The sequence below is a fragment of the Williamsia sp. Leaf354 genome (assembly GCF_001424365.1).
Lineage (GTDB): Bacteria > Actinomycetota > Actinomycetes > Mycobacteriales > Mycobacteriaceae > Williamsia_A.
Genome location: NZ_LMPL01000004.1, coordinates 230,686 through 346,028 on the forward strand (window position 1 = coordinate 230,686; position 115,343 = coordinate 346,028).

Consider the following 115,343-nt stretch of genomic DNA (forward strand, 5'->3'; position numbering starts at 1 on the left):
GACGCGCGGTGGTGGCGGGTTCGTTCGTGTTCGAGTGTGTCCGTCGCCGCCCGCAGGATCTCCTCGATCTGATCGGCGGGTCTCACCGGTCGCCGGCCAGCGCCAGGCCACCGTCATCGCCGGGATCGGGTGTCGCCTGCGGTGCGCGGTTCGTGTCGGCGGCCGGCTCCTCCACGCGGTCCGGTGGGACTCGCGGTTCGATCTCCGGACCGGGCCCGACGGCCGGCTCCGGGCGTGTCGGCGAGACGGGAGGTGCGGGGGTCGGCCGGGGTTCGTCGACGGGCGGCGCTGCCGGTGAGGGGGTCGGCGGATCCGACGGCACCGGAGAGGGCGACGGGGAGGGCGGCGGCGCGGTGTCGGGTACGACGCCCCGCGGCGCGGACATCGGCTGCGGGTCGTCGGACGTGGTGGCGCGCGGACGATCCGGGTCAGCGGGATCGCGGTCACCGTCGAGATCGAGTTCGAGGTTCAGCGACAGCATCGGCCCCGATCGCGCGGAGGGGTCGGGCAGGAGGCCACCGCGGCCCTGATCGTGCGGGCCATCGAGTGCTTCGACGGCGAGGTTCAACACGGCGCCGACTCCCCCGGCCGCGGCCATGCCCACCGCGGACGCCGACGCCACGGCGGCCTGGGCCAGGGCCGACGCCAGCGGCACCGGGTCGACTCCCCCGATCGTCGCCGCGTGCCCCGCGCGAGCCGGCGGGGCAATCGGCTCGACGACTCGGGCGCCGTCACCGCGACCACCACCGGGCCCGCTGGTCGGCGCGACCGCTCGCGGCACCGCCCCGGCGGCGGGCGCCGCGAGCGCGATGTCGGTTCGCGTCGCGCCGGGAGACGGCGTCGGGCGGTGGGATCGGGCGCGCTGCGCCACGACGGTGAGACCGTCCGGGTACGGTGCGCGGGTCGCGAGGCCCTCGAAGGACGCGGCGAGAACAGTGAGGATCTCACCGACGGCGGCGTCGGCCACGTCGACGGCGGCGCCGAACAACACTGTCTTGGCGGCGATGTCGGCCGCGATCACCTCGCGGTTCTCGTCGGCATCGGCGAGCGTGACCGATGTCATCGGACGACCCGCGACGAGGTCGGTCGCGATGGCCGCGATCGAGAGGTACTTGGCGACCAGCACCCGTGACAGTGCCGCGGCGGTGGCGTCGACGGTGATGGCGATGTCACGCATCTGCTCGATCGCCTCACCGGACCGCCGGACATGCCGGCCGAGTGCGACACCCGCGGCATCGGACGACACGCCGGTCCACACCGACGGGATCCGGTCGCCGACGGTGTCGACGGTCCGGGTCGAGTCGTCGGTGATCGCGATCGCGGACCGCAGACTCGATGCGTCGCGGACGAGCGCGGAAAGATCGATCCCCTCGGTGACATCGAACCGGGCAGCGAGGTCGGCGTCGGCCGGGATCGCCACCCCGACCGCGGTGGCGATGGGCCGGACGACGGCGAACCAGCGCAGACCCGCCAGCGCGGCGGGACGCAGCGTGTCGACGCGGGTGTCCATGGACGGTGCGGTGGTCATCGCGGACCCGACCCACCGATCCTGCGGCCCGAGCCGTCGTCGGTGTCGGCGAGAACAGCTGCCGCCGTGCGCGATCCGTCGGCGAGCCGCTCGACCGATGTACGCATCGCCGCGATCTCGGCGTGCAGCGCGGTCATGCCCGCGACGTAGGCCTCGGCGTGGTCGCCATACGCGGCCCCGACCGATCGGGGGCCGAACACGGGCACGTCGACGGCGCGTGTGGCGGCGTCGAGCACTCCGCCGGCCCGATGCAACTCAGCGGCCAGTTCGACGACACCATCGATGTCGATCCGCAACGCCTCGTCCATGTGCGCCGACCTCCCCAGTCCCACATCTGTCCCTGACCCGCCGATTCTTCGTTCGACGATGATAGGACGCCGACCGGGGCCGATGGGTTCCCCTGATGCGACAGACGGGCGGAACAGGCGCCTCAGGCGATGTGTGCCGCGGTCAGAGCGTCGAGGAGTGCGCGTGGGCGGTCGGGCACCGGGAGGGGTTCGACGAGCGCGAACGAGCAACCGATGCCGCGTGCGCCGCCGTCGGCCTCCTCGCTGTCGCCGATCATCAACGTCCGCGAGGGGTCGACGTCGAGGTGATCGGTCGCGAATCGGAAGATGCCCGCATCGGGCTTGGTGATCCCCACCTCGTGAGACAGCGCCCACACGTCGACGAGGTGGTCGATGCCGTGGCGGGCGAACACCGCCCGCAGGTCGAAGGCGATGTTGCTGACGATGCCGATGGCGATGCCGCGCTCCGCCAGCAGTGTCAGCGCCGACACCGTGTCGGGGTAGGCATCCCACGACTCCGCGGCGAGGACCCGCTCGTACAGGGATTCGGCGTGGCCGGGGACCGCGAGACCCGAGGCACGCAGCACCGCGAGATAGGACGCCCGGTGCAGAGCCGGATCGAGGTCGCGGCGCAGCCAGGCCGCGCGTATCTCGTCGTCGAGTTCGGCGGGCACACCGGTGGGGGCCGTCATCCGGCGGATCAATTCCGCCTGCAGGTGCCCGTCGATGGGGGCACCGTCCTCGTCGTGCAGCTCGGTGAACCACTCGGCCCGCTCGGTGAAGCGGAACAGGGTGCCCGAGAAATCGAAGAGGACCGCCGCGGGTTGCCCGGTCGGAGACCGCCCGTCGTCGCAGGTCGGAGACCGCCCGTCGTCGCCGGTCGGAGACCGCCCGTCGTCTCCGGTCACTGCCCGACCGACCCCACGACGTCGGCGATCCGCCGGGCGATGCTGTCGGCCTCGTGCGCGGTGGTGGCCTCCACCATCACGCGCACGAGTTGCTCGGTTCCCGAGGGGCGCAACAACACCCGCCCGGAATCGCCGAGTTCGGTGCCCGCGGTGACGACTGCCTCGCGCACCGACTCCGCGCCGGCGACGGCGTCCTTGTCGGCGACGGGGACGTTGATGAGGATCTGCGGCAACGTGGTGATGACCGACGCCAGATCTGCCAGATCGCGTCCGGTCTGCGCCATGCGCGCCATCAGCATCAAGCCGGTGAGTATGCCGTCGCCGGTGGTGGCGAACGACGGGAGCACGACGTGTCCGGACTGCTCGCCGCCGAGCGCGAACGCCCCGGAGCGGAGTTCCTCCAGCACGTACCGGTCGCCAACGGCGGTGGTGCGCAGGTCGATCCCGGCCGACCGCATCGCGATGTGCAGCCCCAGGTTGCTCATGACGGTGGCGACGAGGGTGTTGTGCGTCAACGTGTTCGACTCTTTCATCGCCACCGCGAGCACCGCCAGGATGGCGTCGCCGTCGACGACATCACCGGTCGCGTCGACGGCGAGACAACGGTCGGCATCGCCGTCGTGGGCCAGCCCGATGTCGGCGCCGTGTTCGATGACGGCCTTGCGGATCACGTCGAGGTGGGTCGAGCCGCACCCGTCGTTGATGTTGAGCCCGTCGGGCTCGGCGTTCAGGGAGATGACCGTGGCGCCGGCCGCGCGGTAGGCGGCCGGGGCGGTGAGACTCGCTGCGCCGTGGGCACAGTCGACCACGACGGTGATGCCGTCGAGTGGCGCGGACACCGCAGAGGCGAGGTGGTCGAGGTAGGGGCGCGCGGCATCGTCGGCGTCGCGGATCCGACCGATGCCGGCGCCCACCGGACGGGCCAGGGCGTCCGCGGGGTCGGCGATCGCCGTCTCGATGCGTTCCTCGAGGTCGTCGGCGAGCTTGTGGCCCCCGGCGGCGAAGAGCTTGATCCCGTTGTCGGGCATGGGATTGTGCGAGGCCGAGATCATCACGCCGAAGGCGGCGCGGTGATGGTCGGTGAGGAACGCGACGGCGGGCGTCGGCAGCACACCCACGCGCAGAGCGTCGACGCCGGCGGCGGCGAGACCGGCGCACACGGCGGCCTCGAGCATCTCACCGGAGGCCCGGGGGTCACGTCCCACGACCGCCAGGGGCCGGACACCGGGCTCGGTGGACGGTGCGGCCAGAACGGTCGCGGCGGCGCGGGCCACGCTCACGGCCAGTTCGGGTGTGAGATCGGCGTTGGCGAGACCGCGTACGCCGTCGGTGCCGAAGAGTCGTCCCATTCCGGTGCCTTTGTTCGATCGGGAGAAAGGTGTCACAGAACGCACTCGAGCAGGTGTCCAGAGGAACCTGAACACCTGCTCGGTGCAGGCGGAGATCAGCGCACGGGCGCAGTGATCAACGCTTGGAGTACTGCGATGCCTTACGGGCCTTCTTGAGGCCGTACTTCTTGCGCTCCACCGCGCGCGGGTCACGGGTGAGGAACCCGGCCTTCTTGAGCGCGGGACGATCGTCGGGGGCGACCTCGATGAGGGCGCGGGCGATCGCCAGACGCAGCGCGCCGGCCTGTCCCGACGGTCCGCCGCCGACGAGCTTGGCGTGGACGTCGAAGGACTCGGTGCGCTCGACGATGACCAGCGGGGCCTTGATCAGCTGCTGGTGCACCTTGTTGGGGAAGTACGCCTCGAGGGTGCGGCCGTTCAGCGTGAACTGACCCGAACCGGGGGCCATCCGCACGCGGACGACGGCCTCCTTGCGGCGACCGACGGTCTGGATCGGACGGTCGAGGTGGATCGGGGCGGGCGCCGGGGTGGCGTCGAGGGCCTCGGTGCCGGTGGCCTCGTCGACCACGTAGTCGTCACTCGCGACTTCGGCCGCGGCGACATCGACCGGGGTGTACTGACCCTCGACGGCGTCGCCGATGGTGTTCTCTGTCGACGGGGACACGTCGGACTGGGGCTCGGTCACTGGGACACCTGCTTGATCTCGAAGGGAGCGGGACGCTGTGCCGCATGGGGGTGGTCGGGGCCGGCGTAGACCTTGAGCTTGCCGAACATCGCCCGGCCCAGCTTGGTCTTGGGGAGCATGCCGTTGACGGCCTTCTCGATCACGCGCTCGGGATGGGTCTCGAGCAGCTGTGCGGTGGTACGCGAGCTGAGACCACCCGGATGCCCGGAGTGCCGGTAGTTGAGCTTGCGCTCGGCCTTGTTGCTGGTGAGCACGATCTTCTCGGCGTTGATGATGACGACGAAGTCGCCGCCGTCCATGTGCGGGGCGTAGGTCGGCTTGTGCTTGCCGCGCAGCAGATGGGCGGTCTGCACGGCGAGCCGGCCGAGCACCACGTCGGTGGCGTCGATGACGTGCCACGCGTGCGTGATGTCACCGGCCTTCGGGGTGTAGGTGGACACAGGTGTTCCGTTCCGTTGGTGTGGAGCTGGTCGGATGCGACGGCGGGGTGATTCCCGGCGACCAGTGGGGACCCGGGGACCCGGTTCGCCCCGCATGACGGGGTGCCGCGCACCAGCGGTTCAGAGTACGGGGTCGCCCCGGGCCGGTCAAAACGCTCGGGTGGGCGCCTCACCTGGCCCGATGCTCCTCAACGCAACGGTGCGATCGTGACCGAGCCGACCGCGGCGGCGCAGGCGTCGTCGATGGACTCCCCGCGGGTCCCGGGCTGACACCCGACGCTCACCTGCAGCGCCGAGGAGACCATCACGTACCACCGGATCGCCGCACCCGAGCCCGGTGTCTCCCGGTAGCTGATCACGTCGCGGTCGGCGTAGCGGGTGACGGCCGAGAACTCCGACACCGTGTCGCCACCGCTCTGCTGCAACCGGTTGCGCAGGCTCGTCGCGACCGTCGTGGGGGTCGAATCGATCCGCACCGCGTTCTGCACGACGATGATCCGCCGGTCGTCGGTGCGCGCGGCGAAGGTGGTGAAGGGGATCGCGCCGGTGTCGTCGACGGCGTCGCTCGCACGGCGCCACTCGACGGGCACCACCATCGACACCCGACCCACGTCGGCCCGTACCGACGTCGGGGCCGCGGTCGCGGGGGACGTGTCGTCGTCAGCCCCGCCGAAGGCGACGGTGCCCGCGACGGCGGCGGCGATCACGACCGCGACGGCGACCGCGCCGACGACCAGGGTGCGACGGCTCGGCCGACGGGCGGCGGTGGTGTCGGGTGGTCGCGGCGGCGGGCTCGACGGGAGCATCTCTCCCCCGAAACGGTGGATCAGTGCCCGTTCGGCCGCCGCGACACGGCCGGTCGGGGTCGCGTCCTCGAACAGGCCGATCGCGGCGGCCAGACGGTCGCGGTTGTCACCGTCGACGAGGATCGCCTCGACCGTGTCGTCGACCAGCTCCCCGAGCACCGCGGAGTCGGCGGGATCGTCGAGGACGTCGGTCCGTGCGACCTGCCATCCGTCCTCGTCCCGGGTGAGGCGATGCACGTCGAGGCGGCAGTCGTGGGTCTCGGCGACGACACAGACCCGCGCCGACGGTTCGAGGTGGGTCGCCGCCACGAGGACGGCTCGCGGTGTGGCGCGCACGGTGGTCGAGGCCCCGGCGCGTGCGACGACGGTCCGCGCCGCGTCGATGACGATGCCCGCGCGACGATGTCCCCACGTGGTGGGGTGGGCGACGGTGAGCGACTGCGGCAGACGCGGCCCGAGGACGTCGCCGATCGCCTGCGCCCAGGCGTCGGCGATCTGCCGCCGCGCGCCGTGGAGTTGGACGTGGTCACTGTCGATCGACTCGATCAGCGTGCCGACCCGCACTCCGGGTCGGCCACCGACCTCGAGGCGCGCGTAGGCGACATCGACGACGGTCGACCGCTCGACCGTCACGCTGTCGCGGTGGTCGGCGTTCCAGGGTCGTTCGTGGGCGTCCCCCGACACCGGTTGTTCCTCAGCCCGCGTCGCGGGCCGGTCGCAGTTCGCGCGGCAGGGCGAAGGTGAGCGTCTCGTTGGCGGTGGTCACGGTCTCGACCGACCCGTATCCGTGCTCGGCGAGCAGGTCGACGACTCCGCGCACCAGCACCTCGGGCACCGAGGCGCCGGAGGTGACACCGACGGTCTGCGCGCCCTCGAACCAGCTGGTGTCGATGTCACGGGCGTAGTCGACCAGGTACGAGGCCCGGGCGCCGGCCTGCAGCGCCACCTCCACCAGTCGAACGGAGTTCGAGGAGTTGGTCGACCCGACGACGATCAGGAGGTCGCAGTGCGGGGCCATCGCCTTCACCGCGACCTGGCGGTTCTGGGTGGCGTAGCAGATGTCGTCGCTCGGCGGGTCCTGCAGCAGCGGGAACCGCTCGCGCAGCTTCGACACCGTCTCCATGGTCTCGTCGACCGACAGCGTGGTCTGCGACAGCCAGATCACCTTGGACTCATCGCGGACGGTGACGCCGCCGACGCTCTCGGGTCCGTCGACGAGCTGGATGTGCTCCGGGGCCTCGCCGGCGGTGCCCTCGACCTCCTCGTGACCCTCGTGGCCGATGAGGAGGATGTCGAAGTCGTCGCGCGCGAACCGCTTGGCCTCCTGGTGCACCTTGGTCACCAGGGGGCAGGTCGCGTCGATGGTGCGCAGGTTGCGCGACGCCGCCGTCTCGTGGACCGCGGGCGACACCCCGTGGGCGGAGAACACGACGAGCTGACCCTCGGGCACCTCGTCGGTCTCGTCGACGAAGACGACGCCCTTCTCGGTCAAGGTCTCCACCACGTGGCGGTTGTGGACGATCTCCTTGCGGACGTAGACGGGCGCGCCGTGCTTCTCGAGGGCCTTCTCGACGGTCTCGATGGCGCGGTCCACGCCGGCGCAGTACCCGCGCGGCTCGGCCAACAGCACTCGCTTGGTGGGCTCGGCAGTGGTGGTCATGTACATCAGCCTACGGCCCCCTGTCGATGGTCGGGTTTCCGGCAGAGCCGCCGCCGACGGTGTCGGCGACCACCCCGTCAGTGGTCACCGCCGCGCTGATGAGGCAGAGTTGAGCCATGTTTCGCCCACCGTTTGCGGCTCGAGTGGTCACCGGTCTGATAGTGACCGCGATCGAGGAGACCAAAAAGCTTCCCACCACCGCGGTCACACTGCCCATGACCGCCGTGAGTTCCACGGTGCAGGCGGCGATGCGGATGCAACAGAACATCGCCGAACTCGCCATCAAGGGCGATGAGGTGTTCGACACCCTGTTCCACCGCGCCGAGGAGAAGCCCGAGTGGGCCACCTTCGACGACGACGACGCCTTCATGGACCCGTCGCCCACACGCACCGACCGCTCCCCCGCGGCCGACGGTGACGGTGACCACGGCGAGGGCGACTCGTCGGAGCCCGCCGACAACCCGACCTCCGACGCCGATGGTGGCGCCACCGTCACCCCGATCTCGGCCGCACCCGGCGCCGCGGCGGCCACCCCCGCCGACATGCCCGAGCACCAGGCCGAGACCGTCGAGCCCACCCCGCCCGTGAAGAAGGCCCCGGCGAAGAAGGCACCCGCCACGAAGGCGGCGGCGAAGGCCCCGGCGAAGAAGGCCCCGGCCAAGGCGCCCGCGAAGAAGGCACCCGCGAAGGCACCCGCCGCGAGCGCATCCGACGACGAGACCGGCGCCACGGGCAAGGGCCGTTTCGCGCTGTACAGCTCGGCACCGGAGACCGTCCTGCAGTCCGATGTCGAATCGTCCCCCGCCGCCCCCGCGGCCGATGCCCCCGAGATCGTCGAGTTCCTCGACTACGACGCCCTCACCCTCGCCCAGCTGCGGGCGAAGATCCGTTCGGTCGATCTCGACGACCTGCGCGCGCTGGCCGACTACGAGCGCGGCCACCGCGGACGCGCCCCGTTCCAGACGATGCTCGACAACCGGATCACCGCCGCATCGGCGAAGTGATCGGCGTGGACACCGTCCCCGCCGACACCCGAACCCGCTGCTCCACACGGTGACCGCGCCGGGCAAGTCCACACCGGAGGCGCCGTGGCCGGTCCGAACCCTCAACGCCAAGATCGGTGACTGGATCCACCGTCTCGGACAGGTGTGGGTGGAGGGTCAGATCACCCAGATCAGCCGACGGCCGGGTACGAAGACGGCGTTCCTGCAGCTGCGGGACCCGTCGGCCGACATCTCGCTGACCATCACGTGTTCGCCGACGGTGATCGACCGCTGTGAGGTACCGCTGACCGAGGGTGCCCGCGTCATCATGGCCGGGCGGCCCAGCTTCTATGCCGGCCGCGCGACGATCTCGTTGCGGGTCACCGAGATCCGGCCCGTCGGCATCGGGGAACTCCTCGCGCGCATCGAGCGTCTGCGCCGTCTCCTCGCCGCCGAGGGACTCTTCGACGATCGACTCAAACGACCACTGCCCTTCCTGCCGCACGGCGTCGGTGTGATCACCGGACGGGCGAGCGCGGCCGAGCGGGACGTGGTGAGCGTCGCGCAGGGCCGGTGGCCGTCGGTGCGGATGTTGGTGCGCAACACCCCCGTTCAGGGACCGACGGCGGTGCCGGCGATCCTCAAGGCGCTCGCCGACCTCGACGCGGATCCGTCGGTGTCGGTCATCGTGATCGCCCGCGGCGGCGGTTCGGTGGAGGATCTGTTGCCGTTCTCCGACGAGGCCCTGTGCCGCGCGGTGTCGCAGGCCCGCACACCGATCGTCTCCGCGATCGGCCACGAGCCCGACCACCCGCTGTTGGACCTCGTGGCCGATCTGCGTGCCGCGACCCCGACCGACGCCGCCAAACGTGTGGTGCCCGATGTCGCCGCCGAACTGGCCCTGCTGGGTGAACTACGCGCGAGATGCGCCGGGGCGCTGCGGAACTGGGTGTCACGCGAGCAGCACGGGCTCGCGGGCCTGCGCGCCCGGCCGGTCCTCGCCGATCCCCTGCGCATGATCGACGAACGCGTGGCCGGCATCGAGCGCGCCCGGGGCGAGTTGCGTCGCGAGGTGGCGCGTTTCGTGGGCTACGAGGAGCAGCGCATCGAGAACCTGTCGTCGCGGGTGGCCACGCTGGGACCCGCACAGACCCTCGCCCGCGGTTATGCCGTGGTGCAACGCATCTCGGGCGACGACCCGCCGCATGTGGTCGGTTCGATCGACGACATGCCCATCGGGTCGCAGATCCGGGTCCGCGTGGCCGACGGCGCGATGCGCGCCGCGGTCATGCAGGCCGCCGAGAAACCCATCACCCGACGTGAGGACCGCTGATCATGGCCACCCGCAAGCCCGACGCCACGACCGACGGAAGTACCGGGGGGTCGGACGCCGAGGAGTCGATCGAGTCGCTGGGCTACGAACAGGCGCGCGACGAGTTGATCGGTGTGGTGCGGACCCTCGAGCAGGGCGGACTCGATCTCGATGCGTCGCTGACGTTGTGGGAACGCGGCGAGGCCTTGGCGCGGCGATGTGAGGAACATCTCGAAGGTGCCCGCGAGCGGATCGAGACCGCGCTCGGTGACGTCGATGCGGACGCCGACGACGGCGATCTCGCCGACGACGACGAGGATCTCGACGACTGAACGCCCTCGTACCGCTCTACCCCGTCGGGACGGGCAGCGCGGTGCGCGGGATGACGGGGGCGGCCAGCACGGCCATCGCCATCGTGGTGAAGTCGCCGTCACCGCCCTTGCTGTAGAGCCCGATACGGACGTCGCCGAGGTTGGCGACCCAGATCGACCGGTCGTTGTCGGTGCGGTACTGCACCCACTGCTTCTCGCCGACCGTGATGGTCCCGCGGCCCAGGGCCTGGCCCGGTGACAGGTATCCGACCAACGAGTCCTCGGGCGCGTTGGTCTGGCTGAGCTGCATGTACGCGCCGTCGGTGGTGAGGTATCCGGTGTTGCTCACCGAGGTGGCGTCGATGCCCGCGGTGCTGCCGGTGTTGGGTTTCCAGCCCTGCGGCGTCTCGGGCAGACGCACCGGGAACGGCAGCGACGCGGCGTTCGCGGTGAGCCCGGCCCGCACGTCGTAGGCGGGCGTCTTGTCGTCGCTCGCACCACCGGTGAGACCCACCGAGCAGTTGCCGGAGACGACGGCGATGATGGCGCAGATCGCTATGAGCGGTATCAGCGACCAGATCATGTCCTTGTGATCGGTGAGGATCCGGGGTTTGGCAGCCACCAGACCAGTATCCACCCCGCTCGTGACAGGATTACCCCACCACACCAGACGACCCCAGGAGGCCGTAGATGTCCAGCCCCACCCGTACCCCGCAGGCCCCGGACCGCAACCTGGCGATGGAGCTGGTGCGTGTGACCGAGGCCGCGGCGCTGGCCGCAGGCCGGTGGGTGGGTCGCGGAGACAAGAACGGTGGCGACAAGGCCGCGGTCGACGCGATGCGCGAACTGCTGTCGACGGTGTCGATGCGCGGCGTGGTGGTCATCGGTGAGGGCGAGAAGGACGAGGCGCCGATGCTCTACAACGGCGAGGAGGTCGGCAACGGCCAGGGACCCGAGGTCGACGTCGCCGTCGACCCGATCGACGGCACCACCCTGATGGCCGAGGGCCGCCCCAACTCGATCGCCGTCATCGCGGTGTCCGAGCGCGGCACCATGTTCGACCCGTCGGCGGTGTTCTACATGGAGAAGATCGCCGTCGGTCCCGAGGCCGCCGGGTCGATCGACATCACCAAGCCCGTCGAGTGGAACGTCCGAGCCGTCGCCGATGCCAAGGGCATCGAGGTCGGTGACGTGACCGTCGTCGTGCTCGACCGTCCGCGCCACGCCGACCTGATCGGTGAGATCCGCGCCGCCGGTGCGAAGGTGCGCCTCATCTCCGACGGCGACGTCGCCGGCGCCATCGCCGCGGCCGGCGAGTACAGCTCGGTCGACATGCTCATGGGCATCGGCGGTACCCCCGAGGGCATCATCACCGCGGTCTCGATGAAGTGCATGGGCGGAGAGATCCAGGCCCGTCTGTGGCCGCGCGACGACGAGGAGAAGCAGAAGGCGATCGACGCCGGACACGATCTCGGTCGGGTCCTCAAGACCGACGATCTCGTCAGCGGCGAGAACATGTTCTTCTGCGCCACCGGCGTCACCAACGGCGACATGCTGCGCGGGGTCACCTACCGCCGCAACGGCGCGACCACCCGGTCGCTGGTCATGCGGTCGAAGTCGGGCACCATCCGCCACATCGAGGGTGTGCACCAGTTGGCGAAGCTGCGCGAGTTCGCCTCGGTCGACCTCGGCCCCGGCGACTGACCGCCACCCCCGTGGCGACGAGGGCTGTCGCGGCGTGGTGCACGGCGGCCCGTTAGGGTACCCAATATGAGCAACGACGCCACCGAATACCGCATCGAACACGACACGATGGGCGAGGTCCGCGTTCCCGCGGCTGCTCTGTGGCGAGCCCAGACCCAGCGCGCTGTCGAGAACTTCCCGATCTCGCACCGTCCGCTCGAGCGCACCCAGATCCGTGCGATGGGTCTGCTGAAGGCGGCCTGCGCACAGGTGAACAAGGACCTGGACCTCCTCGATGCCGAGAAGGCCGACGCCATCATCGCCGCGGCCACCGAGATCGCCGACGGTGCGCACGACGACCAGTTCCCGATCGACGTGTTCCAGACCGGTTCGGGTACCAGCTCGAACATGAACGCCAACGAGGTCATCGCGTCGATCGCGAAGTCGAACGGCGTCGAGGTCCACCCCAACGACCACGTCAACATGTCGCAGTCGTCGAACGACACCTTCCCCACCGCCACCCACGTCGCGGCCACCGAAGCCGCTGCCACCGACCTCATCCCGGCTCTCGCGCACCTTCACGAGGCGCTCGTGGGCAAGGCGACGCAGTGGCGCGAGGTCGTCAAGTCCGGTCGCACCCACCTGATGGATGCCGTGCCGGTCACCCTCGGCCAGGAGTTCGGCGGGTACGCCCGCCAGATCGAGGCCGGCATCGAGCGCGTCGAGGCCTCCCTGGTGCGTGTCGGCGAGCTGCCCATCGGCGGCACCGCCGTCGGTACCGGACTCAACGCACCCGCCGGCTTCGGCACGAAGGTCGTCGCAGATCTGGTGTCGCGCACGGGTGTCGAGCACCTCAGCCTCGCGAAGGACAACTTCGAGGCCCAGGCCGCACGCGACGGTCTCGTCGAGCTCTCCGGCGTCCTCAAGACCATCGCGGTGTCGCTCACCAAGATCGCCAACGACGTCCGCTGGATGGGCTCCGGTCCGCTGACCGGTCTCGGCGAGATCCGTCTGCCCGACCTGCAGCCCGGCAGCTCCATCATGCCCGGCAAGGTCAATCCCGTTCTACCCGAGGCGGTCACGCAGGTCGCCGCGCAGGTCATCGGCAACGACGCCGCCGTCACCTGGGGTGGCGGCAACGGCGCCTTCGAGCTCAACGTCTACATCCCCATGATGGCGCGCAACGTCCTCGAGTCACTCAAGCTGCTGGCCAACGTGTCCCGTCTGTTCGCCGATCGCTGCATCAGTGGCCTCGAGGCGAACACCGATCACCTCAAGACCCTCGCCGAGAGCTCGCCGTCGATCGTGACGCCGCTCAACTCGGCCATCGGCTACGAGGAGGCGGCTGCCGTTGCCAAGCAGGCCCTCAAGGAGGGCAAGACGATCCGCCAGACGGTGATCGATCGCGGACTGATCGGCGACACACTCTCCGAAGCCGAGCTCGACGCCCGCCTCGACGTGCTGAAGATGGCCAACCTCGACCACGAGCGGTAGACCGCTCGATCCTCCTGCGTCACCCATCGACTCCCGCGACAGTCATCACCGTCGCGGGAGTCGATGGTGTATCGGGGATCGATGGTGATCAGACGAAGACCGACTCGGCGCGAAAACAGAGAAACGCGAGCAGCGCGAACATCACTGCCCGGATCAGGTCGCCACGGCGGCCGTGCACTCGGCCCGCCAGCGGTGTCACGACCGGCAGGACGGCAGCGGCGGTGACGGCGTAGCCGACGAACACCCATGGGCGTGCCGGCGGATCGTCGGTGATCCAGGCGATGAATCCCGTTGCAAGCCATGCCACGACGGCGACGCCGAGCATCGCGACCGCGATCACGGATCGCTCCGCGCGAACGCCGATGAGCGCGCGGCCCATGGCCCATGCTCCCGCGCCCGCGGCCCACACCACCAGCACCAGCGCGACCGATGGGTTCACGCTGCGGCCGCCGCGCGGGCGGCCCTGGCCTGCTTCTTGCGGCGGGCGGTGCCACGACGGAACAGCCATGTGGACACGCCGGTCATCATCAGGGCCAGTGGGGTCAGCCCGAAAGCGAACCACAGTGAACGCCACCACGGGTTCACCGACACCCCGTAGTGCAGCGTCGGCTGCGCCCACTGGTCGATGATCTCGTTCGACACACCCGGCGACACCCCGCTCATCACCTTCACGTCCGCGGCGTCGTGGGCGTCGACGCCGACTGTTCGATTCCCGTGGTACGTCGGGTTGTACTGCCAGAGATCGGCATTCGATCCGTCGCGTCCACGATCGAAGAGTGTGAAGGAGTAGAAGCCGGACGTGTCGGCGGGCAGGGTCACCGCTGTCACCACCGATCCCGGGAACACCGCCGTCGCCGCCGCTGCGGCCTGGGCAAGCGTGATCTCGGGACCGTTCTTGCCCGACGGCGGCATCGTGTACGCGTCCTGCGAGGGTTCGGCGCCTCCGGTGGCCGAGTACCAGATGTCGGCGACGGCGGGGATCTCGAAGTTCATCCCGGTCAGCGCCCAGATGAGCAGGGCCGGTGCGGCAACGATCCCGATCACGTTGTGTAGGTCGTAGTCCCGGGCGAAGCGACCCCGGCCCATGCGGACGCGGAAACCGTGTCGCCACCGACGGATGCCCGGCCACCACAGCACGATGCCGCTGACGGCGAGCACGAGCAGCAGTAGTCCTGCGCCCCCCAGAACAACCGCACCCCAGGTCATGTCCGCGGACGCCGCGAACCCGGCGACGGCGGACCGCTCATTCAGCCATGGCAGGTACCCCGGGTACGCCTCGCAGGTCAGCCCGCAATCGTGCACGTTGATCAGGAATCCGATCACCCCGCCGTAGATGTCGCCGTGGCCGTTGACGTTTCCGGTCCCGGCGTCGACGTAGTAGGCCTCGTTCGACGTGGGGTCGTCGCTGTAGAGAACGTAGACGCCGTCTTTCACCGACGCGTACGTGGTGGAGAAGTCGGGGTCGGCGGTGCGCACCGCGCTGAACGCGGCGTCGAAGCCGATCGGCTGGTCGGTGGCGGTGGTGTGGAACAGGTCCGCGTTGGTGGCCTTCAGCAGTTCCGGCGCGTAGACGAGGGATGCACCGGTGGTGCAGATGATGACCAGCACCAGTCCGAGCACCAACGAGGACCAGCGATGTGTGACGACGAGCCCGCGCCGAATCGGTCTGCGGGACCGTCGCTTTCGCGTCGGTCTCCGATCAGACGATGCGCGAGACGACGACCGGGTCGGCGGGACGGACGCGGGCGGATCGGTCGCGGGATCGAGAACGGCTTCGGACACAGTCGGTGAGGATAGCATTGCCTAACCACGAACGGTTCCCTTGTGCGTCGACCACGACGAACGCCCCCACCGGATCGGCGGGGGCGCGTCGGTCGAGCTCGCGGGTGACTACTTCTTGAGCAGGAAGTACGTCGGCTTGAGCTTGTAGTCCTGGGTCAGCAGTGCACCGAACCGGGTCTCGCGATCGCCGAGTGTGCGCGGATCGCGGGAGAAGTCGCGGATGCTGTAGATGATCGCCGGTCCCGCGTACGGCAGACGCGCGATGAACGCGAGGAGGTCGCGGATCTGATCACGTTGCTGCTCGGGTGTGTTGCCACCTCGGCCCGGACCGTTGCTGGGGGCGCCGATCTCGGTGAACCAGATCTTCTTGTTCGCATCACCGTTGGCGACCATGAGTGCGCGCACCCGGGCGACGTCGGAGATGGCGTTGTCAGGGGCGTTCGCGAACCCGTTGGGGAACACGTACGGGTGCAGAGCGGCGGCGTCGAAGAACGGCCGCGCGCCGGCCTTGTACATGTCGGCGATGAACTGCGGCGGCGAGTCGGTGCCCGAGATGCGGCTCAGACCGGCGGCGATGACGGTCGACTGCGGCTGGATCCGCTTGATCACCGGGTAGCTCGCGCGCAGGAGCTGGGTGTAGCGCTGCGGCTTGTTCGGCACCAGACCGAAGAAGGCCGGCAGGTTCGGTTCGTTCCAGATCTCCCACGTGTTCGAGCTGCCGCGGTAGCGCTGCACGGCCTTGCCGACGAAGTCGGAGAAATCGGTGGCACGAGCCGGCGGGGCGGTACGAAGGATCCCTCCACCCTGGAAGAACGGGGTGAAGGCGATGAGCCCGATGACCCGCAGCCCGCGCGAACGGGCGGCATTCACGACGCGGTCGGTGCCCGACCAGTCGTACACGCCGGGACTCTTCTCGATGGTGCTGCGATCGATCAACACCCGGAACCAACTCGCGTTGGTCTGCGCGACGGTGTTCATCTCACGATCGATGTCCTGCTGGGACAACGTGGTGATCAGGGCGCCCTCGGTGAAGCCGTAACCGGCCGCGGGGACCAGCGGTGCGGCCGACGCCGTCGGTACCGAGAAGAGCGCCAGAGCGATTGCGGAGACCACACCGACGATGAAGACTCGCAAAGAAGAGCGTTGCATGCGGTCATTCTTGCATTGCACGCGCGGATTCCGCGCATCGAGAACCTGTCGTCCGACCGTATGACCGGCCTTGTCGTCTTTGTGGTCTTCGCGGCCCACTATGCCGTCTGCGCTGCACCGACGACGCCGATGTCGATCACCGGGTCGCGCGCGGGGTCGAGCCACTTGAGGACCGAGATCATCGTCGCCTTGTCGATCGCGACACATCCCTGGGTGGGGTTGCCGTCGGTGACGTGCAGGAAGATGCCCGAGGCGTAGCCCGGCCGACGCTGCGGATTGTGGGCGATGTTGACCGCGTAGTCGTAGACCGGACCGCTGGTGTAGAGGTTCTCGCTGTCGCCGCCGGGGCTCGCAACCTGTCGAACGTGGGTGTTGTAGGTGGGTGACGAGGGGAACTCATCCCACCAGTCCTGGATGTCGGACTGGAAGTACGGCATCTTCGTGCCGGGGTTCGCCTGCCGTCCGAAGGCCTGGTCGAAGGCGAAGGTGCCCTCGGGGGTGCGCGGTACGTCGTCCTTCGGGACCCCGATGCCCATCGAGCCCACGAACGCCTTCACCGGTCCGATGACCGGACGCCACACGCCGTCGACCTTGTCGTAGGCGGTCAGCGTCCCGGTGGTGTCCGATCGCTTGGCCACCGAGACGGTGACCATCTGCGTGGTCGACGGGAAGTCGACCGGGCCGGCGACCACGGGGTCGGCGGAGGCGGACGCCGATCCCAGGGCGCCACCGGCGACCACGAGAACCGACAGGGACAGCGCGGTGAGGGCGGACCTCATGCGCAACATTGACCACATACGTAACTCAGACACCAGAGAAGTATGCGAGCACGCCGACCGGTAATCGATATCCGCGCGGTCACAACACAGCAGATATACGGTCACCGATCGGCGTGTGAGCTGGCTTACTCCCCAGCCGCGCTGCCCGGCGCTCAGGCTCCCGGCGCGACTGTCACATCTTTGCCCGCTCGCTGACTACCGCGAGCCCGCTCGCTCCGCTCCCGGCGCTCAGGCTCCCGGCGCGACTGTCACATCTTCGCCCGCTCGCTACGCTCCCGGCGCGAACTCCTCGAGCATCTCGGTGACGAGCGCCGCGATCGGCGACCGCTCCGAGCGGGTGAGGGTGATGTGGGCGAAGAGCGGATGCCCCTTGAGCTTCTCGATCACCGCGGCGACACCGTCGTGACGGCCGACCCGGAGATTGTCACGCTGGGCGACGTCGTGGGTCAACACCACCCGCGAGCCGGATCCCAAGCGCGACAACACCGTCAGCAGGACGTTACGTTCCAGCGACTGCGCCTCGTCGACGATCACGAACGAGTCGTGCAGCGACCGACCGCGGATGTGGGTCAGCGGCAGCACCTCGAGCATCCCGCGGCTGAGGACCTCCTCGATGACCTCGGTCGAGGCCAGCCCCTCGAGGGTGTCGAACACCGCCTGCGCCCACGGGCCCATCTTGTCGGCCTCGCTGCCCGGGAGGTACCCGAGCTGCTGGCCGCCGACGGCGTAGAGCGGACGGAAGACGACCACCTTGCGATGGGTGCGTCGTTCGAGCACCGCCTCGAGTCCCGCGCACAGCGCCAGCGCCGACTTGCCGGTACCCGCCTTGCCGCCGAGAGACACGATGCCCACGCTCTCGTCGAGCAACAGGTCGAGTGCGACGCGCTGTTCGGCCGAACGCCCGCGCAACCCGAACGCCTCGCGCTCGCCGCGGACGAGCTGGACCTGCTTGTCGGCGTTCACCCGACCCAGTGCGCTCGAGGAGCCCCCGAGGAGCCGAACGCCGGTGTGGCACGGCATCTCCCGCGCCGCGTCGATGTCGGTCACACCCTCGGCGAACAGCCTGTCGATGTCGCCGGAATCGACCTCCACCTCGGCCATCCCCGACCATCCCGACACCACCACGTCCTGCGCGTGGTACTCGTCGGCGGCGAGACCGACCGCACCGGCCTTCACCCGCAGCGGGGTGTCCTTGGAGACCAACACGACGTCCTTGCCCTCGGCGCGGAGGTTCAACGCGCAGGCGAGGATTCGCGAATCGTTGGTGTCGGTGCGGAACCCGGCCGGCAGCACGGCCGGATCGGTGTGGTTGAGCTCGACCTGCACGGTGCCGTCCTCGTCACCGATCGGGACCGGCAGATCGAGCCGGCCGTGCTCGAGACGGAGGTCGTCGAGCATCCGCAACGCCTCGCGCGCAAACCATCCCAGCTCGTGGTGATGCCGTTTGCCCTCCAGCTCGCTGATCACCACCAGCGGAAGGATGACGCGATGCTCGGCGAATCGCGTCACCGCCCACGGGTCGGACAGCAGCACAGAGGTGTCAAGGACATAGGTGCGTGTGGTCACGAAGGGCTCCTCGGCCGGCGCGGCTCCCGCGCAGGCAGTTTCGACAGGACCGGGCCGGTACAGGGACCGGGGCCGGTCCCCTCGCGGTGTGTGACCAAACCACGAATAGAACCTCCCGGACGAACCACTTCCCCGCGGTCCGTCACTGCTGAACGTACGCCCGGCGCGGCCGACTTTCGCGGCAGGCGGGGCCGCGTGTTCGTGAACAACGCGTAACGCGCCACCGACCGCCGTTCGGCCGGTGTTCACACCGGCCGGTACGCGGGAGTCGATCTTCACGAACAGGTCATCGACGCGTCGTACGCAGGTCGCGAGCGGTCCAGCACGGGCTGGTCGGGTTGTACGCATGAGCAACCGTCTCTCCGCATCGTCGCGCGACGTCACGAACATCACCGTCGGCCCCGACAAGACCCTGCATGCGGGTGTCTCCCGACGCCGCTTCCTCACCTGGACCGGCGTCGCCGGTGCACTGGCCTTCACGCCCGGTCTCGTCGCCGACGCCGCGCCGATCGGCGTGTCCCCCGCACGCGGCGACCATCTCTTCACCCTGGGAGTGGCCTCGGGCGACCCGCTCCCCGACGGCGTGGTGCTGTGGACACGACTGGCCGCCGACCCCCTGGCCCGCGGCGGTGGGATGGGACAGCGACCCGTGCTGGTCGAGTGGGAACTCGCCGGCGACGAGGCGATGCGGTCGGTGCTGCGCCGCGGCGTGGCCCTCGCGACCGCGGCCGACGGACACAGCGTGCACGTCGACGTGCGCGGACTCGCGCCCGCGCGCGACTATTTCTACCGATTCCGCGCCGACGGCCACGTCTCCGACGTCGGCCGCACCCGCACCGCGCCGGCGCCCGGATCACCGCTCGCAGCACTGACGTTCGCGTGGGCGTCGTGCCAGTCGTGGGGTGACGGATACTTCAACGCGTTCGCCGACATGGCCGCCGCGGCACCCGATGTCGTGTTCCACCTCGGTGACTACGTGTACGAGAAGGGCATCGTCGGCAGCGGACGTCGCACCTCGGTGGCCCTGCCCGAATCGTGCGCGCGGGAGATGATGGCGCTCGACGACTACCGTGACCGCTACGCGCTGTACAAGCTCGATCCCCAACTGCAGCAGGCGCATCGGGCCAGCCCGTTCATCACCGTCTTCGACGACCACGAGGTGGAGAACAACTGGGCGGGTCCGATCTCGGAGGACAACGCACCGATCCCCGAGTTCCTCCTCCGCCGCGCCGGCGCGATGAAGGCATGGTGGGAGAACACCCCCGTGCGTGCCGCCCAACGCCCTCGTGGTGCCGACGTGCAGGCCTACCGACGCTTCGACTTCGGCGATCTCGCGCGGTTCAACGTCCTCGACACCCGCCAGTACCGCAGCGATCAGGTCAACGGCGACAACGATTCCCCGCAGGACGCGCAGACCGCCGACCCTCGTCGCACCATCACCGGTGCGCGGCAGGAGAAGTGGATCCTCGACGGCCTGGGCAACAGCGGGCGTCGGTGGAACGTGCTCGCCCACCAGACGACCATCGCCGACCTCGCGCGACAGGTCGACGGTCACCGTGTGGTGAGCATGGACGGCTGGAGCGGCTACGAGGCGTCGCGGGCACGCATCCTCGACGGCGCGCGGCAGCGGGGTGTCCGCAACCTGGTGTCCATCGTCGGCGACATCCACCGCAACGTGGTCTCCGACCTGCGGTCGAGCTACACCCGCGAATCCCCCACGGTGGGAATCGAACTCGCGGGGACATCGATCGCTTCGGGCAAGGACGGCGCCGACAGCGACGCGTCGGACAAGCTGCTCAAGGCCGCCTCACCCCACGTACGGTTCGGCAACGCCCAGCGCGGCTACGTGCTCAACCGCGTCACGCGGACGCAGTGGGAGGCGGAGTTCCGGGTCGCCGATTCGATCGCCGACCCGCGGACCACGCTGCACCGTCGGGCGACGATCACCATCCCCGACGGTCGTTCACGCGCCGACGTGTCGGCCTGACCGGAGCGTGACGCCCGCGGGCGTCAGCTGTCCGCGCGGGTGAGCAGCTTCTGACGGGCCGCCTCGGCGGAGTCGGAGAGTCCGTCGAGCGAACGCAGACCGAGTTGCTCGACCAGGGTCTTCGCGACACCGACCAGAACCGACTCGTCGCCGTAGTCGGCGATGAGGGCCTGCTCGGCCTCGAAGCCGGAGATGTCGGCGCCGATCGGGACGGCGTTGTCGAGAGCGGTGGCCACCGCGATGACGGTGGCGTCGGGCTGGGCGTTGAGCGTCGCGTTGAGGAACGCGGCGAACGTCGACGCCTGGATCTCGTCGTCCTTGGCCACGTTGCGCAGGATCCCGGCGAGACTCTCGGTCTCGACCTTCTCGGCCAGACGGTTCGCGAACGCGACGCTCTGGTTCTCGTGGACGGCCATCGTGGCGAGGACGTACGCCGGCGACATGGTGCGCGACTCGGGGTTCTGCTGGTAGCCCTGCGTGACGTGCGACAGGCGCAGCGCCTCGACCCGCTCGGGATCGACCTGGCGTGTCACCACGAGGTGGTCACGCAGCGCGATGGAGTGGCGGTTGTCCTCGGCGGTCCAACGCCCGACCAGCGCACGCCATTCGGAGAAGGGCGGGAAGTGGATCCCCAGGACGCGGTGGAACGACGGCAGGTTCTCCTTGGTCATCAGCAGAGCCAGCACCGCCGCGCGGACCTCGTCGGACATCGTCGACTCGCCGGGCTCCCAGTCGTCGCCCCCGAGGAACGAGAAGTTGCGGCCCTCGTCCCACGGCACGAGGTCGTGCGGGTTCCACGTGATCGAGTTGTTCTCGTGTTCCTCGGCGATCTCAGGCAGCGCCTTCTCGAGGACCATGATCAGTTCGTCGTCGGCGATTGAAGTCACGCTGGTCAGGATAGTGACTGCCCGTGCGGGAGGGAAACGAACCCCGTCCTCTAGACGCGCGCAGGGGTGCTGAGCATCCCCCAGTCCTCGAGTCCGTCGTAGAGCGGGAAGTCCAGTGCCAGCTGCGACACGCGGCTGCGCAGCGCGGTGACGTCGGCGTCGGTGCCCGCGGCGAGCGCGGTGCCGATGATGTCGGCGACCTCGGTGAACTGCTCGGTGCCGAACCCGCGGGTGGCCAGGGCCGGGGTGCCGATCCGCAGTCCGGAGGTCACCATCGGCGGGCGGGGATCGAACGGCACGGCGTTGCGGTTGACGGTGATCCCGACCTGGTGCAACAGGTCCTCGGCCTGCTGGCCGTCGAGTTCGCTGTTGCGCAGATCGGCCAGCACGAGGTGGACGTCGGTGCCACCGGTGAGCACCGACACCCCCGCGCCGGCGACGTCGGCACCGGTGAGTCGGTCGGCGAGGATGCGCGCGCCCTCCAGGGTGCGGCGCTGACGCTCGGCGAACTCCTCGGTCGCGGCGATCTTGAACGTGACCGCCTTGGCCGCCACGGCGTGCATGAGCGGCCCGCCCTGCTGGCCGGGGAACACCGCGGAGTTGAGCTTCTTGGCCCACTCCTTCTTGGCGAGGATCAGACCCGAGCGGGGGCCACCCAGGGTCTTGTGGACGGTGGTCGACACCACGTCGGCGTAGGGCACGGGCGACGGGTGCACACCGGCGGCGACGAGTCCGGCGAAGTGCGCCATGTCGACCCAGAGCAGTGCGCCGACCTCGTCGGCGATCGAGCGGAACGCCTCGAAGTCGAGGGTCCGCGGGTAGGCCGACCATCCTGCGACGATGACCTTCGGCTTGTTCTCCACCGCGATCGACCGGACCTCGTCCATGTCGATGCGGAAGTCCTCCTTGCTCACGCCGTAGGTCGAGATGTCGTAGAGCTTGCCCGAGAAGTTCAGGCGCATCCCGTGGGTGAGGTGCCCGCCGTGGGCGAGGTCGAGACCGAGGAGCTTCTCGCCGGGCTCCATCAGCGCCATGAGCACCGCGGCGTTGGCCGAGGCACCCGAATGGGGCTGCACGTTGGCGAACTCGGCGCCGAACAGCGACTTCGCGCGGTCGCGGGCGATGTCCTCGACGACGTCGACGTATTCGCAGCCGCCGTAGTAGCGACGGCCCGGATATCCCTCGGCGTACTTGTTGGTCAGGACACTGCCTTGGGCCTGCAGCACCGCACGCGGCACGAAGTTCTCCGACGCGATCATCTCGAGCGTGTCGCGTTGACGGCTGAGCTCGCCGTTCATCGCCGCGGCGACGTCGGGGTCGAGTTCGGCCAGGGACGCGGAGGTCACATCGTGGGCGGTCATGCGCCCAGTCTATTGCGCCAATTCGGTCCGCAGGGCCGCCGGGGTCAGCGGCTCGTCGAGCAACCGACCGAAGCGGGCCGAGCGTGCGGCCACCGACGTCGCACCCGGCCCGTGCTCGAGCCATTGCGCCAGCAGCCGGTACCCCTCGACGTAGGTGCTGATGTAGGCCCGCCACAGCGGCGAGGACAGGAAGCGCAGCATCTGTCGCGCCCGGGCCGGCGACGCGAGGAGCCAGGTCTGCAGGTACTGCGCGACGGTGTCGCTGTCGCGACCGCGGTCGTGCAGCAGCAGCGCCGCGTCCTGTCGGACCCCGAGCAGGCCACCGGTGGCCGTCGCGATGCGCTGGGCCCGCTCGCCGTCGAACCGCAGACCGAGATCGGCGTAGATCTCCTGCGCCCACAGCCCCCAGTCCGGACCGATCGCCGCGGTCAACGCGTGGTCGGCGAGGCCCTCGGCCATCAAGCACTGCGGGGTGTTGACCAGGAAGATCGTCTGCTCGCGCTGCCCCGACCCGACGAGCAGCTGCTCCTTGCGGCAGTGCTCGGTGTGGTGGCCCGGATAGGCCTCGTGGGCGATGAGGTGCGGCAGCGACGCCATGTGCTGGGTGAGATCGGAGTTGATCGCGACCTTCGAGCGGTAGTCACCGAGGTAGTAGTTGAAGCCCGACCACGGCTTGTCGCCCACCACCTCGAAATCGACGACCTCGGAGTCGGGTAGTGGGTGATCGGCCCGGACCCGTTCGCGCAGAGCCGAACTGAACGCCGACACGCACTCGTCGAGTCGGTCGGCGGGGATCTCGTCGGCGGAGCGGTGCGCGGCGTAGCGCTCGGCGAGATCGCCGCGTCCGGCCAGCACCTCGTCGAGCGCACTGTGGGATGCCCGGTAGGTGTCGGGGTCACCCATCGCGATGTCGACGTCGAAATAGTGCGACACCTCCTCGACGAACCCGATCTCCTCGCCGGCGAACCGTCGGGCCGAACACTCCATCGCGCGCAGGTGCGAGGCGACGAAGTCGCGCCGGGCGGCGGGCAGATCCGACGCCGCCACATCGGAGCGCAGTCCTCGCACCCGACGGGCGAGCTCCGCGGGGTCGGGGGCGGCGTCGCGCTGCGACTGCACACGCAGCTGCGGATCACCGGTGTAGGCGTCGACGAAGCCCTCCTCGAGGCGGTCGAACGCCAGGCCCGCACGCAGGTAGTCGGTGATCAGCGACTCGGAAGCAGTGGCGTCATCCATGCGGGCGACGCTACCGGGCCACCCCGGGGTGTCGGTTCGTCGTCACGTTCGCGACACTTGTCCCCATGCCGCGCGCACTCGGGATCGAGCGACTCCCCTCCAGGCCTCCTCGCCAGGCGACATCGCCGACCACACGGCGATCAGGGATGCGGGTCCGGCGGTCAGGGGTGGCGTGTCCCGCGTGACCGAACCCAGCCCGTACATCGAGCTGGACCGCGCCCAGTGGCGGCAGCTGCGTCAGTCGGTGCCGTTGGCGATGAACGAGGAGGAACTCCGCGGTCACCGGGGTCTCGGCGAGCAGATCGATCTCTCCGAGGTCGCCGACGTCTACCTGCCCCTGTCACGACTGATCCATCTCCAGGTGGCCGCGCGGCAACGCCTGTTCGCCGCCACGTCGACGTTCCTCGGCGAGAGCCAGCCCGAACGCCAGGTGCCGTTCGTGATCGGGGTCGCCGGCAGTGTGGCCGTGGGCAAGTCGACCACCGCGCGCGTGCTGCAGGCGCTGCTGTCGCGCTGGGACGCCCACCCGCGCGTCGACCTGGTGACCACCGACGGCTTCCTCTACCCCACCAAGGAGCTCGAACGCCGGGGCATCATGCACCGCAAGGGTTTTCCCGAGTCCTACGATCGACGCGCACTCCTACGATTCGTCACCGAGGTCAAATCCGGTGCGGCCGACGCCGCCGCACCGGTGTACTCCCACCTCACCTACGACATCGTGCGCGGCGAGCGACATCACGTGCGCCAACCCGACATCCTCATCCTCGAGGGCCTCAACGTCCTGCAGACCGGGCAGCGGCTCATGGTGTCGGACCTGTTCGACTTCTCGGTCTACGTCGACGCCCGCATCGAGGACATCGAGGACTGGTACGTGCACCGTTTCCTCGCGATGCGGTCGACCGCCTTCGCCGACCCGAACTCGCACTTCCACGCGTACTCGTCGCTCTCCGACGCCGCGGCCACGCAGGCCGCGCACGACCTCTGGCACGGCATCAACCTGCCGAACCTGGTGCAGAACATCCTCCCGTCGCGTCCGCGCGCGACGCTGGTGCTGCGCAAGGACGCCGACCACTCGATCAACAGGGTCCGGCTGAGAAAGATCTAGGTGGCACGCGTGCGGGGTGTGTCTCAGCGGCCGAAGCGACGGCTGCGCGCAGCGTAATCACGCAGTGCGCGAAGGAAATCCACGCGCCGGAACTCGGGCCAGTAGGCATCGGTGAACCAGATCTCGGAGTACGCGCTCTGCCACAGCAGGAATCCCGAGAGTCGCTGTTCCCCGGAGGTCCGGATCACGAGGTCGGGGTCGGCCTGCCCCTTGGTGTAGAGGTGCGCATCGATCGCCTCGACGCTGACCGCCTCCACAAGATCGTCCACATCGGCACCCTCGGCGACCCGATCGGCCAACAGCGACCGCACCGCGTCGACGATCTCCTGTCGACCGCCGTATCCGACAGCCACGTTCACGTGCATACCGGTGCGGTCGATGGTGCGCTCCTGCGCGGTCTTCAACCGCCGGGCCACCTGCTCGGGCAGCTGGTCGAGGGTGCCCACGATCCGCACCCGCCACTGCTCGTCGGGGGTCGCGATCTCCTCGACGATGTCGGGGACGATCTCCATCAGCGCCTCGAGTTCATCGGAGGCGCGCTGGAGGTTCTCGGTGGAGAGCAGGTAGATGGTGACGGTCTCGATGGACAGTTCCGAACACCAGCGCAGCATCTCGGCGATCTTCTGGGCGCCCACGCGGTGACCGTGACTGACGTCCTCGAACCCCGCCTCGCGAGCCCACCGCCGGTTGCCGTCGCAGATGATCGCGATGTGCCGGGGCAGCCGCTGCGTGTCCATGAGCTGGACGAGGCGACTCTCGTAGATCCGGTACATCGGTCCGCGGACACCGGTCGGGATCAGTCTCACGACATCGGACCCTCGGCGGTGGAGTCATCACGGGTCGCCTTCACGGAACGGAAGACTACTCGCCCTGCCTGGGTGTCACCGGAACCATCGGATCGGCAACCTACGCTACCGTAGGTTTCACGCCGTACGATCACCCCGACGGAAGGCGGCACCCATGGTGACCGAGCAGTTCTCGACGGATCGTCCTCCCGCAGGGCGATCCCCCGGGCACGACCCGGCGAGCACGTACGCCCACGACGTCGCCGAGTTGTCGGTGCTCGCCGACCTGAGGCCACGCATGCGGGGCTGGATCCACCTCTACTCGGGGTTCGTCGCCATCGTCACCGGCGCGACGCTCGTCTCGGTCTCGTGGGCGCTCGTCGGCCCGGTCGCCGCCGCGGCGTGCGGCCTCTACGCACTCACCGTGTGCGGCGTCTTCGGGGTCAGCGCCACCTACCACCGGGTGAACTGGTCGACCGCGCGTGCACGCGTCTGGATGAAACGCGCCGACCACTCGATGATCTTCATCTTCATCGCCGGTAGCTACACGCCGTTCTGCGTGCTGGGTCTCACCGCGCCGGCGAAGTGGATCGTCCTGGCCGTGGTGTGGTCGGGCGCCGCCGCAGGGGTGACCCTGAAGATGGTGTGGCCCCGCGCACCTCGCTGGGTCGGGGTGCCGCTGTACCTGCTTCTGGGATGGACCATCGTCGCCGTGCTCCCCCAGCTGCTCGACCGCACCGGGGTCGCGGTGGTCGTTCTCCTCGCCGTCGGTGGGTTCTTCTACAGCGTGGGCGCCATCCTCTATGCGACACAGTGGCCCGATCCGTGGCCGTCGACCTTCGGCCACCATGAGTTCTTCCACGCGGCCACCGTCATAGCGGCGCTCGTGCACTACATAGCCGTGTGGCTCGTGGTGTTCACGGTCGGTTGAGTCGCCCGGCTCGGGCTCGCCGTTCGTCGCCACCTGCGGCGTAGCGGCTGGTCACGGCGATCCGGTTCCAGGTGTTGATCATGATGACGGTGGCGAGGAGCTGACCCATGGTGTGGGTGTCGAAGTGTTCGGCGGCGCGCGCGTAGACGTCGTCGGGCACCCCGCGGTCGCCGAGGCGGGTGACGGCCTCGGTGAACTCGAGGACCGCCATCTCCTGGGCCGTGAAGAAGTGGGGCGCCTCGCGCCACACGGCGACCATGTGCAGCTTGCTGTCGGACACACCCAGGGCGACCGCATCGGAGACGTGCATGTGCAGGCAGTAGGCGCAGCCGTTCAACTGCGAGGCCCGGATCTTGATCAGTTCGGCGAGTTCGGCGTCGACGCCGTCCGCCGCCGCGGCCTGCAGGGCGACGAGTGCTTCGTAGACCCTGGGATTGGTCGCCGGGATGGCCACTCGCCGGCTGGGCGCAGAGTGTGCGTCTGTGGTCATGCGAGCCACGCTAGGGACCGATTGACGCACAGTAGAGTTCAATCCGATGACGAATTCGTGGGCCGATCTGGCCGGACGACTGGGTGCCGACCTGATTCTCGACGTCGAGTCCGCACCCGGTTCGCGGGGGCGACGGACCGCCCTGGCGACCGCACTGCGCGCGGCGATCACCGACGGACGTCTCGTCCCTGGCAGCACGCTGCCGCCCTACCGCTCACTCGCCGCTGACCTGCAGATGGCCCGCGGAACCGTCTCCGGTGTCTACCAGGAGCTGATCGCGGAGGGGTGGTTGGTCGCACGGGTCGGATCGGCCACCCGCGTCGCCGATCTGACACACGTCGCGACCACCCCGCACGCCCGCCCCGATCCGCCGGCGGCTCCCGCGTACGACTTCCGACTCGGCCAGCCCCAGCCGGCGTTGTTCCCCCGCGCCGACTGGATCCGCAGCACTCGCCGAGCTCTCGAGGCGGCGCCTCACTCCGCGTTCGGGGTGGGCGATCCGCAGGGCCATCTCGCGACGCGGAAGGCGTTGGCGGCATACCTCGGCCGCGTGCGGGGCGTACGTACCGACGAACACCACATCGTGCTCACCACATCGGTCTCTCAGTCGTTGGAACTGCTCTCGCGCACCGTGTTCGACGACACGGTCGCGGTCGAGAGCTATGGCCTGCCGTTCCACCGCGAGGTCATCGAACGCGGTGGCACCCGGGTCACACCGATCGCGATCGACACCGGCGGCCTCGACGTCGCCCGACTCGCGGAATCGTCGGCGACGGCCGTGGTCGTCACCCCGAGCCACCAGTACCCCACCGGTCACGCACTCGACCCCCGCCGGCGGGCCCACCTCGTGGACTGGGCGCGAACGCGCGGCGGCGTCATCATCGAGGACGACTACGACGGCGAGCTGCGCTACGACCGCGACCCGGTGGGCGCGATCCAGGGCCTCGCACCGGACGACGTGATCCATCTCGGCTCGGCCGGCAAGTCGCTGTCGCCGGCGGTGCGCATCGGGTGGATCGTGGTGCCCGACCGGCTGATCGCGGACGTGGTGCGCGCCAAGGGGCTTCGCGAGGCGACGGCCAGCATCGTCGATCAGATGGTCTTCGCCGACATGATCGAATCGGGCGCCTACGACCGCCATGTACGGCGCAGTCGATCGCACTACCGGGCGCGCCGGGACGCCATCACCGCCACCATGAACGCCCGCGGCGTGGAGGTGTCGGGGATGTCGGCCGGGTTGCACGCCGTGCTCACCGTGTCACCGACGATCGAGGCGAGGGCTCTGGAGCTCGCGACAGAGCGCCGATTCGTCGTCGCAGGGCTCGACGGGTTCCGGCATCCCGACGCCGCCCCACTGCCGTCCGGGGGGATCGTGGTCGGCTTCGCGACACCCCCCGAACACAGGTTTCAGGCCGACATCGCCGCGCTCGCCGACCTTCTCGTGACCGCCGCGGACAGCGACTCGATCACCTCGACGGTGGTGGCGAAGTCCATGCACTTGTCGGTCACCGACTGCCCGTAGACGAGCGGTTCGCCCGGTGTCCGATGATCGAGCGACTGCGCGCCGGCGACCAGGAAGCTCTCGAGCATGATCCCCGACACCTCCTGTGCGCCACGGCCGATCATCGACGCGACCTCGGTACCCACCTCGGTCTGACGGCGGTGATCCTTGCCGGAGTTGGCGTGCGAGCAGTCGATCATCAGGCGCGGCGGGTTGCCGGCCGCCGCGAGGACCGCCGCGGCAGACCGCACCGAGTCGATGTCGAAGTTGGTCCCCGATCGGCCGCCGCGCAGGATGACGTGACAGTCGGCGTTGCCCGCGGTCTCGACCACCGCCGCCCGCCCCTGATCGTCGACGCCGAAGAAGACGTGCTGCGCCGCAGCGGCGTTCACGCCGTCGACCGCGGCCTGCACGTCGCCGTCGGTGCCGTTCTTGAACCCGATCGGCATCGACAGACCCGAGGCGAGCTGCCGGTGCACCTGCGACTCGGTGGTGCGGGCGCCGATGGCACCCCACGACACCGCGTCGGCGATGTACTGCGGGCTGGTGGGCTCGAGGAACTCACATCCCACCGGCAGGCCGAGGTCGATGACGTCGAGCAGCAGCGCCCGCGCGGTACGGAGCCCGCGTTCGATGTCGAAGCTGCCGTCCATGGCCGGATCGTTGATGAGGCCCTTCCATCCGACGGTGGTGCGCGGTTTCTCGAAGTACACGCGCATCACGATCTTCAGACGCGAGGCGTGGGTGTCGGCCACCACGGCCAGCCGCCGCGCGTAGTCGAGCGCGGCCACCGGGTCGTGGACCGAGCACGGTCCCACCACCACGAGCAGGCGGTCGTCGGTGCCGGCGAGGATGTCGGCGATCTCGGCCCGATCGGCGGCGACCTGACGAGCGCGACGGTCGGTCAACGGGAGTTCGGCCAGCAGCGTGTGCGGCGAGGGGATCGGCCGGAAGGCGCGGATACGTCGATCCGACGTCGATTCCGCGGCCGTGTCGGTCAGGTCGGTGGTCATGGGTGTGCCTTTCGTGGACTACGGCACACGTTGCGATCCGCTCCGGCGCCGACAAACAAAAAAGCAGCGACCGTGGCGGTCACTGCTCGGGGCTCCGGGGTGGGGGTTCGCTGGCTACGTCGCTCGACGCGCTCCATCGACGGCTCCACCCGGAGCCTCGATAAAACGCCAGTGATAGGCGCAGCCGGTGGTGATCACGCCACCAAAGGTACACGAGCCCACCGTCACCACGACAAATCGGACTTGTTGTGTTTTCTCACAGATCTGTGCGGAAGGGTGCGGTGAGTCAAGTTCGTGAGCCTAACGTCCCTTTTCGAGTGATCGACGTCACGATCACCCGTTCGACACCCTTACCTGGAGGACACACCCATGAGGTTCAACACCACCGTCCGCTCGCGCGCTCTCGCCACCGTCGCCGCGACGGTTGCCGTCGTCGGCGCGACGATCGGGGCCGGAGTGGCCGGTGCCGCGACGATCTCCCCGGCGAACACCGCGTTCACCGCACCCGGCACGATCTCGGTCACCTCGGACGCGTCGTTCGGCGTGCCGGTCAACTGCAACATCACCCTCACCGGCTCGGTGAACGCCGACGGCAGTGCCGCCTCGATCACCGGCGCGAAGGTCAGCGGCAGCAACTTCCTCTGCGGCGTTCCCGTGATCAAGGGGCTGCCGTGGACCCTCACGCCCACCAGCGCCACCACCGGCCAGGTCTCCGGCGTCGCGTTCTCGGTGCTGAGCAGCAACTGCGGCCCGGCCACCCTCGCGGGATCGTTCGACAACCTGACCAACACCCTGACCTCGACCAACCAGTCGCTGCCGGGCAACTGCACGATCAACAACCTGACCGTCAAGCCGAACCCGGCCTTCACCCTGTCCTGATCGATCGGGTCCGACTCATCCGGCCCCGTGCGTCGTCGTGACTAGTTGTCGCGACCTCGTGCGGGGCCGGTGTCGTTCCCCACACTGCCGGGATCGGTTCCGTCGTCGGCGGCCTGATCGGGCTCGGGCTCGTCGCGCGAGAAACTCGTGGGCAGCTTGCGCAGCCGCTTGTTCATCGACCGGATGAGGAACACGGTTCCCACCAGCAGCAACAGGACGAGCAGAAGGCCCAGCGGCGACGCCTTGCCGAACTCCGGCCCGTCGGCGTCGCGTGCGAGCACGTCGGTGACATGCGCGCCGGCGAGGACGAGGGTGCTGTTCACGACTGCTCCGCGGCGGCGTCGAGGCCGGCGAACAGGTCGGTCTCGGGGATGGCCGTCTTCACCCGCGTCTTCGCGAGCTCGTACTCCTCGGTGGGCCACAGTCGCTGCTGCCACTCCATCGGCACCGCGAAGAAGACCCCGTTCGGATCGATCTGGGTCGCGTGCGCCCGCAACGCCTCGTCGCGCGCGGTGAAAAAGTCGCCGCACGTGATCTGTGTGGTGACGCGGCCCATCAGGTCACCGCGACTGGGATCCCAGTTCGCGAGCCATTCCTTGTACGGGTTGTCCTGCCCGTGCTTGTCGAACTCGTCGGAGAACCGGATCATCCGATCGCGGATGAAACCGTGCGTGTAGTAGATCTTCGACACCGTCCAGGGGTCTCCCGCGTCGGGGAACCGCTCGAGATCGCCCGCCGCCTCGTAGGCGGCCATCGAGACCTCATGGCAGCGGATGTGATCGGGATGCGGGTACCCGCCGCGCTCGTCGTAGGTGATCATCACGTGCGGACGGAAGTCACGGACCACCCGGACCAGCGCCTCGGTCGACTCCTCGAGGGGGACCAACGCGAAACAGCCCTCCGGGAGCGGTGGCAGCGGATCGCCCTCGGGCAGACCGGAATCGACGTAACCCAGCCACGTCTGTTCGACACCCAGTGCCGCGGCGGCCTTGGCCATCTCCTCCTTGCGGACCTCGGGCATGCGCTCCTTGATCCCCGGCAGATCCATCGCGGGGTTGAGGATGTCGCCACGTTCGCCGCCGGTCAGGGTCACCACCAGGACCTCGTGGCCCTCCGAGGCGTACTTGGCCATGGTCGCCGCACCCTTGCTCGACTCGTCGTCGGGGTGCGCGTGCACCGCCATCAACCGAAGGCCACTCACTGCACTCGTCCTCACTTCTTTCGACACCGCTCGTCATCGCTCGCTGCCCCGATTCTCCCACCGGGAGGTCCCGACGGGCCGCGCACCCCTGATCGCGGCCACTGCCGCCGAGCCGGAGCGCCCTCGCACTCATGGTAGGTATGAACCATGACCACCGGCCCCACACCGCCCCCCGGCCGGTACCCCACCGAGCGTCCCGTGAGCACCCGACGCCGCTGGCTGATCATCCTGTCGATCGTCGTGGTGGCCGCGGGCCTCACCGTGGCGTTCGTCGGCTACAAGAAGTTCGCCGACCCGCCGGTCTCGGGCGAGGCGACCGGTTACGACATCGTCGACGCCACCACCATCGACGTCCAGTTCACCGTCACCCGCAGCGACCCGCGCGAGCCGGTCGCCTGCGTGGTGCGCGCCCGTGCGCGCGACGGCTCCGAGGTCGGACGCCGCGAGGTCCTCGTCGCCCCGGGCGATGCGCAGCAGACCGGCGTCGTGTCGCGGGTCCGGACCTCCGCCGCACCCGCCATCGGCGAGGTGTTCGGGTGCTCGCAGACCGTGCCGGCCTATCTGCGGCCGCCCACCGACTGATCTGCTTCATACGATCGGACCACATCCGATAACAGGTTGGTATCAGTCGTTTTTCTCCGCTAACGAAGTGCAGCGGTACTGCGAGATACCGGACAACACGTCCCGGTAGAGAGCAGAGACCCCGCCATGAGAATTGCCCTCCCCTCGTTTCCCCGTTCCGTCGCCCTTCTGAGCCTCAGCGTGTGCGCGGTCGGCGTCCTCGCCGGCTGCGGCACAGACGATGTGTCGTTCCCCACGCGCGACCGCACGGCAACCGCCACGGTCACCGCCGATGCATCCTCCGACGTCGCGCCCGTCACGACGCCCCTCCCATCGACCACCACAGTGACCGCCGTCGTACCCGCGGCCGGGGGCAACACCGGTGGGACGGGGTCCGGCGGCTCCGACAACGATGCGGGGTGCGCGCCGAACATCGGGACGGCGGCCGCGGCCACACGAGACGCCGCGCGCATTCCCCAGCCCGAGCACAACGGCTCGTGGCGCGCCTACAACGCGGGCGGTGCGTGGTGTCGCGGACTGAGCTGGATAGAACTCGATCGGGCAGGCGCACTCGCACCGGTTCGCGAGCGCCAGTTGCTGATCTATCACGATGGCCATTTCCAGGGCACCGGGATCAGATGCGAAGCACAGCGTGGGCAATACGTTCTCGCGACCTCACCGGATGCCATCACCGTCCAGTACACCTACGTCGACCTGACCAATCCGGCGCAACAGCATTCGCAGGGCGGTGTCGGCAAGGTCGATGTCACGTTCCGCTGGAACGGCTCTCGCGTCGTGTTGGACGGCACGCTGCCGTACGCGTTCACCGAGGGGAAGTGCTGACATGAGACCGACCACAACACCACGGCCCGAGCAGGATCACCGCCCAGCACGACACCACCCGACACGAGAGACGACCATGACCATCGTGACACGCACCGCGACAGCCATTCTCGGCGTCTGCGCCATCGCCTCCCTCGCCGCCTGCGGTTCCGACGACGCAACCACCGCGACCCCCTCGACCGTGACGGTCACCGCGTCGTCGCCGAGCACGACCACGTCGGTGGACGCACCCGAGACCGACGTCGCCGACACTGCGCAGAGTGGCTCGGGCTCCGACGGCGGCAGCGGGGGCGACGTCGCCGCGCCCGCGCCCACCTCGAACCGGGCACCGCTGCGCCTGTGCGGCACGACCAACCCCGCTCCCGCGGAGCTCGACAGGGCCATCGCGTCGGTTCCCACCGACGGCCCCGGATATCGCTGGGTGACCGGTGCGGCGAACTTCGACAGCTGCAACGACATCTCCTACATGGAGCTCGACACCCAGGGAGCCACCGTGTCGTCACCGCAGCAACTGCTGATCTTCAACCGCGACATGCGCTTCATCGGGACGGGCATCAAGTGCAACGTCGGCTACCAGGAGGTGATCGGCGCGAGCCGTGACCGGATCACCGTCCGATACAGGTACCTCACCGGCGACGAGCCGCTCGCCGCGCCGCAGGGATCGACGCAGGTGACGTTCCGGTGGAACGGGTCTCGCGTGGTGATGGACGGCTCGCTTCCGCGCGCGGTGACGAACGGGAAGTGCTGACATGCGGACAACGACACGCTCCGCCGTCGCGGCGATCATCTGTCTGACCGGACTCACCGCAGCCGCATGCTCCACCGACACCCACACCGCCACGCCGATGACCTCCACGGTCACCCGCACCGTGACCGCACCCCCGTCGACCTCGGCAGCCGCACCGTCTGACAACGGTGCCGACGCGGGCGATTCCGACGCGGCGCCGGAGACAGGGGGCGCAGACGCGACGCCGATCAACGATCGTCCCGATACGCCCTGTGGACCGTATGCCGATGCAGCAGCGAAGATCTCGAACGCCGGCTCGCGGATCGCGCCGCCCTCGACACAGTTCGACTGGAAGTGGGGGGTCGTACGCTCGGACATGTCGTCGTGCAATGCACTGTCGTGGGCGGAACTGACCACCGAGCACGGCACGGCCTCGTCGGCCGATCAACTCCTCCTCTTCGGTCCCGACGGTCGCTGGCTCGGGACAGGAATCCGATGCAACTCCGGCCTGTCCTGGGTTCTCGGCTCAGGACCCGATCATGTCGATGTCCACTACGGCTGGTTCCACGGACCACACCCCTCGACCGCCGATCCCGGCGGTGGGACGGAGGTGACGTTCCGCTGGAACGGGTCGAAGGTGATCATGGAAGGAACACTGCCGCAGGAGTTCCTCGACCAATGCGAGGCACCGGGGTGAGGGATCGGTGGCGCATACTTGGCCACCATGACCACCGCCAAGTCTGGGCGGCCGGTTTCGCAGACTGATCCCGATCAGCGGGCCTCACGCCCGGCGACACCGGCCTTCGCCACGCTCACCAGTCCCTACTTCCCGATCCTCGTCGCCCTGTTCGTCGGGGTGATGATCATCAGCAACATCACCGGCACCAAAGGTGTGCTGCTGTTCCCGTCGCTGAGTTTCGAACTCGGCCCCCTGAAGGTGCACGGACTCGTCACCGACGGCGCCTTCTACCTCTTCCCCCTCGCCTACGTCCTCGGCGACGTGATCAGCGAGGTCTACGGCTTCCGCGCCATGCGCAGGGTCATCTACAGCGGGTTCGGCGTCCTCCTGCTCGCCTCGGGATGCTTCTGGCTCACCATCCACCTACCCGCCGCCGACTTCTACGACGGTCAGCAGTCGTTCGAGACCGTCGCGGGCGTGGTCCCGCAGTTCCTGCTCGCCGGCCTCTCGGGGTACCTCGTCGGAGAGTTCCTGAACTCCTACGTGATGGTCAAGATGAAGGAGCGCAGCGGCGAACGCCGCCTGTGGGCACGTCTCATCAGCTCCACGATCGTCGGGGAGTTCTTCGACACCCTCGTGTTCTGCTCCATCGCGGCATCGGCACTGGGCATCTCCACCTGGCAGGACTTCGTCAACTACACCGTGATCGGCTTCGTGTGGAAGACGCTCGTCGAGATCGTCGTCATGCCGATCACCTACGCCGTCGTGGGACGGCTGAAGAAGGCAGAACCGAGTTACCAGGAGGCGCTCACCCGCATCGACGCCGCGGCCTGAGCTCGCGTCGGTGTGGGCTCTCACCGGGGCAGACCTGGTAACATCGAACGACACACGGCCCCAATGTGGGGCCGTGTTGCTGCATTTTGCAGGTGCCTGCAGGAGTTGGGTACACCGCGCGGCCCGAATCGCGGGCGGAGAAGATTCGACAGGAGTGACGTCCATGACCGACACACAGGTGACCTGGCTGACCCAGGAGTCCCATGATCGGCTCAAGAACGAACTCGATGGCCTGATCGCCAATCGACCCGTCATCGCCGCGGAGATCAACGAGCGTCGCGAAGAGGGCGATCTCAAGGAGAACGGCGGCTACCACGCCGCCCGCGAGGAGCAGGGCCAGCAGGAAGCCCGCATCCGCCAGCTGCAGGAACTCCTGAACAACGCCAAGGTAGGCGAGACGCCCACCAAATCGGGCGTCGCCCTGCCGGGTTCGGTCGTCAAGGTCTACTACGACGGCGACGAGTCCGACACCGAGACCTTCCTCATCGCCACCCGCGAGGAGGGCGCAGGCGACTCATCGCTCGAGGTGTACTCGCCGGTGTCGCCGCTCGGAGGCGCGCTCATCGACGCCGAGGTCGGCGAGACCCGCGAGTACTCGGTTCCCAGTGGCGCCGTGGTGAAGGTGACGCTCGTCAGCGCGGAGCCGTACCACTCCTGATCACGATCGACCCGACAGCCCGCGTCCTTCTGGACGCGGGCTGTTGTCGTGTGCGGCCGAATGGCTTGTCAATTCAGTATTGACACGTCTCGCCCCGGGGTGTCACTCTCGATTCATGGACGTCAACCGTAGATTGACACAATGCTCCTCGAACCCGAACCTGGCGACGACGTGGTCGCCCGACTCCGCTCGGCGACCGCGGTGATCGCGGGCACGTTGGCCTCCGACAGCGCCGCCGCCGAGCCGATGTCCGCGGTGGCGGCGACCGACGCCCTCCAGTCCGCCCTCGACGAAGCGCGCCAACAGACCGTCGCTCGGGCCCGCGCCGCCGGACACACCTGGGCCGAGATCGGTTCACTGCTGCGGATCAGTCGCCAGGCAGCCCAGCAGCGGTTCGGCAAGTCGGCCCCCGCGTCCGAACTCCAGGCCGACGACATCATCGCCCGCACCCGGCAGATCGCCCACCAGTTCGTCGAGCACGACTTCGCGGCGGTACGCGCCGACTGGTCGCCGACGCTCCTCGCGTCCGTCGACGCGGCCACCCTCGAACAGATCTGGTCGGGGGTCGAGCGGGACGGCGGCACGGTCCGCACCCTCGGACGCCCGACCGTCACCGTGCGCGGCCCCTACCGCTCGGTCGACATGCCACTCGCTCTGCACTACGGACCCATCTGGCTCTCCGTGTCGTTCGCCCACGACAACACGATCGCCGGGTTGTGGCTCCGATACACCGCTCCGACACCCGCGGAATGAGGCTGCCGTGAAGACCGCACGAACCGTCGTCGCCCTCTGCGTGGCCATCGGCATGATCGCAGGTTGTTCGGTGTCGTCCGAAGAGGTCGCGACACCATCACCGCAACCGGGGTCGACACCGTCCACGACTGCGAAACGGGTCGATCCGAACACCCCCGCCGCGACGCAACTCCGGTGGTTCATCGACGCCAGCGGCCGCTTTCCGCTGTCCGACAACGATGTGCGGGAGCATTTCGGCCCGGACATCATCCGGGAGTTAGGCGGCAGCACCGACGCCGTCAACGCCCGCCTGAGCCCGTTCGCACGCCTCACCCTGGAGCGACTCGCCCCGTCTCCGGCCCCGACCGCGCAGGTCGGGATCGTCGCCACCCCGGACGGGAAGCGCCTACAGGCCGACGCGACGGTGGGGTCCGACGGCAGGATGACCGGACTGGTCTTCGTCCCGATGCCCGCCGAACCGACCTCCTGGAACGGCGTCGACGAGCGCCTGCGGGCGCTCGCACCGGAGGTGTCGTTCACCGTCGACAGAATCGACGACAACCGTTGTATCCCTGTGCATTCACTGAACGGCGACACCCAACGGCCACTCGGTTCCGCATTCAAGTTGTACGTGCTCGGCGCCCTCGGTGACGCCGTGGCATCGAAGAAGATCTCGTGGGACGACACCGTGACCGTGCGCACCGACTGGAAGAGCCTGCCGTCCGGGGTGCTCCAGGATCGCCCTGCCGGCACCACCGTCACCTACCGGCGCCTGGCCGACCTCATGATCTCGATCAGCGACAACACCGCCACCGATCACCTCATCCACAGCCTCGGCCGCGATGCCGTGACCGCGATGCTCTCCCGATTCGGCAACAGCGATCCGGCACGGACAACACCCTTCCTCACGACACGGGAGCTGTTCGTGCTCAAGATGTCCCGATATCCGCAACTCGCGCAGAGGTATTTGGCGGCCGACGCCGCCCAGCGCTCGGCGATGCTGCCCGAGCTCGACGGCGCCTCGCTGAGCGGCCTCCCGCCGTGGACCACACCGCGCGACGTCACCGACATCGAATGGTTCGGTTCGCCCGCCGACATCTGTCGGGCACTCACCGGACTCGCCACGATGTCGACGACGCCGTCGGGAGGTCCGATCGCCCACGCGCTGACCATCAACGACGGAGGCATTCTCCTCGACCCCGAGCGCTACACGACACTCGCGTTCAAAGGGGGCTCCGAACCGGGTGTGCTCACGCTGAACTATCTGATCCGCGCGCACGATGGCGTCGAGTACGTCGTGTCGGCGATGCTGAGCGACCCGACGAAGGCGTTCGCCGAGGCGACGGTGGTCCCGCAGGCGTTGTCGGTCATCCGGGGTGCGCTGACGCTCGCAGGTCGGTGAACGACACCTGACGTTCCCGTCGGGCTGCCAGCGCACGGCCAGCGTCCGCACAGGCTCGTGGGGTGTCGTGGGATGCGTACCGACAACCCCCACGAGAGGAACGCACACATGGCGTCCGCACGAACCACATCCCCGGGCCCGCTCGACGTCATCGTCGTCGCCGTGGCCGATCGCGCCGGCGCCGACCTGGCACGCGACCTGATCAGGGCCGGCCACCATGTCGCCGTCGCCGGCCCGCGGATCACCCGACTCGTCGATCTGGTCGCCGGGACCTCGGCACCGGCGATGGTCGTCGATCTCGACGACCCCACGATGGTCGGCGACATGCTCACCCGCGTCGGACGCCGCCTGGGTCCGGTCACACTCGTCGCCGACCCGGGTGGCGCCATCACCGTCGGCCCGTGGCGCACCGACGACGTCGTGGCCGGAGGCAGGGAGTCCGCGGCGGCGGCGTGAGACCACATCGTTGCCGACTCCTCATCACGGCAACAGAGTTTCCTCACACTCGCCCGGTGTGCTGGGGACATGACCACAACAGTGCTTCTCCTCGTCCCCACCGACGCGACACCCGACCACCTGGCCGTCGATCTGGCTCAGCGGATGCTGCGCCGCGGATGCCGCGTGGTGGTGATCGGGACCGACGTCGGGGTGTTGCTCGACGCGGTGCGCGGATACGGTTCCGCCCGCGCCGCGGCCGTGGTCGGCGACCACGGTGACGCCGCGGACCGCGACGCGCTCATGGCCACGGCACGCTCGTGCTTCGGCTCCCTCGACCTCGTCGTCGACCCGATGCGCGGAACACTCGACAACACCCCGGCGCACACCCTCGCTCTCGCGGCCTGATCAGTCGAAGAACCCCGCCGAGCGCAGCGCCTCGCGCACCATCGCCTGGTGTTCCGGTCCGCGGGTCTCGAGACTGACCGTCACCTGCACCTCGCCGAGACGCAGTTCGCCCGCGACGCGGGAATGGATGACGTCGACCACGCTCGCCCCGGAATCGCGCAGGGTCTCCAGCAGCATCGCGAGGCCGCCCGGCCGGTCGGGCACCGTCACCGCGACGGTGAGGTACCGTCCCGCCGCCTGAAGACCGTGCGTCGTGAGGTGCGACAACAACAGCGGGTCGACGTTGCCTCCGGAGAGCACCGCGCACACCGGCCCGGGTAGCGCCAGCGCACCGGGCTCCATCAGCGCGGCCACCGCCACCGCGCCGCCCGGCTCGACCAACAACTTCGCGCGCTCGAGCATCAGCAGGACCGCGCGGCTGATGAGATCCTCACCGACGGTGACGATCTCGTCGACGAGCTCGTCGACATGGGCGAACGTGACCGCGCCCGGCATCGCCACCGCGATGCCGTCGGCCATCGTGTTCATCTCGGCCACCCGGGTCGGCGTACCCGCGGCGATCGAGCCGGGCCAGGCCGCGGCGGCCGCCGCCTGCACGCCCACGACACGCGTCTGCGGCCGCACGGACTTGATGGCCGCGGCCACCCCGGCAAGCAGCCCACCCCCGCCCAGCGGCACCACCACGGTGCCGACGTCGGGCATCTGCTCGGCGATCTCCACCCCGACCGTCGCCTGGCCGGCGACGATGTCGGCGTGATCGAACGGGTGGATCAGGACGGCACCGGTCCACTCGGAGAAGGCCTGTGCGGCAACGAGACTCTCGTCGATGATCTCGCCCTCGAGCACCACCTCCGCGCCGTAGGCACGTGTCGCGGTCACCTTCGGCAACGATGCGCCCGTGGGCATGTACACCCGCGAGGTGATGCCCAGCGTCGTGGCCGACCACGCCACACCCTGGGCGTGATTGCCCGCACTCGCCGCGACGACTCCTCGCGCACGTTCGGCGGCGGTGAGTCCGGCGATGCGCCGATAGGCCCCTCGGGGCTTGAACGACCCTGTGCGCTGGAGGTTCTCACACTTCAGCCACACGTCCGCACCGCACATGTCCGACAGTGCGCGGGACGCCACCATCGGCGTCCGACGCATCACCGGCGCCAACATCGCCACCGCCTCGTCGATCTGCGCAGAGGTGATCACCATGGATCCGACGGTAGACCCCGTACCGATCGCGCGCCGCGTACCGCGGCCGATGTCGGCTCAGGGCAGACAGGCCCGCGCGCCGTCGATCACACCACTGCGATAGGCCTCGACGCGGACGAACCCGGTGCCCTGACGATCCGCGTCACCGTCTCCCCGGAACAGCAACAGCGCCGCGATGGCCTCGTCGAGATCGCCCGGGGACAGCGAGTACCCGCTCGACGACGGTCGGTTGCCCAGCAGCACGCTGGCCGTCCAGGCGCCGGCGAAGCAGTCGGCCCGCTGCGAACTCGTCTTCTCGTCGGAGTCGTCGCCGAGTCGCGACAACGCCGCGATCCCCCATTGGGTCGCCAACAGGACAGCGACGGCGAAGTCACCGCCCTCGCGGTAGACGGTGGGCATCGCGTCGGCGTTGTCGAAGGCCACGTAGTCGTCGGGCACGCAATAGAACAGGAGGAACCCGTCGGTGGGGCTGTTCCCACACGTCGGTGGCGACCCCGGGCCGAAGGGGATGACCCGCCGCACCGGAACCCACGGCGCGTTCGCCAGTTCGGGGTACAGCTTCGACCAGTAGTCCTCGAGATCGACCGGCACGCCGGCGACGACGTCGGCGTAGGGCGCGTCGCCGCCGCCGGCCGCGTCCGCCTCGTCGCGGAACGGCAACTCGATCACCGCGGGCGATCCGTCGCGATACGCAGCGCACGTGGCGAGACCCTTCTCGTAGCCGTTCTGGAAGGCGTTCACGCGGTCGAAACCGCTGCCGTGCGCGGAGGGATCGGTTGCCGCCGTACCGGGCTCGTCCCGTAGTTCGAGAAACCCTGCCAGGGCACGGTCGAGGTCGGCGGCGCTGATCGGGTACTCACGGGTGTCGATCGCGTGCCGACTGTAGGCACCGGCGAAGCAGTCGGCCTGGATCTCACGGGTGACCGTGGCTCCCTCGAACCCGGCGCGCGCCTGCACCGCGTGCCCCCACTCGTGGGCGAGCACGATGGGGATCACGAAGTCGCCGTAGGTCTTCTGCAGTCTCGGCAACAGTCCGGTCGCGTCCCAGGCCACCACGTCCTCGGTGGCGCAGTAGAACGCATTGCCCGAGATGTCGGCTGCGCTCTCCGCACACGGGGGCAGATTCCCCGACTCCGGGTCGACGCCGTAGAAGCCGCCGGAGACCGGCGCGTAGGGGCGATCGTAGAGCGCCGGGAACTCGGTCTCCCAGTACCGCTGCACTCTCGAGATCGCCGTGGCGACCGCAGTGTTGACCGGGTTCGACGCGTCACCCTCGATGGGTACCGAGGGTGCGGTCGACCTCGATGACCGCTCGACGCGAGGTGTCGCGCCCGACGAGCAGCCCACCGCACACACCATGGTCACGGTCGTCAGGAGGGCGAACGCCCACACGGGGACACAGGAACGTCGTCGCGGGGACATCATGGCGGTGAGCCAACCCCGCCGACGTTGGGGAAACGATGGAAGTCGCGCCGCCCGCGATCCAATCGATCTCCAATCGGCCGTCGCTACGGTGCCGCCATGACTCACAGCACCGTTCGACTCCTCGCCGTCACCACCTGCGCCGCCGCGGCTCTCGCGGTGGCCGGATGCAGCAGCGATTCCTCCGACAGCAGCTCCCCCTCCACCTCGTCGGCGACGTCGTCGTCGGCGTCCGCCTCCACGGCGGCATCGAGTCCGTCGACCGGTGCGCTGGTGCCCCGCGACATCGACGCCACCGGAACGAACTTCACGATCGCCGACTACATCAAGCAGAACAACATCGTGGAGACACCTCTCAAGCCGGGCGCGGAGGGCGCGCCCACCATCGACCTCCCCATGCCCGAAGGATGGTCGACGGCCGGCGACAAGACACCCGACTATGCCTACGCCGCCATCGAATACACCGGACCCGACGCCTCACAGGCGTCGTATCAGCCCAACTTCATCGCACTGCTGTCGAAGCTCGAGGGCACCGTCGACGCGCAGGCGTTGATCGAGGCGGCACCCGGTGAGATCAAGAACCTCAAGGGCGCCTCCGTGGTCGACGAGCGCACGACCACGCTGTCGGGATATCCCGCCTACGACATCGCTGCCACCTACGACCTCGAGGGCACCGAGGCACTGAGCGCTCAGAAGACCGTGATCATCCCCGGTGACGGCGTGACGTACATCCTGCAGCTCAACGGAACCAGCGATCAGGCACAGGCCGAGATCCTCGGTGCGGCCGCTAAGGCGATCGACGGGGCGACCATCAGCCAGTGAGCGGGGCGCCCGTCTCGGTGTCGCCGAGGAGCCGGGCGTCGGCCGTGTGCAGCATCCGCCACACGGCCGGCCGCGTCTCCCAGGCCACCTCACCGTGCGCTCGTGCTGTCGACGCCGCACGCTGCGCGCTGACGCGGGCGTCGTCGAGATACCCGTGTGCCTGTTCGACCTCGGACAGCAACCGCAGATAGAGGGGCACGAAGACGACCATGCCGCCGGAGGTGTGCAGCGCCAACGCATCTCGGATCTCACCGGTGGTGTCGTCGCCGTCGCGTTCGAGTCCGCGCGCCCACGCACCGATCAGACGCGCCGACCCCACCAGATCGACAGCACCCACCGCGGTGAGGGTGTCGACCAGCGCCGCCGACTCGTCCGCGGTGCCGACGACCACACCGCAGTATGCGTTGACCTGCAGGCGGTTCACCGCGAGGATCGCCTCGGCGAACCCGTTGGATCGCGACCGCGCCAGGTCCATCCCGGTGCGTGCGACGGCACGACCCAACGCGTGGTCACCCCGCACAGCATGCGCCAGCGCGGCGACACCGAACGCCCGTATGTCGAACAGCAGCAGGTTGTCCGCGGGGTCGATGGTGGGGACCTCGCTCGTCAGCGTCTCCACCGCGGCGATCGCACCGTCGGGATCGCCACCCATCAACGCCGCGATGGCTCGGACGTAGTAGCCCGCCGCACCGGCGGCCGGTTCGCCGTCGGCGAGGAACCGATCGATCAATTTCTCCCCCAGCACCGCGGCCTCCCGGTATCCGGCGGTTCCCACCAACATCGCGCACCGCAACGCGACCGCGGAGGTGAACTCCGCACCGGAGGTCATGGCGGCGCCGGCACGGAACACCCTCGCCAACGCCTCCTCCGTCTCGGGCGCGTTGTGTCCGGTCAACACCGCGAGCACCGACGCACGCTGCATCCAGAAGCGCGCCTCGCGGTCGTGGCGGGCATCGTCGTCGGGCAGGCGTTCGAGCATCGTCACCGCGCGTTCGGTGAGTTCGGCGATGTCGAGGTACTCCGCGCGCGAGACCGCGCCGCGGAGCGCACCCTCGATCAACGCCGCGGCGACGGCGGGCTCGAGGTGCACACCCGCACGCCAGGCGTGATCGGCGGCGGCCATCGCCTGGTCGTACCCGCCGACCTGTGCCCGCGTGGCATACGACCCGGCGATGCGGGCGTGGGCACGTTCGCGGTCACCGAACGGCAGTTCGTCGGCCGCGACCCGCTGGATCACGGTGTGGGTGAACCAGTAACGATGCGGTACCTCGTCGCCGGCGACGAGAACGCCGGACCGGCAGGCCGGCGCGAGACGTGCGCGCAGGTCGGTGTCGTCGGTGTCGAGCGTCTCGGCGAGCACCGCCGCCTCGAAGGACGCGCCGATCAGCCCGCCGACACCGATCGCCTCGCGGGTGCGTCGCGGGAGTACCGCGAGCCGACGTCGGACCACCCCGGCGACCGCGTCGGGTGGTGCGGCATCGGGGATCTCGCGTGTGTCGGCATCGAGATGTCCACCGACGTGGAGCAGGCGGGCGAGCTCACGGACGTGAAACGGATTGCCCGCGGTCCGTTCGTGGATGGCGTCGATGAGATCCGGATGCGCTCGCACGCGGGTCTCGACGGTGACCAGTTCGCGCACACCGTCGACGTCGAGCGGGCCGAGTCCGATGGTGAGGGTCTCCGAGCGGCTCAGGAGGCGATGAAAGGCCCTGGGGCGCAACGGGCGGTCGGCACCCACGTCCTGCCACGTCACCAGGACCAGCAGCGGGATCTCACGCAGGCGCGGGGAGAGCAGTTCGAGGACCTCGCGGGTCGCCTTCTCGGCGTGATGGAAATCGTCGAGGACCACCAGGGTCGGGGTGTCGGACACGAGCAGTGCGATCACCTCGACGAGCTGTTCGGCGCCCTCGAAGCGGGAATCGGCGGCGATCGTCGTCTCCGCGGAGGATCGGCGGCCGGCGGCGGTCGCGAAGACCTCGGGCGCGAGTTCTCGTGCGCGGTCGACGACCGTTGCCGAGGCGGTCTCGGTGAGCCGCCTGATGACGTGCACCCAGGTCCACATCGGTGGCTCGCGGAGTCCACCGGTGTGTCCCGCCCACGCGAAGCCGAACCCGCGGTCGGCGGCGTCGTCGACAACGGCTGCGGCCAGCGACGACTTCCCGGTACCCGAATCGCCGCGGATGACGGCGACCGTCCCGCGACCCCGCGCAGTCGTGGTGACGGCGTGACCGAGGAGTGCGAGCTCGCGGTCGCGTGCCACCAGCCGGTGATGTGCGACGGTGTCGACCACCATGGTCCGCGCCTGCAGATGCAGGGGACGATGATCGAGATCCCCCGACTCCCGGGCGATCTCGCGGCGGAGATGTTCGAGGGCCGCGCCGGGTGCGACTCCGAGGTCGGCGTGCAGGATGTCGCGGGCCCGCGCGTAGGTCGCCAACGCCTCCGCCCGGCGCCCGGACCGGTAGAGGGCGACCATCAGCTGACCCCAGAGTCGTTCGTGGAGCGGGTCGATCCGCACCTGATCCTCGAGCCCCGGGATGAGCTCGGCGTCGCGGCCGAGTGCCAAACCGGCCTCGAACAGTCCCTCCGCCGCAGTCGTCCGCAGAGCCGTCAGTCGGTGGATCGCGGCATCGGCGAACGATCGACCGGCGAACTCGAGCAGCGGCGGACCGCGCCACAGTGCGAGCGCTGAGGAAAGAGTCTGTTCGGCGAGGCCGGCGTCACCCGCGGTGAGCTCGTGGCGTCCGCGGGCGGTGAGGTCGTCGAAGGTGGCGACGTCGAGTTCACCGGGACCGACGTCCACCCGATAGCCGGACGCATCGGTGATCACCGCGGTCGATGAATGCTCGTCGACGTCGTCCATCGCCCTACGCAGGTTCGCGACGTAGGCGCGCACCGATGCCACCGGCTTGGCGGGCGGATCGTCTCCCCAGATCGCGTCGACCAGTCGGTCGATGTCAACCGTGGATCCGGCGTTGAGCAGCAGCACGGCGAGGACAGCTCGCTGCTTCAGCCCACCCAGCACGACGTCGCGTGCACCCGCACGCACGTCCATATGCCCGAGAAGCCGGTATTCCACCTGTGGATGTTAAGCATTTTCTCAGGTGTGGGGAGCGGTTCGCTCAGCTCAGCGCGTTCTCCACGTCGCCGAGGAGGTCGGCGATGTCCTCGATGCCCACCGACAGGCGGACGAGGTTGGCGGGGACCTCGAGCAGGGAGCCCTCGGTGGAGGCGTGCGTCATGGCCGCCGGGTGCTCGATCAACGACTCGATGCCGCCCAGCGACTCGGCGAGTGTGAACACCTCGGTGCGGGCGCAGAACTCCTGTGCCGCCGGGGCTCCGCCCGCGACGAGCACCGAGATCATGCCGCCGAAGCGCTTCATCTGCCGCGCCGCGACGGCGTGGTTCGGATGCGACTCGAGGCCCGGGTAGAGCACCTTCTCGATCTTGGGATGCGACTGCAGGTACTCGACGATCTTCTCGGCGTTGTCGCTGTGCCGGTCCATACGCACCGCGAGGGTCTTGATGCCACGCATCGTCAGATAGGCGTCGAACGGCCCGGGGACCGCGCCGGCACCGTTCTGCAGGAACGCCAGATCGGTGTCGAGCTGCTCGTCGTCGGTGACCAGTGCGCCACCGACGACGTCGGAATGCCCGCCGAGGTACTTCGTCGTCGAGTGCAGCACCACGTCGGCCCCGAGCGTCAACGGCTGCTGCAGATACGGCGAGGCGAAGGTGTTGTCGACGACCAGCTTGGCGCCGGCGGAGTGCGCGACACCCGAGAGTGCCTCGATGTCACCGATGTTGAGCAGCGGGTTGGTGGGCGTCTCGACCCACACCAGCTTGGTCGCCGGGGTGATGGCCGCGCGCACCGCGTCGATGTCGGAGACCGGGGCGACCGAGTAGGTGATCCCCCACTGGGTGAACACCTTGTCGATCAGCCGGAACGTACCGCCGTAGGCGTCGTTCGGGATCACCAGGTGGTCACCGGGACGCAGCGTGGCGCGCAACAGCGCGTCGGTCGCCGCCATACCGGAGGCGAAACCTCGCCCGTACGAACCGCTCTCGATCGCCGCCAGATTTCCCTCGAGGGCCGCTCGGGTGGGGTTGCCGGTGCGCGCGTACTCGAATCCGCCGCGCATCCCGCCGACGCCGTCCTGGGCGAAGGTGGAACTGGCGTAGATCGGGGGGTTGACCGCACCGGTCAGCGGGTCGGGTTCGTACCCGGCGTGGATCGCCTTGGTACCGAAACCCTGCCACCGACTCGCGTCGACACGGCTGCGCTGTTCACTCATGACGATGCTCCGATCCGGGGTGAGGAGCTGACGAACGCCAGCAGGTCGTGACGGGTGATGACGCCGATCGGCTTGCCGTCCTCGACGACCATCAGCGCATCGCACTCGCTGAGCGCCTTGGTCGCTGCCGACACCGGCTCGCCGGACCCGATGAGCGGGAACGGTTCGCCCATGAACGACGACACCGGATCCGCCAGGCTCGCGCGACCCTCGAACACCGCGCTGAGCAGTTCACGTTCGGTGACCGCACCGGCGACCTCGCCGGCCATGATCGGCGGCTCGGCGCCGACGACCGGCATCTGTGAGACCTCGAACTCGCGGAGGATCTCGATGGCGTCGCGCAGGGTCTCCGCCGGGTGGGTGTGCACGAAGTCGGGCAGGGCGCCGGACTTGCCGCGCAGCACGTCGCCGACCGACGGGTCGCCCTTGTCCTTGCCGTCGAGCGGGGTGCGCAGGAACCCGTAGCTGCTCATCCACCGGTCGTTGAAGATCTTCGCCATGTAGCCGCGACCGCCGTCGGGCAGCAGGACCACGACGATCGCGTCGGGGCCCTCCCGCTCGGCCACCTTGAGTGCCGCGACCATCGCCATGCCGCAGGAACCGCCGACCAGCAGGCCCTCCTCGCGGGCGAGACGTCGGGTCATGTCGAACGAGTCGGCGTCGGAGACGGCGATGATCTCGTCGGGGATCGACGGGTCGTAGGCACTGGGCCAGAAGTCCTCACCGACGCCCTCGACGAGGTAGGGGCGACCGGTGCCACCGGAGTAGACCGAACCCTCCGGGTCGGCGCCGATGATCTTGACGCGACCGTCGGACACCTCCTTGAGGTAGCGGCCGGTGCCGGTGATGGTGCCGCCGGTGCCGACGCCCGCGACGAAGTGGGTGATCTTTCCCTCGGTGTCGGCCCAGATCTCGGGACCGGTGGTCTCGTAGTGACTCTGCGGGCCGGCGGGGTTGGAGTACTGGTTCGGCTTCCACGCACCGTCGATCTCGCGGACCAGCCGGTCGGAGACGCTGTAGTAGCTGTCGGGGTTGTCGGGGGCGACCGCGGTGGGGCACACGACGACCTCGGCTCCGTAGGCCTTGAGCACGTTGCGCTTGTCCTCACCGACCTTGTCGGGGCACACGAACACGCAGTGGTACCCGCGTTGCTGGGCGACGAGGGCGAGGCCGACACCGGTGTTGCCCGACGTGGGCTCCACGATCGTGCCACCGGGCTTGAGTTCCCCGGACGCCTCGGCGGCGTCGACCATCTTGACCGCGATGCGGTCCTTGGACGATCCACCGGGGTTGAGGTACTCCACCTTGGCCGCCACCAGCCCCGATCCGGGGCTGACGACCGAGTTCACCTTGACCAGCGGGGTGCCGCCGACCAGGTCGACGACGTGATTGGCGATGCGCATGCGTCCATCGTTCCAGACCCGCGCGGGAGGCGTCGCAGGCGATGCCCTCCACCCGGCGAGCCCTCGGCCTCCGCGCCGGTTCGACCGGTCCGGGCCGATACTCTGAACCCATGCCTGCAACCCGGCGGCGAGTGGTCCGCGATGTCACCGCGACGGTGGCGGCGACGGCGGGGAGTGCCGGCGCCGGGTGGGCGGTCTATTCGTTCCTCACCGGTCAGGCCCGCACCGCACGCGAGGTGATCCCCCACCGCACCGACAACGCCCCCAACGGTGACGGCCTCTATCTCCCCGACGGATCCGGTCCCGAACGCATCACCCCGCGCAGCGAGTTCGACCTGCACCTGATGGTGTTCGGCGACTCGACCGCCGCCGGGCTCGGTGCCGACGTCGCCGACGAGACGCCCGGGGTGGCGCTCACCCGCATGCTGTGTCGCGAGAGCGGACTCACCGTGCGGTTGAGCACGAAGGCGATCGTCGGTGCCACCTCGCGCGGGTTGTCCGGACAGGTCGACGCGATGCTCATCGCCGGCGCCCCGCCCGACGTCGCGGTGATCCTCGTCGGCGCCAACGACATCACCGCCCGCAACCGTCCCGGTCCCGCGGCGCGGCGGCTCGGGTCGGCAGTACGGCGCCTGCGGGAGGTCGACGCGCACGTCATCGTGGGCACGTGCCCCGATCTCGGGGCCGTCACCGCGATCCCCCAGCCACTGCGATCGGTGCTGCGGCAGTGGGGGTTCCGGCTCGCCGCCGCACAGGAGCACGAGGTGCGCGCCGCCGGCGGACGCCCGGTCCCCCTGGCCGACCTGTTGGCCAAGGAGTTCCTCGCCGCCCCCGAGCGGATGTTCTCCGCCGACAACTACCACCCGTCGGCGGCGGGGTATCTGCTCGCCGCGCAGACGATGCTCCCCGAGGTGCTCGCCGCGATCGGCGAATGGGGCGCAGGACCTCTGCCGGACCCGCCCGAGGTCTCGGAGTTCGCCGAGAACAACCGGCTGGTGGTGCGTGTGCGCCGGCGCCTCGGATGGCCGGTCAGACTGCGCCGCAGGCGGGCCGAGGTCGCATTGGCCGAGCGTTAGGTCGGTCGCTCGACGGTGATGGCGTAACGTCCGATTCGCCCACGCATCACCCACGAACTCCTGAGGAGCCTCGTCATGCCCGAAGCCGTCATCGTCTCCACTGCGCGCTCGCCCATCGGCCGAGCCGGCAAGGGCTCGTTGAAGGACCTCCGCCCCGATGAGCTGGCCCGCCAGATGGTGCAGGTCGCCCTCGACAAGGTGCCCGCCCTCGACCGCGCCGACATCGAGGACATCCACCTCGGCATCGGTCAGCCGGGCGGACAGGGCGGCTTCAACATCGCCCGTGTCGTCGCCGTGGAGCTCGGCCTCGATCACGTCCCCGGCGTGACCGTCAACCGCTACTGCTCGTCGTCGCTGCAGACCACCCGCATGGCGTTGCACGCCATCAAGGCCGGCGAGGGCGATGTCTTCATCTCCGGCGGCGTCGAGAGCGTCTCGAGTTTCGCCGTGGGCAGCGCCGACGGCTGGCCCGACAGCAAGAACCCGCTGTTCGACGAGGCGATGGCCCGTACCGACAAGGCCGCGCAGGGCGGTGCCCCGACGTGGACCGATCCGCGCGGCTCGGGCCTCATCCCCGACGTCTACATCCCGATGGGCCAGACCGCCGAGAACGTCGCCGCCATGACCGGCATCTCGCGTGAGGACCAGGACCGCTGGGGTGTGCTCAGCCAGAACCGCGCCGAGGAGGCCATCAAGTCCGGCTTCTTCGAGCGCGAGATCGATCCGGTGACCCTGCCCGACGGCACCGTGGTCTCCACCGACGACGGTCCGCGCGCCGGCACCACCTACGAGAAGGTGTCGCAGCTCAAGCCGGTGTTCCGTCCCGACGGCACCATCACCGCCGGCAACGCGTGTCCGCTCAACGATGGCGCCGCGGCGCTGGTCATCATGAGCGACACCAAGGCCAAGGAGCTCGGCCTCACCCCGCTGGCGCGCGTGGTCGCGACCGCGGCGACCGGCCTGTCGCCGGAGATCATGGGTCTCGGCCCGATCGAGGCGATCCGCAAGGTGCTCAAGAACACCGGGATGTCGATCTCCGACATCGACCTCGTCGAGATCAACGAGGCGTTCGCCGTCCAGGTGCTCGGTTCGGCCGCCGAGCTCGGCATCGACCACGACAAGCTGAACGTGTCCGGCGGTGCGATCGCCCTCGGCCACCCGTTCGGCATGACCGGTGCGCGGATCACCACCACGCTGCTCAACAACCTCACCACCCACGACAAGACCTTCGGCATCGAGTCGATGTGTGTCGGCGGCGGTCAGGGAATGGCGATGGTGCTCGAGCGCCTCAGCTGAGCGCACCCCTCCCGCAACGCAGAGAACCCCGCACCCCCTTCGAGGAGGTGCGGGGTTCTCTGTGTCGTCGGGTGACTAGTCGGAGTTGAAGTAGCTGAGCAGTCGCAGGATCTCGACGTACAGCCACACCAGGGTGACCGTGAGGCCGAGGGCGATGCCCCAGGCTGCCTTCTCCGGTGCGCCGGCGCGGATGAGGCGGTCGGCGGAGTCGAAGTCGACGAGGAAGCTGAACGCCGCCAGGCCGATGCAGACCAGCGAGAAGATGATGGCCAGCGGGCCACCGTCGTAGAGGCCCAGGCCCGAGCCGCCGTTGAAGAACCCGACGACCAGGTTGCCGAGGATGAGGACGATGACGCCCATCATCGCGGCGAACAGCATGCGGGTGAAGCGCGGGGTGACGCGGATGGCGCCCGTCTTGTAGACGACGAGCATGCCCGCGAAGACACCGAACGTGCCGAGGACGGCCTGCCCGATGAGCACTCCGGCGGAGATGCCGCTGACCGCGTAGTTGGCGAACACGAACGAGATCGCGCCGACGAACAGACCCTCGAGCACCGCGTAGGAGAGCACGATGGCCGGGTTGTCCTGCTTGCGCCCGAAGGTCGCGACGAGGACGAGCGCGAGGCCGCCGAGTGCGCCGATCAGCAGCAGCGGCATCGCCAGGCCCTCGTTCTGGTGCACGAGGAAGTAGGAGATGATCGCGGACACGATCAGGACGCCGAGGGTGCTGGCGGTCTTGGTGACGACGTCGTCGATGGTCAGTGAACGGGAGCCGACCGGCTGCCCGGGGCGGGCGTAGGGGTCGACCTGCTGGGGCTGACCGGCCTGGCCGAACATGGCTCCCTGGCCGGCACCGGCCATCCCGGTCCCGAACCCGGCATAGCCACCCGCCTTCTGGTTGTCGCGGAGGACACCCCGCATCACCGGATTGCTACTTTCTCGCACCGTCTGGTCCCTTCGATTCGTCTGTGATCTTCTCGCCCGTGACCTACTGGTCGAGCGATTACCCGTTCAACGACCGAGGTCGTCGGTGAGTTCCGGCTCGACTTTACTTCCTCTTGACCTTTGTCGCAGAAACCCGTGGCGACGACACCCGCGTCCGCGCGCCCCGGGCGACGGGCGGGCGGGCCGGGGACCTGGTGATGCCCCCGCGACGCGGTGTCGAGTCCTCGGACTCCCCCGCCGGGCGCGGCGGAGCGGGGAGGCCGGGTTCGGCGAGTCCGAAGCGGTCGTGCAGTCGACGCAGGGGTGCCGGCGCCCACCAGTTGGCCCGCCCTGCGAGCTTCATGATGGCCGGCAGCAGCAGCATGCGGACGAGTGTCGCGTCGACGAGGACAGCGATCATCAGGCCGAGCCCGAACATGCGCATGAACGACACCTGCGACGCGACGATGCCCGCGAACACGATCGCCATCAGCACCGCCGCCGCGGTGACGACGCGGCCGGTGCGGGCGAGTCCGTAGGCGACCGCGGTCTCACTGTCGACCCGGGTGGCGCGGCCGGTGCGCAGCCACTCCTCCCGTATCCGCGACAGCAGGAACACCTCGTAGTCCATCGACAGTCCGAAGGCGATGCAGAACATCACCACCGGCATCGTCGCCGCGAGGGTCCCGGTGACCGTCGTCCCGAGCCCGCCGAGGTGACCGTCCTGGAAGATCCACACCATCGCCCCGAAGGTCGCGCTCAGGGAGAGCACGTTGAGCACCAGCGCCTTGAGCGGCAGCAGGATCGAGCCGGTCAGCATGAACAGCAGCAACACGGTGGTGATCGCGATGACCCCGAGCACCAGGGGCAGACGGTCGGTGATCGCAGCGACGTTGTCGACGTTCTGTTGCGCGAGTCCGGTGAACAGCACGGGGGTGTCGGCGGGGCGCGGCACCGCGCGCAACGCGTCGAGTTGTCGTGTCCCGGCCGAGGAGAACGGATCGAGCGCGGTGGAGATGGTGACGAACTGCCCGGCCGAGCCGCTCGCCCCCGGGTCGCCGCTGCCCTCCTTGCGGTTGTCGACGTAGGAGGCGGCAGCCGTGGTCACCGACTCGACATCGGCGACCTGTGACAGTTGCGCGGCGTAGGTCTCGATCGCCGTGTTCGCCGCGGCATCGGTTCCCACCCGAGGCAGCACGGCGGTCACCGTCCAGGACGCGTTGGTCTGGAACGCCGTCCGCAGCTGCTGGCCCACCTGGTAGGTCGACGCCGACGACGGCAACACGCGCTCGTCCGGGAAGCCGAGCTTGATACCGAGGAAAGGGGCACCGAGCAGCAGAAGGAACGCGGTGATCACGACTCCGGTCACGAGCGGGCGACCGAACACGACGTGGGTGGCGCGGTAGAAGATCGAGGTCTCGGGCGTACCCGGTGTCGGCGGCGGCCTGCGGAACAGTCGACGCAGGGGGCGGCGGACGTCGCCGGCGTCGACGCGGTCACCGAGCACGGTGAGGATGGCCGGGGTGAGGACGAGGGCGGCGATCGCGGCGAGCGGGATCACCCCGAGACCGGCGTAGGCGAACGAGCGCAGGAAGTACATGGGGAAGATCGCCATCGCCGAGAGCGCCAGGGCGACGGTGACCGCGGAGAAGATCACCGTGCGACCGGCGGTCATCATGGTGCGCAGCAGGGCCTGTGGGCGGTCGAACCCGTTGCCGATCTCCTCTCGATATCGGGTGATGATCAGCAGGGTGTAGTCGATCGCGAGCGCGAGACCCAGTGCGGTGGCCATGTTGAGCGCGAACACCGAGACGTCGGTGAACGAGGTCAGCACCCGCAGGATCGCGGCGGTGCCGATGATGGACACGATGCCGATCGCGATCGGGATGGCCGCGGCGACGAGCCCACCGAACACGAAGACGAGCAGCGCGAAGCTGATGGGGATGGCGATCGCCTCGGCGATGGCGAGATCGCGGGACGTCTGGTCGTTCACCTGGCGGTAGGCCAGCGCCTCGCCGCCCACGGTCACGGTGATGCCCGAGGTGTCGCGGAAGCGGTCGGCGATCTCCTGGGCGTGGCGGGCGCCGTCACGTTCACCGCCCAGCACCGAGAACACGATCAGGCCGGTGCGGCCGTCGGTGCTCCTCAGTGATGCACCGAAGTCGGGGTTCTGCCACAGAGACACGATCGGTTGCTGCACAAAGGAATCGGTGGACAGCGATTTCGTGATGTCACCGGCGAGGTTGGTGGCGGTGGCGTCCGAGCCGATGTCGCCCTCGGCCGGCATCCGCAGGGCGATGACCACCTGGAGTCCGCCGCGACCGAACGCCGACTCGAGCATCTGGTCGGCCCGCGCCGATTCCGACGACGGGTCGCTGTAACCGCCCGCCGACAGGTGGGATGCGACGCCGATGCCCAGCACGCCGCACACGGCCACGAAGACGACGGCGACCGCGAGCACGACACGGGGTGCGGCGGTCACCCGACGGGTCGAACGGGCGAGCACGCTGATGGCCTCCGGCTACGGGATCGACGCTGTGGTCAATCGGTGGGATTCGTCAACGTAGCAGCCGAGGCTGAGAACGCCGTCGGGCGCGAGTCAGCGACGACCGACGCCGTCGCGGGTGAGGTGATAGCCGCGTTCGAAGGCCAGCATCCGGTCGTGCTCGACGTCGTAATAGCAGCGTCGCAGCAGGGAGTCCCGCAGTTCCGGGGCCACGATGCGGCTGAGGCGGAACAGCCGCGGCATCAACGGCGCCGGGATGTCGGCGATGAGCCGGTCGAGCGCTGCCCCGTACATCGGAGCCATCCGCAGGTAGTCGGGGCGGAACTCCTTGTAATGACGCGTGTCCCGGTAGTGGACGTCGTACACCTCCGCCAGCGCGCGGTGCATGTCCTCGTTCATGTGGGCCTGCGCCGCACTCACCACGCCGCCGGCCATGTACCGGAATCGACGACCGTCACCGATCTCGTCGCACGCACCCCACGCCGCCCGCCAGCGCGGCGGCACCGGACCGTCGGTGCGATAGCTGTGGAGAACCGAGACGTGCCGACGATGGATCGCCGCCAGGAGGCGCAGCACCCACTCGGGTTCTGCGAAGACCTCGGCGTCGACCAGGCGCAGCAGTTCCTCGGTGGTCAGCTCGACCATCCGGGCGAACCAGTACTTGGGGTCACCCTCGGCGGCGAGTTCGGCGGCGAGGTGCCTCTGATGTTCCAGTTGTCGCCCCGCCTCGGGACGCAGAAGCATCGCCGTGGAGCGACGCGGACGTCGTCGCGACGCGGGGCGGCCGCGATCGGATGTCGCCGGCAGCAGCTTCGACTGGGCCGACAACCCGGCGAGGGAGCGTTCGAGTCCTCGTCGCACCCCCGGTTCCGCCAGGGCGCCGAACTTGGAGACGAAGTCGACGTCGACGGTGTAGCGGACCGCGCACCCGCCGTCCTTGGGATCGATGTCGATGCGGCAGTGGTAGTTACGCAGAACAGCCGGGCTCTTGTACACGACGTAGTCGAATCGGCGCGGCTCGTCGGCCACGGTGACCACCTCGTGCACCGTGTTCCACACCGGGGTGCCGAGGTTCACCTCGCGCATGGCGCCCGGCCGATCCATACGGCCGTCCTCGCCGGGATCCTCGACCGTGGTCAGCACCGGCGACCAGGTGTTCTTCTGCGTCGGGTCGGTCAGCAGCTTCCACGCCTGCTCCGCGGAGCAGTCGAGATCGGTGGCCATGTCGATGCGCGTCATGAGGTGTCAGCGTTCCAACTGTTCGTCTGTACGAGGGGTGGGGAGAATGGTGTCGCTCTCGACGATCGAAGTCAAGATGTGTCGGAACCCCGCGGCCGACCGCTCACGAACGAATCCACCCTGACACAAACGCCCCCGGCCCGTCGACCGTTTCCCGGCGTTCGGTGTAGGTCACAAGCAACTGTCCGACCTGTCGCGATTCCCGCTGTGAGTCGATGAGATGCTGTGTGTCAGACGACAGGTGGTTACCCACAGCAACGGCCCCTATAGCCCAATTGGCAGAGGCAGCGGACTTAAAATCCGCCCAGTGTCGGTTCGAGTCCGACTGGGGGCACCAGATCGCACCTCTGTCGACGGCCGAATGACCGGCGGACCGCTCAACTAGTGTCTTCCTCAAGGTGCAGTTGCCGATCCGAAGTCGGCGGGAGTCGACGAGGGGTCATGCCACACGATTGGGCCGTGGTCGGGCGCGAGGGTGAGATCTCCGCGGCCCGTGAGGTACTCGACCGGTCCGACGTCGGCGGGGTCGTCTTGTCCGGCGCTGCAGGTGTGGGGAAATCGTGCCTCGCCCGAGAGATAGCGCGGCGAGCCGGCGCCGACGGGTGGATCGTGCGTACCGTCTCCGCGACCAGCACCAGTCAGGCCGTTCCACTCGGCGCGTTCGCCCGATGGACCGACGACCGCGCTGGTGCACCCGCGGCGCTGGTACGTCGCATCGGTGACGCCGTGGTCGCCGCGACCGAGGTGCATCGACTCCTGATGCTGGTCGACGACGCACACCTGCTCGACGGTCTGTCGGCATTGGTGGTCGAGCACCTCGTCGATTCCGGGGTGACGGTGGTGCTGACGGTTCGCTCCGGCGAACATGTCCCGGCGGCGATCACCGCACTGTGGAAAGAACGGCGGATCATTCGGCGCGACGTCGACGTCCTGTCGTCAACGGCCATCGATGCGGCGCTCGAATCGGCCTTCGGTGCGTCGCCGGACCGCCACTGCGGCAGGCGATTCTGGGAATTGACGCAGGGCAACATGCTCTACGTGCGGCAGCTAGCCGATCAGGAAGCCGACGCGGGGAACCTGCGCGTCACCGACGGTGCGCTGCGGTGGGAGGGGTCCTTCGATGTGCGCGGTTCGTTGACCGAGCTCGTCGAGGCGCACATCGGGACCCTGGACGACTCCGTTCGCGACGTCGTCGATCTGGTGGCCGTCTCCGAGCCCGTCGATCTGCACACGGTGACCTCGCTCGTCGAGCAGGCCGCGCTGGAGCAGGCCGAGCAGCGCGGACTGATCCGGATCGCCGACGGACAGGTATTCGCCGGCCACCCGTTGTTCGCCGAGATCCGCAGCGCACGATCCGGATCGGTGAAGCTACGGCGACTGCGAGGCCGGATCGCCCTCACCATGGGCGAGAGCCGCGGGGCGGCGACACTGGTGAAACGCGGCCTCCTCTGGGTCGACTCCGATCTCGCCCCGGACAGAGAAGTCCTGCTGGCAGCCGCCACCGCGGCGAACTCCCTGCTCGACTACGACATCGCGGAAAGACTGTTCGCCGCAGCGGCCGCGGCAGGCGGCGGCGACGGCGCCTACGTCTCCCGGGCGTTGTCGCTGTTCATGATGGGTGAAGGAGAATCAGCCGACACGGTGCTCGCGGATGCCCCGTCGGCGGGCGACGTCGGGACGGGGTTCATCAACGACGTCGTGATGCGCGCTTCCAACGCTCTGTGGAGTCTGCGGTCACCCGACGACGCGACGCGGATCGTCGACGAGGCACTGACCACAGAGACCGGCGAACGACGTCATCAGGTGCGCGTGTTCCGGGCAGCCCAGTACGCACTGGCCGGGCGCGCCCCCTGGGTCCTCGACACCCTGAGTGAGGTGGACACGACGCTGCTCGATCCCTTCGGCCGAGCGATGGCAGGTCTCTCCGAATGCATGGCGTACAGCGAGATCGGACAGCTCGACCGCGTTGCCTCGGCGGCCGGCCGGGCATCACACGCCATCGCCGCCTCGGCGCAGGGCTCACACCTACGCGGTCCGGTCACCGAGATCTACACATCCGGACTCGCGATGTCGGGCCACATCGCCGAAGCCGTCGAGGTGGCGATCCGGTTCCACCACAGCCAGTACAGTCGCCACGCAGCGTTACAGCCTGTGGGAGAACAGATCCTGGGTATGGCGCACTACGCCGCCGGCGATCTGACGGCGGCCCTGCGCCATCTTCCCGACCGCTTCGACCCAGTCGACTGGGCCGATCGTGGCTTCCTCACGGCCAACAGCTTCGCCCGATTCCACCTGCTGCGCGCACAGGCGCTCGCGCGTATCGGTCAGGTCGACGGCGCGGCGGAGGCCGTCGAGACCGCCCGAGCCCTGCGCCACCCCGCCTACCACTACTACGACTCGTCAGAACTGATGGCCGAGGCGTGGGTTGCGGCTGTCGACGCGCGCGTCGACGACGCGCGGACATTGACGGTGCAGGCCGCTGCCGTGGCACGCGAACTCGATCAGCCGGTCCGCGAGGTCTGTTGCCTACAGGTGGCCGCCCAGTTCGACGATGTGACGGCCACAGGGCGATTGCACGTGCTCGCCGACAGGCTGGCGACGCCACGGGCGATCACAGCCGCCCGTTATGCCGGCGCGGTCGCCGCCGACGACGCCACCGAACTGCTCGCCGCATCCGAGGACCTCGAGGCGATGGGTGACCGTCTGGCGGCCGCCGATGCCGCGGCTCAGTCCTCCATCTCGCACCGACGCGGGGGACGAGACGCAGACGCCGCGAGTGCGGCTGTGCGAGCGCGGCGACTCGCTGCATCGTGCGGTGGCGCCATCAGCCCGGCACTGGCGAGAATCACCGCCGTGAACAAGCCTCCGTTGACCCGCACCGAGCAGGAGATCGTCGCCCTCGTCGCACGCGACATGTCCAATCGACACATCGCGGAGTCGATGTCGCTGTCCGTCCGCACCGTCGAGAGCCACATCTACCGGGCCGCACGAAAAGCCGGGGTCACCGGGCGCGCAGGGCTCCGCAGCCTGGTGGAGAACGACTAGCTCGATCTCCGCGAACGTACGCGTAACCGGTTGTGCCGCAGTGGGGACGGTGGCCAGACCGCACCGCAGGTGGTGCCACCGCCACGACGGACAAGTATGGGATCTACAACTCCTTTGCTCAGAGAAAAACACCGCTCTCGCGCATGCCGGAGGCGTCCGACTACGGCACGGCGTGCCGTCACTACTGCATTCGATGCGCTGGACTACTGCATTGTCGCCACCCGGCCCGTGATCGAGTCGAGGATCGCTCGTCGTCGGTTACGTTCACGCAGTTACGCGTTACCCGGACCTGCGGTGCAGCTCGTCCCGCCGGAGGGTGCGCATTCTGCAAGGGGAATTCGTGGCCGGCAAGCACAGCAAGAATCGTAGGAACAAGCAGGCGCGCAGCCGTGCGGATCACCGAGCAGCACCCGCCCCGAACTGGTTGAGCGCCGGCGCCGTCACCGTCGGCGTGGGCGCCGCCCTCATGGTCGGTGCCGGTATCGCACAGGCCGATACCACCTCCGTCGACGGTGGTTCGGCCACCACGCCGTCGACCGGCGGATCGCCCGTCGACAAGGTCCCGTCCACGTCCGACACCTCGGGCGCCACCGGCGCACCCGCCACGACTCCGCCCACGCAGGATTCTTCGACAGATTCGGGCACCCCGCCGACCACCGGCGAGACCATCACGCCGTCGACTCCGGCCGGTACGCCTTCCGCGCCCTCGAATGCCCCGTCGACACCGGGCACCGGCGGCACCACGTCGACCGCGACTCCGCGAACCGAGACCACGTCCGGCACAGACACCGGCGCCCCGACCCCCACCCCGATCGTCACCGAGACGACCCCGGCGAGCGCACCACGGCCGATCCCCCAGGCGCCGACACCGACGCCTCCCCCCAGCGCCACGCGGGCGCCGGCAGCGTTACGGGCAAGCAACCAGCCGTCGGTGCTGTTCTCCGCGCCCGCGGGCCCCACCCTCTCGCGGTCGATCTACACCTACGGGATCGGGCCGGCGTTGGTCGCACCTGCCCTGGCTGAGCCCGAATCGGCAACCGCACCCGGCGATCTGGGCGCGCTCGTGGGATACATCGTCTCGCTGTTCATCAGCAACGGCACCGCCGCACGCCCCAACGCCGGACTACTGATCGGAACCGGGTACAGCTTCACCGACGCCACGTGCGCCGTGAACACCCGGTGCACGGGCGGCAACGGCGGCCTGCTCCTCGGTATCGGCGGCAACGGTTTCCGCGGCGGCGACGGCGGTGGCGTCGGGTTCATCGGAAACGGTGGCGCCGGCGGAGCGGGCGAAGCCGGCGTCAACAATGGCGCAGGCGGTCGAGGCGGCAACGCCGGCCTGCTCCTCGGAACCGGCGGCATCGGCGGCGCAGGCGCCGCAGGAACACGAGGATCGAACGGCGTCAACGATTCTGCTGCCGGCGCCTCGGGCACCAGCGGTGCCGCCGGTGGCACAGGCGGTGCGGGCGGCGCAGGGGGCAACGGCGGCCTGTTGCTCGGCGACGGCGGCGCAGGCGGTGCCGGCGGCGCGGGTGCCGACGGAGGCGACGCGGGCAACGGCGTCGACGGCGACTCGGCGACGATCGGAGGCGGGGCGGGACGCAACGGCGGCAACGGCGGCAACGGCGGCGACGGCGGCGCGGCCGGCGTGGGAGGCGCAGGCGGTGCCGGCGGCGGTTCCATCCTCGGGGTCGCGGGCGCCGACGGCCGCGGCGGGAACGCCGGAACCGGTGGCAACGCGGGGTCTGCCGGTTCCGGTGGTAGCGGCGCGGCTGGGGACACGACCAGCCCGAACGGTGGCGCAGGCGGCAACGGCGGCAACACCGGCACCGCGGGTGCGGCCGCGCTCGGAGGGGCCGGCGGCGGACGCCACGCGGCCACCCTGGCCGGCACCGACGGCTCGGCGGGAGCGCCCGTCACGGGCGGGGGCGACGGCGGAAACGGCGGCGCCGGGTACAGCCCCGTCACCCTGGGCTCGACCCCGGGCACAGGCGGTCGCGGCGGCAACGGCGGCAATCGCGGCAACGGTGGCGCGGGCGGAAACGGTGGCAACGGCACCGCCGGAACCGACGGCGCCGCGGGCGAATTGCTGGATCGCCTCGCGGGCAACGGCACCGCGGGAGTCACCGGTGGGGCCGGCGGCGCCGGCGGACTCGGCGGATCGATCTCCGGTGACGGCGGAGACGGCGGCACCGGTGGACGTGGCGGCCGAGGCGGCAACGGCGGCGCGGGTGCGACCGGACTGGATGCGACCGCCTTCGGCGCCGACGGCACGAACGGCCAGGACGGCGGAGACGGTGGCGCCGGTGGGACGGGTGGCGCGGGTGGCGCCGCAGGCGGCATCGCCACCGGCGGAACGGGTTCCACGGGCAGCAACGGTGACGGCGGGGCCGGCGGCGCGGGCGGTGACGCCGGCACACCGGGCAACGGCGGCGCAGGGGCCAACTCGTACTTCTTCGATCTCGCCGGAGGGAACGGTGGCAATGGCGGCAACCCCGGGAGCGCCGGCGTGGGCGGTGTGGGCGGAGCGGCCGGCGGTGTCAGTGACGGCGTGGCCGGCGCCACCGGGGCCGGCGGTGCAGTGGTCACGACCGGAGGCAACGGTGGTCGCGGCGGCGACGGCGCATCTGGCGTCCTGCTCGGGACGGACGGGAAGAACGGCGGCAACGGCGGCAACGGAGGCGCGGTCGGCGACGGTGGCGCGGGCGGCAACGGCGGCAACGGCCAGGTCGGCGCCAACGGCACGAGCGCGGCGAGCGGCACGGGCGGGAACGGCACGAACGGGATCGCCGGCGGCAGCGGCGGGGCGGGCGGCGCAGGCGGCCTCGGCGGATCCGTCTCCGGCAACGGCGGGACCGGCGGCGTCGGAGGTGCCGGCGCGGCAGGCGGCAACGGCGGCTGGGGTGGCAACGGCGAGTCGGGCGGACCGTTCGAGAGCGGTCAGAAGGGCGGCGACGCCGCGCTCGGCGGGCGCGGCGGTGCAGGTGGCGCGGGCGGTGCAGGCGGCGCGGCACAGGGTTCGGGTGATGGCGGCCGGGGTGGCAACGCCGGCGCCGGTGCAGTCGGCGGAATCGGCGGCAATGGTGGTGCGGGCGGTCAGAACGGCTCGCAACCGCTCCCCGAGGGCAACCCGATCGGTTCCAATCCCAAGGCAGGCCCCGCCGGCGCCGGCGGCGGCGGCGGACGGGGAGGTTCCGGAGGGACCGGCGGTGTCGGAGGAACGGCACTCGGGTCCGGATCCGGCGGTTCCGGTGGCCTCGGCGGTGCGGCCGGAGCGGGCGCAGCAGGCGGTGTCGGAGGAGTCGGTGGCGCCGACTTCGGCGTCTACGACACCAACGGCGGCTACGGCGGCAAGGGCGGTGCCGCCGGCGCAGGCGGTGACGCCGGACGAGGCGGGACCGGCGGCATGACCATGGGCGCCGGCACCGGCGGGACGGGTGGCGCAGGTGGTTCCGGTGCCTCGGGCGGTGTCGGTGGCGCCGGCGGGACCGGAGGACGCAGCAGCGAATCGTCAGGGTCGGGCGCCGACGGCGGTGCCGGCGGCGCAGGCTCGATGGGTGGTGCGGGCGGCGCCGGCGGCGCAGCCCTCGGCACCGGCTTCGGCGGTGCCGGTGGGATCGGCGGACTGGCCGGCACCGGCGGGCGCGGCGGCGACGGGGCACACGGCGCACCGCACTACAGTTCCGCCGGCTTCGGGACCGGCCAGGGCGGTGACGGTGGCGTCGGTGGCGCTGGTGGTCAGGGCGGCACGGGTGGCACCGGAGGTTCCGCGGTCGTCGGCCCCGCGGGTACGGGCGGCGCCGGCGGCAACGGCAACTTCGGAGGTACCGCGGGCAACGGCGGCAACGGCGGTACCGGCGGGTACGGCGGGCTGTTCGGCACGTCGTCGGGCACCGGCGGCGAGGGCGGCGACGGCGGGACCGGCGGCGCCGGTGGGCAGGGAGGATTCGGCGGGGTCGGCGGATCCTCCGAATTCGGCCCCGGTGGTCGCGGCGGCAAGGGCGGCAACGGTTCGAGCAGCGGCAACGGTGGTGCTGCCGGTCTGGGAGGCCACGGCCACGTCTTCGCCCTCGACCCAGGTCGCGCCAAAGACGGGCCATCCGGGGTGAAGGGGACGGTCGGCGCCACCGGTGAGCTCGGGTTCGGCGGTGCGGGCGGAGGGGGAACACCCCCGGGACCGGACGGCGCCGACGGCGCCATCGGCTTCTCCCGGAGATGACCGCCGCTTTCCCTCCATCGACCTCGACCCGGCAGGCCATACATTTCATCTCCGGCCTGCCGCGGTCGGGATCGACCCTGTTGTCGGCGCTGCTGCGTCAGAACCGTCGCTTCGAGGCCGGGATGTCGGGACCGCTGGCGGGTCTGTTCAACGCGCTGCTCGGTCAGATGAGCGCCCGCAACGAGTACTCGGTCTTCATCGACGACGCGCGACGAGAACGGATGCTACGAGGCCTGTTCGACAGCTTCTACGCCGACACCGACGCCGAGGTCGTCTTCGACACCAACCGGGCGTGGTGCGCGTCGATGCCGGCGATCGCGCACCTGTTCCCCGACGCCAAGGTCATCGCCTGCGTCCGGGACCTCCCGTGGGTGATCGACAGCATCGAACGGCTGGTGCAGCGCAACGTGTTCAGCCCGTCCTCCATCTTCGACTACAGCGCGGGCGGGACGGTGTACACCCGCGCCAACGCCGTGGCCGCGCAGGACGGAATGGTCGGTGGTCCTTTCGACGCCTTGAAGCAGGCGTGTTTCGGAGCACAGCGGGACCGTCTGATGCTGGTCCGCTACGAATCGCTGACGACCGATCCCGCCGCAACCCTGGGAGCGATCTACGACTTCATCGACGAGAGGCCGTTCGATCACCACTTCGACGGCATCGACTACGACGTCACCGAATTCGACCGTCGTGCAGGGACTCCCGGACTGCACACCGTCGGCCGCACGGTGACACCGTCCACCCGCGACACCCTGCTGCCACCAGATCTGTTCGCGCGTTTCGCCGACGACGCGTTCTGGCGTCACGCGGACCGGGTTCCCGAGGAGCTTCGCATCGTGTGACGCACCTGCGATGATCACGCGATGCAGATGAAGCTCGAACTCGTGATCGTCCCGGTGTCCGATGTGGACCGGGCCAAGGCGTTCTACGTCGACACCCTGGGCTTCACCCTCGACGTCGACGTGACGCCGTTCGACGGCGCACGGGTGGTGCAGGTGACGCCCCCCGGGTCGGCGTGCTCGCTGGGCTTCGGCTCGGGCCTGGGCGCCTACGACGAGATGGCGCCCGGATCGGTGAAGGCGCTGCACCTCGTGGTGGCCGACATCGACGCCGCGCGAGCCGAACTCGCCGACAGGGGCCTCGAGATCGGGGAGGTGAACGACGTCGGCGGCGGTGTGCGGTACGCCGGTTTCGCCGATCCCGACGGCAATTCGCTGACCCTGCAGGAGATGGCCTGGCGCACCGGCGACGCCTTCTGACGGGGCACGACCTTGCGCTATGGTGAATAGCATAATAGCGTGGGGCCATGACCACCACCGCCCTGTCGTTGTCGAGTCCGCTCACCCTGCCGTGCGGACAGGTGTTGCCGAACCGCATCATGAAATCGGCACTGAGCGAGGGCCTCGGCACCGACGACCACTCCCCCGACGTCCGCCTCGAACGTCTCTACGCACGCTGGGGTTCGGGCGGCTACGGCCTGCTCGTGACCGGCAACGTCATGGTCGACCGCCGCTTCCTCGGCGAACCCGGCAACGTCGTGATCGAGGACGACCGCGATGCCGATGCGCTCACCCGATGGGCCAAGACCGCGAAGGACGGCGGCTCGCCGATCTGGATGCAGCTCAATCATCCCGGACGCCAGGGCAATCCGATCACCACCGACGGCCGGACGGTCGCGCCGTCGGCGGTGGGTGTCACCATCCCGGGCATCCCGGCTCCACGGGAGCTCACCGATGCCGAGATCCACGACATCATCGAGCGCTTCGCCACCGCCGCGACCGTCGCCGAGGAGTGCGGTTTCGACGGCGTCCAGATCCACGCCGCCCACGGCTATCTCGTGTCGCAGTTCCTCTCCCCTCTGTCGAACCTGCGCACCGATGCGTGGGGTGGCGACATCGACCACCGGGCGCGGTTCCTGCTCGAGGTGGTCCGCGCGGTCCGCGCTGCGGTGGCTCCCGGTTTCGCGGTCGCGGTGAAGCTCAACTCCGCGGATTTCCAGCGCGGCGGGTTCACCGAGGACGAATCCCGTGCGGTGGTCGAGATGCTTTCGCGCGAGTCGATCGACCTCATCGAGATCAGCGGCGGGAGCTACGAATCCCCCGCGATGATGGGCAAGCCGAGCACCGCCTCGGCGAGCACACGCGCCCGCGAGGCCTACTTCCTCGACTACGCCGCGACGGTTCGCGCGGCCGCGCCGTCCACGCCGATCGCCGTCACCGGCGGATTCCGCAGCGAGACAGCGATGTCGGAGGCCATCGGCTCCGGCGACTGCGATGTCGTCGGCCTCGGCCGACCGACCGCGGTGGTCCCCGCCGCCGCCCACCGCGTCATCTCAGGACGCACGCCGGTGCTCGACTCCGCCGACCTGTCCCTCCGGCTGCCGAGCCGACTGCGGACCTCGCCGAGCGTGAAATCGATCGAGGGTGCACTCGACCTGCAGTGGCACACCGATCAACTACACGCCTTGGGCGCAGACCGCGAGCCGGATCCGCAACGGCCACTGCGCAAGACAGCGGTCACCACCGTCAAGCGCAACGGCATCGACGCCTTTCGCAGCAAGCGGGCCGTCACGGCAGGGTCGGCACAGCAGTCCGCGGTGCGCAAGTTCCGCCGAGAACGCCTGATCGGACGCTACGTCGCGAACCCGGCCGTCCTGACGCTGCGCAAGCTGGGCGTCCGCACCCATCTCGCGACCGAACTCGAGACCACCGGCCGAACAACCGGACTCGTTCGCAGGGTGCCGGTCGCCGCCGCCTTCGACGACACCGGCGCGTGGGTGATCAGCCAGCACGGGCGACGGTCGGGATGGGGGCGCAACATCGAGTCCGACCCGTCGGTGCAGATCATGCAGGGATCCACCTGGCGGATGGGTCAGGCGACATTCCGACCCGATGACGACGTCGTCGCGCGCACGCGAACCTTCTCGAGCAATCCGGTCCTCGCGTCGCTCAATGCGGCCGGATTCCGGGCGCTGCAAAGCGATCCGATCTCGGTGCGCATCACCTTCACCGACTGACGCGCCGCGAACATCACCGGTCCTGCGACGGCTCCGAATGCGGGTACTCGCGCAGGTACTTGGTCCGGCGCAGGCGGGCGATGTGCTCCTGCAGGGTGCGATCGCCACGGGCCCGGGCGCCGGCGCGCAGCGAATAGACCGCGACGCCGTACAGCACAACCCACAAAACAAGTGCGATCGGCGCGAGCACCGCGTGCTGCGTCGCGATGCCGGCGATCCCGAGAGCAAGGCCCGCCGATCCCAGCATGAAGGCGATCCAGACCACCGCTCCCCACCGTGAAGCCTTCGTCAGGCGGGCGCGACGCCCTCGAGCGTCATCATCGGATCCAGAACCAGCGGTTCTCGTTGCTCGGGAAGCCATGGTTCCTCCTCGGGTGTCGAAGTGCGTGACCGGCGAACCACATGGCCGCCAGTACTGAACATAGCGTCCAACTTCTCACCCGACTCCGCTATTCCACTCCCATGCCGCGATCCGCTGACACCGCTCACTCGAATCCGTGGATCACCGCAGCCATGTCGTCCTTGCCGTGACCGGCCTCCGACGCCGCCGCGAAACGCGCCCCGATCGCCCGCATGACCTCGGAGTTCATCTCGTTGCCGTCCATCGCGTCGGCGATGAGACCGGCGTCCTTCTGCGCCCCGTCGAGCCCGAAGGAAGCCTCGAGTTCGCCGGTGATCATCGCCTCACCTTTGAGTTGTGCGTAACCACAGTCGAGGGGTCCACCCTTGATGGATCCGAGGAACTGGCGCGGATCGAGATCGAGGTGCTGGGCGAGACCGACCGCCTGCGCGGTCGCCGTCGTCACCGACAACACCCACGAGTTGGCGACGAGCTTGAGCCGGTGGCCGTCCCCGGGTTCGGTGCCCACCCACACGGTCTTGGCGCCGATCGCGTCGAACACGGGTTTCACCGTGTCGCGGATGTCCTCCGGTCCGCCGGCGAGCACGGTCAGAGCCCCGGCCTCCGCGGGCTTGCGGGTCCCCAGGACGGGCGCGTCCACGAACGTCACATCGTGTTCCTCGGCGAGTGCGGCGAGGCGGCGCGTGCCGTCGAGCCCGACGGTAGACGTCTGCACCCACGGGACGCCCTCGCCGAACGACGGGAGCACCTGCTCGGCGACCTCGGCGACCGAGTCCGCGTCGAAGAGCATCGTGACCACGATGTCGGCGTCGCGCACGGCCGATTCGGGGTCGTCGGCGACACGCGCCCCGACGTCGGCCAGCGGCGCGGCCTTCTCGGGGCTACGGTTCCACACCACCACGTCGAGTCCGTGCCGGAGCATGCTGCGGGCCATTCCCGCCCCCATCAAGCCTGTGCCGAGCAAAGCAACTGTGGTCATGCGCGTCCCCTCATCGTGTGTCGAACTGCCGTGTGTCGTCGTGTGATGAGTCGAGGGTGCGGTGACATCTGCACGCGTCGATCCATGACACCTGTCACTGGTTGGTCGTGCCCGTGGAAGCAACGGTGGAGACCATGACAAGCATCCTCCGTTCGCCGTTCCGCAGCCCCGCCGTGGGCCTGTACTTCCTGGCCCCGTTGATCGCCGAGTTCTTTCTCGGTGACTTCCCCATCGTCATGCTCCCACTGCTGATCCCTTTGAGCCTCTGGTACGGCGGAGGCGCTCTCCTCATCCGCGAGGTCGCCCGACGTCGCGGGCTCGGCTGGCGGTCCATCCTGTTGATGGGTCTGGCCTTCGCCATCGTCGAGGAGGGCCTGCTCACCATGTCACTGTTCAACCCCGACTACGCCGATCAACGTCTGCTCGACCGCGGCCACGTCGCGATGCTGGGGATCGGGATCCCGTGGACGATCTTCGTCCTCGCGCTCCATGTCGGGTGGAGCGTCGCGACACCGATCGCTCTCATGGAGACCGCCCAACCGGGTCGACGCACCGAACCGTGGTTGAGCAGGCCGGCGCTGCGTGCCGTCGTCGGGATCACCGTGGTCGGCGCGGCCGTCGTGTTCGGCACCAACTACCCGGCCTACGGGCACTTCATCGCCTCGGCGCCGCAGTTGATCGTCTCCGCCGCGATCGCTGCGCTCCTCGTCACGATCGCCCTGCGGACGCCCGGTTCGGCCCGCGTCGACACCGGACAGGCGCCGCGAGCAGGCATGGTGTTCGCCACGACGATGCTGTGCGCGGGGGCTTTCCATCTCGGTATGCACGCACCGACCACAGCCGCGGTCATCGTCATGACCGCGTCGATCGCCGCCCTCCTCACCGCGCTCGCCGCCTGGTCACGCCGCCCGGGATGGGATCAGACGCACGTGTTCGCGGTCGCCGCGGGAATGCTGCTCACGTACTCGTGGCGCGCATTCACGGCCGGTTACGGTTCGGGCACAGCCGATCTCGTGCTGTCGCTGGTGAGCTACACCGTCTACGCCCTCGCCGCGGTCGCGATCCTCACGGTGTGCCGCAGGCGGATGTCGGGTGTTCCCGGAAACGTTCAGCTCTCGGTGTGATCCGCATCGTCGGCGACGGCATCGGTGGGCTTGTCGTCGACCGGCAGGGGCCGCGCCACCGCCCACACGGCGAACAGGGCGGCCACCGCGACCATGATGAGGCCCACCCACAGGTTCGCCCGGGTACCGGCCTCGAGATCGACGGTGTTGGCGTCACCGGGTTGATGCGACTGCACCCCGAGGACGTCGGGGATGATCCCGGCGACGACCAGCACGATGCCGTAGATGCCGATCAACAACGCGATGATCATGCGGATATCGAACAGTCGGGCGAGGATTCGCATCTTCCGGCTGGTGCTCGGATGGGGTTGCGTGGTGATCATGATGTGCTCCTGCGTGATGTCGAGAGGCCGGTCGAGGTCAGTGGAAGGCGATGTTGAGGGCGACCACCATCACCAGGGCGATGCCCGCGAGCGGGACCGGTCGCTTGAACCACGCGTCGCCGGCATCGGCCGGGTCGGTGAAGTGTGATGCCGGGGTCTCGGAGTACACCAGCCCCACGAGTTCCTTCACCGGCTTCGCCGCGGTCATCGAGCTCACCACGACGCTCACGACGATGTCGACGACGAACGCCGCCGACGCGGCCACGAACGGCATGCCCTGACCCGGCAGGTTGATCACCCCGGTCTCGGACAGCACGAAGACGAACACCGCCGACAGCGTTCCGGCCACCAGGCCCATCCATCCCGCGGTGGGGGTCATCCGCTTCCAGAACATGCCGAGCAGGAACGTCGCGAACAACGGGGCGTTGAAGAACCCGAACAACGTCTGCAGGTAATCCATGAGATTCGAATAGCCCGAGGCGATGAGCGCGGTGAAGATGGCCAGTACCGTCGCACCGACCGTCGCCAGGCGACCCACGGTGATGTAGTAGTTGTCGGGCTTGTTCTTCACGATGTACTGCTGCCAGATGTCGTAGCTGAACACGGTGTTGAACGCCGAGATGTTCGCCGCCATACCGGCCATGAACGAGGCCAGCAGGCCGGCCACCGCCACACCGAGCAGCCCGTTGGGCAGGATGTCGCGGATCATCAGCAGCATCGCGTCGTTGTAGGTCACGTCGGCGGCGTTGGGCCCGCTCTTGAGCGAGATCATGTCGCCGATCACCGCGGCGCAGATCATGCCGGGGATCACCACCACGAACGGGATGAACATCTTCGGGATGGCGCCGATGATGGGTGCGCGTCGCGACGCCGACATCGAGTTCGACGCCATCGCCCGCTGCACCTCGACGAAGTTGGTGGTCCAGTAGCCGAACGACAGCACGAACCCGAGCCCGAACACGATGCCGATGACCGACCACACGGGACTGTCGAAGCCGCTCAACGCATTACCTGGCCACGATGACATCTGCTCGCCGATGCTCGCCGTCACCTTGCCGTCGGTGGTGGTGTCGACGATCTTCTCCTTGAGACCGTTCCACCCGCCGACCTTGATGAGGCCGAACACGGTCAGCGGCACGAGCGCGGCGAGGATGACGAAGAACTGCAGCACCTCGTTGTAGATCGCCGCCGAGAGTCCGCCGAGTGCGGTGTAGGTCAACACGATCGCCGCGGCGACGATCAGCGACACCCACTGGCTCCACCCGAGGATGACGTTGACGATGGTGGCGAGCAGGTAGAGGTTGACGCCGGCGATGAGGACCTGGGCGACGGCGAAGCTGATCGCGTTCACGAGGTGCGCTCCGGTGCCGAAACGCCGTCGCATGAACTCGGGGACGCTGCGCACCTTCGAGCCGTAGTAGAAGGGCATCATCACGACGCCGAGGAACAGCATCGCGGGGATGGCGCCGATCCAGTAGTAGTGCATCGTCGCCAGACCGATCTGCGCGCCGTTGGCCGACATGCCCATGATCTCGACCGCGCCGAGATTGGCCGAGACGAAGGCGATTCCGGTGACCCACGCGGGAAGCCGTCGCCCGGAGAGGAAGAAGTCCAGACTCGAGGAGATCTGGCTGCGCGCCATGTACCCGATCCCGAGGACGAACACGAAATACAGCGCGATCAGCACGTAGTCCACTGCTCCGGCGTTGAGCCGGAGCACGGAGTCCGAGGCGACGTTCATTCGACAGCTCCTTCGATGCACGAACAACCGGCTACGTGAGCCAGGTCACTTCGCCCAACAACCTCACACATTTACAAACAAATAGCAACACGCGAGATGTTTGATACTGTTCGGGTCTGATCGCCGACCGAGGGAGACCGGATGCTCGCAGCGCAGCGACGTCGACGGATCCTCGACGTGCTCGAGCGTGAGGGCACCGTGCGGGTGAGCGTGCTGGCCGACGAGTTCGGCGTCTCGGAGATGACCGTGCGGCGCGACCTCGACGCCCTCGAGAACGGTGCCGCGCTGCACAAGGTGCACGGTGGCGCGGTCGCCCGCGCCAACCGCGGCGAGGAACCGTGGTCGGAAACCAAAGCCGCACAACAGCGCAGCGAGAAGCAGTCGATCGCCGCGGCGATGATGGACGTGATCGACGACGGCATGACGCTCGCGATCAGCGCCGGCACCACGACCCTCGAGGTGGCCCGCCGACTCCACGAGCGGTCCTCGATCACCGTGGTCACCAACTCGATCTCGGTGTTCCAGGAACTGACCGATCCGCACACCCGGCCCGGCCACGGCCCCGAGGTGTACCTCACCGGCGGGTCGCGTACCCCGTCGAACGCGCTGGTGGGCCCCATCGCCGACGCGGCGCTCGCGGCGTTCCGGGTCGACCTCAGCATCCTCGGCGTGCACGGTCTCGACCGCGACGCCGGACTCACCACGCCGAACATGGCCGAGGCGCAGACGAACCGGCGACTCATCGACATCGGACACCGCCTCGTGGTGGTCGCCGATCACACCAAGTACCAGGAGGTGGGCGCGCACGTGATCGCCACACTCGATCGTGTCGACACCCTCGTCGTCGACGACGGGCTGACCGCGGCCGCACGCGCCGATCTCACCGACGTCATCGACGACGTCCGCGTGGCGCAGACGCGGGACGACACATGAGCGACATCACGATCCGCCCCGCCGACACCGTCACCCCCCTCGCCGACGGCCGGGACCTGTTGTTCTTCAGCCTCCCCGGACACGACCCGCGGCCCGTAACCGATCTGCGACCGCTCCCGGCACGCGACGGCCTGCAGTCGGAGATCCGCCTCGACCGGGCCACCGGCCACTGGGTGGCGATCGCCGCCCTGCGCCAGGACCGCACATACAAGCCACCCGCCGATCAGTGCCCCCTGTGCCCCTCGCCCACCGGGACCGACAGCGAGGTGCCCGCCCACGACTACGACGTCGCGGTGTTCGAGAACCGTTTCCCCAGTCTGTCCGGCGCACGCATCGATTCGACCTTCGCACTTCCCGCCGAGACGACCGAGTCCCCTGTGTCCGCGGTGGGGCACGGCCGCTGCGAGGTCATCTGCTTCTCCAGCGATCACCAGGCGTCCTTCGCGTCGCTGGATCACGCGCACGCCCGGCTGGTGGTCGATGCCTGGCGGAGTCGGACCGCGGCCCTGTCGGCGTCACCCGGGGTCGCCGAGGTGTTCTGTTTCGAGAACCGCGGTGAGGACATCGGCGTCACGCTGACCCACCCGCACGGTCAGATCTACGCCTACCCGTACCTGACGCCGCGCACGCGGTCGATGCTGGATCAGGCCGCCCGCCATCGAACGGCGCACGACCGCAACCTGTTCGACGACATCCTCGCCACGGAGATCGCCGACGGCGCGCGCATCGTCTCGCGCTCCGAGCACATGACTGCATTCGTGCCGTTCGCCGCCCGCTGGCCGGTGGAGGTGCACATCTACCCGCACCGCCGCGTCCGCGACCTCACCGAACTCGACGACGCCGAGCTCGATTCCCTCACCGACACCTACCTGCAGATCCTGCGCACCTTCGACGCCCTCTACCCGACACCGCTGCCCTATATCGCCGCGGTGCACCAGTATTCGTCGGATCCCGAGCAGGCCGAGGGCTACCTGCACATCGAGCTGATGTCGGTGCGACGATCGGCGACCAAACTGAAGTTCCTCGCCGGGTCGGAGTCGGCGATGGACGCCTTCATCACCGACGTGACCCCCGAATCGGTCGCGCGGCGGCTCCGCGACCTCATCGCCGAGGTCGGCGCGTGACCGTCGTCGCGTCGGCACCCGGACGCGTGAACCTTCTCGGTGAACACACCGACTACAACCAGGGTTTCGCGCTGCCCATCGCCCTGACCGCGCGCACGGAGGTCCGCTGGTCACCCGATGGCTCCGGCCACCTCGTGGTCGACGCCGAGGGATACGGGCAGCTGACGATCCCCGTCGATGCCACCCCCGGAGAGGTCGACGGATGGGCGGCCTATGTCGCCGGTGTCGCGTGGTCTCTCGGAGTGGAGGGGCGACCGGTGACGGGCGGACGGCTCCACATCTCCAGCGACGTCCCGGTGGGGGCAGGACTCAGTTCGTCGGCGGCGCTGCAGTGTTCGCTCATCGGCGCCTTCACCGCGGCCACCGGGGTTCCCGACCGACTCACCTGGGCCCGTATCGCCCAGCGCGCGGAGAACGATTTCGTGGGTGCACCGACCGGTCTGCTCGACCAGCTGGCATCGCTGCACGGCGACGCCGACCGGGCCCTGCTCATCGACTTCGATGCGTTGACCGTGGAGCCGGTCCCGTTCGACCCGACGACCGCCGGAGTGACCCTCGTGGTCATCGACTCACACATCACCCACGGCCATGCCGGCGGCGAGTACGCGGCCCGTCGGGCGTCGTGCGAACGGGCCGCCGCCGATCTGGGACTGCCGAATCTGCGCGCGGTGGGCCCGGGACACCCCGACGACGTGCTGGCCGCGGTGCGCGACGACGTCGACCGACGACGGGCGCACCACGTGCTCACCGAGAACACTCGCGTCCTGCACGCATGCGAGTCCCTTCGAGACGGTGACCTCGCGGCGGTGGGAGCGATGATGGATGCCTCCCACGCCTCGATGCGCGACGACTTCGAGATCACCACACCCGGAATCGATCTGATCGCGGAGACCGCGCGGTCGGCCGGCGCGCTCGGCGCCCGGATGACCGGCGGCGGTTTCGGTGGATGCGTGATCGCCCTCGTCGGGACGGCACGCGTCGACACCCTCGTCGCATCGGTGGTCGCCGCCGCGGAGCGCGCGGGTGGGCCCACACCGACCGCGTTCACCGCGCGCGCCGGGCGAGGTGCCTCGATCGATCAGTGGCGCTGATCGCCGCGGCCCGCGGCCCCGACGATGGACGCGAGATCGTCCGGGCAGTCACGCATCAGATTGTGGCCGCCCGGCAATGCGTATGTCGTCCACGTCGGATCGTCGGCCAGTCGGCGATGGGTCGGTGCGAACGGAGACCCCTCCCATCCGGCCGCGAACACGTAGATCCGCTCGCCGATCGCGGAGAGATCCGCCCGCAGGGTGATGCGCTGCATCAGCGACGCCAGCGGGTGGGCCGACGCCCGGGGATCGAAGAACGGCATCGCCGGCACACCGAAACCCGAGGCGTCCACGTCGGAGTACCACTGGCGCTGTTCGTCATTGGTGAGCATCCAGCACGATTCCCCGTCGCGGGGCACGAACGCGTCGAGGTACACCGCGGCCACCACACGTTCGGGGGCCCGCAGTCGGTCGACGACTCCGGTGATCACCATCCCGCCGTAGCTGTGTCCGACCAGCACGAGCGGTTCGTCGGCAGCGTCGGCGGCGAGCGCCGCGACCACGTCGTCGATGTGGGTCTGTAGGTTCACGCCGCGGTCGGCGAGGTGGGCCCTCTCGGACACCCCGGTCAGGGTGTAGGCGAGGACGCGGTGCCCAGCCGCGCGCAGTGTCGCGGCGAGCTCGTCGAAGCACCACGCGCCGTGGCAGGCGCCGGGGATCAGGACGTAGGTGGGTTGCTGGGTCATGGTCTCTCCCTTCCACCGTCCACGGTCGCCGTGCACAAACCATAAGTCCAATACATCTTCGATCTGCAAACCATAAGCTGTCACTATGGAACTGCGTCAGCTCGAATACCTCGTCGCCGTCGCGGAGGAGGCCAACTTCACCCGCGCCGCGGACCGTTGCCATGTCGCCCAACCGGCCGTCAGTGCCCAGATCGCGCGGTTGGAACGCGAGCTCGGCCGCCCCCTCTTCGACCGCAGTCGGCGCGCGGTCCGCCTCACCGACGCCGGGCAGGCGGCACTGCCTCATGCACGTGCCGCCCTGGCTGCCGTCACCGACGTCGCCGCAGCCGTCGACGAGGTGGGCGCGGTGATCCGGGGGACCCTGCGCATCGGGACCGTCGCCTCGCACGACGTCGATCTCGCGTCGCTCCTCGCGGACTTCCACGATCGGCACCCCGCCGTCGACATCTCCCTGAACACCGACGATTCCGACACGTTGATCACACGGCTGCGTGACGGTCGGATCGACGTGGCGATCGCGTCGATCGCGGTCGACGAGACGCCCGCCTCCGTCGCCGTCGCGACCATCACCGATCAGGCGATCGTCGCGGCAGTGTCCACCGGCCACCCGCTGGCGGCGCATAGGTCGGTGGGATTCGGTGAGCTCGTCGGGTTCCCGTTGATCGCCCTGCCGCGCGGAACGGGTCTGCGTCGACAGTTCGACGGCGCGTGTGCGGCTGCCGGGGTGTCGGTGCGCATCGCGCTCGAGGCCGGGACACCGTCGGCGCTGGCCGATCTCGCCGCCCGCGAACTGGGTGTCGCGATCGTCCCGGAGTCCCTGGCCCGCGCTCGGCCGGACGTCGTGTGCGTCGAGCTGCGGCCGCAGATCCGGGCACGCCTCGTGTGGGCGTGGCGGGGCGACGGCCGCGTCGATCCCGCCACCGGGGCCTTCCTCCACGTCGCACGCACAGCCCTCACCGGTCAGGGACGATGAGCGGACGACCGCGTCAGATCGAAGCTCCCCCAGCTCGTTCGGTGACAGCCCGCTCCGCCGCGCGCGCGACCGCGGCGAGCATGTCCCGCCGGACGAGTCCGCTTGCCCATCGGATCATCATCCAGTACACGGCGAACCGCTGCTTCGACACCGGATCGGTGGAGTAACCACGTGTTTCGGTCGACAGCATCGTTGCCCCGTCGCATTCCACGAGGCGGAAATCGGTGAGCACCTTGGTCCAACCGGGCTGGTCGAAGGCCTCGAACTCCTCGAGGGAGTCGACCGGCCACCGTGGCGCCCGGGGTTGCCACGGCCTCATGATCGCCGCACCGACCGCACTCCGCGGTTCGTCGACAACCAGCATCTGAACAGGCCCGTCGCTGAACAGTTCCCGGCCCCGCAGACCCGGGGAGCCGAGATGCCTCACGGCCATCAGGGCCCCGGTGATGCGCAGTTGATCCGAGGTGATCGCGGTGAGTGCCGCCCAGACGTCCTCGGCGGGCGCCGACACCCGCCGATGATGCGTCTCACGGAAGTGATAGACGGGGATGACCTGTTCCGCAGTGGTTTTCATACGTTCATCTCTCCAGGTGCGAGATCACGGACCGGATGGTCCGAGCCGTCAGTTCGCTCGTCGAGCGATCGTCGATCAGGTAGATCCATGCGAACACCATCCCGAGCACGTGGGCGTGCACGTCGAGGACGTCGACGTCGTCGCGCACCTCGCCCCGTGCTCGGGCCCGATCGACCACGGTGGCGATCAATGCGCGTTCGGGCTCGATCATCGAGACGCGGAAGCGCTCGGCCACCGTGGGGTCGGACCGCAGATCAGCCAGGATCTCCGGGAGCGCGCCGCGCACCGCGGGCGCTGCGAGCAATTCCACGATCCGTTCGACCATCGCAGTGACGTCCTCGCGAAGGTTCCCCCGGTCCTCGGGTGCACTGATGTCCGATCCGTGGATGACCAGGGCGAACACCATCTCCGCTTTCGACGGCCACCGCCGGTAGATCGCGGACTTGGCCACGCCCGCGCTCTGCGCGATGCCGTCGACAGTCATCGCGCGATAGCCGCGTTCTGACAGCGCAGCGAGCACTGCCCTGGCGACGGCGGCATCCACCGCCGCCGAACGTGGACGGCCCCGACCGGAAGACATGGTGGAACCATATACGCTACCGAGAGTCCCGTAAATAGATCAGACCCGCAATCGCCTCGATTCACCGACTTCACGGGACGGGCTCGCCGGCATCGGCGACACTGATCCGGTGCAGACTCACCGATCGTTCCGCCGCGTCGTGGTCGGCGCGACCGCCGTCCTCGCCCTGGGCCTCACCGCAGGCTGCGGCAGCGACTCCCCCGCGTCCACGTCGCCGTCCGACGGTCCGCCCGCGGTCAGCGTGAGCGGCACCGGCGAGGTGGAAGGTGCCCCCGACACCCTCACCGCGCAGATCGGGGTGGAGACGCAGGCCGGCGACGTGACCGCCGCGATCGAGGCCTCCAATGCCGCGATCACCACCGTGACGAACGCCGTGGTGTCGGCGGGCGTCAACCGCGCCGACGTGCAGACCCAACAGGTGTCGATCACACCGCAGTACTCCGGCGCCCTCCCGGGTGGAACCAACACCATCTCGGGCTACCAGGCCACCAACACCCTGCGCGTGACGGTGCGTGACCTGTCGAAGGCATCGACCGTTCTCGGCGACGCCGTCTCGGCCGGTGGCAACGCGGCCCGGCTCTCCGGGGTGTCGTTCCGGGTCGACGACAACTCGAAGCTGCTCTCCGACGCACGGTCTCGCGCCTTCGCCGACGCGAAGAAGCGGGCGGAGGAGTACGCGAAGCTCTCGGGAAGCGACCTCGGCAAGGTGCTCTCGATCAGTGAGAACGTCAGCGGACAGGAGTCGCCGACCGCCGACTCCTCCCGAAGCGCGCAGAGCCTGGCCGTCCCCATCGAGCCCGGTCAGCAGACGGTGAGTGTCTCGGTGAACGTGAAGTGGGCGCTGAACTGAGCCCGCGAGGTGCGACCGCCGTCAGAGGCGGTCGAGGATCAGATCGGTCTTGAGGATGTCGCCGTGGTAGAGCCACCCCTTGCCGTCGGCGATCGAGATCGCCTGCGACCTTAGGTTCGACGCCTCCGACTGGGTGTCGACGGTGAACGAGAACTCGATCACCGTCTGCGTCCCCGACCCCGACGCCGCGGGCACCGCCAGCACCTCGATGCTCGGTGCGGTGCCCTGCCACGATCCGCTGTAGACCTTCGTGGTCACCGGGCCGTGGGCCGCGGACTCCGTGAGCCGGTCGGTCCCCCAGTTCTTCGCCGTCCAGTCGTCGAGTTTGCCCGGGATGTTCGACACCAACAGCGCTCGCGCGGTCGATTCCCCGGGCAGCGTGGTGCCGGAGTACTTCGACGCGCTCGACGACTTGTCGTTGCTGAAACTGAGCTCCTGCTGCGCATAGCCCCAGTCGACCTGAGCGTCGTAGTTGGTGTCGGACGAGTCGAAACCGGCCGAATTGGCGGTGGTGAGTGCGGCGTTCACATTCCCGTTCGTGACGTCGAAACGCTTCTTGTAGTTCAACTCCAGGTCTTTGCCGCTCTTGTGGCGCAGCCGCACACTCCACCCCTGACCCTTCAGCGCGCGCGAGCCGGTGTCGAAGTACTCGTACGACCGCGTCGAAGCGGTGGCCGACAGACCGAACGCCGATCGCACCGCAGACGTCGGCACACCCGAACCGTCGATCGCGGAGGCGAGGAAATCCAGCTTCACCTCGTAGTCGGGGACGGCGTTCGCGTCGGCGTGGGCCGTCGCGGTCGCAGCGCCGAACGAGACGGCCAGGGACGCGGAGATGAGCAGAACGCGCAGGCGGTGTCGGATCATGGCCGAGAACCTAAGCCGCGCTCATGAACGTCCGGTGGTCGTCACGCTCGCCGGCCGTTCACCGTCTCGTCACCCGACCGTCGCCCTGCCTTGGTACGCCTTCGCGATGCACACGGACCGAAAGACACTGTTCCGCAAGACCATGGTGGTCGTTGCCATCGCCGGGATCGTCGCGGTCAGTGCGTGTTCCTCGGACTCGAAGGACACGTCCGCGAACGGTCTGATCGCCACGAAGGCACAGCCGACCACCTTCACGGCGGCCCAGGTGCTCGCAGCCACAGGCGGTGCGACGCCTGTGCGCTACGCGCAGCCGGCCCACGGGACGATCCGGCCCGCCGCGAACGGCGGCATCACCTACACGCCGGCGGCCGGGTACTCGGGCACCGACACCATCTCGGCCACCACGTCCGACGCGGTGTCGCTGTATCCCTCCGACGTCGCGCCGCTGACCACCATCGGTGGGGTGCCGATCGGCGGGAGCGCCTACGGTTCGGCGTTGACCGCCGTCCCCGGCAGCACGACCGAGTTCTACGGCCTCACCGACCGCGGCCCGAACGTCGACGGGCGCACCGACAGCGAGAAGGTGTTGCCGCTGCCCGAGTTCCATCCCGCCATCGGTCGCTTCCGTCTCCTCGACGGTCGCGCCGAACTCGTCTCGACGATCACCCTGAAGGGCACCGACGGTCAGCCCCTCAACGGCCTGGTCGATCCCCAGGCCACCACCGGCGAGACCCTCGTCGATCTCACGGGTGCGGTGCTGCCGGCGTCCGATCACGGCCTCGACACCGAGGGCCTCGTGGCGCTACCCGACGGGACCTTCTGGGTCTCCGACGAATACGGGCCGTTCATCGTGCACGTCGACGCCACCGGCCGGGAACTGGATCGCCTGTCCCCCTTCGACGGATCACTGCCCCGCGAATTGTCGCTGCGCACACCGAATCAGGGCATGGAGGGCCTCACGGTCACACCGGACGGCACCACCCTTGTCGGCATCATGCAGTCGGCGCTCAGGACACCGGGACTGTCGGGATCGGCGAAATCGGTTCCGGTGGCACGCATCGTCACAGTCGACCTCCGCTCGCGCGCGGTGTCGGAGTACCTCTTCCCCCTGGCGAACCCGCAGAAGACAAAGGTCGCGGTCTCGGAGATCACCGCCCTCAGCGCGACGCGCTTCATCGTCGACGAACGCGACGGCAAGCTCGAACCCGGGGCCGACAAGAAGCTCTGGATCGCCGACATCTCCGGCGCGACCGATGTCGGGCCCCGCTCACGTGTGGCGGGAAGTCGCTACGCCCCCGACGCCGGTGGACTGCTGGTGGACAATCGTCCCATCGAGACCGCGGTCGGTGTCACGACCGACACCGACGCCGTCGCGCGCCTGCGATCGATGGGCATCGCCACGGCAGGCAGGACACTCGACGTCGACCTCGGCGGTCTCGTCACCGGACTCGACCCCTCGGGCGGCTTCTTCGGCCACGACAAGGTCGAGGGCGTGGCGGCACTCGACGGCGGCAGGCGCCTGGCGATCTCGAACGACAGCGACTTCGGGCTCGCCGGACTCGCCTCCACCACACCACCGTTCACCCTCGAATCGAAGACCCTGGCAAACGGGCTCCAGGATTCCGGCGAGATCCTCGTCGTCGACACCACGAAACTGCCCGCCACGACACGAAACACCGACATCTCGGTCACCGTGCGGTGACCCCCGCGGCGAGAGCCGCGAAGTCTCTACGATGGCGAGATGCGACGCATCGTGATCGCCGTGGCGATCATCGCCGTCGCGCTTCTCGTGGGCGGGTCGGTCACATCGACCTCGACCGACCTCTCCCCCAATCGACGAGTCGCCGCGGTGTTCGTCGGTGACACCGACCGACACACCTGCACCGCCGAATCGATCCACTCCACCACCGGCGACCTGATGCTGACCGCCGCCCACTGCGTCTCGGCGATCACCGCACCACTGCACGTGGTGCCCGGTTATGCCGCGGGCCGAGAACCGTTCGGGTCATGGTCGGTCACCGCGATCTACCTCGACCCGGCATGGATCGCGAGCCAGGACGACAACCACGACTTCGCGGTACTGCGCGTCGCCCCGTCGTCGGGGAAGCATCGGCGATCCCTCGAGGCCGCCACCGGTCGCGGTTTCTCCTTCATCCCGTTTCGCGCCGGCGTCGGGGTACGGGTGATCGGGTACGGCGCGGGCAGCGGCGACTCACCGGTCGGATGCCGCGGATCGACCCGCATCGCGCGCGGGGCGCCGACCATCACCTGCCGCGGCCTCGTCGACGGGACGAGCGGCTCGCCGTGGCTGGTGAAACGGTCGATCATCGGGATCGTCGGCGGCTTCCACCAGGGTGGCTGCGTCAGTTTCATCTCGCACTCGCCGATACTCTCCGACGGTCTGCCCGCGCTCATCGCGCGCGCGGAACGCAAGGGACCCGGCGACACCCCGCCCTCGACGGTCCCGGACGACTGCTGACACCCGCCGATCGGCACGGTCGGGGGTCGGTTTCGGCACGGTCGGTGCGCAGTTTCGGCACGCTCGGCGCCACCTTTCGGCACGCTCGGCGGCGTCATCCGGGACCTCCGCCGAGCGTGCCGAAGATCCCCGCCGACTGTGCCGAAACTCAGTACAAGTAGACGACAGCGTCGTCGCCACCGGTGCAGGTGACCGTGGGCCCCTCTGCGGCACAAATCATCCGGATGGTCTCCCCGGTCTCGGGACTGGTCGCGGAGACGGGCCGCGGCAACTGTCCGGGCCGACCGGTGCGCGCGTAGGCGATCCGTACCTCTTCGGCGAAACCACATGTCGTGGCCGAACTCCCCACCGACGACGCCCGGTAGAGGCCGGTGCGGGCGTAGCGGATGGGACAGGGCGTCGACCCGTTCGGTGCCCCTGACGCCGTGGTGGCCGGTGTTCGCGACGGCGCGGAGCGCGATCGCGACGACGAGGACGAGGACGACAGGGGCGGCGAGGAGGGGGCCGGCGCGCCGTCTGAGGTCGCGGTGGTGGTGACCGACGTGGCGGGAGCACCCGTGGGGAACGTCCCGGCGGTGCTCGACCGGCCGAGCACCAGGTAGCCGATGACCGCGGCGAGACCGATCACGAACGCCAGCGCGAGAATCCCGACCAGAACGAGCGCGCCGCGTGAGGGATTGGGCCGCCGGGGTGGCTCGGGCACATCGTCGGTCATGGTTGCTGATCCTAAGGTGATCGGCCCGGGAACAGGGCCGATCAGGTCCCGTCGGTGCGCCAGGAACGCATGCCGAGGATGACCATGATCAGTTTGCGCTGCGTGCGCTCGAGCAGTTCCCGGTCGGCGACCGGATCGCGACGGCTGGCCTCGATCAGCTCGGCGACGGCGTGCAGCATCACGTTGACCATGAGATCGGCCGCGAGTTCGAGATCCTCGGCGCCCCAGCGGGCCATCTCGGGGATGCGGGAGAGATCGATCGCGAGTTCCTTGACGAACAATCGGAGCTCGGTGTCGATCGCGCGCCGGATCTCGGCGACCCCGCCGTGCTGTTCGCGGACGAGGAAGCGGAACTGTGCCTCGTTGTCGCGGACCTGCTGCACCAGGATGGCCAGCGAACTCTGCGCGGTGGGGACGGCGTCGCGGGCAGCGAGGTCGCGACGCCCTTCGCGCAGCATGGTGCGCAGCACGCGCATCGAATCCTCGACGAGCGTCACCCCGAGGTCCTCCATCGAGGCGAAATGGCGATAGAAGGCAGTGGGCACGATTCCCGCGGCCTTGGCCACCTCACGCAGGCTGAGGCTCGAGAAGCTGCGGTCGGCGACCAGGTCCAGGGTCTCGTCGAGCAGAGCCGAGCGTGTTCTGCTCTTCCGCGCCGAGCGGCTCTCGGTGGCGTCGACCGCGGCCGCACGACTCGACGACCGAGACGCGCCGGACGTCCGCGAACCCCGGGACGCCCGCGTCGACAGGTCATCTACGGGACGCGGCACCCGGCAAGTCTAGGCAGAAGTAGCGCGTCCTCACGCCCGACGTGGCCGCCGGGAGTGAACTGCATCACACGTCGGATGGGTGTGTGACGGCCCCGACCAGCCCCCGCTCTTGACCGCCCACCACCACCGAGTGGCACACTATCGGTGTACAAGTGTTCACCGAAAGTGTTCGGCCCGCCGCTGTACCCCACACACTCCCATCCCCGCAGGAGGCACCGATGTTCGAACGCTTCCCCGCGTTGTTCGGCTCCGTGATCGAGGCCGCGCTCGCACCCCACCCCGTCGACCGATATCTCGAACTCGTCGACCCGATGATCACCTGGAGCGACCTCCGCGCGAAGGTCGTCGAGGTCCGCCGACCCACCTCGCGCGCCGTCACCCTCGTGCTGGCCCCCACACGCCAGTGGACCGGCTTCCGCGCAGGTCAGTACATCCAGCTGAGCACCGTCATCAACGGCGTGCGCCACACCCGATGCTTCTCGCCGGCGAACGCCGAGAGCGGTCGCGACGGTCGGGTCGAGCTCACGATCACCGCCCACGACGACGGCTTCGTCTCCAAGCACCTGCGCGATCACGCGAAGGTCGGTGACGTTGTCGGTCTCACCCCCGCGACCGGAGACTTCGTGCTCCCCGAACAGCGCCCCCGCAACGCGGTGTTCATCAGCGGCGGAAGTGGGGTCACACCTGTTCTCTCGATGATGCGCACGCTCGTCGCCGAGCGACACACCGGCCGGATGACCTTCATCCACTACGCCGCCTCGCCCGATGACGTCGCATACGCCGATGAGCTCATCGATCTCGACCGGCTCCACGACACCGTCGCCGTGCACACCATCCACACCCGCGAATCGGTCGACGGCGCCCGTCACAGCGGTCACCTCACCGACGAGCACCTGAGCGATCTCGTGCCCGACCTGACCGACATCGAGGTGTTCGTCTGCGGCCCTGCGGGACTCATGGACGCGGCACGCGAGTTCTTCGACGCCCGCGGTCTGGGCGATCGGGTCCACAGCGAGGCGTTCACCGCGCCGGCATCCTTCGCCCCCGATCCCGACGAGCCGGTGAGCGGCACGCTGCGCTTCGCGTCGTCGAAGACCGAGTCCGACAACGACGGTCGCACCATTCTCGAACAGGCCGAGGCCGCCGGGTTGACCCCGGAGTTCGGTTGCCGCATGGGGATCTGCTTCTCGTGCACCGCGCCGAAGAAGTCGGGATGCACGCGCAACGTGCTCACCGGCGAGATGGACACCGAATCCGACAAGCACATCCAACTCTGTATCTCCGCGCCGGTCGGCGACGTCGAGATCGACATCTGAGAGAGGACTGACCATGACGATCATGCAACTGCCCACCACCATCGAGAACGACACCACCGACACCGATGCGACCGACCCCAACCAGCTCGTCCTGAGCTACGAGGAGGTCGAGGAGCTCGGTCGCGAACTCGACGAGCTGCGTGCGCGCGTCGTCGCCGATCTCGGTGAGCGCGACCGCGAGTACATCTACAAGATCATCAAGGCGCAGCGCGGGTTCGAGGTCGCCGGGCGTGGTCTGGCCTACCTCGGATGGTTCCCGCCGGCCTGGATCGCCGGCGTGGCCGCCCTGAGCGTGTCGAAGATCCTCGACAACATGGAGATCGGCCACAACGTCATGCACGGTCAGTACGACTGGATGCGTGAGCCGTCGCTGAACTCGCGTGAGTTCGAGTGGGACACCGTGTGCCCCTCGGACCAGTGGCGCCACAGCCACAACTACATGCACCACACCTTCACCAACATCCTGGGTGAGGACCGCGACATCGGCTACGGCATCCTCCGGATGGACCGCGACCAGGAGTGGAACCCCTACTACCTGGGCAACCTCGCCTACGCGACCGCCCTCATGGTCGGTTTCGAGTGGGGCGTCATGCTCCACGATCTCGAGGTCGAGAACATCCGCGCGGGCACGCGCAAGTGGTCCGACGTCAAGGGCCTCGTGAAGGGCATGTGGCGCAAGGCGAGCAAGCAGGTGCTCAAGGACTACGTGGTGTACCCGGCTCTCACCGGCCCGCTGTTCCCGCTGACCCTCGCGGGCAACGTGACCGCGAACCTGGTGCGCAACCTGTGGACGTTCTCCATCATCTTCTGCGGCCACTTCCCGTCGGGTGTGCAGACCTTCACGCCGGAGGAATGCGAGAACGAGACGAAGGGTCAGTGGTACCTGCGCCAGATGCTCGGCTCGGCCAACATCACCGGCAGCCCGCTGTTCCACATCATGAGCGGCAACCTCTCGCACCAGATCGAGCACCACCTGTTCCCCGACATCCCGGCCAACCGCTACCCGGAGATGGCGCCCGAGGTGCAGGCGATCTGCGAGAAGTACGGGTTGCCCTACAACACAGGTACTTTCAGCCACCAGATCGGGTCGACCTGGAAGAAGATCGCGAAGCTGTCGCTGCCCAATTCGATGGTCTCCGACGACGTCGAGTTCAGTGTTAAGGTCGACCGGCAGAAGCAGGACGTGGCCTGAGAGGTCGCGGCGCGGCGACGACGTGAGGAGGCGGTGACGATGGTCGGACGGTTCGAACGCAACAAGGATCTGCTGCAGACCGCCGTCGAGTCCACCGCCACCCACGTCGGCCGTATCGCCACCATCATCACCGGCGCCGTCGTCGAGATCACCCGAGAGATCGGGGATCTCGTCGCCGACGGCGTCGAGATGCGTGAGGCGGCGAAGAAGGCCGAGATCGACGAGGGCGATCTGCCCGAGATCGACTCGCCCATCGACCCCGAGGACCACCCCGGCCGCGACTTCTGGGCCAAGCGCGAGAAGAACTGATCGGGCAATTGTCCGACCCGCTCGCTACTCTCTGCGGGTGCACACACACCTGATCGGTTGCGCGCGATGACCCGCCTCCGCGGCCTGGCCATCGCGGTCCTCACCTTCGCGATGTTCATGGATCTGATGGACGTCACCATCGTCAACGTCGCGCTGCCCGCGATCCGCGACGACCTCGACGCCAGTCCCTCCCAGCTCGAGTGGCTCATCGGCGGATACGTGCTGGCGTTCGCCGGGGTTCTGATCACCGCCGGCCGCCTCGGTGATCGCTACGGTCGGCAACGGGTGTTCATCGTCGGCATCGTCGGCTTCACCTTGGCGTCCCTCACCGCGTCGCTGGCCCAGAACGGCGAGACACTCGTCGGTTCCCGTGTCGGTCAGGGCCTGTTCGCCGGCCTGATGGTCCCGCAGGTGCTGGCCAGCGTGCAGGCGCTCTACAAACCGCGTGAGCGCGCGCCGATCTTCGCGATCATCGGCGTCATCACGGCGTTGGCCGCGGTCATCGGCCCCGTCCTCGGCGGGTGGCTGGTCACCAGCAACCCGTTCGGCGGCGGATGGCGCGCCATCTTCTTCATCAACGTCCCCGTCGGCATCGTCATCGCCATCGCCGCGATCGCCTTCGTCCCGAACACCAAGGCGGAGCGCCCATCTCCGCTCGACCCGCTGGGCGTGCTCCTCGCGGTGGGCGGCATCCTGCTGCTGGTCTACCCGTTGGTGGAGGGACGCCAGCTCGGATGGCCGGTGTGGTCGTTCGTGCTGATGGCGCTGTCGCCGGTGGTGCTGTTGGCCTTCGTGCTGAACGAACGCCGCCACGACGCCGACGGCGCGATGATGCCGCTGCGTCTGTTCACCGATCGCGGGTTCACCGGCGGCATCGCGATCCAGTTCCTGTTCCAGGGATCGATCACCTCGTTCTTCCTCATCCTCGCCCTCTACGTGCAGACCGGTCTCGGGTTCTCCGCCATCGCCTCGGGCGCACTCACGCTGCCGTTCAGTCTCGGCGCGATGCTCGCCGCCGGGGTCGCGGCCGCACTCGTCTCGCGTCTCGGCCGGATCCTCCCCGCGGTCGGCGGGGTGCTGATCACGATCGGCACCGCATGGACCATCCAGGTCCTCCGGAGCGAGGGCACCTCGTATTCGGCGTGGGACTCGGTGATCCCGATGGCGATCGCCGGGATCGGGCTCACGGTCATGTTGGTGCCGCTGCTCGACATCGCGCTGGCGACGGTCGACACCCGTGACTCCGGTGCGGCGTCGGGCGTCCTCGGCACGTTCCAGCAGGTGGGCGGCGCTCTCGGCGTCGCGGTCACCGGCGTCATCTTCTTCGATGCCGCGGGCCGCTACAGCCAGCCCGAGCTGCTGCACGCGCTGAGCCTCGCCGCCTGGGTGCCGATCATCGGCTACGCCCTGGCCGCGGCATCGGCGGCACTGCTCCCCCGCCTCGACGTCGTGAAAGAGCACCTGGCGTCACTGGACACCGAGGACGCCGAGCCGGCGATCGCCTGAGACGTACCCCCACATCTATTCCCACCGTCGGACATCGGCCCAGCGTGGCGTCAACGATTGCCCGGGGTGGACGGCCGCATTAGTGTCGGCCACGTGTCGAATCAGACTGTCCCCACCGAGTCCGCCGCACGGCGGCGTCCGGCCGCGTTGACCTTCCCGAATCCGGTCAACGAGTACGCCGCACGCTCCACGGCGGCACTGGTCGTGGTGCTCGCGATCGTGACGATCGTCGTCGACAACCCGATCCTCTACGCCGTGCTGGCGGCGGGATTCCTGCTGCGCGTCATCTCCGGCCCGACCCTGTCGCCCTTCGGGCAACTGTCGGTCCGCGTGATCGTGCCCCGGCTGGGCCTCACCAAGATGGTCCCCGGTCCGCCCAAGCGCTTCGCCCAGGCGATCGGCCTCACCATCACCGGCGTCGCTCTCGTCCTGAGTCTGCTCGGCTTCGACCTGGCCGCCCAGATCACCGTCGGGCTCGTGGTGATCGCCGCACTGCTCGAGTCGGCGGCCGGGATCTGCCTCGGCTGCATCATCTTCGGCTTCCTGCAGCGCCGCGGCGTCATCCCCGAGAGCGTGTGCGAGGCCTGCAACAACATCTCGCTGCGCTCACCGGCCTGACCCACCTCTACGTGATCGAGAGCGCGATCCCGTCGAGGATGTCGTGCTCACTCACCACGAGTTCGGTGATCCCCGCACGCTCGGCGAGCACCCGCGCGAGTTCGAGCGTCACCAGCGAGCCCCCGCCGATCACGTCGACACGGCCCGGGTGCATCGGACCCAGCGCGGCGCGATCCTCGCGGGTCATCGACACCAGCCGCTCGCACACCTCGGTCAGAACAGCCAGCGGGATCCGTGATCGGTGGATGCGTTCGGCGTCGTAGGTGGGCAGATCGAGAGCGAGTGCCGCCAGCGTCGTCATCGTGCCGGCCACGCCCACCCAGGTGCGCGCCTGATCGACCGGCACCACGGCGAAGGCACGGGCGAGTTCGGTCGCCGCGGTATCGCGCGCCCGGGAGACCTCGTCGGCGGTCGGCGGATCGGAATGCAACACCCGCTCGGTGAGCCGCACGCACCCGATGTTCGTCGAGAACGCCGCCGACACACCCGAGCCGGCCTCGCCGAGGACCACCTCGGTCGATCCGCCACCGAGGTCGGTCACCACGAACGGGCCGTGCGCCGGGTCGAACTCACCGACGGCGCCGGCGAACGACAACCGCGCCTCTTCGTCACCGCTGATCACCTCAGCCACCGCACCGTCCGACACCCGTCCCAGCAATTCGCGGGTCATGGCGAAGAACTCGTCACGGTTGCCCGCGTCGCGGGTTGCCGACGTGGCGACCATCCGCACCGCCGTGACACCGTTGGCCTCCATCACCGTCACGTAGTCGGCCAACGCCGCGCGCGTACGAGCCAGGGCGCCGGTCGTGAACTCGCCGGTCGCGTCGACACCCTCGCCGAGCCGCACCACGCGCATCTCGCGGTGGACGTCGACCAGGACGCCGTCGTCGTCGCGCCGGGAGATGAGCAGTCGGATCGAGTTGGTGCCGCAGTCGACGGCGGCGACGGTACTCACGACGAGCCCTCCACATCGAGATCGGGGAAGTCGGCGGCCCGGGGCCAGTAGGCCGGCAACGCTGTTCCGCGCAAGGATGATTCGGCCGCGAGCGCCACCGCCTCGTCGCCGAGGGGGTTCGCACCCGGGCCCTTTGCCAGCGAATGCGCGATGAGCACGTGCAGGCACTTGACCCGATCGGGCATGCCACCACCGGTGAAATCGGTTCCCAGCGACTCGATCTCGTCACGCTCGGCGAGATACGACAGGTGGGCGTCGCGGTATCGCGCCGCGAGCGCGGAGTCGGTCAGCAGCCGCTGCGACATCGACCGCATCACCCCTGCCGACTCCAGTCGGCTCGCCTCGGCGGTCAGCCGCGGGTCGGTCAGGTAGAACAAGGTCGGGAACGGCGTGCCGTCGGGCAGCCGCGGCGCGGTCTTCACCACCGCGGGGGCGCCGTCGGGCGTGCGGTAGCTGATCTCCAGCACACCGCGCGGCTCGCGCCCGAGTTGCGCGGCGACCGCGGCGAGATCCTCCGGAGAGGGCTGCCGGTGGGCCTGATCGGTCACTCCCGGTCTGTCCTCACCGGTCGACCGGCGTGGACACCGAGTCCAGGAGGTTGGTGTACCAGGCGTTGCCGGCACGACGCTCGGCCCGCTTCTCCTCGTCGGACTTCGCGGGCGGTGTCGGGAACTGCATGACGACGGCCTTGTCACCGGGCATCACGAACTGGAGGCGATCGCGGGCCTGGGCCTGGATGTACGCGGGATCGTTCTGCTCGTCGACCTTCGACTGCAGCTCCGAGACCTCGGTGCGCAGCGAGGTGTTGGCGCCGGCGAGCTGGTCCGATTCCGACTGCTGCGAGAAGTACGTCCGCAACGGCACCGCGAGCGTCAGCGCGACGACGCTCACCACCATCGCGAGCAGCACCGCACGTTTCGGACTCATGCCGCGCACCAGACGTCGACGCGGACGATCGTCGACGACGGCCGTCGAGCCGACGTCCCGCCCGGTCTCGCGTCGGGGCGAGGTGTCGAGGTCGTCGTCGACCGAGGCCGCCGTGTCGAGTGGATCCGGCGTCACCGGGGTGTCGGCACGACGTGACTCGGTGCGTGCCCGGTCCGTACGCGAGCCGCTCGCACGACGACCGTCGGCGCGACGTGTCGGGGTCGGGCGCGCAGAACCGCGCCCCCGCCCCCGTCGATCGTTGCGCCCGGTCATCGGTCGTAGCCCGTCACGGTCCGAGTCCTCCTGCTCAGCCCTCGAACGAGAAGCGCGGGAACGCCAGATCGCCTGCGTAGCGGGCGGCGTCGCCCAGGCCCTCCTCGATACGGAGAAGCTGGTTGTACTTCGCGACGCGCTCGCTGCGCGCCGGGGCACCGGTCTTGATCTGGCCGCAGCTGCACGCGACGGCGAGGTCGGCGATGGTGGTGTCCTCGGTCTCGCCGGAACGGTGGCTCATCATCGTCTTGTAGCCGTTGTTGTGCGCGAGCGCGACGGCGTCGAGGGTCTCGGTGAGAGTGCCGATCTGGTTCACCTTCACCAGCAACGCGTTGGCGGCACCCTTGTTGATGCCGTCCTCGAGGCGCTCGGGGTTGGTCACGAACAGGTCGTCGCCGACGAGCTGCACCTTGTCGCCGATCGACTCCGTCAGCGACACCCACCCGTCCCAGTCGTTCTCGTCGAGCGGGTCCTCGATCGAGACGAGCGGGTACGACGCCACGAGCTCGGCGTAGAACGCCGACATCTCGGCCGCGGTCTTGGTCTCCTTCTCGAACGCGTAACCGGTTCCCGCGGTGTAGAACTCGGTCGCGGCGACGTCGAGCGCGAGCGCGATGTCGCGACCGGGGGTCAGCCCGGTCTTGCCGATGGCCTCGAGGATGAGGTCGAGCGCGGCCTTGGTGCCCGCGAGGTCGGGGGCGAAGCCGCCCTCGTCGCCGAGACCGGTCGAGAGGCCCTTGTCCTTCAGCACCGACTTCAGCGCGTGGTAGACCTCCGCGCCCCAGCGCAGCGCTTCCTTGAACGTCGGTGCACCGACGGGGGCGATCATGAACTCCTGCACGTCGACGCCGCTGTCGGCGTGGGCGCCACCGTTGATGATGTTCATCATCGGCACGGGGAGGATGTGGGCGTTGGGTCCACCGACGTAGCGGAACAGCGGCAGGCCTGCCGACTCAGCGGCGCCCTTGGCGACCGCGAGCGACACACCGAGAAGGGCATTGGCGCCGAGGCGCGACTTGTCCGCGGTGCCGTCGAGATCGAGCAGAGCCTGGTCGACGACACGCTGGTCGTCGGCCTCGATGCCGATGACCGCGGGGGCGATCTCGCCGAGGACGGACTCGACGGCCTTGGTGACGCCCTTGCCGCCGTAGCGGTCGCCGCCGTCGCGCAGCTCGACGGCCTCGTGCTCACCGGTGGAGGCGCCCGAGGGCACCGCGGCGCGGGTGAAGGTCCCGTCGTCGAGGACCACCTCGACCTCGACGGTCGGATTTCCCCGGGAGTCGAGGATCTCTCGCGCTCCCACCTGATCGATCGTGGCCACGTGGCGCCCCTTCGTCGTCGCTCGACGGCGTCGGTGAGACCGGGTGTCGGTCACCGAACGCCATGTTCGGGTCAAAGACTAATGCCAAGCACCCCGTCGACCGGCGTCTGACTCGCCCGCGCCGACGACCGACTCGGCCGCGGACGGCCGCACCGATGGCTAGAAGGCGACGTCGACCGAGTAGGCGTTGGCGTGATCGCGGACGTCGAGGACGTATTTCATCGAGTTGTTGTAGACCATGACCGCCTTCTCCCACCCCTGCGGCGTGGTCAGGTCGCCACCGGAGACACACAGGTACCGCGCCGCCGACAACGCCGCGTCGTCGATGTTGTCGGGGCTCGCGACCCCGTCACCGTTCGCGTCGACGCCGTAGCGCTTCCACGTCTCGGGGATGAACTGGAACGGTCCCATCGCGCGGTCGAGGGTGCTGTCGCCGTCGAGGGTGCCGCCGTCGGTGTCGGCGATCTTCGCGTTGCCCGCGGTCCCGTCGAGCAGCACACCTCGGATGGGTGGGCGCACGTCCCCGTTCGCCGCGACCGTCGAGCCCCGGTAGGTCCCGTGCTTGCTCTCCACGCCGGCCACCCCGGCCAGGGTGGTCCAGGCCAGACCGCATTCGGGGTGCTGTTGTCGTTGGATCTCCGCGGCGTTGCCGTAGGCCTCCATCGAGGTCAGCGGGATGCCGGTCGAGGAGGCGATCGGCTGCGCCCAGGCCTCGAGACGATCGGCCGTGCGGCCGGGGGCGTTGATGTCGAGGTAGGGGACGGCGGCACCCGGGCCGGGTGGGACACCTTCGGGGATCGGTACCGACTCCCGTCCCGGGAGGTCGATGCACGCGCTCGCCATCACCGCCACGAGCGGCGCCACCACCAGCGGTGCGAGCGTGCGAGTTCGACGGCGCGCGCCGACCGTCCGCGGTGATCGCACTGACCTGCGCACGGTCGACCCCTTTCTGTTCATCGGTCCAGCGTCTCAACTGCTCGGCGTCATTTATCGTTCCCACGCCGAGCGGGGTACTCTGCCGAAGTTAGCCTTACCGAACGTTGCACAGCCTTAGCTGAGCCCCGGCCAGGTCGTCCGACTCCGAAGGATCACGCCACATGAACTCCCCCTCCGTGGTGACCCAGCTGTTCGGTAGTGGACTGATCGGCGTCCGCGAGGGCCTCGAGACCGGGATCGTCGTGATGATCCTGGTCGCGTTCCTCGTGAAATCAGACCGGCGTGACGCGCTGCGGTGGGTGTGGATCGGCGTGGCAGCCGCGGTCGCCATGGTCTTCGCGGTCTTCGCGGGGATCCACTACGGCACCTCCACCATCTCCGGGCTGGCCGCCGAGGCGGTCGCCGGCGTCGCCTCGCTGGTCGCCGTCGTCATCGTCACGCTGATGGTGCTGTGGATGCGCGGGGCCGCCGCGCACATCTCGGGCGATCTGAAGGCGGGGATGGGCCGCGCACTCGAACTCGGCGCACCCGCCGTCCTCGCCCTGGCGTTCCTCGCCGTCGGCCGCGAGGGCATCGAGACGGCACTGCTGATGGTCGGTTACGCCGAGAACACCTCGGGCAGCAGCTGGCCGCTGGTCGGGCTGCTCATCGGCGTCCTCATCGCGGTGGGCATCACCGTCGGCCTCTACTTCGGCACCGTGAAGATCAACCTGCAGAAGTTCTTCACCTACACCGGTGCGTTCCTCATCGTCGTCGCGGCCGGGATCCTGGCCTACGGGATCCACGCCGTGCAGACCGTCGGTTGGCTCCCCGGACTGTCCGATCGTGCGTTCGACATCTCCTCGGTGTACGACCAGTCGTCGTGGTACGGAACGCTTCTCGGTGGCATCTTCAACTTCACTCCGGAGCCCACAGTGCTCCAGGTCGTCGCGTGGGTCGCCTACCTCGCCGTCGTGATGACCCTGTTCTTCCGCCCGCGTCGCAGCACCGGCCAGTCCACGGCCACCACACCTGCTGCGCGCGTCGAGACCCCGGCCGCACAGTGAGCCGGATGCTGAAAGGGAACCCGGTGACATCCAGGCTCATCACGACCACCGCCGCTTGCGCGGCGCTGGCGGCACCACTGCTCCTCACCGCCTGCACCGAGAAGGCGACGTCGTCGGAGAAGACGATCGCCGTCACCTCCACCGACAGCTCGTGCGACCTGTCGACGTCGGAGGCGCAGACCGGCAACGTCGACTTCACCGTGAACAACAACGGCGACAAGGTCACCGAGTTCTACGTCTACGGCAACAACAACCGTGTGCTGGGTGAGGTCGAGAACATCGGTCCCGGTCTCACCGGCAAGCTCACCGTCGAGATCGTCGACCCCGCCACCTACCAGGTCGCCTGCAAGCCGGGCATGGTCGGCGACGGGATCCGCAAGGACCTCACCGTCTCGGGCGAGAAGAAGGAGAAGTCGCAGGCGCCGGCCAGTGTCGAGACCGCCAAGCAGACCTACCTCACGTACGTCCGTGGCCAGCTCAACGGGCTGCAGGCGCAGACGAAGTCGTTCACCGACGCGATCATCGCGGGCGACCTCGACGCCGCGCGCGCGCAGTTCGGGCTCACCCGCACCTTCTACGAGCGCATCGAGCCGGTGGCCGAGTCGTTCCCCGACCTCGATCCCGCCATCGACATGCGGTGGGACGACACCGCCGACGGCACCGAGCCGTTCACCGGCTTCCACCGTCTCGAGCGTTTCCTGTGGCCGCCGCAGCAGTCCGATGTCGGCGAGCAGGGCAGCGACGTCGCCGCCGCCGACCTGGCCAACAGCCGCACCGCCGACTCCAAGGACGCGATCGACAAGGTCGCCGCGCAGCTGAACACCGACGTGGGTCGTCTCGTGACCGAGGTCGCCAAGCCCGACTTCACCTTCGAGACACAGTCGTTCGTGAAGGGTCCGCAGGCCCTCGTCGACGAGATCGCGGCGACCAAGGTCGGCGGTGAGGAGGATCGCTACTCCCACACCGACCTGTTCGACTTCGCTGCCAACATCGACGGCTCGGAGACCCTCATCGCCGATCTGCAGCCGGTCATCTCGGCGAAGAACCCCGCGCTGATGGACAAGATCACCGCGCAGTTCCAGACCATCCGCAACGACATCAACTCGTTCCGCTCCGGCGACGGCTACGTCTCCTACGACACCGTGCCGGCCGAGAAGCGGAAGTCGTTGTCGGATCAGATCGATGCCCTGTCGCAGTCGCTGAGCCAGGTTCCGGGGTTGGTGCTGGGTCAGTGACCGAACCCACCGCTCCCACTCCCGAACCACCGACGTCGTCTCGGCGGTTCTCCCGTCGCACGCTGTTCGGTGCGACGGGTGCGGGAGTGGTGGTCGCGGCCGCCGCGGGTGTCACCGGCGCCCGTCTCGCCGAGAGCGACTCGTCGTCGTCGGATGTGGTGGCGTTCCGCGGCACCCGACAGGCCGGCATCATCACCGAGGCCCAGGACCGACTCCATTTCGCCTCGTTCGATGTGATCACCGACTCGCGCGACGAGCTGATCGACATGCTCAAGCGCTGGACCGCGGCGGCCGAGCGGATGACCAAGGGGCAGGAGACCGTCGACGGCGGTGCCGTCGACCACGGCGAGTACAACCCTCCCGCCGACACCGGCGAGGCGCTCGGGCTCGAGGCCTCGGCGCTGACGTTGACCGTCGGTTTCGGCCCCGGCCTGTTCGGACCCAGCGCATCGGACCCGTCGCGCGCCGATCGCTTCGGCATCGGGGACCGCAAACCCGCTGCGCTGAATGATCTTCCGGGGTTCGCCAAGGATGCGATCGAGCCGTCACGCAGCCACGGCGACATCTGTGTGCAGGCGTGTGCCAACGATCCGCAGGTGGCGGTGCACGCCATCCGCAACCTCGCCCGTCTCGGTTTCGGCGTGGTGAGCGTGAGGTGGTCCCAGCTCGGCTTCGGTCGTACCTCGACGACCACCGCCAACCAGCAGACCCCGCGGAACATGTTCGGGTTCAAGGACGGCACCGCGAACATCCGCGCCGAGCAGACCGACGTCCTCGACCGGTGGGTGTGGGTCGATCCGGCCGACAACCCGGCCTCGGCCCAGTGGATGACCGGCGGCAGCTACCTCGTCGCGCGCCGTATCCGCATGGACATCGAGCCCTGGGACCGCGCGAACCTCTCCGAGCAGGAGGCCATCATCGGACGCACCAAGGGCGTCGGCGCGCCGCTGGGCATGACGCACGAGGACGACACCCCGAACTTCGCGGTCGCGACCTCCGACGGACCGACCATCGCCCGCGACGCCCACGTCCGACTCGCGCACCCGGACAACCTGAACGGCGTCCAGATCCTGCGCCGTGGCTACAACTTCACCGACGGCTCCGACGGTTTCGGTCACCTCGACGCCGGCCTGTTCTTCATCGCCTACTGCCGCGATCCCGGGGCCCAGTTCGTCCCCATGCAGCGACAACTCGCGTCCAAGGACGCGATGATGGAGTACCTGTCGCACAACGGCAGCGCACTGTTCGCGTGCCCGCCCGGGTTGAAGCCCGGCGAGTGGTGGGGACAGCACCTCTTCACCTGAATCCGATGCGATGGTTCTCGCTGAGCGAGAACAATCGCATCCGATTGCGTCGGTACGGTGGAGTCGTGGACATCGACCGCTGGCGGAGCCGACTCCCGGTCCGTCGATCCTCCGACGGCGAGATCATCGGATGGACGATCTCGAACCATCCCGACGACGAGGTCGTCGATGCGGTCAACCCGGTCGGCCAGGTGGTCGCCGCCGAGATCGACATCGCCGACGCCGCCGAGGTGTTGGCGGCACGAGGGCTCGCCTCGCTGACCGCGCCGTGCTGGGCACGGGCGCCGATCCCGATCACCCGGGACACCGATTTCACGCGGCCGCAACCGGACTGGCGGTGGCGGCGGGTGGCGATGACCCAGCTCGACGACAACGCCGTGTGGATCCGCGCCGCCTATCCGCATCACGCCGAGCGGTTCACCGAGGTCCCGCTGCGGCTGCCCGCCGACGACGTCCTCCTACTCGATCCGCCGACGACCGACGAGTAGTCCTCAGTCGATCGACACGAACCCGCGGCGCCAGTCGTCGGGATCGGGCGCGGCGACCCCGGCGGTCCGGAGAGCCTTCTCTGCGGCGCGCACCCGATCCATGAAGGCGACGATGCGGCTGCGCTGACGGTCCTCGAGACTGGCCTCCGCGTCGGAGGCGAGATGGGTCGCGAAGTGGATCGTCAGCAGCGACTCGGGGATCAGGTCGCGCGGGAATCCGGCCGCGTCGAGACGCTCGATCACCTTCTGCGTCAACGCCAACGCCGGTTGCGACACCGCCACCCCGTCCAGCACGGAGTCGCGGGCCTTCTCGGCGGCCTTGCTCTCCTCCCACTGCCGCAGCTGGGTCTCGAGGTCGGTCTCCCCCGCCAACACGCCGGCCGTGCGTGAGGAGATCTTCGCGGTGAACGCCCGTGCGACGTCGTCGATGTCGAACGGTTCGGTCGGATCGTCGGCGGCGATCCGTGCGTGGAACAGCACCTGCAACAGGATGTCGGCGAGTTCCTCGAGAAGGTCGGCGCGGCTGCCGCCCTCGATGGCGTCGAGTAGTTCGTAGGTCTCCTCGAGCAGATAGCGACGCAGCGAATCATGGGTCTGCGCCGCCTCCCAGGGTCCCGTGCGGCGCAGACGATCCATCAGCTCGACGGCCTCGAGCAGCGCCTCACCACTGCGCGGATCGGGCTCGGTCACGACACCGCGTGGTCGTCGGTGATCGTCGGGCCGCGCATGTCCCGCGAGCCCGGATCGGATCCGTGGATCACCAGCAACACGTCGGCGACGACCTGGATGAGTTCGACGTCGCGCACCCGGGCACTGCCGACCCCTGCGGTCCGTGGAACCGGAAGGGTGAGAACCGATGTCGTGGCCCGATACGACGATCCCGGGTAGATGCGCTTGATCCGGATCTGCTGGCTGTCGAGCAGTGACACCTGCGCGATCTTGACCTGGGTGCCGGCCATCCCGATCTCGGTGACGCCGAGTTCGCGCGCCAGCAGACGCAGTTTCGCCACAGACACCAGGCGCGACACCTCCGCGGGCAGCGGACCGTAGCGGTCGAGGAGTTCGTCGACGATCGAGGTGATGTCCGAATCGTCGAGTGCCGCCGCGAGTTTGCGGTAGGCCTCGAGGCGCAGACGGTCGGAGTCGACGTAGTCGGCCGGGATGTGGGCGTCGACCGGCAGGTCGATGCGGACCTCCCGGTTCTCCTCCGACATGATCGGCTTGCCGTCGGCCGCGGCGCGATAGGCCTCCACGGCCTCGCCGACCAGCCGCACGTAGAGGTCGAAACCGACCCCGGCGACGTGTCCGGACTGCTCGGCCCCCAACACGTTTCCCGCACCGCGCAGTTCGAGGTCCTTGAGCGCGACGGCCATGCCGGCTCCGAGTTCGTTGTTCTGCGCGATGGTGGCCAGCCGGTCATAGGCCGTCTCGGTGAGCGGCTTCTCGGGGCTGTAGAGCAGGTAGGCGTACCCGCGTTCGCGGCTACGACCCACGCGGCCGCGCAACTGGTGGAGCTGCGAGAGACCCAGCGCCTCGGCGCGGTCGACGATGAGCGTGTTCGCGTTGGAGATGTCGAGACCGGTCTCGATGATCGTCGTGCAGACGAGGACGTCGAACTCGCGGTTCCAGAAGCCGGCGACGGTGCGTTCGAGTTGCTCCTCACCCATCTGGCCGTGCGCGACCACGACCCTCGCCTCGGGCACCATGTCCGCGATGTTCTTGGCGGCCTTGTCGATCGAGCTCACCCGGTTGTGCACGAAGAACACCTGGCCGTCGCGCAGCAGCTCGCGCCGGATCGCCGCGGCGACCTGCTTGGGTTGATAGGCGCCGACGTAGGTGAGCACCGGGTGGCGCTCCTCGGGTGGCGTGAGGATGGTCGACATCTCACGGATGCCCGCCATCGACATCTCCAGCGTGCGCGGGATCGGCGTCGCCGACATCGTCAGCACGTCGACGTGGGTCCGCAGCGCCTTGATGTGTTCCTTGTGTTCGACGCCGAAACGCTGTTCCTCGTCGACGATCACGAGTCCGAGGTCCTTCCACCGGACCGCGGTCTGCAGCAGTCGGTGGGTGCCGACCACGATGTCGACGCCGCCCTCGGCCATCGAGTCGATGATCTCGCGCGACTCCTTGGCGTCGGTGAAGCGCGACAGCCCGCGGATGGTCACCGGGAACCCCGCCATGCGTTCGGTGAAGGTCTGCAGATGCTGTTGCGCCAGAATGGTCGTCGGCACCAGCACGGCGACCTGCTTGCCGTCCTGTACCGCCTTGAACGCGGCGCGCACCGCGATCTCGGTCTTGCCGTACCCCACGTCGCCGACGATGACGCGGTCCATCGGGACCGCCTTCTCCATGTCGGACTTGACCTCGCCGATCACCGTCATCTGATCGACGGTCTCGGTGAAACCGAAAGCGTCCTCCATCTCGGTCTGCCACGGGGTGTCGGGGGCGAAGGCGTGCCCCGGTGCGGCGTGACGCGCGGCGTAGAGCGCGACGAGCTCACCGGCGATCTCGCGAACGGCCTTGCGCGCCTTGCGCTTGGTGTTCTGCCAGTCCGACCCGCCGAGTTTCGACAGCGACGGCTGCTCGCCGCCGACGTAGCGGGAGAGCTGGTCGAGGGAGTCCATCGGCACGAACAGGCGGTCACCGGGGTGGCCACGCTTGCTGGGTGCGTACTCGATCACGAGGTACTCGCGGCGCGCACCGGCGACGGTGCGTTCGATCATCTCGACGAACTTGCCGATGCCGTGTTGATCGTGGACCACCATGTCGCCGGCGGTCAGCGCCAGCGGGTCGACCTGGTTGCGGCGCTTGGCCGGAAGTCGCTTGCCCTCTCGGGCACCGGCGACCCTCGATCCGGTGAGGTCGGCCTCGGAGACGATCACCAGGCCCGCATCGGGACAGATCAGTCCGTGCCGCAACGTGCCACAGAGGATGGAGACGATGCCGGGTTCCGGTGTCGAGCCGATGTCGCCGATCGTCGCGGGGACCTCCGCCTCGCCGAGGCGTTCGAGATAGCGCTGGGCCGTTCCCCGTCCGGCGACGACGATCGTCGCACGGCCGCCGGTGGTCACGTGCGCGCGCAACGACGCGAACGTCGTCGCGAGCTCGGTCTCCGACCCACGGGGTGCGGGCCCCGCGGCGAGATCGAGGCGCACGGTCGTCTCGTCGTCGATGTCGGGTGCGGTCTCGAGCGGACTCATCGTCCACCACGGTCGACCCGCGGCGACGGTGGTCTCCTGGACCTCGGCCAGGGGCCGATAGCTGCTGGCCTGCAGGTCGATCCCGCCGAGACCGTTGCCGTCCCCGGCGTTGGAGTCGAGCGGCGCGTCACCACCCATCGACGCCGCCGTCCACGACGCCTCGAGGAACTCCGCTCCGGTCTTCGCGAGGTCGGCGGCGCGTGTGCGCACCTTCTCGGGGTCGAGAACGAGGACGTGTGTGCCCTCGGGCATCACCTCGGTGAGCAACTGCATCTGTCCACCCACGAGGACCGGGATGAGCGCCTCCATGCCCTCGGCCGGCATGCCCTCGGACAGTTTCGTGAGCATCTCGGTGAGCGATCGATCGGTGCCCTCGGTGTCGATCAGCTCCGCGGCACGGGCCCGGACGGCGTCGGTCAGGATCAGTTCACGACACGGGTGCACGTGGACCACCGAGGCGTCGACCTCGGGTTGGCTGCGTTGGTCGGCGACGGAGAACGCGCGCTGCTCGGTGATCTCATCACCCCAGAACTCCACGCGCACCGGGAGATCGGCGGTCGTGGGGAACACGTCGAGGATGCCGCCGCGGACCGCGAACTCGCCGCGCTTGCCGACCATGTCGACGCGTTCGTAGGCCAGTTCCACCAGCCTCGCGAGAAGGGCGTCGAAATCGAACTCCGCGCCCTCACGCAGGGTGATGGGGTCGGTGTCGCCCACGCCCGGCGCCATGGGCTGCACCAGCGACCGCACGGTGGTGACGACCACCGTCAGAGGCGGCCCGTAGGCGGCGTCCTCCGGGTGGGCCAGGCGGTGCAGGACCTGGAGTCGCGCACCGACGGTGTCGGCGCTGGGCGAGAGTCGTTCGTGCGGCAGCGTCTCCCACGACGGGAACTGCGCGACCGCGTCACCGATCATCTGGCGGAGTTCGGCGGTCAGGTCGTCGGCCTCGCGGCCGTTGGCCGACACCACCAGCAGCGGACCCGAGGGCACCGCGGGATCATCGCCCGCCTGGGCCGCCGCGGCGAGCACGAAAGGCCGCGCCGCGTCGGGACCGGTGATGTCGAGTGCGCGACGCCCGCGCAGCGCGCGGATGCCGGCGATCGCCGAATCACCACACGCGACGGCCGCGAGTCCGGCGAGCGGATCGACGGGGGCCTGATCGGCGGGGCGCGCATCGACGGACGAGAGAGGAGATGCCACCACACGATGGTATTCGTCGGGGTTCCGCAGTCGGGCCTCGGCGGGTGAGGATGGTGACGTGCATCCCCCTCACCGCGATCACACAGCGAGCGATCACACCGTGACGACCGTCGATCAACTGCGGTCCATCGTGGGTCACCCGAACGAACGAGTCGCCACCAAGGTCCGCGACCGACTCACCGACGTGCACCGCGAGTGGATTGCCCAGTCGCCGTTCGTCGTCGTGTCGACCACCGGTGAGGGCGGCGCCGTCGACGTCTCACCCAAGGGTGACCCGCCGGGATTCGTGCGCGTCCTCGACGACACGACCATCGCCATCCCCGAGCGGCCCGGCAACAAGCGGGTCGACGGCTACCTCAACGTCCTGACCGATCCACACGTCGGGACCCTCTTCGTGGTCCCCGGTCGCGGCGACACGCTGCGCATCAACGGCATTGCCCGCATCGTCTCCGACGCCGACTACTTCGACGACATGGTCGTCTCCGGGAACCGCCCGATCCTGGCGTTGGAGATCAGCGTCGAGGAGACGTTCTTCCACTGCGCGAAGGCGTTCATGCGGTCGAAGCTGTGGGACACCGACACCTGGAATCCCGACGATCTGCCGAGCGTCGCAGAGATCAGCCACGCGGTGATGCTGAGCCCGGGGCTCGCCGAACTCGAGCGGCACTACGCCGAGGAGAACTACCGGCGCATGCTCTACTGACGCCCCGGGTCGCCACGGCATGTGCGGTGGCGGAGGACGGTCGTCGTATCGTGACGCCATGACCTGGACCGCAGCGCGACTCCCCCGTCTCGACGGCGTCACGGTGGTCGTGACCGGGGCGACCCGCGGGCTCGGCGTCGCCACCGCCCGCGGAGCGGCCGCCGCCGGGGCCACCGTGATCGTCGCAGGGCGCAACCACGACGCCGCCGATGCGGTCGCCCGATCGCTCGGCGGATCGAGCAGCGCGGCCACCCTCGACCTGACCGATCGCGCATCGATCGAGAAATTCGCCGACTCGATCGGCGAGATCGACATCCTCGTCCACAACGCCGGTGTGCTGCCCACCTCGAGGGTCGAGACCGCCGACGGTTTCGAGTCCGCGCTCGCGACGAACGTCCTCGGTCCGTTCGTCCTCACCAACCTGCTCGCCGACCGGATCCGCGGGCGAATCGTGGCCATCAACTCCACGGTGCACCAGGCCGGTCGGGTCGACTTCGCTGATCTGCACTTCGAGCGTCGCGCGTTCTCTGGCGCCCGCGCCTACGCCCAGTCGAAATTGGCCCAGGCGCTGTGGATGCTGGCGCTCGACCGCCGCCTTCGTGCGGCGCGGTCGGAGGTGACGACCGCGATGGCCCACCCCGGCTGGGCGGCTACCGAGATGACCGGGGTGACCCGTGTCGCCGCCGTCGACGCGGTGGTGAAATGGCTGGGCAACACGATCGCGAACACCGCCGTGGCGGGTGCGGCGTGCAGCCTGTACGCCGCGGCGATGCCCATCCCGTCGGGGAGTTTCGTCGGGCCCGACGGGTTCCTCGGGATGCGCGGCGCGCCCACGCTCGTCGGGCGATCGACACAGGCCGCCGATCCCGTTCTCGCCGAACGTTTCTGGGAGGTCGCCGCAGAGCTGACCGGATCGGAGCTGCCGACATGACCGTCACCGTCCGCGATGCGACCGCGGCCGATTGCGGCCAGATCGCCCAGATCTACCGCCACTACGTCGACAACTCGGTGATCACCTTCGACTACGAGTCCCCCTCGGTCGACGACTGGGAGGAACGCGTCGCCGCGATCACCGCGCGAGGTCGGCCGTTCGTCGTCGCGGTGGAGCCCGTCGACGACGGCGCCGAGACGGTGCTCGGCTACGCCTACCTGAGCGAGTTCCGTGCCAAGCGAGCCTTCGACTGGACCGCCGAGGACTCGATCTATCTCCGCCCCGACGCAACGGGGCGCCGGCTGGGGTCGACGTTGCTCGAGGAGCTGCTCACCCGTCTCGACCCGTCGTCGGTGCGCCGCGTGGTCGCGGTGATCTCGAAGATCGAATCCGACGTCTCGATCCGCCTGCACCAGCGGTTCGGTTTCAAACAGACCGGAGTCCTGGAGAGCGTCGGCTACAAACACGGTCGGTGGATCGACTGCGCGGTGCTGCAGTACACGGTCCCGGGAACAGAATCGGACTCTGGTCCGTTTTCTCCGTCATGAGTATCGCGAGTCCCGTCCGCACCCCCGCACTGTTCATCAGCCACGGGGCGCCGCCACTGCTCGACGACGAGCGCTGGGTCGGCGAGTTGGCCGCCCTGGCCACGGCGCTGCCCCGGCCCACGGCCATCCTGGTGGTGTCCGCACACTGGGAGTCGGCGCCGCTCACCATCGGGTCCACCGATCCCCGCACGCCGCTCACCTACGACTTCTGGGGATTCGAGCAGCGCTTCTACGACATCACCTACGCCCCGCCCGGAGCGACCGACCTCGCGCAGCGGGTGACGGCGCTGATGCCCGACCCGATGGTCGTCCATCACGATGCGCAGCGGCGTCTCGATCACGGGGCCTTCGTGCCCCTGACGGTGATGTACCCCGACGCCGACATCCCGGTGGTGCAGATTTCGCTGCCGACCCTCGACCCGACCGCGCTCATCGGCCTCGGTCGTCGGCTGCGCGAACTGCGCGACGAGGGCGTGTTGATCCTCGGGTCCGGTTTCACCACCCACGGTCTGCCCTTCCTCACCGACCCGCGGCCCGACGCGGTCGCCCCGGGGTGGTCGCAGGAGTTCGATGCGTGGACCGCGGAACGCTTCGCTGCCGGCGATGTCGACGGGCTGGTCGACTTCCGCAACCGCGCACCGGGAATGCCGTACGCGCACCCCACGATCGAGCACTTCGCGCCGCTGTTCGTGACCCTCGGGGCGAGCGACGACCCCGGCCAGATCCCCGATCAGGTGATCGACGGCTTCTGGATGGGATTGTCCAAACGCAGTGTGTCGCTGGGCTGATCAGCTCTCGACGGAGTTGCGCTCCGGGTTCCCGGACGCAGTGCCGTCCGATGTGTGCAGACCGTGTGCGGCATCGGCGAGTGCCGGTGAGATCTCGAGATTCGTGAGCCCGTTCCAGCAGAGGTTCACCAGGTGTGCCGCCACAACTTCCTTGGCGGGTTCGCGGACGTCGAGCCACCACTGCGCGGTCACCGAGACCATGCCGACGAGAGCCTGGGCGTAGAGCGGCGCGAGCCCGGCGTCGAACCCGCGGCGCTCGAAATCGCCGGCGAGGATGTGTTCCACCTGACTGATGGCGTCGTTGAGCAGGCTCGAGTACTTCGCGTCGGCGCCACCGCCATGGCTGCCGTGCACCAGGATGCGAAAGCCGTCGGTGCGGTCCTCCATGTAGGTCAGCAGGGCGAGGGCGACACTCTCCACACGCTGTCGCGAGCGGTTGGTGGTGAGCGAGAGCGTCACCATCTCGAGCAGCGTCTCCATCTCACGGTCGACGATGACCGCGTACAGACCCTCCTTGCCTCCGAAATGTTCGTATACAACGGGTTTCGACACCGCGGCGCGCTGGGCGATCTCCTCGACCGATGTGCCCTCGAAGCCACGTTCGGCGAACAGACCGCGCGCGACGTCGATGAGTTGCAGGCGACGTTGCGGACCGGTCATCCGGGTCCGGGGGGCCGCCCGGACCTCCTTCTCGGCATCGGCCGGCCTGTCGACTGCCATGTCATCACCCCGCCCGTGTCCGCGCCGATCGCGGTGATCGGCGGTGATCGCTTGTCCCGATCCTTCCATCTCCAGACACCCGCAGGGCCGGTCGCACTAGTTTCGACCCATGATGGATCTCGTCGAGATCTCCGACCGCATGGAGATCACCGCACTCATCACCGACTACTCGACCGCCGTCGACACCCGCGACTTCGACCGGCTACGCGAGCTGTTCACCCCCGACGCGGTGATCGACTACTCGGCGGTCGGCGGCACGGTGGGAACGACCGAACAGGTGGTGCCGTGGCTGCGTGAGAACCTCGCCCTGTTCTCCGACTACCAACACCTCAACGGCAATCACTCGATCACGCTCGACGGAGACACCGCGTCGGCGACCACGATGTGCTTCAACCCGATGGTCGTCGCCGGAGGCGACAAGCAACAGATGCTGCTGGTCGGGGTCTGGTACCACGACACCTTCGCCCGTATCGACGGCACATGGCGCTTCACCGGCCGCCGCGAACAGAAGAGCTTCATGCACGCGATCTGAACAGATTTGCGGCGCAAACGAAACATATTTGGTACGGTGGCGTTCCGAAGAAGAACTCAGACCACTGCGCTGAGATGTTCAGCGCCCCAGAGCATCGGAGTCGCCGTGAAGAAGTTGTGTGCCACCACTCTGGTCGCCTGCGCCGCGGCCATCGGGATGATCAGCGGGGTGGGAACGGCATCGGCCGCCACGGACCCGATCGCCGACCTGGTCATCTACCGGTTGCCCGCCGAGCCGGGGCTGGCGTGCAGGCTCGCGGTGACCAACAACGGTCCGGATGCCGTGCAGGTGCAACTTCTGCCACTCGATCTCATGGCGAAGGGCTACCGGAAAGATCTCGGACCGGTGAACCCGGGACAGTCGGTCGGCGTCGACTTCATCGACTGCACCAGACCGTCCTATTCGTCCAACTTCTTCTTGTACGTGAAGGGATCGGGCCTCGACGGCACCGCGAGCTACGACCCGAACCCGCTCAACAACATTCTCCCGCTGAACAGCTGACTCACCGGCGGTTTCCCGCCGAACCCACGAGCTCCCCCACCAGGACTCGAACCTGGAATGCCTGAACCAAAATCAGAAGTGTTGCCGATTACACCATGGGGGACCGACGACGATCCGTCGCGGCAATTGTGCCATGCGGCCGAGGGTCAGCGAGCGCGCCACTCGATCGCATCGGCGAGGGGCATGGGGTGGGCGATGTGAAAGCCCTGGACGAGATCGGCGCCCTGGTCGATGGCCATCTGCCGCATCGCCTCGTCTTCGACGCCCTCGACCACCGCGCGCGCATCGAGTGCGTGCGCCAGCGCAATCGCGGCCCGCAGGATGTTGACCCCTCGTTCGGACTCCGCGGCCCGCCAGAGCAGCGACCGGTCGATCTTGATGATCCCGGGTTCGATGCGATCGAGGAGTTCGAGGTTGGAGTAGCCGGTACCGAAATCGTCGATGCTGATCGTCGCGCCGAGTCGGCGCAACAGCGCGAGGGTGTCGATCGCACGACTCTCGGGTTCGAGGAGGACCGACTCGGTGACCTCGACGACGACGAGACCGAGCCCACCCGGCGGGTTCCAAGAGAGCAACCAGTCGGTGATGTCACGCTCGTCGAGCTCGCTCGCCGAGAGGTTCACCGCAACCGGGACACGGTTCTGGCCCAGCCGCGCATGGAATTCGCCGGTGTCGTGCGCGAGGCGCTCGAGCACGATCCTCCCGAGAGCCCGCATCTGCCCGGTCTCCACCGCGTGACCGATGAACTCTGACGCGCTGATCACCGATCCGTCGCGGCGCCAGCGCAGCAGCGCCTCCATCATCGCCACCTCACCGCTGTCGGCGTCGACGACCGGCTGGTAGAACAGCTCGAACTCGTTGCGGCTGATCGCTGCTCCCAGTCGCTGGCGCATCGCCGCCCGCGCATCGGCGGCCTCGTTCATCTCCGGCGCGAAGTAGGCGTGCCGATCGCGACCGCGACTCTTCGCCACGTACATCGCGGTGTCGGCGTTGTGCATCAGCTGATCGCCATCGGAGGCGTCCTGGGGGTACATCGCGACACCGACCGACGCCGACACATACGCCAGGGAGTCCTGCAGCGGGATCGGCTCGCGGATCGCGGCGAGAACGCGCAACGCCAGGTTGTCCAAGGTGTCGAGATCGCGCATTCGCGTGACCAGCAGGGCGAACTCGTCTCCGCCGAGGCGTCCGACGATGTCGTAGCGCCGCGCCGTCTGCTGCAGTCGGGTGGCAACTGTCGCGAGCACCGCGTCGCCCGCCCGGTGACCGAACCGGTCGTTCACCTCTTTGAACCCGTCGAGATCGACCCACAGCAGAGCGATGTCGTGCAACCCGGCCCGCATGAGCTCGTCGGCCTTCGCGAGCAGGTAGTTCCGCGTGAGCAATCCGGTCTGGAGGTCGTAGTGCTCGCGCGTCGCCAGCGCCGCCGAGACCTCACGCATGCGCGAGACGTCGCGGATGAGCGCGACGCCGCCGGGAACACCGTGACCGCTCTGCACGTCGTCGGTGTCGCCCTCCAGCGACACCTGCTGGACCTCGACGGTCACCTGGCGTGCCGCACCGTCAGCGGTCATGATCCGCCAGGACCGGGACCCGGTTCCGTCGACCTCGCCTCCACCGGCCTCGTCCACGTCCATCAACACCGTGAGGGGCGTTCCGATCAGCGAGGACGGCGAGTACCCGATCAGCTCTGCGACACCACGATTCGCGGACAACACACGCTCGTTGGCGTCGAGGATCAGGATGCCGGTGTCGGCGGTGTTCAACACCGCGTCGAGGACCGCCGTCCGTTGGGCGGCGAGACGAATCACCTCATGGGTCTCGGTCACATCGATCGCGCTGCCGATGATGCGGCCGTCTCCGTCGGGGTCGAAGACGGCGGATTCGTCGAGCCACCGCACGCTCTCGTCCGGCCGGATGATGCGGTACTGCACCCGCCATCGATGGTCCGCCGCGGCCATCGCGGTGCGTACACGTTCGCGGTCGTCGGGATGGATCGCTGCGTGGAGAAGTCCGGGATCGGCCATGACGGCGGCCCGATCGAGACCGTAGATCTCCTCGACCCGCGAGGTGATCATCAGCAGTTCGTTGGCCGCGCTGCGCTGCCAGACCACCTCACGCACCGACTCGGCCACCCGCTCCAGGTTGTGCAGAGCCGCCTCGCGGTCGCGGCGCGCGGCGGCGAGGTCGCCGACGTCGAGCACGACGACGAGCGCACCCTGCACCTCGCCGTCGGAGCCGATGTACGGCTGGGTCTGGACAAGAAGGTCCTGGTCCTCTCCGGACACGTCGCGCATCCGGGATTCGCGCAGACGGATGGTGGCCTCGAGGTCGGCGACCAGATCCGGCAGGGGCAAGGTGGTGGGCACCGCGGGCAGCGGTCTGCCGATGTCCTCGACGATCAGGGAGAACAGTCGCACGGCCAACGGTGTGTAGCGCGTCACCCTCAGGTCCCGATCGACGATGACCAGACCGCTGGTCAACGACGACTGGATGTTGTTCAGGTCGCTGTTGAGACCCACCAACTCCTCGCTCCGGAGTTGGAGCTCGGAGTTGAGTGTCGACAGCTCCTCGTTGGTGGCCTCCAACTCCTCGTTCGACGCCTGGGCCTCCTCCGAGGTCGCCTGCAGTTCCTCGGCCGAGGCCTGCAGCTCCTCGTTGAGTGCCTGCAACTCCTCGTTCGACGAGCTCAGGTCCTCGATCGTCGACTGCAGCGCGTCCTGGGTGGCCTGGAGGTCCTCGTCGATCACGACATCGTCGCGGCCGGATGGTGCCGGGGCCGTCTCGACGGAATCGGGCAGAGGGCGGAAGGACACCACCGCACCGGAACCCGCGGCCGGGAGCTGAGCGACGGTGATCTCCACGCGGCGGGCTCCGGGTTCGACGACCGTGCGGGTCACCCGGTCGGGCTCGGAATGGCGCAGCTGACTGAGCATCGTCCGCACGACGGTCCGGTAGCGCTCACGGATCAGATCCACCACGTGACCGGTGTGTCGACCCACCGACACCGCGCACCACGACGACACGTCACCGATGACCTCCACCACGGTCTCGGCGTCGTCGAGCACGAGCGACGGAGAAGCCACGGTCGACAGCAACTGACGCAGTGCATCGGCCGTGGGCTCACGGCCGGCCGCCGTCGAGAGAACGGGTTGGACATACAGCGGCGGGAGGTACCGACCGACCGGCAGGTGGTTGTGCCGCACGGACATGCCTCGGCGGTAGAGCCGGTGCACCGGATCGACGACGGCGAACAGGCCGTCGGCCCGCGGTATCCGCTCGGACTGGCCGAGCACCAGCATCCCGCCCGGGACCATCGCGAACTGACAGAGCTGCAGAACCCGTTCCTGCAGGTGACTCTGGAAGTAGATCATGGTGTTACGCAGGGAGATCACGTCGATCCGCGGAAAGGGTGGGTCGTAGGCGACGTTGTGACGCGCGATCACGACGGCCTCGCGCAGCTCGGGGATCACCTCCCAGTCGGCGTCGACACGACGCATCCACCGGTCACGTAGATGCTCGGGAACCGCGGCGACGGCCGCCTCGGGATAGCGACCACGACGGGCCACCGCCAGTGCGTGCTCGTCGAGGTCGGTGGCGAACACGCGCAGTCGCATCGGCATGTCGCCGGGGCGTTCCCGGAGAGCGTCGGCGGCGAGCATCGCGATCGTGAACGCCTCTTCGCCGCTCGCGCAACCGGGCACCCAGATACGGAGTTCGGCGCTCGCGGCGAGGCCCGCGACGAGGGCTCGGAGGTGGACGTCGAAAGCGGCCCACACCTCGGAGTCGCGGAAGAACGCGGTCACGCTCACCAGGACGTTCCGGCTGAGTGCGATCGCCTCGGTCGAGTCCGCGGCGACCCGCCGGAGGTAGGCGTCCACGGGAAGGTCGACGAGCCGTTGGCGCCGGTGGATCTGGCGGATCAGCGTCGAACGCTTGTACCCGGAGAAGTCGAGACCGGTCGCGTCACGGATCACCTCGATGACGCGCTCGAGCACATCGTCGTCGAGGCCGTCCGCGGAATCCGCGGCCGTCTCCCCGTCCGGCGTGTCGAGGACCCGGGCGATTCCCGCCACCATCCGGTCGACGGGCAGAACCAGGTCCACCGCGCCGGTCGCCAGTCCCGCGCCGGGCATGGCGGGAAATGTCGCCGTCGACGGCTCCTGGATCACCACCATCCCGCCGGCGCTCTGGATCGACTCGACCCCGGAGGAACCGTCGTCGCCGGTGCCCGACAGCACGATCGCCACCGCGTCGGACCCCATGGACAGGGCCACCGAAGTGAACAGGCGATCGATGCTGGGCCACGGTCGACGGTCGCCGTCGGGGGCGACGACCCTCAGCACCCCTCCGTACAGACCGAGGTCGCACCCGGGCGGGGCGACGAACACCGTGTCCGCCGCGACAGGGGCACCGTCGGTGGCCGAGACCACCGTCAGCGGGGTGGCGTCGTCGAGGAGCTCGGGGAGGTGGCTCTCAGCGGTCGGTGCGAGATGCTGGGCGACGACGAAACACAGGTTCCGACCACGAACCGCGGTCGCGAACAGTCGCGTCAGAGCGTCGAGACCACCGGCTGAGCTGCCGACGGCGATCACGCGGGGGGCCACCACCGACCCGACGTCGTTCGTCTCGTCCACGTATCGGGCCTCCCCGGCGTCCGACTTCGCAGACCCCGGCCGAGCCTATGTCACCGCACGCGTCGCGGCAGGCAATCGCCCGGGCGAACGTACGAAACGGTCAGAATAGTCAGTCGCGCGGACCGCCCGCGACGTAGATGACCTGGCCGGAGACGAATCCTGCGCCCTCGCTGGCGAAGAACGAGGCGGTGTGGGCGATGTCCTCGGGGACGCCGCCGCGCTTGACCGGGATGGCGTCGGCGTTGGCCTTGACGAAGTCCTCCCACTCCATGCCGACACGCTCGGCGGTCGCCTTGGTCATGTCGGTCTGGATGAAGCCGGGGGCGATGGCGTTGGCGGTGACGCCGAACTTGCCGAGCTCGATCGCGAGGGTCTTGGTGAAGCCCTGCATGCCCGCCTTGGCCGCGGAGTAGTTGGCCTGACCACGGTTGCCGAGCGCCGACGTGCTCGACAGGTTGACCACTCGGCCCCACCCGGCGTCGACCATGTGCTTCTGGACCGCGCGGGTCATGAGGAAGGCGCCGCGCAGGTGTACGCCGAGCACCGCGTCCCAGTCGTCGACCGACATCTTGAAGAGCAGGTTGTCGCGGAGGATGCCCGCGTTGTTGACCAGCACGGTCGGTGCGCCGAGCTCCGCGGCGACCTTGTCGACAGCCGCGGTGACCGAGGCCTCGTCGGAGACGTCGGCGCCGACCGCGATGGCCGAACCGCCCGCGTCGGTGATCGCCGAGACCGTGTCGGCACATGATTCCTCGGTGAGGTCGAGCACCGCGACGGCCAGGCCGTCCTGGGCGAGCCGCGTGGCGATCGCGGCTCCGATCCCACGTCCCGCACCTGTGACTATTGCTGTCCGACGATCGCTCACCGTTACCTCTTCCCCGGGTCGCCCCGACGCGGAGCCGACGCCGTCCGATTCTCCGGCGGTCGCGGACTCCTGTGGCCTTCGTCAGTTCTACCAGTGCGTAGGATCGCACCCGTTCCATCATCGGCGAGCCAGTGACACAGGAGTTCCATGACCGCCCTGACCACCGATCTCGCACCACCGGATCCGTCGGTTCCGACGGCCGTCCTCATCCTCGCCGCAGGCGCGGGCACCCGGATGAAGTCGTCGGTGCCCAAAGTGCTGCACCGCATCTGCGGTCGCACCCTTCTCGCCCATTCGATCCACGCGGCCGCCGGGCTCGACCCCGACCACCTCGTCGCCGTCGTCGGCCACGAGCGCGAACGGGTCACCGAGGCGTGCGCGGAGGTCTCCGAGACGATCGGTCGGCCGATCTCGACCGCGGTCCAGGAGACCCAGGACGGCACCGGCGGGGCGGTGCGCGCCGGCCTGACCGGACTGCCCGACGAGTTCGACGGCATCGTCGTCGTCACCGCGGCCGACGTACCGCTGCTCACCGGCGAAGCGCTGCGCGAACTGCGCGACCACCATGTCGCGACGGGCTCGCATGTGACGCTCATGACCTCCACCGCTCCCGATCCGACGGGCTACGGCCGCGTGCTGCGCACCCAGGACGGTGAGGTCACCGAGATCGTCGAGCAGGCCGACGCGACGCCGCAGCAGAAGCTGATCACCGAGGTGAACTCCGGTGTCTACGCCTTCGACTCGACCACGCTGCGTGCGGCCCTCGGCCGGCTGGGAACCCAGAACGCGCAGAACGAGGTGTATCTGACCGACGTCGTCGCGGTCGCGCGGAGCATGGGGAAGACGGTGCACGCCAACCACATCGACGACGCCGCCCTCGTCGCCGGCTGCAACGACCGGCTACAGCTCAGCGTGCTCGGCGCGGAACTGAACCGACGGATCCTCGTCGATCTCATGCTCGGCGGCGTCACCGTGGTCGACCCCGGCACCACCTGGGTCGACATCGACGTCCGCGTCAACGCCGACGCCGCGCTGCTGCCCGGCACCCAGCTGCACGGTCGCACCGTGGTCGGCGAGCACGCCGTGGTGGGACCCGACACCACGCTCACCGACGTCGAGATCGGCGACGGCGCCACGGTGATCCGGACCCACGGCAGTGCGTCGGTGATCGGCGCGGGCGCCCAGGTCGGCCCGTTCGCCTTCCTGCGGCCCGGAACGCACCTCGGCGCCGACGGCAAGATCGGGACGTTCGTGGAGACCAAGAACGCCACCATCGGCGAGGGATCGAAGGTGCCGCACCTGACCTACGTCGGTGACGCCACGATCGGTGAGCACACCAACATCGGCGCCTCGAGCGTGTTCGTGAACTATGACGGCGTCTCCAAGAGCAGGACGACCGTGGGTTCGTACTGCCGCACCGGCTCGGACAACATGTTCGTGGCGCCGGTGACCGTGGGTGACGGCGCCTACACCGGTGCCGGTACGGTGCTCAGGCAAGATGTCCCCCCGGGTGCACTGGCGATCTCGGGTGGACGTCAACGCAACATCGAGGGGTGGGTCGCCGACAAACGCCCCGACACCCCGTCCGCGCACGCAGCCCGCCGTGCGTCGGAGGCCGCCGGCAGCTCCGGCGACCAGGCCGATCCGGCGAATTCGAAAGAGATGGACGAGCAGTGAACTGGACCACGGACAATCAGAAGAACCTCATGCTGTTCTCCGGTCGCGCCCATCCGGAGCTCGCCGAGGCCGTCGCCAAGGAACTCGGCGTCGAGGTCACCCCGCAGACCGCGCGCGACTTCGCCAACGGCGAGATCTTCGTCCGGTTCGAGGACTCGGTGCGCGGCTCCGACGCCTTCGTGCTGCAGAGCCACCCCGCCCCGTTGAACACGTGGCTGATGGAACAGCTGATCATGATCGACGCCCTCAAGCGCGGATCGGCCAAGCGCATCACCGCGATCCTGCCGTTCTATCCCTACGCCCGCCAGGACAAGAAGCACCGCGGACGCGAGCCGATCTCGGCCCGCCTCGTCGCCGACCTGCTCAAGACCGCCGGCGCCGACCGCATCATCACCGTCGACCTGCACACCGATCAGATCCAGGGCTTCTTCGACGGCCCCGTCGACCACATGCACGCCCAGGGTCAGCTCGCGGAGTACGTGCGGACCAAGTACGGCACCGACAACGTGACGGTGGTGTCGCCGGACTCCGGTCGTGTGCGCGTCGCCGAGAAGTGGGCCGACTCGTTCAACGGCGCACCGCTGGCGTTCATCCACAAGACGCGAGATCCGCTGGTGCCCAACCAGGTCAAGTCGAACCGTGTGGTCGGTGACGTCGAGGGACGTCTGTGCGTCCTCATCGACGACATGATCGACACCGGTGGCACGATCGCCGGCGCGGTGCGCGTGCTCAAGGACGCCGGCGCGGGTGACGTCATCATCGCCACCACCCACGGCGTGTTCTCGCACCCGGCCGCCGAGCGCCTCGCGTCGTGTGGTGCACGTGAGGTCATCGCCACCGACACGCTGCCGATCACGCCGGACAAGCAGTTCGAGACCCTCACCGTGCTCTCCATCGCACCGCTGCTGGCCCAGACGATCCAGCAGGTGTTCGAGAACGGTTCGGTGACAAGCCTGTTCGACGGTCACGCCTGATCGCCGTGGGTGACGCCACGATCTTCCACAACCCGAAGTGCTCGACCTCGCGCAAGGCCCTCGACCGGCTGCGCGAGTCGGGTGTGGAACCGACGATCGTGAAGTACCTCGACACGCCGCCGACGCGGGCCGAGCTGGTCACGCTCATCGCCGACGCCGGCATCGAGGTGAGCGCAGCGGTCCGTCGGCGTGAACCGTTGTTCGTCGAACTTGGACTGGCTGATGCCACCGACGACGAACTGCTCGACGCGGTGGTCGCGCACCCACGTCTCATCGAACGGCCCTTCGTGGTGACCGCCCGCGGAACCCGCCTCGCCCGCCCTCTCGATCGGCTCGACGAGATCCTCTGAGCGCGAGCCTGTTCGGAGCCGATATGCCGGGCCGGCCGTCAGTGCGACGGCAGGTGCGGACGCATCGACGGCACCACTGCCCCGCACATGCCGCGGAGCACGGCCGTCGTGAGATGCCACCGATCGAAGTCGTCGTGCCAGGCGACGATCTTGCCCGCGCGGATCTCGGCTCGTCCTCGGACGGACAGCTGGACGCGCACCCGACCCAACACCACGTGATCGGTACGTACCGTCCGCACCACGTCGATCTCGCTCCCGTCCGCGTCGTTCCCGCCGGGCTCGAGGTCGATCGAGGCGATGGCGACGTCGAAGCCGCGTGAGGTCCCGACCATCCGGGTGAGCATGCGCGTGACCTCGGACCGGCCACGTCGCGACCACAGGACGCCGCACCGGTAGTCGACGTCGGGCGCCAGGAGGTGCTCGGCGATCTCGGCGTCGCCGACGGCCAACGACTCGAGGAATCGGACGGCGACGTCCTCTGCCGACCACAGGAGGCAGTGGTGCGCGGAGACGCTCACGGTGCGGCCTCCTCGGGACGGTCGGGTGTTCGGGTGCGGTACGGAGGACCCATAATCCGCGTGACGCACGACACCGACGCCAATTCGACATGACGGGACGGCGAACAATGCCTGAGACGAACCCGTGAATGCGCGGCCGATCCCAGCTCACGGATGTGACACGGTGTTCGGCGCTGCGCTATCGTTGCCGTCGTTGACCGGCGAGGGTGAGTGCGCAAGCGCCCACCGTTATCGGCGAGGACCAACGTGCGTTCACCTGATGTGGATGTCGATGCCCGCCGCCGAGTGCCGCGACCGACCCGAAATCCAGCATTCAGGAGACACTCATGGCCACCCAGGCGAACCCGTTGACCGTCACCACACGCACCGAGCGCGGCAAGGGCGCGGCCCGTCGCGCGCGCCGCGCCGGCAACGTTCCCGCCGTGCTCTACGGCCGTGGCACCGACCCGCAGCACCTCGCGCTCCCCTCGCTCGAGTTCGCGGCCATCCTGCGTAACAACGGCACCAACGCCGTCATCGAGCTCGACATCGAGGGCACCAAGCAGCTCGCGCTGACCAAGCAGGTCGACGTGCACCCCGTGCGCAACTACATCGAGCACGCCGATCTCCTCGTGATCAAGCGCGGCGAGAAGGTCACCGTCGAGGTCACCGTCGTCGTCGAGGGCGACCCGCAGCCCGGCACCCTGGTCACCCAGGACGCGAACACCGTCGAGATCGAGGCCGACGTCATGTCGATCCCCGAGCAGATCGTCGTCTCGGTGGAGGAGGCCGCGATCGGCTACACCGTCACCGGCGCCGACCTCGAGCTGCCCGAGGGCGTCACCCTCATCTCCGATCCCGAGGTGCTCGTCGTCGCCGTCAACGAGGCGCCGACCGAGGAGGACCTCGAGGCCGAGCTCGACCAGGACCTGCTGCCCGACGCCGAGGGCGAGTCCGAGGGCGACGAGGCCTCCGCCGAGGGCGAGGGCGACGAGTCCGCGTCCGAGGGCGACTCCTCCGACGACTGAGTGCGTCTCGTCGTCGGTCCCGGCAACCCGGGACCTCGCTACGCCGCCACGCGCCACAACATCGGTGCGATGGTGGTCGACGCGATGGTCGCCGGGGCCGGCGAACGTTTCAAGCTCCACAAGCGATCCGGCGCCGACATCGCCACGGTGTCGGTGGCCGGATCGTCTGTTCTCGTCGCGCGACCACGCGTGTTCATGAACGAGACCGGCCGCCAGGTCGGTCCGTTGGCGTCCTTCTTCTCGGTCGACCCGACCGAGGTCATCGTCGCCCACGACGAGCTCGACATCGACTTCGGTCTGGTGCGCCTCAAGCGCGGCGGCGGCGAGGGCGGCCACAATGGACTCCGGTCCATCTCGTCGGCGTTGGGGACCCGCGACTATCTGCGGGTGCGCCTGGGCATCGGTCGTCCGCCCGGACGGCAGGACCCTGCCGATTTCGTGCTCAAGCCGTTCGCGAGCGCACAGCGCACCGAGGTCGACCTCATGATCGGCAACGGTGTCGACGCGATCGAACTGCTCATCACCTCGACGCTCGAGGATGCGCAGAACACCGTGCACGCTTGGTGAGTCACACCTGATCGACGGTTCCCGTGTCCGCGACAACGACATCGGCGCGAAGCCCGCACGACCCGTTCCCGCATCGGCGACGATGACGGCCCGCGACACATCACCGAGGAGATCACCGTGACCGCCATCAAGGCCAACAAGGGCCGCGAGAACGTCGCCATGCTGGGGATCGGCGCCTACCGCCCGACC

The 115,343-nt window shown here is 68.9% G+C and carries 109 protein-coding genes and 2 tRNA genes (2 of these 111 only partly in view); 58 read left to right on the forward strand and 53 right to left on the reverse strand.

All coding sequences use genetic code 11. The features are described 5' to 3' along the window. The 9 genes from ASG12_RS15560 to ASG12_RS15600 all read right to left on the reverse strand — a co-directional run. On the reverse strand, nt 1-86 hold the 5' portion of the coding sequence (locus tag ASG12_RS15560) for a hypothetical protein (protein WP_055791490.1). 148 nt of this gene lie to the left of the window's left edge; the window shows 86 of its 234 coding nt (coding positions 1-86); the start codon lies at nt 84-86; its stop codon lies beyond the left edge, outside the window. After that, nucleotides 83-1,528 carry a hypothetical protein gene (locus ASG12_RS15565; protein WP_055791493.1) on the reverse strand — a complete coding sequence of 482 codons (1,446 nt, stop codon included), beginning with the start codon at nt 1,526-1,528 and terminating at the stop codon, nt 83-85. Before ASG12_RS15565 ends, ASG12_RS15560 begins: the two co-directional genes overlap by 4 nt. Further along, nucleotides 1,525-1,836 carry a type VII secretion target gene (locus ASG12_RS15570; protein WP_055791496.1) on the reverse strand — a complete coding sequence of 104 codons (312 nt, stop codon included), beginning with the start codon at nt 1,834-1,836 and terminating at the stop codon, nt 1,525-1,527. The genes ASG12_RS15565 and ASG12_RS15570 overlap by 4 nt, the downstream gene beginning before the upstream one ends. Before the next feature lie 122 nt (nt 1,837-1,958). Next, a complete protein-coding gene (locus ASG12_RS15575) occupies nt 1,959-2,723 on the reverse strand; it encodes an HAD family hydrolase (RefSeq protein ID WP_082502051.1) in 765 nt (254 codons plus the stop codon). After that, complete coding sequence (glmM, locus tag ASG12_RS15580) at nt 2,720-4,072, reverse strand: phosphoglucosamine mutase (RefSeq protein WP_055791499.1); 1,353 nt, start codon at nt 4,070-4,072, stop codon at nt 2,720-2,722. Before glmM ends, ASG12_RS15575 begins: the two co-directional genes overlap by 4 nt. 115 nt (nt 4,073-4,187) lie before the next feature. After that, the gene (gene rpsI, locus ASG12_RS15585) at nt 4,188-4,757 is read right to left on the reverse strand and encodes a 30S ribosomal protein S9 (protein ID WP_420835163.1); all 570 of its coding nucleotides are present in this window, start codon (nt 4,755-4,757) and stop codon (nt 4,188-4,190) included. Further along, complete coding sequence (gene rplM, locus ASG12_RS15590) at nt 4,754-5,197, reverse strand: 50S ribosomal protein L13 (RefSeq protein ID WP_055791502.1); 444 nt, start codon at nt 5,195-5,197, stop codon at nt 4,754-4,756. The genes rpsI and rplM overlap by 4 nt, the downstream gene beginning before the upstream one ends. Nucleotides 5,198-5,385: 188 nt before the next feature. After that, the gene (locus ASG12_RS21755) at nt 5,386-6,687 is read right to left on the reverse strand and encodes a type VII secretion-associated protein (RefSeq protein WP_055791503.1); all 1,302 of its coding nucleotides are present in this window, start codon (nt 6,685-6,687) and stop codon (nt 5,386-5,388) included. Between the two features lie 10 nt (nt 6,688-6,697). Further along, nucleotides 6,698-7,663: a 4-hydroxy-3-methylbut-2-enyl diphosphate reductase gene (locus tag ASG12_RS15600; RefSeq protein WP_235457144.1), complete on the reverse strand. Its 966-nt coding sequence runs from the start codon at nt 7,661-7,663 to the stop codon at nt 6,698-6,700. A 116-nt stretch (nt 7,664-7,779) separates the two neighbouring features. On the opposite strand from ASG12_RS15600, the gene ASG12_RS15605 reads away from it, so the two are divergent. From ASG12_RS15605 to ASG12_RS15615, 3 genes are read left to right on the forward strand one after another with little or no spacing between them, the layout of a single operon-like run. Further along, on the forward strand, nt 7,780-8,667 hold the full coding sequence (locus ASG12_RS15605) for a lipid droplet-associated protein (RefSeq protein WP_055791510.1): 888 nt from the start codon (nt 7,780-7,782) through the stop codon (nt 8,665-8,667). Nucleotides 8,668-8,704: 37 nt separating this feature from the next. Continuing rightward, nucleotides 8,705-9,979: an exodeoxyribonuclease VII large subunit gene (xseA, locus tag ASG12_RS15610; RefSeq protein ID WP_055792184.1), complete on the forward strand. Its 1,275-nt coding sequence runs from the start codon at nt 8,705-8,707 to the stop codon at nt 9,977-9,979. Between the two features lie 2 nt (nt 9,980-9,981). Next, complete coding sequence (locus ASG12_RS15615) at nt 9,982-10,290, forward strand: exodeoxyribonuclease VII small subunit (RefSeq protein WP_055791511.1); 309 nt, start codon at nt 9,982-9,984, stop codon at nt 10,288-10,290. Nucleotides 10,291-10,306: 16 nt separating this feature from the next. Here ASG12_RS15615 and ASG12_RS15620 read toward each other — a convergent pair whose 3' ends face one another. Further along, a complete protein-coding gene (locus ASG12_RS15620) occupies nt 10,307-10,891 on the reverse strand; it encodes a DUF4245 domain-containing protein (RefSeq protein ID WP_055791514.1) in 585 nt (194 codons plus the stop codon). A gap of 68 nt (nt 10,892-10,959) precedes the next feature. On the opposite strand from ASG12_RS15620, the gene glpX reads away from it, so the two are divergent. Continuing rightward, nucleotides 10,960-11,973, forward strand: a complete 1,014-nt coding sequence (gene glpX / locus ASG12_RS15625) for a class II fructose-bisphosphatase (RefSeq protein ID WP_055791517.1) — start codon at nt 10,960-10,962, stop codon at nt 11,971-11,973. A gap of 66 nt (nt 11,974-12,039) precedes the next feature. After that, nucleotides 12,040-13,446, forward strand: coding sequence for a class II fumarate hydratase (locus ASG12_RS15630; RefSeq protein ID WP_055791519.1), 1,407 nt, complete (start codon nt 12,040-12,042; stop codon nt 13,444-13,446). An 88-nt stretch (nt 13,447-13,534) separates the two neighbouring features. Here ASG12_RS15630 and ASG12_RS15635 read toward each other — a convergent pair whose 3' ends face one another. The 5 genes from ASG12_RS15635 to ASG12_RS15655 form a co-directional block, all read right to left on the reverse strand. Then, a complete protein-coding gene (locus tag ASG12_RS15635; RefSeq protein ID WP_235457147.1) occupies nt 13,535-13,954 on the reverse strand; it encodes a hypothetical protein in 420 nt (139 codons plus the stop codon). Then, a complete protein-coding gene (locus ASG12_RS15640) occupies nt 13,882-15,066 on the reverse strand; it encodes a PepSY-associated TM helix domain-containing protein (protein WP_235457150.1) in 1,185 nt (394 codons plus the stop codon). Before ASG12_RS15640 ends, ASG12_RS15635 begins: the two co-directional genes overlap by 73 nt. A 270-nt stretch (nt 15,067-15,336) precedes the next feature. Then, the gene (locus ASG12_RS15645) at nt 15,337-16,341 is read right to left on the reverse strand and encodes a hypothetical protein (protein WP_055791525.1); all 1,005 of its coding nucleotides are present in this window, start codon (nt 16,339-16,341) and stop codon (nt 15,337-15,339) included. A 134-nt stretch (nt 16,342-16,475) separates the two neighbouring features. Continuing rightward, complete coding sequence (locus ASG12_RS15650) at nt 16,476-17,156, reverse strand: L,D-transpeptidase family protein (protein ID WP_082502055.1); 681 nt, start codon at nt 17,154-17,156, stop codon at nt 16,476-16,478. Between the two features lie 267 nt (nt 17,157-17,423). Next, the gene (locus ASG12_RS15655) at nt 17,424-18,722 is read right to left on the reverse strand and encodes a PhoH family protein (RefSeq protein ID WP_055791528.1); all 1,299 of its coding nucleotides are present in this window, start codon (nt 18,720-18,722) and stop codon (nt 17,424-17,426) included. 346 nt (nt 18,723-19,068) lie between these two features. On the opposite strand from ASG12_RS15655, the gene ASG12_RS15660 reads away from it, so the two are divergent. Next, nucleotides 19,069-20,709, forward strand: coding sequence for an alkaline phosphatase D family protein (locus ASG12_RS15660; protein WP_055791531.1), 1,641 nt, complete (start codon nt 19,069-19,071; stop codon nt 20,707-20,709). 23 nt (nt 20,710-20,732) lie between these two features. On the opposite strand, the gene ASG12_RS15665 is transcribed toward ASG12_RS15660, so the two are convergent. From ASG12_RS15665 to ASG12_RS15675, 3 genes are read right to left on the reverse strand one after another with little or no spacing between them, the layout of a single operon-like run. Next, entirely contained in the window at nt 20,733-21,596 is an 864-nt protein-coding gene (locus ASG12_RS15665) for an acyl-ACP desaturase (RefSeq protein ID WP_055791533.1), read from the reverse strand. A 50-nt stretch (nt 21,597-21,646) separates the two neighbouring features. Then, nucleotides 21,647-22,957, reverse strand: coding sequence for a serine hydroxymethyltransferase (glyA, locus tag ASG12_RS15670; protein WP_055791536.1), 1,311 nt, complete (start codon nt 22,955-22,957; stop codon nt 21,647-21,649). A gap of 9 nt (nt 22,958-22,966) precedes the next feature. Continuing rightward, nucleotides 22,967-24,193, reverse strand: a complete 1,227-nt coding sequence (locus tag ASG12_RS15675; protein WP_055791539.1) for a hypothetical protein — start codon at nt 24,191-24,193, stop codon at nt 22,967-22,969. 172 nt (nt 24,194-24,365) lie between these two features. Between ASG12_RS15675 and coaA the strand changes: the two genes are divergently transcribed. Next, on the forward strand, nt 24,366-25,298 hold the full coding sequence (gene coaA, locus ASG12_RS15680; RefSeq protein ID WP_045822052.1) for a type I pantothenate kinase: 933 nt from the start codon (nt 24,366-24,368) through the stop codon (nt 25,296-25,298). Nucleotides 25,299-25,321: 23 nt separating this feature from the next. Here coaA and ASG12_RS15685 read toward each other — a convergent pair whose 3' ends face one another. Next, complete coding sequence (locus ASG12_RS15685; RefSeq protein WP_055791543.1) at nt 25,322-26,104, reverse strand: isoprenyl transferase; 783 nt, start codon at nt 26,102-26,104, stop codon at nt 25,322-25,324. Between the two features lie 154 nt (nt 26,105-26,258). On the opposite strand from ASG12_RS15685, the gene trhA reads away from it, so the two are divergent. Beyond that, nucleotides 26,259-27,014 (forward strand): PAQR family membrane homeostasis protein TrhA, encoded by a 756-nt coding sequence (gene trhA / locus ASG12_RS15690; protein WP_082502056.1) that lies wholly within the window; start codon nt 26,259-26,261, stop codon nt 27,012-27,014. Here the strand turns inward: trhA and ASG12_RS15695 are convergent. Continuing rightward, nucleotides 27,001-27,504, reverse strand: a complete 504-nt coding sequence (locus ASG12_RS15695; protein ID WP_055791545.1) for a carboxymuconolactone decarboxylase family protein — start codon at nt 27,502-27,504, stop codon at nt 27,001-27,003. The genes trhA and ASG12_RS15695 overlap by 14 nt on opposite strands. Nucleotides 27,505-27,550: 46 nt before the next feature. On the opposite strand from ASG12_RS15695, the gene pdxR reads away from it, so the two are divergent. Then, complete coding sequence (gene pdxR / locus ASG12_RS21325; protein WP_156378136.1) at nt 27,551-29,026, forward strand: MocR-like pyridoxine biosynthesis transcription factor PdxR; 1,476 nt, start codon at nt 27,551-27,553, stop codon at nt 29,024-29,026. Here pdxR and ASG12_RS15700 read toward each other — a convergent pair. Then, the gene (locus ASG12_RS15700) at nt 28,912-30,018 is read right to left on the reverse strand and encodes a 3-deoxy-7-phosphoheptulonate synthase (RefSeq protein WP_055791548.1); all 1,107 of its coding nucleotides are present in this window, start codon (nt 30,016-30,018) and stop codon (nt 28,912-28,914) included. The genes pdxR and ASG12_RS15700 overlap by 115 nt on opposite strands. A 369-nt stretch (nt 30,019-30,387) precedes the next feature. Here ASG12_RS15700 and praA point away from each other — a divergent pair, with 369 nt between their 5' ends. Further along, nucleotides 30,388-30,897 carry an alkane oxidation protein activator PraA gene (gene praA / locus ASG12_RS15705; protein ID WP_045822048.1) on the forward strand — a complete coding sequence of 170 codons (510 nt, stop codon included), beginning with the start codon at nt 30,388-30,390 and terminating at the stop codon, nt 30,895-30,897. A gap of 41 nt (nt 30,898-30,938) precedes the next feature. On the opposite strand, the gene ASG12_RS15710 is transcribed toward praA, so the two are convergent. Further along, entirely contained in the window at nt 30,939-31,220 is a 282-nt protein-coding gene (locus tag ASG12_RS15710; protein ID WP_045822047.1) for a hypothetical protein, read from the reverse strand. Beyond that, nucleotides 31,217-32,080 carry a mycothiol conjugate amidase Mca gene (gene mca / locus ASG12_RS15715; protein WP_055791551.1) on the reverse strand — a complete coding sequence of 288 codons (864 nt, stop codon included), beginning with the start codon at nt 32,078-32,080 and terminating at the stop codon, nt 31,217-31,219. Before mca ends, ASG12_RS15710 begins: the two co-directional genes overlap by 4 nt. A 216-nt stretch (nt 32,081-32,296) precedes the next feature. Between mca and ASG12_RS15720 the strand changes: the two genes are divergently transcribed. From ASG12_RS15720 to ASG12_RS15765, 10 genes are all read left to right on the forward strand, one after another. After that, nucleotides 32,297-32,680 carry a DUF4307 domain-containing protein gene (locus ASG12_RS15720; protein ID WP_327197956.1) on the forward strand — a complete coding sequence of 128 codons (384 nt, stop codon included), beginning with the start codon at nt 32,297-32,299 and terminating at the stop codon, nt 32,678-32,680. Nucleotides 32,681-32,806: 126 nt separating this feature from the next. Further along, nucleotides 32,807-33,502, forward strand: coding sequence for an LppP/LprE family lipoprotein (locus tag ASG12_RS15725; RefSeq protein ID WP_082502057.1), 696 nt, complete (start codon nt 32,807-32,809; stop codon nt 33,500-33,502). A gap of 76 nt (nt 33,503-33,578) precedes the next feature. Then, a complete protein-coding gene (locus ASG12_RS15730; protein ID WP_055791557.1) occupies nt 33,579-34,250 on the forward strand; it encodes an LppP/LprE family lipoprotein in 672 nt (223 codons plus the stop codon). Nucleotide 34,251: 1 nt separating this feature from the next. Next, nucleotides 34,252-34,926 (forward strand): LppP/LprE family lipoprotein, encoded by a 675-nt coding sequence (locus tag ASG12_RS15735; RefSeq protein ID WP_055791560.1) that lies wholly within the window; start codon nt 34,252-34,254, stop codon nt 34,924-34,926. Nucleotides 34,927-34,953: 27 nt separating this feature from the next. Further along, entirely contained in the window at nt 34,954-35,742 is a 789-nt protein-coding gene (locus ASG12_RS15740; protein WP_055791563.1) for a queuosine precursor transporter, read from the forward strand. Between the two features lie 163 nt (nt 35,743-35,905). Further along, the gene (gene greA, locus ASG12_RS15745; protein WP_045822040.1) at nt 35,906-36,400 is read left to right on the forward strand and encodes a transcription elongation factor GreA; all 495 of its coding nucleotides are present in this window, start codon (nt 35,906-35,908) and stop codon (nt 36,398-36,400) included. A 141-nt stretch (nt 36,401-36,541) separates the two neighbouring features. Then, the gene (locus ASG12_RS15750) at nt 36,542-37,153 is read left to right on the forward strand and encodes a DUF3887 domain-containing protein (protein WP_055791567.1); all 612 of its coding nucleotides are present in this window, start codon (nt 36,542-36,544) and stop codon (nt 37,151-37,153) included. A 7-nt stretch (nt 37,154-37,160) separates the two neighbouring features. Beyond that, nucleotides 37,161-38,534: a serine hydrolase gene (locus tag ASG12_RS15755; protein ID WP_055791569.1), complete on the forward strand. Its 1,374-nt coding sequence runs from the start codon at nt 37,161-37,163 to the stop codon at nt 38,532-38,534. A gap of 108 nt (nt 38,535-38,642) precedes the next feature. Then, entirely contained in the window at nt 38,643-38,990 is a 348-nt protein-coding gene (locus ASG12_RS15760; RefSeq protein WP_055791572.1) for a hypothetical protein, read from the forward strand. 69 nt (nt 38,991-39,059) lie between these two features. Further along, nucleotides 39,060-39,377 (forward strand): hypothetical protein, encoded by a 318-nt coding sequence (locus tag ASG12_RS15765; protein WP_156378137.1) that lies wholly within the window; start codon nt 39,060-39,062, stop codon nt 39,375-39,377. Here ASG12_RS15765 and ilvA read toward each other — a convergent pair whose 3' ends face one another. Both ilvA and ASG12_RS15775 read right to left on the reverse strand, forming a co-directional pair. Continuing rightward, the gene (gene ilvA, locus ASG12_RS15770; RefSeq protein WP_055791577.1) at nt 39,378-40,577 is read right to left on the reverse strand and encodes a threonine ammonia-lyase; all 1,200 of its coding nucleotides are present in this window, start codon (nt 40,575-40,577) and stop codon (nt 39,378-39,380) included. It abuts the gene before it with no gap. A 57-nt stretch (nt 40,578-40,634) separates the two neighbouring features. After that, nucleotides 40,635-41,936, reverse strand: a complete 1,302-nt coding sequence (locus ASG12_RS15775; RefSeq protein ID WP_082502106.1) for a neutral zinc metallopeptidase — start codon at nt 41,934-41,936, stop codon at nt 40,635-40,637. 162 nt (nt 41,937-42,098) lie between these two features. On the opposite strand from ASG12_RS15775, the gene ASG12_RS15780 reads away from it, so the two are divergent. Then, nucleotides 42,099-42,821, forward strand: coding sequence for an LpqN/LpqT family lipoprotein (locus ASG12_RS15780; protein WP_055791582.1), 723 nt, complete (start codon nt 42,099-42,101; stop codon nt 42,819-42,821). On the opposite strand, the gene ASG12_RS15785 is transcribed toward ASG12_RS15780, so the two are convergent. From ASG12_RS15785 to ASG12_RS15795, 3 genes are read right to left on the reverse strand one after another with little or no spacing between them, the layout of a single operon-like run. Further along, on the reverse strand, nt 42,811-45,900 hold the full coding sequence (locus ASG12_RS15785; protein ID WP_156378138.1) for an AfsR/SARP family transcriptional regulator: 3,090 nt from the start codon (nt 45,898-45,900) through the stop codon (nt 42,811-42,813). The two genes, ASG12_RS15780 and ASG12_RS15785, sit on opposite strands and share 11 nt — an antisense overlap. 43 nt (nt 45,901-45,943) lie before the next feature. Then, nucleotides 45,944-47,116 carry a cystathionine gamma-synthase gene (locus tag ASG12_RS15790; RefSeq protein ID WP_055791586.1) on the reverse strand — a complete coding sequence of 391 codons (1,173 nt, stop codon included), beginning with the start codon at nt 47,114-47,116 and terminating at the stop codon, nt 45,944-45,946. After that, the gene (locus ASG12_RS15795) at nt 47,113-48,519 is read right to left on the reverse strand and encodes a cystathionine beta-synthase (protein ID WP_055791589.1); all 1,407 of its coding nucleotides are present in this window, start codon (nt 48,517-48,519) and stop codon (nt 47,113-47,115) included. Before ASG12_RS15795 ends, ASG12_RS15790 begins: the two co-directional genes overlap by 4 nt. Before the next feature lie 110 nt (nt 48,520-48,629). Here ASG12_RS15795 and ASG12_RS15800 point away from each other — a divergent pair, with 110 nt between their 5' ends. Further along, on the forward strand, nt 48,630-49,595 hold the full coding sequence (locus ASG12_RS15800; protein ID WP_055791592.1) for an SGNH/GDSL hydrolase family protein: 966 nt from the start codon (nt 48,630-48,632) through the stop codon (nt 49,593-49,595). Between the two features lie 75 nt (nt 49,596-49,670). Then, nucleotides 49,671-50,891: an acetyl-CoA C-acetyltransferase gene (locus tag ASG12_RS15805; RefSeq protein ID WP_055791595.1), complete on the forward strand. Its 1,221-nt coding sequence runs from the start codon at nt 49,671-49,673 to the stop codon at nt 50,889-50,891. A 75-nt stretch (nt 50,892-50,966) separates the two neighbouring features. Here the strand turns inward: ASG12_RS15805 and ASG12_RS15810 are convergent, their stop codons facing one another. From ASG12_RS15810 to ASG12_RS15820, 3 genes are all read right to left on the reverse strand, one after another. Beyond that, the gene (locus tag ASG12_RS15810) at nt 50,967-51,836 is read right to left on the reverse strand and encodes a Bax inhibitor-1/YccA family protein (RefSeq protein ID WP_055791598.1); all 870 of its coding nucleotides are present in this window, start codon (nt 51,834-51,836) and stop codon (nt 50,967-50,969) included. 103 nt (nt 51,837-51,939) lie between these two features. Further along, complete coding sequence (locus ASG12_RS15815; protein ID WP_082502059.1) at nt 51,940-54,321, reverse strand: MMPL family transporter; 2,382 nt, start codon at nt 54,319-54,321, stop codon at nt 51,940-51,942. A 93-nt stretch (nt 54,322-54,414) separates the two neighbouring features. Beyond that, nucleotides 54,415-55,560 carry an SRPBCC family protein gene (locus ASG12_RS15820; RefSeq protein ID WP_055791602.1) on the reverse strand — a complete coding sequence of 382 codons (1,146 nt, stop codon included), beginning with the start codon at nt 55,558-55,560 and terminating at the stop codon, nt 54,415-54,417. Between the two features lie 260 nt (nt 55,561-55,820). Between ASG12_RS15820 and ASG12_RS15825 the strand changes: the two genes are divergently transcribed. The 6 genes from ASG12_RS15825 to ASG12_RS15850 all read left to right on the forward strand — a co-directional run bounded on the left by ASG12_RS15825 (nt 55,821) and on the right by ASG12_RS15850 (nt 65,837). Then, nucleotides 55,821-55,897, forward strand: a tRNA-Leu gene (locus tag ASG12_RS15825). A 104-nt stretch (nt 55,898-56,001) separates the two neighbouring features. After that, nucleotides 56,002-58,605: a helix-turn-helix transcriptional regulator gene (locus ASG12_RS15830; protein WP_082502060.1), complete on the forward strand. Its 2,604-nt coding sequence runs from the start codon at nt 56,002-56,004 to the stop codon at nt 58,603-58,605. A gap of 340 nt (nt 58,606-58,945) precedes the next feature. Beyond that, nucleotides 58,946-62,824: a hypothetical protein gene (locus ASG12_RS22265; RefSeq protein WP_055791605.1), complete on the forward strand. Its 3,879-nt coding sequence runs from the start codon at nt 58,946-58,948 to the stop codon at nt 62,822-62,824. Further along, nucleotides 62,821-63,663, forward strand: a complete 843-nt coding sequence (locus tag ASG12_RS15840) for a sulfotransferase family protein (RefSeq protein WP_055791609.1) — start codon at nt 62,821-62,823, stop codon at nt 63,661-63,663. The genes ASG12_RS22265 and ASG12_RS15840 overlap by 4 nt, the downstream gene beginning before the upstream one ends. Before the next feature lie 21 nt (nt 63,664-63,684). Next, nucleotides 63,685-64,080 (forward strand): VOC family protein, encoded by a 396-nt coding sequence (locus ASG12_RS15845; RefSeq protein WP_045822030.1) that lies wholly within the window; start codon nt 63,685-63,687, stop codon nt 64,078-64,080. A gap of 47 nt (nt 64,081-64,127) precedes the next feature. Continuing rightward, a complete protein-coding gene (locus ASG12_RS15850; protein WP_055791612.1) occupies nt 64,128-65,837 on the forward strand; it encodes a nitroreductase/quinone reductase family protein in 1,710 nt (569 codons plus the stop codon). Between the two features lie 13 nt (nt 65,838-65,850). Here the strand turns inward: ASG12_RS15850 and ASG12_RS15855 are convergent, their stop codons facing one another. Beyond that, nucleotides 65,851-66,102, reverse strand: a complete 252-nt coding sequence (locus ASG12_RS15855; protein WP_055791615.1) for a hypothetical protein — start codon at nt 66,100-66,102, stop codon at nt 65,851-65,853. A gap of 220 nt (nt 66,103-66,322) precedes the next feature. Further along, nucleotides 66,323-67,177, reverse strand: coding sequence for an NAD(P)-dependent oxidoreductase (locus ASG12_RS15860; protein ID WP_055791618.1), 855 nt, complete (start codon nt 67,175-67,177; stop codon nt 66,323-66,325). Between the two features lie 134 nt (nt 67,178-67,311). Here ASG12_RS15860 and ASG12_RS15865 point away from each other — a divergent pair, with 134 nt between their 5' ends. Continuing rightward, nucleotides 67,312-68,301 (forward strand): hypothetical protein, encoded by a 990-nt coding sequence (locus tag ASG12_RS15865; protein ID WP_156378139.1) that lies wholly within the window; start codon nt 67,312-67,314, stop codon nt 68,299-68,301. On the opposite strand, the gene ASG12_RS15870 is transcribed toward ASG12_RS15865, so the two are convergent. Then, a complete protein-coding gene (locus ASG12_RS15870; protein WP_055791625.1) occupies nt 68,286-68,624 on the reverse strand; it encodes a hypothetical protein in 339 nt (112 codons plus the stop codon). The two genes, ASG12_RS15865 and ASG12_RS15870, sit on opposite strands and share 16 nt — an antisense overlap. Nucleotides 68,625-68,661: 37 nt before the next feature. Then, nucleotides 68,662-70,365, reverse strand: coding sequence for a sodium:solute symporter family protein (locus ASG12_RS15875; RefSeq protein WP_055791628.1), 1,704 nt, complete (start codon nt 70,363-70,365; stop codon nt 68,662-68,664). 141 nt (nt 70,366-70,506) lie between these two features. On the opposite strand from ASG12_RS15875, the gene ASG12_RS15880 reads away from it, so the two are divergent. The 3 genes from ASG12_RS15880 to galK are packed head-to-tail and all read left to right on the forward strand — an operon-like array spanning nt 70,507 to nt 73,513. Next, complete coding sequence (locus ASG12_RS15880; protein ID WP_055791630.1) at nt 70,507-71,298, forward strand: DeoR/GlpR family DNA-binding transcription regulator; 792 nt, start codon at nt 70,507-70,509, stop codon at nt 71,296-71,298. Further along, nucleotides 71,295-72,422, forward strand: coding sequence for a galactose-1-phosphate uridylyltransferase (gene galT / locus ASG12_RS15885; RefSeq protein ID WP_055791634.1), 1,128 nt, complete (start codon nt 71,295-71,297; stop codon nt 72,420-72,422). The genes ASG12_RS15880 and galT overlap by 4 nt, the downstream gene beginning before the upstream one ends. Then, nucleotides 72,419-73,513: a galactokinase gene (gene galK, locus ASG12_RS15890; RefSeq protein WP_055791636.1), complete on the forward strand. Its 1,095-nt coding sequence runs from the start codon at nt 72,419-72,421 to the stop codon at nt 73,511-73,513. Before galT ends, galK begins: the two co-directional genes overlap by 4 nt. Here the strand turns inward: galK and ASG12_RS15895 are convergent. Then, nucleotides 73,501-74,199 carry an alpha/beta fold hydrolase gene (locus ASG12_RS15895; protein ID WP_055792192.1) on the reverse strand — a complete coding sequence of 233 codons (699 nt, stop codon included), beginning with the start codon at nt 74,197-74,199 and terminating at the stop codon, nt 73,501-73,503. The two genes, galK and ASG12_RS15895, sit on opposite strands and share 13 nt — an antisense overlap. Before the next feature lie 85 nt (nt 74,200-74,284). Here ASG12_RS15895 and ASG12_RS15900 point away from each other — a divergent pair, with 85 nt between their 5' ends. Continuing rightward, nucleotides 74,285-75,172, forward strand: a complete 888-nt coding sequence (locus tag ASG12_RS15900) for a LysR family transcriptional regulator (RefSeq protein WP_055791638.1) — start codon at nt 74,285-74,287, stop codon at nt 75,170-75,172. 13 nt (nt 75,173-75,185) lie between these two features. Here ASG12_RS15900 and ASG12_RS15905 read toward each other — a convergent pair whose 3' ends face one another. Together ASG12_RS15905 and ASG12_RS15910 are read right to left on the reverse strand one after the other, a co-directional pair. Beyond that, nucleotides 75,186-75,746, reverse strand: coding sequence for a hypothetical protein (locus ASG12_RS15905; RefSeq protein ID WP_055791642.1), 561 nt, complete (start codon nt 75,744-75,746; stop codon nt 75,186-75,188). A gap of 4 nt (nt 75,747-75,750) precedes the next feature. Further along, entirely contained in the window at nt 75,751-76,326 is a 576-nt protein-coding gene (locus tag ASG12_RS15910; RefSeq protein WP_082502061.1) for a TetR/AcrR family transcriptional regulator, read from the reverse strand. Nucleotides 76,327-76,435: 109 nt separating this feature from the next. On the opposite strand from ASG12_RS15910, the gene ASG12_RS15915 reads away from it, so the two are divergent. Beyond that, complete coding sequence (locus ASG12_RS15915) at nt 76,436-77,176, forward strand: SIMPL domain-containing protein (RefSeq protein WP_055791646.1); 741 nt, start codon at nt 76,436-76,438, stop codon at nt 77,174-77,176. A gap of 21 nt (nt 77,177-77,197) precedes the next feature. Here the strand turns inward: ASG12_RS15915 and ASG12_RS15920 are convergent, their stop codons facing one another. Then, nucleotides 77,198-78,043 (reverse strand): hypothetical protein, encoded by an 846-nt coding sequence (locus ASG12_RS15920; RefSeq protein ID WP_055791649.1) that lies wholly within the window; start codon nt 78,041-78,043, stop codon nt 77,198-77,200. 106 nt (nt 78,044-78,149) lie between these two features. Here ASG12_RS15920 and ASG12_RS15925 point away from each other — a divergent pair, with 106 nt between their 5' ends. Further along, nucleotides 78,150-79,745, forward strand: a complete 1,596-nt coding sequence (locus tag ASG12_RS15925) for an esterase-like activity of phytase family protein (RefSeq protein ID WP_235457153.1) — start codon at nt 78,150-78,152, stop codon at nt 79,743-79,745. Between the two features lie 39 nt (nt 79,746-79,784). Beyond that, nucleotides 79,785-80,522, forward strand: coding sequence for a trypsin-like serine peptidase (locus ASG12_RS15930; RefSeq protein ID WP_055791652.1), 738 nt, complete (start codon nt 79,785-79,787; stop codon nt 80,520-80,522). A gap of 148 nt (nt 80,523-80,670) precedes the next feature. On the opposite strand, the gene ASG12_RS15935 is transcribed toward ASG12_RS15930, so the two are convergent. Further along, on the reverse strand, nt 80,671-81,237 hold the full coding sequence (locus tag ASG12_RS15935; RefSeq protein ID WP_055791655.1) for a hypothetical protein: 567 nt from the start codon (nt 81,235-81,237) through the stop codon (nt 80,671-80,673). A 41-nt stretch (nt 81,238-81,278) separates the two neighbouring features. Continuing rightward, nucleotides 81,279-82,007, reverse strand: coding sequence for a TetR family transcriptional regulator (locus tag ASG12_RS15940; RefSeq protein WP_235457155.1), 729 nt, complete (start codon nt 82,005-82,007; stop codon nt 81,279-81,281). Between the two features lie 218 nt (nt 82,008-82,225). Here ASG12_RS15940 and ASG12_RS15945 point away from each other — a divergent pair, with 218 nt between their 5' ends. The 5 genes from ASG12_RS15945 to ASG12_RS15965 all read left to right on the forward strand — a co-directional run bounded on the left by ASG12_RS15945 (nt 82,226) and on the right by ASG12_RS15965 (nt 86,948). Continuing rightward, on the forward strand, nt 82,226-83,323 hold the full coding sequence (locus tag ASG12_RS15945; protein ID WP_055791658.1) for a ferredoxin reductase: 1,098 nt from the start codon (nt 82,226-82,228) through the stop codon (nt 83,321-83,323). Between the two features lie 13 nt (nt 83,324-83,336). Continuing rightward, nucleotides 83,337-84,515, forward strand: a complete 1,179-nt coding sequence (locus ASG12_RS15950) for a fatty acid desaturase family protein (RefSeq protein ID WP_055791661.1) — start codon at nt 83,337-83,339, stop codon at nt 84,513-84,515. A 39-nt stretch (nt 84,516-84,554) separates the two neighbouring features. Continuing rightward, nucleotides 84,555-84,824: a hypothetical protein gene (locus tag ASG12_RS15955; RefSeq protein WP_055792201.1), complete on the forward strand. Its 270-nt coding sequence runs from the start codon at nt 84,555-84,557 to the stop codon at nt 84,822-84,824. A 66-nt stretch (nt 84,825-84,890) separates the two neighbouring features. Next, nucleotides 84,891-86,330, forward strand: a complete 1,440-nt coding sequence (locus tag ASG12_RS15960) for a DHA2 family efflux MFS transporter permease subunit (RefSeq protein ID WP_055791664.1) — start codon at nt 84,891-84,893, stop codon at nt 86,328-86,330. A 93-nt stretch (nt 86,331-86,423) separates the two neighbouring features. Then, nucleotides 86,424-86,948: a DUF4395 domain-containing protein gene (locus ASG12_RS15965; protein WP_055791666.1), complete on the forward strand. Its 525-nt coding sequence runs from the start codon at nt 86,424-86,426 to the stop codon at nt 86,946-86,948. Between the two features lie 7 nt (nt 86,949-86,955). On the opposite strand, the gene ASG12_RS15970 is transcribed toward ASG12_RS15965, so the two are convergent. The 5 genes from ASG12_RS15970 to ASG12_RS15990 form a co-directional block, all read right to left on the reverse strand. Continuing rightward, nucleotides 86,956-87,903 carry a Ppx/GppA phosphatase family protein gene (locus ASG12_RS15970; protein ID WP_055791669.1) on the reverse strand — a complete coding sequence of 316 codons (948 nt, stop codon included), beginning with the start codon at nt 87,901-87,903 and terminating at the stop codon, nt 86,956-86,958. Continuing rightward, nucleotides 87,900-88,451, reverse strand: coding sequence for a DUF501 domain-containing protein (locus ASG12_RS15975; RefSeq protein ID WP_055791672.1), 552 nt, complete (start codon nt 88,449-88,451; stop codon nt 87,900-87,902). Before ASG12_RS15975 ends, ASG12_RS15970 begins: the two co-directional genes overlap by 4 nt. A 13-nt stretch (nt 88,452-88,464) precedes the next feature. Further along, nucleotides 88,465-88,965, reverse strand: a complete 501-nt coding sequence (locus tag ASG12_RS21760; protein WP_235457157.1) for an FtsB family cell division protein — start codon at nt 88,963-88,965, stop codon at nt 88,465-88,467. 172 nt (nt 88,966-89,137) lie between these two features. After that, nucleotides 89,138-90,424: a phosphopyruvate hydratase gene (gene eno / locus ASG12_RS15985; RefSeq protein WP_045822009.1), complete on the reverse strand. Its 1,287-nt coding sequence runs from the start codon at nt 90,422-90,424 to the stop codon at nt 89,138-89,140. A 159-nt stretch (nt 90,425-90,583) separates the two neighbouring features. Beyond that, on the reverse strand, nt 90,584-91,381 hold the full coding sequence (locus ASG12_RS15990; protein ID WP_055791676.1) for a lytic transglycosylase domain-containing protein: 798 nt from the start codon (nt 91,379-91,381) through the stop codon (nt 90,584-90,586). A 140-nt stretch (nt 91,382-91,521) separates the two neighbouring features. On the opposite strand from ASG12_RS15990, the gene efeU reads away from it, so the two are divergent. The 4 genes from efeU to ASG12_RS16010 all read left to right on the forward strand — a co-directional run bounded on the left by efeU (nt 91,522) and on the right by ASG12_RS16010 (nt 95,433). Then, nucleotides 91,522-92,406 carry an iron uptake transporter permease EfeU gene (gene efeU, locus ASG12_RS15995; protein WP_055791678.1) on the forward strand — a complete coding sequence of 295 codons (885 nt, stop codon included), beginning with the start codon at nt 91,522-91,524 and terminating at the stop codon, nt 92,404-92,406. Nucleotides 92,407-92,411: 5 nt separating this feature from the next. Next, entirely contained in the window at nt 92,412-93,641 is a 1,230-nt protein-coding gene (gene efeO, locus ASG12_RS16000) for an iron uptake system protein EfeO (protein ID WP_055791682.1), read from the forward strand. Further along, entirely contained in the window at nt 93,638-94,945 is a 1,308-nt protein-coding gene (efeB, locus tag ASG12_RS16005) for an iron uptake transporter deferrochelatase/peroxidase subunit (protein WP_055791686.1), read from the forward strand. The genes efeO and efeB overlap by 4 nt, the downstream gene beginning before the upstream one ends. A 65-nt stretch (nt 94,946-95,010) precedes the next feature. Continuing rightward, nucleotides 95,011-95,433: a hypothetical protein gene (locus ASG12_RS16010; RefSeq protein ID WP_235457168.1), complete on the forward strand. Its 423-nt coding sequence runs from the start codon at nt 95,011-95,013 to the stop codon at nt 95,431-95,433. Nucleotides 95,434-95,436: 3 nt separating this feature from the next. On the opposite strand, the gene ASG12_RS16015 is transcribed toward ASG12_RS16010, so the two are convergent. Next, nucleotides 95,437-96,123: a MazG family protein gene (locus ASG12_RS16015; RefSeq protein WP_055791692.1), complete on the reverse strand. Its 687-nt coding sequence runs from the start codon at nt 96,121-96,123 to the stop codon at nt 95,437-95,439. Continuing rightward, nucleotides 96,120-99,836, reverse strand: a complete 3,717-nt coding sequence (gene mfd, locus ASG12_RS16020; RefSeq protein WP_055792204.1) for a transcription-repair coupling factor — start codon at nt 99,834-99,836, stop codon at nt 96,120-96,122. The genes ASG12_RS16015 and mfd overlap by 4 nt, the downstream gene beginning before the upstream one ends. 100 nt (nt 99,837-99,936) lie before the next feature. On the opposite strand from mfd, the gene ASG12_RS16025 reads away from it, so the two are divergent. Genes ASG12_RS16025 through ASG12_RS16040 form a run of 4 tightly spaced genes read left to right on the forward strand, consistent with a single transcriptional unit; the run spans nt 99,937 to nt 102,806 of the window. Further along, nucleotides 99,937-100,539, forward strand: a complete 603-nt coding sequence (locus ASG12_RS16025) for a pyridoxamine 5'-phosphate oxidase family protein (protein ID WP_055791696.1) — start codon at nt 99,937-99,939, stop codon at nt 100,537-100,539. A gap of 58 nt (nt 100,540-100,597) precedes the next feature. Further along, nucleotides 100,598-101,470: an SDR family NAD(P)-dependent oxidoreductase gene (locus ASG12_RS16030; RefSeq protein WP_055791699.1), complete on the forward strand. Its 873-nt coding sequence runs from the start codon at nt 100,598-100,600 to the stop codon at nt 101,468-101,470. Next, a complete protein-coding gene (locus tag ASG12_RS16035; protein ID WP_055791702.1) occupies nt 101,467-102,018 on the forward strand; it encodes a GNAT family N-acetyltransferase in 552 nt (183 codons plus the stop codon). Before ASG12_RS16030 ends, ASG12_RS16035 begins: the two co-directional genes overlap by 4 nt. Beyond that, nucleotides 102,015-102,806: a dioxygenase family protein gene (locus tag ASG12_RS16040; RefSeq protein ID WP_055791705.1), complete on the forward strand. Its 792-nt coding sequence runs from the start codon at nt 102,015-102,017 to the stop codon at nt 102,804-102,806. The genes ASG12_RS16035 and ASG12_RS16040 overlap by 4 nt, the downstream gene beginning before the upstream one ends. On the opposite strand, the gene ASG12_RS16045 is transcribed toward ASG12_RS16040, so the two are convergent. After that, the gene (locus ASG12_RS16045) at nt 102,807-103,526 is read right to left on the reverse strand and encodes a TetR/AcrR family transcriptional regulator (RefSeq protein ID WP_055792207.1); all 720 of its coding nucleotides are present in this window, start codon (nt 103,524-103,526) and stop codon (nt 102,807-102,809) included. 109 nt (nt 103,527-103,635) lie between these two features. Between ASG12_RS16045 and ASG12_RS16050 the strand changes: the two genes are divergently transcribed. Continuing rightward, nucleotides 103,636-104,058, forward strand: coding sequence for a nuclear transport factor 2 family protein (locus ASG12_RS16050; RefSeq protein ID WP_055791708.1), 423 nt, complete (start codon nt 103,636-103,638; stop codon nt 104,056-104,058). Nucleotides 104,059-104,163: 105 nt separating this feature from the next. Further along, entirely contained in the window at nt 104,164-104,559 is a 396-nt protein-coding gene (locus tag ASG12_RS16055) for a hypothetical protein (protein WP_055791711.1), read from the forward strand. Nucleotides 104,560-104,590: 31 nt separating this feature from the next. Here the strand turns inward: ASG12_RS16055 and ASG12_RS16060 are convergent. From ASG12_RS16060 to ASG12_RS16070, 3 genes are all read right to left on the reverse strand, one after another. Continuing rightward, nucleotides 104,591-104,662 (reverse strand) — tRNA-Gln (locus tag ASG12_RS16060). 43 nt (nt 104,663-104,705) lie between these two features. After that, the gene (locus tag ASG12_RS16065) at nt 104,706-109,196 is read right to left on the reverse strand and encodes an EAL domain-containing protein (protein ID WP_055791714.1); all 4,491 of its coding nucleotides are present in this window, start codon (nt 109,194-109,196) and stop codon (nt 104,706-104,708) included. Nucleotides 109,197-109,305: 109 nt separating this feature from the next. After that, the gene (locus tag ASG12_RS16070; protein WP_045821984.1) at nt 109,306-110,061 is read right to left on the reverse strand and encodes an SDR family oxidoreductase; all 756 of its coding nucleotides are present in this window, start codon (nt 110,059-110,061) and stop codon (nt 109,306-109,308) included. Between the two features lie 147 nt (nt 110,062-110,208). On the opposite strand from ASG12_RS16070, the gene glmU reads away from it, so the two are divergent. The 3 genes from glmU to arsC are packed head-to-tail and all read left to right on the forward strand — an operon-like array spanning nt 110,209 to nt 113,062. Continuing rightward, nucleotides 110,209-111,738 (forward strand): bifunctional UDP-N-acetylglucosamine diphosphorylase/glucosamine-1-phosphate N-acetyltransferase GlmU, encoded by a 1,530-nt coding sequence (gene glmU / locus ASG12_RS16075; protein ID WP_055791717.1) that lies wholly within the window; start codon nt 110,209-110,211, stop codon nt 111,736-111,738. Beyond that, on the forward strand, nt 111,735-112,712 hold the full coding sequence (locus ASG12_RS16080; RefSeq protein WP_045821982.1) for a ribose-phosphate diphosphokinase: 978 nt from the start codon (nt 111,735-111,737) through the stop codon (nt 112,710-112,712). Before glmU ends, ASG12_RS16080 begins: the two co-directional genes overlap by 4 nt. Before the next feature lie 5 nt (nt 112,713-112,717). Next, nucleotides 112,718-113,062: an arsenate reductase (glutaredoxin) gene (arsC, locus tag ASG12_RS16085; RefSeq protein ID WP_055791720.1), complete on the forward strand. Its 345-nt coding sequence runs from the start codon at nt 112,718-112,720 to the stop codon at nt 113,060-113,062. 38 nt (nt 113,063-113,100) lie between these two features. Here the strand turns inward: arsC and ASG12_RS16090 are convergent, their stop codons facing one another. Then, nucleotides 113,101-113,580 (reverse strand): limonene-1,2-epoxide hydrolase family protein, encoded by a 480-nt coding sequence (locus tag ASG12_RS16090; protein ID WP_055791724.1) that lies wholly within the window; start codon nt 113,578-113,580, stop codon nt 113,101-113,103. A gap of 326 nt (nt 113,581-113,906) precedes the next feature. Here ASG12_RS16090 and ASG12_RS16095 point away from each other — a divergent pair, with 326 nt between their 5' ends. The 3 genes from ASG12_RS16095 to ASG12_RS16105 all read left to right on the forward strand — a co-directional run. Continuing rightward, nucleotides 113,907-114,587, forward strand: coding sequence for a 50S ribosomal protein L25/general stress protein Ctc (locus tag ASG12_RS16095; protein ID WP_045821980.1), 681 nt, complete (start codon nt 113,907-113,909; stop codon nt 114,585-114,587). Further along, nucleotides 114,588-115,154 (forward strand): aminoacyl-tRNA hydrolase, encoded by a 567-nt coding sequence (gene pth / locus ASG12_RS16100; RefSeq protein WP_045821979.1) that lies wholly within the window; start codon nt 114,588-114,590, stop codon nt 115,152-115,154. It begins immediately after the preceding gene. Between the two features lie 159 nt (nt 115,155-115,313). Continuing rightward, a protein-coding gene (locus ASG12_RS16105) for a beta-ketoacyl-ACP synthase 3 (RefSeq protein ID WP_055792209.1) crosses the window boundary here: on the forward strand, nt 115,314-115,343 show its 5' portion. Its footprint extends 987 nt past the window's final position; 30 of the gene's 1,017 nt are visible here — the first part of the coding sequence; its start codon is at nt 115,314-115,316; its stop codon lies beyond the right edge, outside the window.

Bases quoted from the DNA above. Each gene is read 5' to 3' on its own strand.
- glpX (WP_055791517.1), top strand. From the start codon at position 10,960: ATGTCCAGCCCCACCCGTACCCCGCAGGCCCCGGACCGCAACCTGGCG.
- ASG12_RS16095 (WP_045821980.1), top strand. From the start codon at position 113,907: ATGGCCACCCAGGCGAACCCGTTGACCGTCACCACACGCACCGAGCGC.
- galT (WP_055791634.1), top strand. From the start codon at position 71,295: ATGAGCGACATCACGATCCGCCCCGCCGACACCGTCACCCCCCTCGCC.
- ASG12_RS15865 (WP_156378139.1), top strand. From the start codon at position 67,312: ATGACAAGCATCCTCCGTTCGCCGTTCCGCAGCCCCGCCGTGGGCCTG.
- ASG12_RS16045 (WP_055792207.1), bottom strand. From the start codon at position 103,526: ATGGCAGTCGACAGGCCGGCCGATGCCGAGAAGGAGGTCCGGGCGGCC.
- ASG12_RS15660 (WP_055791531.1), top strand. From the start codon at position 19,069: ATGAGCAACCGTCTCTCCGCATCGTCGCGCGACGTCACGAACATCACC.
- ASG12_RS15840 (WP_055791609.1), top strand. From the start codon at position 62,821: ATGACCGCCGCTTTCCCTCCATCGACCTCGACCCGGCAGGCCATACAT.
- glmM (WP_055791499.1), bottom strand. From the start codon at position 4,072: ATGGGACGACTCTTCGGCACCGACGGCGTACGCGGTCTCGCCAACGCC.
- ASG12_RS15565 (WP_055791493.1), bottom strand. From the start codon at position 1,528: ATGACCACCGCACCGTCCATGGACACCCGCGTCGACACGCTGCGTCCC.
- ASG12_RS15950 (WP_055791661.1), top strand. From the start codon at position 83,337: ATGACGATCATGCAACTGCCCACCACCATCGAGAACGACACCACCGAC.
- ASG12_RS15630 (WP_055791519.1), top strand. From the start codon at position 12,040: ATGAGCAACGACGCCACCGAATACCGCATCGAACACGACACGATGGGC.
- pdxR (WP_156378136.1), top strand. From the start codon at position 27,551: ATGACGAATTCGTGGGCCGATCTGGCCGGACGACTGGGTGCCGACCTG.
- ASG12_RS15700 (WP_055791548.1), bottom strand. From the start codon at position 30,018: ATGACCACCGACCTGACCGACACGGCCGCGGAATCGACGTCGGATCGA.
- ASG12_RS16030 (WP_055791699.1), top strand. From the start codon at position 100,598: ATGACCTGGACCGCAGCGCGACTCCCCCGTCTCGACGGCGTCACGGTG.
- ASG12_RS15635 (WP_235457147.1), bottom strand. From the start codon at position 13,954: ATGGCTGTTCCGTCGTGGCACCGCCCGCCGCAAGAAGCAGGCCAGGGC.
- ASG12_RS15905 (WP_055791642.1), bottom strand. From the start codon at position 75,746: ATGAAAACCACTGCGGAACAGGTCATCCCCGTCTATCACTTCCGTGAG.
- ASG12_RS15790 (WP_055791586.1), bottom strand. From the start codon at position 47,116: ATGAGTGAACAGCGCAGCCGTGTCGACGCGAGTCGGTGGCAGGGTTTC.
- efeO (WP_055791682.1), top strand. From the start codon at position 92,412: ATGCTGAAAGGGAACCCGGTGACATCCAGGCTCATCACGACCACCGCC.
- ASG12_RS15925 (WP_235457153.1), top strand. From the start codon at position 78,150: ATGCACACGGACCGAAAGACACTGTTCCGCAAGACCATGGTGGTCGTT.
- mca (WP_055791551.1), bottom strand. From the start codon at position 32,080: ATGGCGGTGCACGCGCACCCCGACGACGAGTCGAGCAAGGGTGCGGCG.
- ASG12_RS15955 (WP_055792201.1), top strand. From the start codon at position 84,555: ATGGTCGGACGGTTCGAACGCAACAAGGATCTGCTGCAGACCGCCGTC.
- ASG12_RS15675 (WP_055791539.1), bottom strand. From the start codon at position 24,193: ATGGATGACGCCACTGCTTCCGAGTCGCTGATCACCGACTACCTGCGT.
- glmU (WP_055791717.1), top strand. From the start codon at position 110,209: ATGACCGCCCTGACCACCGATCTCGCACCACCGGATCCGTCGGTTCCG.
- ASG12_RS15805 (WP_055791595.1), top strand. From the start codon at position 49,671: ATGCCCGAAGCCGTCATCGTCTCCACTGCGCGCTCGCCCATCGGCCGA.
- ASG12_RS15860 (WP_055791618.1), bottom strand. From the start codon at position 67,177: ATGACCACAGTTGCTTTGCTCGGCACAGGCTTGATGGGGGCGGGAATG.
- ASG12_RS15695 (WP_055791545.1), bottom strand. From the start codon at position 27,504: ATGACCACAGACGCACACTCTGCGCCCAGCCGGCGAGTGGCCATCCCG.
- ASG12_RS15775 (WP_082502106.1), bottom strand. From the start codon at position 41,936: ATGGTGTGTGCGGTGGGCTGCTCGTCGGGCGCGACACCTCGCGTCGAG.
- ASG12_RS15900 (WP_055791638.1), top strand. From the start codon at position 74,285: ATGGAACTGCGTCAGCTCGAATACCTCGTCGCCGTCGCGGAGGAGGCC.
- ASG12_RS15795 (WP_055791589.1), bottom strand. From the start codon at position 48,519: ATGCGCATCGCCAATCACGTCGTCGACCTGGTCGGCGGCACCCCGCTG.
- efeU (WP_055791678.1), top strand. From the start codon at position 91,522: ATGAACTCCCCCTCCGTGGTGACCCAGCTGTTCGGTAGTGGACTGATC.
- ASG12_RS15650 (WP_082502055.1), bottom strand. From the start codon at position 17,156: ATGAGGTCCGCCCTCACCGCGCTGTCCCTGTCGGTTCTCGTGGTCGCC.
- ASG12_RS15600 (WP_235457144.1), bottom strand. From the start codon at position 7,663: ATGACCACCACTGCCGAGCCCACCAAGCGAGTGCTGTTGGCCGAGCCG.
- ASG12_RS15990 (WP_055791676.1), bottom strand. From the start codon at position 91,381: ATGAACAGAAAGGGGTCGACCGTGCGCAGGTCAGTGCGATCACCGCGG.
- ASG12_RS15935 (WP_055791655.1), bottom strand. From the start codon at position 81,237: ATGACCGACGATGTGCCCGAGCCACCCCGGCGGCCCAATCCCTCACGC.
- ASG12_RS15850 (WP_055791612.1), top strand. From the start codon at position 64,128: ATGACCACCACCGCCCTGTCGTTGTCGAGTCCGCTCACCCTGCCGTGC.
- ASG12_RS15735 (WP_055791560.1), top strand. From the start codon at position 34,252: ATGCGGACAACGACACGCTCCGCCGTCGCGGCGATCATCTGTCTGACC.
- ASG12_RS15820 (WP_055791602.1), bottom strand. From the start codon at position 55,560: ATGACGCGCATCGACATGGCCACCGATCTCGACTGCTCCGCGGAGCAG.
- ASG12_RS15605 (WP_055791510.1), top strand. From the start codon at position 7,780: ATGTTTCGCCCACCGTTTGCGGCTCGAGTGGTCACCGGTCTGATAGTG.
- ASG12_RS15845 (WP_045822030.1), top strand. From the start codon at position 63,685: ATGCAGATGAAGCTCGAACTCGTGATCGTCCCGGTGTCCGATGTGGAC.
- ASG12_RS15910 (WP_082502061.1), bottom strand. From the start codon at position 76,326: ATGTCTTCCGGTCGGGGCCGTCCACGTTCGGCGGCGGTGGATGCCGCC.
- glyA (WP_055791536.1), bottom strand. From the start codon at position 22,957: ATGACCGCCCACGATGTGACCTCCGCGTCCCTGGCCGAACTCGACCCC.
- ASG12_RS15765 (WP_156378137.1), top strand. From the start codon at position 39,060: ATGACCACAACAGTGCTTCTCCTCGTCCCCACCGACGCGACACCCGAC.
- ASG12_RS16050 (WP_055791708.1), top strand. From the start codon at position 103,636: ATGATGGATCTCGTCGAGATCTCCGACCGCATGGAGATCACCGCACTC.
- ASG12_RS15945 (WP_055791658.1), top strand. From the start codon at position 82,226: ATGTTCGAACGCTTCCCCGCGTTGTTCGGCTCCGTGATCGAGGCCGCG.
- ASG12_RS15725 (WP_082502057.1), top strand. From the start codon at position 32,807: ATGAGAATTGCCCTCCCCTCGTTTCCCCGTTCCGTCGCCCTTCTGAGC.
- praA (WP_045822048.1), top strand. From the start codon at position 30,388: ATGAGGTTCAACACCACCGTCCGCTCGCGCGCTCTCGCCACCGTCGCC.
- ASG12_RS15870 (WP_055791625.1), bottom strand. From the start codon at position 68,624: ATGATCACCACGCAACCCCATCCGAGCACCAGCCGGAAGATGCGAATC.
- ASG12_RS15920 (WP_055791649.1), bottom strand. From the start codon at position 78,043: ATGATCCGACACCGCCTGCGCGTTCTGCTCATCTCCGCGTCCCTGGCC.
- ASG12_RS15730 (WP_055791557.1), top strand. From the start codon at position 33,579: ATGACCATCGTGACACGCACCGCGACAGCCATTCTCGGCGTCTGCGCC.
- ASG12_RS15760 (WP_055791572.1), top strand. From the start codon at position 38,643: ATGGCGTCCGCACGAACCACATCCCCGGGCCCGCTCGACGTCATCGTC.
- ASG12_RS15930 (WP_055791652.1), top strand. From the start codon at position 79,785: ATGCGACGCATCGTGATCGCCGTGGCGATCATCGCCGTCGCGCTTCTC.
- ASG12_RS15750 (WP_055791567.1), top strand. From the start codon at position 36,542: ATGCTCCTCGAACCCGAACCTGGCGACGACGTGGTCGCCCGACTCCGC.
- ASG12_RS15895 (WP_055792192.1), bottom strand. From the start codon at position 74,199: ATGACCCAGCAACCCACCTACGTCCTGATCCCCGGCGCCTGCCACGGC.
- trhA (WP_082502056.1), top strand. From the start codon at position 26,259: ATGGTGACCGAGCAGTTCTCGACGGATCGTCCTCCCGCAGGGCGATCC.
- greA (WP_045822040.1), top strand. From the start codon at position 35,906: ATGACCGACACACAGGTGACCTGGCTGACCCAGGAGTCCCATGATCGG.
- ASG12_RS15880 (WP_055791630.1), top strand. From the start codon at position 70,507: ATGCTCGCAGCGCAGCGACGTCGACGGATCCTCGACGTGCTCGAGCGT.
- ASG12_RS16040 (WP_055791705.1), top strand. From the start codon at position 102,015: ATGAGTATCGCGAGTCCCGTCCGCACCCCCGCACTGTTCATCAGCCAC.
- ASG12_RS15740 (WP_055791563.1), top strand. From the start codon at position 34,954: ATGACCACCGCCAAGTCTGGGCGGCCGGTTTCGCAGACTGATCCCGAT.
- ASG12_RS16035 (WP_055791702.1), top strand. From the start codon at position 101,467: ATGACCGTCACCGTCCGCGATGCGACCGCGGCCGATTGCGGCCAGATC.
- ilvA (WP_055791577.1), bottom strand. From the start codon at position 40,577: ATGGTGATCACCTCTGCGCAGATCGACGAGGCGGTGGCGATGTTGGCG.
- ASG12_RS15875 (WP_055791628.1), bottom strand. From the start codon at position 70,365: ATGAACGTCGCCTCGGACTCCGTGCTCCGGCTCAACGCCGGAGCAGTG.
- ASG12_RS15615 (WP_055791511.1), top strand. From the start codon at position 9,982: ATGGCCACCCGCAAGCCCGACGCCACGACCGACGGAAGTACCGGGGGG.
- ASG12_RS15780 (WP_055791582.1), top strand. From the start codon at position 42,099: ATGACTCACAGCACCGTTCGACTCCTCGCCGTCACCACCTGCGCCGCC.
- ASG12_RS15800 (WP_055791592.1), top strand. From the start codon at position 48,630: ATGCCTGCAACCCGGCGGCGAGTGGTCCGCGATGTCACCGCGACGGTG.
- ASG12_RS15960 (WP_055791664.1), top strand. From the start codon at position 84,891: ATGACCCGCCTCCGCGGCCTGGCCATCGCGGTCCTCACCTTCGCGATG.
- ASG12_RS15830 (WP_082502060.1), top strand. From the start codon at position 56,002: ATGCCACACGATTGGGCCGTGGTCGGGCGCGAGGGTGAGATCTCCGCG.
- ASG12_RS15570 (WP_055791496.1), bottom strand. From the start codon at position 1,836: ATGGACGAGGCGTTGCGGATCGACATCGATGGTGTCGTCGAACTGGCC.